The 115343-nt window shown below is 68.7% G+C and carries 88 protein-coding genes (2 of these 88 only partly in view); 61 read left to right on the top strand and 27 right to left on the bottom strand.

The annotated features are described in order from the left end of the window. The 9 genes from HHX37_RS01525 to HHX37_RS01485 form a co-directional block, all read left to right on the top strand. A protein-coding gene (locus HHX37_RS01525; RefSeq protein ID WP_182884265.1) for a cytochrome P450 crosses the window boundary here: on the top strand, positions 1-973 show its 3' portion. 398 nt of this gene lie to the left of the window's left edge; the window shows 973 of its 1371 coding nt (coding positions 399-1371); its start codon lies beyond the left edge, outside the window; it ends in the stop codon at positions 971-973. Positions 974-1592: 619 nt separating this feature from the next. Continuing rightward, positions 1593-2981, top strand: coding sequence for a cellulose binding domain-containing protein (locus tag HHX37_RS36080; RefSeq protein WP_259406130.1), 1389 nt, complete (start codon positions 1593-1595; stop codon positions 2979-2981). A 261-nt stretch (positions 2982-3242) separates the two neighbouring features. Then, on the top strand, positions 3243-6137 hold the full coding sequence (locus HHX37_RS01515) for a glycosyl hydrolase family 95 catalytic domain-containing protein (protein ID WP_182881803.1): 2895 nt from the start codon (positions 3243-3245) through the stop codon (positions 6135-6137). Positions 6138-6190: 53 nt separating this feature from the next. Beyond that, on the top strand, positions 6191-8203 hold the full coding sequence (locus HHX37_RS01510; protein ID WP_182884264.1) for a multicopper oxidase family protein: 2013 nt from the start codon (positions 6191-6193) through the stop codon (positions 8201-8203). 108 nt (positions 8204-8311) lie between these two features. Continuing rightward, on the top strand, positions 8312-8548 hold the full coding sequence (locus HHX37_RS01505; protein WP_182884263.1) for a DUF1918 domain-containing protein: 237 nt from the start codon (positions 8312-8314) through the stop codon (positions 8546-8548). Positions 8549-8684: 136 nt separating this feature from the next. Next, a complete protein-coding gene (locus HHX37_RS01500) occupies positions 8685-9242 on the top strand; it encodes a hypothetical protein (protein ID WP_182884262.1) in 558 nt (185 codons plus the stop codon). Positions 9243-9277: 35 nt separating this feature from the next. Then, positions 9278-12904, top strand: coding sequence for a WD40 repeat domain-containing protein (locus HHX37_RS01495; RefSeq protein WP_182884261.1), 3627 nt, complete (start codon positions 9278-9280; stop codon positions 12902-12904). A 65-nt stretch (positions 12905-12969) separates the two neighbouring features. Beyond that, positions 12970-13578, top strand: coding sequence for a ClpP family protease (locus tag HHX37_RS01490; RefSeq protein WP_182881798.1), 609 nt, complete (start codon positions 12970-12972; stop codon positions 13576-13578). Further along, positions 13575-14165 carry an ATP-dependent Clp protease proteolytic subunit gene (locus tag HHX37_RS01485; RefSeq protein ID WP_182876016.1) on the top strand — a complete coding sequence of 197 codons (591 nt, stop codon included), beginning with the start codon at positions 13575-13577 and terminating at the stop codon, positions 14163-14165. The genes HHX37_RS01490 and HHX37_RS01485 overlap by 4 nt, the downstream gene beginning before the upstream one ends. A 3-nt stretch (positions 14166-14168) precedes the next feature. Here HHX37_RS01485 and HHX37_RS01480 read toward each other — a convergent pair whose 3' ends face one another. Continuing rightward, complete coding sequence (locus tag HHX37_RS01480; protein WP_182876017.1) at positions 14169-14540, bottom strand: helix-turn-helix domain-containing protein; 372 nt, start codon at positions 14538-14540, stop codon at positions 14169-14171. A 74-nt stretch (positions 14541-14614) separates the two neighbouring features. After that, positions 14615-15223: a class I SAM-dependent methyltransferase gene (locus HHX37_RS01475; protein ID WP_220502529.1), complete on the bottom strand. Its 609-nt coding sequence runs from the start codon at positions 15221-15223 to the stop codon at positions 14615-14617. Positions 15224-15398: 175 nt separating this feature from the next. On the opposite strand from HHX37_RS01475, the gene HHX37_RS01470 reads away from it, so the two are divergent. Together HHX37_RS01470 and HHX37_RS01465 are read left to right on the top strand one after the other, a co-directional pair. Continuing rightward, positions 15399-15995 carry a TetR/AcrR family transcriptional regulator gene (locus tag HHX37_RS01470; protein WP_220502528.1) on the top strand — a complete coding sequence of 199 codons (597 nt, stop codon included), beginning with the start codon at positions 15399-15401 and terminating at the stop codon, positions 15993-15995. A 92-nt stretch (positions 15996-16087) separates the two neighbouring features. Continuing rightward, positions 16088-16783, top strand: coding sequence for a VOC family protein (locus HHX37_RS01465; RefSeq protein ID WP_182876020.1), 696 nt, complete (start codon positions 16088-16090; stop codon positions 16781-16783). Between the two features lie 40 nt (positions 16784-16823). Here the strand turns inward: HHX37_RS01465 and HHX37_RS01460 are convergent, their stop codons facing one another. Then, entirely contained in the window at positions 16824-18317 is a 1494-nt protein-coding gene (locus tag HHX37_RS01460; RefSeq protein WP_182884258.1) for an AAA family ATPase, read from the bottom strand. A 198-nt stretch (positions 18318-18515) separates the two neighbouring features. Here HHX37_RS01460 and HHX37_RS01455 point away from each other — a divergent pair, with 198 nt between their 5' ends. Together HHX37_RS01455 and HHX37_RS01450 are read left to right on the top strand one after the other, a co-directional pair. Beyond that, entirely contained in the window at positions 18516-18890 is a 375-nt protein-coding gene (locus HHX37_RS01455; RefSeq protein WP_182884257.1) for a cyclic nucleotide-binding/CBS domain-containing protein, read from the top strand. 83 nt (positions 18891-18973) lie between these two features. Beyond that, on the top strand, positions 18974-21340 hold the full coding sequence (locus HHX37_RS01450; RefSeq protein ID WP_182884644.1) for a glycoside hydrolase family 65 protein: 2367 nt from the start codon (positions 18974-18976) through the stop codon (positions 21338-21340). Positions 21341-21363: 23 nt separating this feature from the next. On the opposite strand, the gene HHX37_RS01445 is transcribed toward HHX37_RS01450, so the two are convergent. From HHX37_RS01445 to HHX37_RS01395, 11 genes are all read right to left on the bottom strand, one after another. Next, positions 21364-21717: a VOC family protein gene (locus tag HHX37_RS01445; protein WP_182884256.1), complete on the bottom strand. Its 354-nt coding sequence runs from the start codon at positions 21715-21717 to the stop codon at positions 21364-21366. A 55-nt stretch (positions 21718-21772) separates the two neighbouring features. Next, positions 21773-22294 (bottom strand): DUF1707 SHOCT-like domain-containing protein, encoded by a 522-nt coding sequence (locus HHX37_RS01440; RefSeq protein WP_259406128.1) that lies wholly within the window; start codon positions 22292-22294, stop codon positions 21773-21775. Between the two features lie 8 nt (positions 22295-22302). Further along, positions 22303-23106 (bottom strand): ABC transporter permease, encoded by an 804-nt coding sequence (locus tag HHX37_RS01435; protein WP_182882013.1) that lies wholly within the window; start codon positions 23104-23106, stop codon positions 22303-22305. Beyond that, the gene (locus HHX37_RS01430; RefSeq protein ID WP_182881791.1) at positions 23106-24080 is read right to left on the bottom strand and encodes an ATP-binding cassette domain-containing protein; all 975 of its coding nucleotides are present in this window, start codon (positions 24078-24080) and stop codon (positions 23106-23108) included. The genes HHX37_RS01435 and HHX37_RS01430 overlap by 1 nt, the downstream gene beginning before the upstream one ends. A 16-nt stretch (positions 24081-24096) precedes the next feature. Then, positions 24097-25038 (bottom strand): DUF4097 family beta strand repeat-containing protein, encoded by a 942-nt coding sequence (locus HHX37_RS01425; protein WP_182884254.1) that lies wholly within the window; start codon positions 25036-25038, stop codon positions 24097-24099. Then, the gene (locus HHX37_RS01420; protein ID WP_182884253.1) at positions 25038-25571 is read right to left on the bottom strand and encodes a toxin-antitoxin system HicB family antitoxin; all 534 of its coding nucleotides are present in this window, start codon (positions 25569-25571) and stop codon (positions 25038-25040) included. Before HHX37_RS01420 ends, HHX37_RS01425 begins: the two co-directional genes overlap by 1 nt. Positions 25572-25748: 177 nt before the next feature. Further along, positions 25749-26165: a hypothetical protein gene (locus tag HHX37_RS01415; protein WP_182881788.1), complete on the bottom strand. Its 417-nt coding sequence runs from the start codon at positions 26163-26165 to the stop codon at positions 25749-25751. A 158-nt stretch (positions 26166-26323) separates the two neighbouring features. Continuing rightward, positions 26324-29965, bottom strand: coding sequence for an AAA family ATPase (locus HHX37_RS01410; RefSeq protein WP_182884252.1), 3642 nt, complete (start codon positions 29963-29965; stop codon positions 26324-26326). Between the two features lie 250 nt (positions 29966-30215). Beyond that, positions 30216-30875, bottom strand: a complete 660-nt coding sequence (locus HHX37_RS01405) for a response regulator (RefSeq protein WP_182876031.1) — start codon at positions 30873-30875, stop codon at positions 30216-30218. Then, positions 30872-32023: a sensor histidine kinase gene (locus tag HHX37_RS01400; protein WP_182884251.1), complete on the bottom strand. Its 1152-nt coding sequence runs from the start codon at positions 32021-32023 to the stop codon at positions 30872-30874. Before HHX37_RS01400 ends, HHX37_RS01405 begins: the two co-directional genes overlap by 4 nt. Next, positions 32020-32853, bottom strand: coding sequence for a CPBP family intramembrane glutamic endopeptidase (locus HHX37_RS01395; protein ID WP_182884250.1), 834 nt, complete (start codon positions 32851-32853; stop codon positions 32020-32022). Before HHX37_RS01395 ends, HHX37_RS01400 begins: the two co-directional genes overlap by 4 nt. 307 nt (positions 32854-33160) lie before the next feature. Between HHX37_RS01395 and HHX37_RS01390 the strand changes: the two genes are divergently transcribed. The 11 genes from HHX37_RS01390 to HHX37_RS01340 all read left to right on the top strand — a co-directional run bounded on the left by HHX37_RS01390 (position 33161) and on the right by HHX37_RS01340 (position 45217). After that, complete coding sequence (locus tag HHX37_RS01390; protein ID WP_182881784.1) at positions 33161-34135, top strand: AraC family transcriptional regulator; 975 nt, start codon at positions 33161-33163, stop codon at positions 34133-34135. Between the two features lie 135 nt (positions 34136-34270). Further along, complete coding sequence (locus HHX37_RS01385) at positions 34271-35494, top strand: styrene monooxygenase/indole monooxygenase family protein (protein ID WP_182881783.1); 1224 nt, start codon at positions 34271-34273, stop codon at positions 35492-35494. Beyond that, positions 35491-35964, top strand: a complete 474-nt coding sequence (locus HHX37_RS01380; protein WP_165900614.1) for a flavin reductase family protein — start codon at positions 35491-35493, stop codon at positions 35962-35964. The genes HHX37_RS01385 and HHX37_RS01380 overlap by 4 nt, the downstream gene beginning before the upstream one ends. 363 nt (positions 35965-36327) lie before the next feature. Beyond that, a complete protein-coding gene (locus HHX37_RS01375; protein ID WP_182881782.1) occupies positions 36328-37056 on the top strand; it encodes a hypothetical protein in 729 nt (242 codons plus the stop codon). A 377-nt stretch (positions 37057-37433) separates the two neighbouring features. Continuing rightward, positions 37434-40973, top strand: coding sequence for a CHAT domain-containing protein (locus HHX37_RS01370; protein WP_182884249.1), 3540 nt, complete (start codon positions 37434-37436; stop codon positions 40971-40973). Beyond that, positions 40973-41371 carry a hypothetical protein gene (locus HHX37_RS01365; protein WP_182884248.1) on the top strand — a complete coding sequence of 133 codons (399 nt, stop codon included), beginning with the start codon at positions 40973-40975 and terminating at the stop codon, positions 41369-41371. The genes HHX37_RS01370 and HHX37_RS01365 overlap by 1 nt, the downstream gene beginning before the upstream one ends. Beyond that, positions 41372-42265: a hypothetical protein gene (locus HHX37_RS01360; RefSeq protein ID WP_182884247.1), complete on the top strand. Its 894-nt coding sequence runs from the start codon at positions 41372-41374 to the stop codon at positions 42263-42265. A gap of 54 nt (positions 42266-42319) precedes the next feature. Beyond that, complete coding sequence (locus tag HHX37_RS01355) at positions 42320-42541, top strand: hypothetical protein (protein ID WP_182884246.1); 222 nt, start codon at positions 42320-42322, stop codon at positions 42539-42541. Then, complete coding sequence (locus HHX37_RS01350) at positions 42538-43113, top strand: copper resistance CopC family protein (RefSeq protein WP_182884245.1); 576 nt, start codon at positions 42538-42540, stop codon at positions 43111-43113. Before HHX37_RS01355 ends, HHX37_RS01350 begins: the two co-directional genes overlap by 4 nt. Positions 43114-43249: 136 nt before the next feature. Next, positions 43250-43909: a TetR/AcrR family transcriptional regulator gene (locus HHX37_RS01345; protein ID WP_182884244.1), complete on the top strand. Its 660-nt coding sequence runs from the start codon at positions 43250-43252 to the stop codon at positions 43907-43909. Between the two features lie 75 nt (positions 43910-43984). Further along, positions 43985-45217: a sensor histidine kinase gene (locus HHX37_RS01340; RefSeq protein ID WP_182884243.1), complete on the top strand. Its 1233-nt coding sequence runs from the start codon at positions 43985-43987 to the stop codon at positions 45215-45217. Between the two features lie 42 nt (positions 45218-45259). Here HHX37_RS01340 and HHX37_RS37475 read toward each other — a convergent pair whose 3' ends face one another. The 5 genes from HHX37_RS37475 to HHX37_RS01315 form a co-directional block, all read right to left on the bottom strand. Further along, positions 45260-46396 (bottom strand): lytic polysaccharide monooxygenase, encoded by a 1137-nt coding sequence (locus tag HHX37_RS37475; protein WP_182884242.1) that lies wholly within the window; start codon positions 46394-46396, stop codon positions 45260-45262. Between the two features lie 108 nt (positions 46397-46504). Next, a complete protein-coding gene (locus HHX37_RS01330; protein ID WP_182884241.1) occupies positions 46505-48592 on the bottom strand; it encodes an alpha-galactosidase in 2088 nt (695 codons plus the stop codon). Between the two features lie 46 nt (positions 48593-48638). Continuing rightward, entirely contained in the window at positions 48639-49478 is an 840-nt protein-coding gene (locus HHX37_RS01325; protein ID WP_182884240.1) for a LacI family DNA-binding transcriptional regulator, read from the bottom strand. After that, positions 49475-51922 (bottom strand): glycoside hydrolase family 2 protein, encoded by a 2448-nt coding sequence (locus HHX37_RS01320; RefSeq protein ID WP_182884239.1) that lies wholly within the window; start codon positions 51920-51922, stop codon positions 49475-49477. The genes HHX37_RS01325 and HHX37_RS01320 overlap by 4 nt, the downstream gene beginning before the upstream one ends. 64 nt (positions 51923-51986) lie before the next feature. Next, positions 51987-53276, bottom strand: a complete 1290-nt coding sequence (locus HHX37_RS01315) for an ROK family transcriptional regulator (protein WP_182881767.1) — start codon at positions 53274-53276, stop codon at positions 51987-51989. A gap of 178 nt (positions 53277-53454) precedes the next feature. On the opposite strand from HHX37_RS01315, the gene HHX37_RS01310 reads away from it, so the two are divergent. The 6 genes from HHX37_RS01310 (at position 53455) to HHX37_RS01285 (ending at position 62517) form a co-directional block, all read left to right on the top strand. Then, entirely contained in the window at positions 53455-55164 is a 1710-nt protein-coding gene (locus HHX37_RS01310) for an ABC transporter substrate-binding protein (protein WP_182881766.1), read from the top strand. Positions 55165-55168: 4 nt separating this feature from the next. Beyond that, on the top strand, positions 55169-56164 hold the full coding sequence (locus HHX37_RS01305) for an ABC transporter permease (protein WP_182881765.1): 996 nt from the start codon (positions 55169-55171) through the stop codon (positions 56162-56164). Next, on the top strand, positions 56161-57924 hold the full coding sequence (locus HHX37_RS01300; RefSeq protein ID WP_182884238.1) for a dipeptide/oligopeptide/nickel ABC transporter permease/ATP-binding protein: 1764 nt from the start codon (positions 56161-56163) through the stop codon (positions 57922-57924). The genes HHX37_RS01305 and HHX37_RS01300 overlap by 4 nt, the downstream gene beginning before the upstream one ends. Then, on the top strand, positions 57921-58775 hold the full coding sequence (locus HHX37_RS01295; protein WP_182884237.1) for an ABC transporter ATP-binding protein: 855 nt from the start codon (positions 57921-57923) through the stop codon (positions 58773-58775). The genes HHX37_RS01300 and HHX37_RS01295 overlap by 4 nt, the downstream gene beginning before the upstream one ends. 66 nt (positions 58776-58841) lie before the next feature. Next, positions 58842-60377: a cellulase family glycosylhydrolase gene (locus HHX37_RS01290; RefSeq protein ID WP_310740227.1), complete on the top strand. Its 1536-nt coding sequence runs from the start codon at positions 58842-58844 to the stop codon at positions 60375-60377. An 88-nt stretch (positions 60378-60465) separates the two neighbouring features. After that, positions 60466-62517: a beta-galactosidase gene (locus HHX37_RS01285; RefSeq protein WP_259406127.1), complete on the top strand. Its 2052-nt coding sequence runs from the start codon at positions 60466-60468 to the stop codon at positions 62515-62517. 47 nt (positions 62518-62564) lie between these two features. Here the strand turns inward: HHX37_RS01285 and HHX37_RS01280 are convergent, their stop codons facing one another. Beyond that, positions 62565-63782, bottom strand: coding sequence for an ROK family transcriptional regulator (locus HHX37_RS01280; RefSeq protein WP_182884235.1), 1218 nt, complete (start codon positions 63780-63782; stop codon positions 62565-62567). A 183-nt stretch (positions 63783-63965) separates the two neighbouring features. Then, entirely contained in the window at positions 63966-64892 is a 927-nt protein-coding gene (locus tag HHX37_RS01275) for a sensor histidine kinase (RefSeq protein WP_182884234.1), read from the bottom strand. 451 nt (positions 64893-65343) lie between these two features. On the opposite strand from HHX37_RS01275, the gene HHX37_RS01270 reads away from it, so the two are divergent. The 8 genes from HHX37_RS01270 to HHX37_RS01235 are packed head-to-tail and all read left to right on the top strand — an operon-like array spanning position 65344 to position 73546. Continuing rightward, positions 65344-65811 (top strand): general stress protein, encoded by a 468-nt coding sequence (locus HHX37_RS01270; protein ID WP_182884233.1) that lies wholly within the window; start codon positions 65344-65346, stop codon positions 65809-65811. 21 nt (positions 65812-65832) lie between these two features. After that, complete coding sequence (dnaK, locus tag HHX37_RS01265; RefSeq protein ID WP_182884232.1) at positions 65833-67731, top strand: molecular chaperone DnaK; 1899 nt, start codon at positions 65833-65835, stop codon at positions 67729-67731. 11 nt (positions 67732-67742) lie between these two features. Next, positions 67743-68243 (top strand): nucleotide exchange factor GrpE, encoded by a 501-nt coding sequence (locus HHX37_RS01260; protein ID WP_182881757.1) that lies wholly within the window; start codon positions 67743-67745, stop codon positions 68241-68243. Further along, entirely contained in the window at positions 68243-69232 is a 990-nt protein-coding gene (locus HHX37_RS01255) for a DnaJ C-terminal domain-containing protein (protein WP_182884231.1), read from the top strand. The genes HHX37_RS01260 and HHX37_RS01255 overlap by 1 nt, the downstream gene beginning before the upstream one ends. Beyond that, a complete protein-coding gene (locus HHX37_RS01250) occupies positions 69229-69555 on the top strand; it encodes a chaperone modulator CbpM (protein ID WP_182884230.1) in 327 nt (108 codons plus the stop codon). The genes HHX37_RS01255 and HHX37_RS01250 overlap by 4 nt, the downstream gene beginning before the upstream one ends. Continuing rightward, positions 69546-72164 (top strand): ATP-dependent chaperone ClpB, encoded by a 2619-nt coding sequence (clpB, locus tag HHX37_RS01245; protein ID WP_182881754.1) that lies wholly within the window; start codon positions 69546-69548, stop codon positions 72162-72164. The genes HHX37_RS01250 and clpB overlap by 10 nt, the downstream gene beginning before the upstream one ends. A 3-nt stretch (positions 72165-72167) precedes the next feature. After that, complete coding sequence (locus HHX37_RS01240) at positions 72168-72338, top strand: hypothetical protein (RefSeq protein WP_182884229.1); 171 nt, start codon at positions 72168-72170, stop codon at positions 72336-72338. A 56-nt stretch (positions 72339-72394) separates the two neighbouring features. Then, on the top strand, positions 72395-73546 hold the full coding sequence (locus tag HHX37_RS01235; protein WP_182884228.1) for a glutathione-independent formaldehyde dehydrogenase: 1152 nt from the start codon (positions 72395-72397) through the stop codon (positions 73544-73546). A 187-nt stretch (positions 73547-73733) separates the two neighbouring features. On the opposite strand, the gene HHX37_RS01230 is transcribed toward HHX37_RS01235, so the two are convergent. Next, a complete protein-coding gene (locus HHX37_RS01230) occupies positions 73734-74681 on the bottom strand; it encodes a helix-turn-helix transcriptional regulator (protein ID WP_182884227.1) in 948 nt (315 codons plus the stop codon). Positions 74682-74742: 61 nt separating this feature from the next. On the opposite strand from HHX37_RS01230, the gene HHX37_RS01225 reads away from it, so the two are divergent. Beyond that, positions 74743-75684, top strand: a complete 942-nt coding sequence (locus HHX37_RS01225) for an alpha/beta fold hydrolase (RefSeq protein WP_182884226.1) — start codon at positions 74743-74745, stop codon at positions 75682-75684. Here the strand turns inward: HHX37_RS01225 and HHX37_RS01220 are convergent. After that, on the bottom strand, positions 75681-76340 hold the full coding sequence (locus HHX37_RS01220; protein ID WP_220502526.1) for a TetR/AcrR family transcriptional regulator: 660 nt from the start codon (positions 76338-76340) through the stop codon (positions 75681-75683). The two genes, HHX37_RS01225 and HHX37_RS01220, sit on opposite strands and share 4 nt — an antisense overlap. Before the next feature lie 59 nt (positions 76341-76399). Between HHX37_RS01220 and HHX37_RS01215 the strand changes: the two genes are divergently transcribed. From HHX37_RS01215 to HHX37_RS01115, 21 genes are all read left to right on the top strand, one after another. Next, positions 76400-77368, top strand: coding sequence for an NAD(P)-dependent alcohol dehydrogenase (locus HHX37_RS01215; protein WP_259403751.1), 969 nt, complete (start codon positions 76400-76402; stop codon positions 77366-77368). Between the two features lie 348 nt (positions 77369-77716). Next, complete coding sequence (locus HHX37_RS01210; protein ID WP_182884224.1) at positions 77717-78082, top strand: nuclear transport factor 2 family protein; 366 nt, start codon at positions 77717-77719, stop codon at positions 78080-78082. Positions 78083-78758: 676 nt separating this feature from the next. Next, on the top strand, positions 78759-80108 hold the full coding sequence (locus HHX37_RS01205; RefSeq protein WP_259406126.1) for a tyrosine-type recombinase/integrase: 1350 nt from the start codon (positions 78759-78761) through the stop codon (positions 80106-80108). Positions 80109-80178: 70 nt separating this feature from the next. Beyond that, positions 80179-80835 carry a DUF2637 domain-containing protein gene (locus HHX37_RS01200; RefSeq protein ID WP_310740226.1) on the top strand — a complete coding sequence of 219 codons (657 nt, stop codon included), beginning with the start codon at positions 80179-80181 and terminating at the stop codon, positions 80833-80835. A gap of 154 nt (positions 80836-80989) precedes the next feature. Next, positions 80990-81379: a hypothetical protein gene (locus tag HHX37_RS01195; RefSeq protein WP_182884223.1), complete on the top strand. Its 390-nt coding sequence runs from the start codon at positions 80990-80992 to the stop codon at positions 81377-81379. Positions 81380-82094: 715 nt separating this feature from the next. Beyond that, positions 82095-84308 carry a CRISPR-associated helicase Cas3' gene (gene cas3 / locus HHX37_RS01190; protein WP_182884222.1) on the top strand — a complete coding sequence of 738 codons (2214 nt, stop codon included), beginning with the start codon at positions 82095-82097 and terminating at the stop codon, positions 84306-84308. After that, positions 84305-84994, top strand: coding sequence for a type I-C CRISPR-associated protein Cas5c (cas5c, locus tag HHX37_RS01185; RefSeq protein WP_310740225.1), 690 nt, complete (start codon positions 84305-84307; stop codon positions 84992-84994). The genes cas3 and cas5c overlap by 4 nt, the downstream gene beginning before the upstream one ends. Positions 84995-84998: 4 nt before the next feature. Beyond that, positions 84999-86753, top strand: a complete 1755-nt coding sequence (cas8c, locus tag HHX37_RS01180) for a type I-C CRISPR-associated protein Cas8c/Csd1 (RefSeq protein ID WP_182884221.1) — start codon at positions 84999-85001, stop codon at positions 86751-86753. Positions 86754-86784: 31 nt separating this feature from the next. Then, positions 86785-87639 (top strand): type I-C CRISPR-associated protein Cas7/Csd2, encoded by an 855-nt coding sequence (cas7c, locus tag HHX37_RS01175; protein ID WP_182884220.1) that lies wholly within the window; start codon positions 86785-86787, stop codon positions 87637-87639. A 4437-nt stretch (positions 87640-92076) separates the two neighbouring features. Continuing rightward, a complete protein-coding gene (locus tag HHX37_RS01170) occupies positions 92077-92484 on the top strand; it encodes a hypothetical protein (RefSeq protein WP_182884219.1) in 408 nt (135 codons plus the stop codon). Further along, positions 92463-93248, top strand: a complete 786-nt coding sequence (locus tag HHX37_RS01165; protein WP_182884218.1) for a hypothetical protein — start codon at positions 92463-92465, stop codon at positions 93246-93248. Before HHX37_RS01170 ends, HHX37_RS01165 begins: the two co-directional genes overlap by 22 nt. 66 nt (positions 93249-93314) lie before the next feature. Beyond that, a complete protein-coding gene (locus tag HHX37_RS01160; RefSeq protein ID WP_182884217.1) occupies positions 93315-93935 on the top strand; it encodes an SAF domain-containing protein in 621 nt (206 codons plus the stop codon). A 445-nt stretch (positions 93936-94380) separates the two neighbouring features. Further along, positions 94381-94713: a hypothetical protein gene (locus tag HHX37_RS01155; RefSeq protein WP_182884216.1), complete on the top strand. Its 333-nt coding sequence runs from the start codon at positions 94381-94383 to the stop codon at positions 94711-94713. Further along, complete coding sequence (locus HHX37_RS01150) at positions 94710-96113, top strand: CpaF family protein (RefSeq protein ID WP_182884215.1); 1404 nt, start codon at positions 94710-94712, stop codon at positions 96111-96113. Before HHX37_RS01155 ends, HHX37_RS01150 begins: the two co-directional genes overlap by 4 nt. Beyond that, the gene (locus tag HHX37_RS01145; RefSeq protein WP_182884214.1) at positions 96110-96976 is read left to right on the top strand and encodes a type II secretion system F family protein; all 867 of its coding nucleotides are present in this window, start codon (positions 96110-96112) and stop codon (positions 96974-96976) included. Before HHX37_RS01150 ends, HHX37_RS01145 begins: the two co-directional genes overlap by 4 nt. Continuing rightward, positions 96973-97812, top strand: coding sequence for a type II secretion system F family protein (locus HHX37_RS01140; RefSeq protein WP_182884213.1), 840 nt, complete (start codon positions 96973-96975; stop codon positions 97810-97812). The genes HHX37_RS01145 and HHX37_RS01140 overlap by 4 nt, the downstream gene beginning before the upstream one ends. Before the next feature lie 11 nt (positions 97813-97823). Further along, positions 97824-98036 (top strand): hypothetical protein, encoded by a 213-nt coding sequence (locus HHX37_RS01135; RefSeq protein WP_182884212.1) that lies wholly within the window; start codon positions 97824-97826, stop codon positions 98034-98036. Positions 98037-98044: 8 nt separating this feature from the next. After that, positions 98045-98437 carry a TadE family protein gene (locus tag HHX37_RS01130; protein ID WP_182884211.1) on the top strand — a complete coding sequence of 131 codons (393 nt, stop codon included), beginning with the start codon at positions 98045-98047 and terminating at the stop codon, positions 98435-98437. Beyond that, positions 98434-98853 (top strand): TadE/TadG family type IV pilus assembly protein, encoded by a 420-nt coding sequence (locus tag HHX37_RS01125; RefSeq protein ID WP_182884210.1) that lies wholly within the window; start codon positions 98434-98436, stop codon positions 98851-98853. Before HHX37_RS01130 ends, HHX37_RS01125 begins: the two co-directional genes overlap by 4 nt. Next, the gene (locus HHX37_RS01120) at positions 98850-99272 is read left to right on the top strand and encodes a pilus assembly protein TadG-related protein (protein ID WP_182884209.1); all 423 of its coding nucleotides are present in this window, start codon (positions 98850-98852) and stop codon (positions 99270-99272) included. The genes HHX37_RS01125 and HHX37_RS01120 overlap by 4 nt, the downstream gene beginning before the upstream one ends. After that, the gene (locus tag HHX37_RS01115) at positions 99269-101779 is read left to right on the top strand and encodes a LysM peptidoglycan-binding domain-containing protein (RefSeq protein WP_182884208.1); all 2511 of its coding nucleotides are present in this window, start codon (positions 99269-99271) and stop codon (positions 101777-101779) included. The genes HHX37_RS01120 and HHX37_RS01115 overlap by 4 nt, the downstream gene beginning before the upstream one ends. Positions 101780-101891: 112 nt before the next feature. Here the strand turns inward: HHX37_RS01115 and HHX37_RS01110 are convergent, their stop codons facing one another. Together HHX37_RS01110 and HHX37_RS01105 are read right to left on the bottom strand one after the other, a co-directional pair. Then, positions 101892-102464 (bottom strand): hypothetical protein, encoded by a 573-nt coding sequence (locus HHX37_RS01110; RefSeq protein WP_182884207.1) that lies wholly within the window; start codon positions 102462-102464, stop codon positions 101892-101894. Continuing rightward, complete coding sequence (locus tag HHX37_RS01105) at positions 102448-112326, bottom strand: LamG-like jellyroll fold domain-containing protein (RefSeq protein WP_182884206.1); 9879 nt, start codon at positions 112324-112326, stop codon at positions 102448-102450. Before HHX37_RS01105 ends, HHX37_RS01110 begins: the two co-directional genes overlap by 17 nt. Before the next feature lie 190 nt (positions 112327-112516). Here HHX37_RS01105 and HHX37_RS01100 point away from each other — a divergent pair, with 190 nt between their 5' ends. Then, positions 112517-112750 (top strand): hypothetical protein, encoded by a 234-nt coding sequence (locus tag HHX37_RS01100; protein WP_182884205.1) that lies wholly within the window; start codon positions 112517-112519, stop codon positions 112748-112750. 971 nt (positions 112751-113721) lie between these two features. Here HHX37_RS01100 and HHX37_RS01095 read toward each other — a convergent pair. Both HHX37_RS01095 and HHX37_RS01090 read right to left on the bottom strand, forming a co-directional pair. Then, positions 113722-114534 (bottom strand): phosphotransferase family protein, encoded by an 813-nt coding sequence (locus HHX37_RS01095; RefSeq protein WP_182884204.1) that lies wholly within the window; start codon positions 114532-114534, stop codon positions 113722-113724. Between the two features lie 110 nt (positions 114535-114644). Beyond that, on the bottom strand, positions 114645-115343 hold the 3' portion of the coding sequence (locus HHX37_RS01090; RefSeq protein WP_182884203.1) for a glycosyltransferase. 852 nt of this gene lie beyond the right edge of the window; the window shows 699 of its 1551 coding nt (coding positions 853-1551); its start codon lies beyond the right edge, outside the window — the gene reads right to left on this strand; the stop codon is at positions 114645-114647.

Here is a 115343-nt window from a genome sequence, read left to right as displayed (position 1 = left end):
CGCGCGGTGGGCGCCCGGCCGGCGCGTCGACGTCACGGCGGAGATGCTCGCGCTGAGCCAGCGCATCACGGTCCGCACGATCTTCGGCACCGACTCGGGGGTGCGCGAGGAGGTCATCGCCGACTCCATGCTCATCGCCCAGCACCAGATCGGCGTCGAGTTCCGCGGTCTCGGGCCGATGATGCCCGACTGGATGCGCACGCCCGGACGGCGCCGCCTCAAGCGCGCGGTCGACGTCCTCGACACGGAGGTGCGCCGCCTGGTCACCCTCCGGCGTGAGTCACCGACCGAAAGGGACGACCTGCTCACCAGGCTCCTGGCCGCGCGGGACGCCGCGGGCGCGCACCTCACCGACAAGGAGATCCGCGACGAGTGCGTCACCATGTACGTCGGGGCGCACGAGACCACCGGCACCGCGCTGGCGTGGGTCTGGTATCTGCTCTCCCGCCACCCCCGGGTCCGGGAGAGGCTCACCGATGAACTGCGGCGGGTCCTCAACGGCCGTGTCCCGGGCTACGAGGACTACGCGCGCCTGCCGTACTGCGAGCAGATCGTCAAGGAGGCGCTGCGGATGCGGCCGCCGGTCTGGATGATCTACGCGCTGGCGGACGAGGGAGCGAAGCTGGCGGGCCGGCCCCTACGAAAGGGCACCCAGGTGTGGATGAGCCCGTGGGCCACCCACTTCGACCCGCGCTGGTTCGGGAACCCGCAGGAGTTCTCTCCGGAACGGTGGGCGCGGGACGCCTCGTCGGCCGGAACGGTCACCGAGAGTGCCTGGTTCCCCTTCGGCGGCGGCACTCGCGTGTGCATCGGCGTGCGTTTCGCCATGGTCGCCTCGGTCCTCGTCCTGGCCACCATCGCCCAGCGCTTCCATCTGGAGGTGGAGCCGGGTGAGTTCGCACCGAAGATCGGCCTCACTCTCCAGCCCGAGGGCACCATGCACGCGTCGCTGCGCTCGGTGACGACGGACTGACGGCGGCGTGACCCGCCCGTCTCCGAAAGGCCTCCGCCAACGGCGGTCGCGGGGCCTCGACGTGGTGTCCGCCGGGGTCCCGGGGACGAGCCGACGCAGGCATGCCCCTCGGATGATTGTTAACGCTAACAATCTGCCCTCGTCTTCGCCCTCCTCCACATCGACAGACCAACCGGTGGTGGTGGGGCGGAGCAAAGCCGAGGCGGGGGCACGGTGTCAAGTGGCGCTGTGCGTCCGGCCGCGAACGCGGAAGGGCGCGGAAGCGGCCGAACTGCCGCATCAGAGGCTCCGCGGGGCTCACCCGGGAAGACGCCGGGGTGAAACGTTCATCCGATGACTTCGCTCCCGGACCACCGGCCGGCTGTGACGATGCCGGGATCACAAGGCGGTTTGCATAGATCGGGGGTTTCGCTGCGTCACCCTACCCTTGACACATTTCGGTGAGGTTTCCACACTGAGCCCCGAGACGGTCTCCCGCTGTCCGGTGGTGGTGCGCGGGGCGGAGGGCCGCCCTTCGCGACGCCCTCATGGTGTGCGCTCCCCTGCCCGGGAGCACGGCGTCCAGCGCTGAATGCCCCGCGTTCCCCCTTTCTCTGGTTGCAGTCATGGAGGCTCAGGCATGGGCGCACACGTCGTTCCGCCGCCGGGAACCCGGCGACCATCCACGCCCGCGTCCGGACCCGGCTCGCGGAGCCGGTCGCTCCGGCGCGCGATGGGCCGGGCGATGGCGGCGGCGGTGGCCGTCATCGGGCTGTTCTCGGCGGCCATCGCGACCCGGCCGGCATCGGCCGCGGACAATCCCTACCAGCGCGGGCCGAACCCGACCGTGGCGAGCGTCGCGGCCACCAGGGGGACCTTCGCGACCGCGCAGACCAGCGTGCCGGCCGGCAACGGCTTCGGCGGCGGAGTGATCTACTATCCGACCGACACCAGCCAGGGGACGTTCGGCGGGGTCGCGATCGTGCCGGGCTACTCCGCCCTGTTCGCCAACGAAGAGGCCTGGATGGGCCCCTGGCTCGCCTCCTTCGGCTTCGTGGTGATCGGCATCGAGACCAACAGCCGCACCGACAGCGCGGACGCCCGGGGGACCCAGCTGCTCGCCGCGCTGGACTACCTCACCCAGCGCAGCTCGGTACGCGACCGGGTCGACCCCAACCGGCTGTCGGTCGTCGGCCACTCGGCGGGCGGCGCGGGGGTCCTCAGCGCGATCCTCCGGCGGCCCACCCTCAAGGCCGGGATCGGGCTCGCGCCCGGCTCGCCCGTCGGGGACTACGGCCTGTCCAACGACCGGGTGCCGACGATGTTCATCTCCGGCCAGCGGGACACGACGGTCACGCAGTCGTACCTCAACGGGCTGTACACCACGATCCCGGCCTCGACGCCGAGCGCGTGGGTGGAGATCACCGGGGTGGACCACCTGTTCGCGACGCGGGCCAACACGACCGAGATGCGGGTGCTGATCCCCTGGCTGAAGATCTGGGTGGACAACGACACCCGGTACACCCAGTTCCTGTGCCCGCTGGCGGACTCCAGCAACATCTCGATGTACCGCAACAAGTGCCCGTACGTGCCGCCGGGCCAGTCGTCGCCGAGCGCCTCCCCCTCGGCCAGCCCGTCACAGTCGCCCTCGCAGTCGCCGTCACAGTCGCCGTCACAGTCCCCGTCGCAGTCGCCCTCGCAGTCGCCGCACACCAGTCCGTCGCCCCCGCCGCCGGGCGCCTGCGTGGCCGAGTACCAGCCGCAGAACTCGTGGCCCGGCGGCTACCAGGCGTTGGTCACGGTGAAGGCGGGCAGCTCGGCGATCAACGGCTGGACCGTCAGGTGGACGCTCGGCAGCGGCCAGACGATCACCCAGGCGTGGAACGGCACGCTGAGCACGAGCGGTTCCGCGGTGACGGTGAAGAACGCCTCCTACAACGGCTCGCTCCCGGCGGGCGGCTCGGCCACCTTCGGGTTCCTCGCCACCGGCACGCCGTCGACCCCCACCCTCACCTGCACCAGCCCGTGACCGGCCGCGGCACGGTGTGCCGACCGATGTCCCGTTGACTCCGGAGAGGGCCGTACACACGACCCTCTCCGGGCTCCGGCAGGGCCTCTTATGGCGGTGGGAGGCCCTGCCGGAGAGAACTTCACCCCTACCGCCGCCTCCCTCAGAGCCTTCGGGCCGCAGGTCATCCCCCCGGACACCCGCCGAGTCTCGCCCGGAGCCGAACTCCTGGTCGAAACGATTCCGACGTGTCCGTACCCGCCGTGGACTTGGAGAAGTGAATTGTCTGATTTCACCCGAAGGCAAGCGCTGCGATTCGGCGCGGCCGGAGCCGGAGCCGCGCTGTTGCCCCTGCAGTGGACGGCGGCCGCGCGAGCCGGGTCGGTGGCGCCGGCGCAGGTGCTCGCCGCGAACGATCTGGCGCTGTGGTACGACGAGAGCGCCGGGACGGACTGGCTGCGCGCGCTGCCGATCGGCAACGGGCGCCTGGGCGCGATGGTGTTCGGCAACGTCGACGTCGAGCGGCTCCAGCTCAACGAGGACACCGTCTGGGGCGGCGGGCCGTACGACCAGAGCAACACGCGCGGCGCGGGGGCGCTGGCGCAGATCAGGCAGCTGGTATTCCAGAACCAGTGGAGCCAGGCCCAGACCCTGATCGACCAGAACATGCTGGGCAGCCCCGCGGGCCAGCTCGCCTACCAGACCGTGGGCAACCTGCGGCTCACCTTCAGCGCCGGCTCCAGCGGAGTCTCGGGGTACAACCGGCTGCTGGACCTGACCACGGCCACCACGGTGACGACGTACTCGCAGAACGGCGTCAACTACCGGCGTGAGACGTTCGCCAGCGCGCCCGACCAGGTCATCGTCGTCCGCCTGACCGCCGACCGGGCCGGATCGATCACCTTCTCCGCGACGTTCGACAGCCCGCAGCGCGTCACCCGCACCAGCCCCGACGGCACGTCGGTGGGTATCGACGGCATCTCGGGCAACTTCGAGGGCAAGACCGGCTCGGTCAAGTTCCTGGCACTGGCCAAGGCCGTCACCGACGGCGGCACGGTCAGCAGTTCCGGCGGCACGCTCCAGGTGCGGGGCGCCAACAGCGTGACGCTGCTGATCTCCATCGGCTCCAGCTACGTCAACTACCAGAACGTCGGCGGCGACTACCAGGGCATCGCCCGCAACAACCTCAACTCCGCCGTCGCCCGCAACTTCGACGACCTGCGGTCCCGGCACGTGGCCGACTACCAGAACCTGTTCGGGCGCACGACGCTCGACCTGGGCCGGACGTCCGCGGCCGACCAGCCGACCGACGTGCGGATCGCGCAGCACGCGAACACCACCGACCCGCAGTTCTCGGTGCTGCTGTTCCAGTTCGGCCGCTACCTGCTGATCTCCTCCTCGCGCCCCGGCACCCAGCCGGCCAACCTGCAGGGCATCTGGAACGACTCGCTGGCCCCGCAGTGGGACTCGAAGTACACCATCAACGCGAACCTGCCGATGAACTACTGGCCGGCCGACACGACGAACCTGTCGGAGTGCTTCGACCCGGTGTTCAAGATGATCAACGACCTCTCGGTGACCGGCGCCCGCACCGCGCGGGTGCAGTACAACGCCAGTGGCTGGGTCACCCACCACAACACCGACGCGTGGCGGGCCACGTCGGTCGTCGACGGCGCGTTGTGGGGCATGTGGCAGACCGGCGGCGCGTGGCTGTCCACCCTGATCTGGGAGCACTACCAGTTCACCGGCGACGTGAACTTCCTGCAGCAGTACTACCCCGCCATGAAGGGCGCCGCGCAGTTCTTCCTCGACACCCTGGTGACCGAACCGAGTCTCGGCTATCTCGTCACGAACCCGTCGAACTCCCCGGAACTGCCCCACCACTCGGGCGTCAGCGTGTGCGCCGGCCCGACGATGGACAACCAGATCCTGCGCGACCTGTTCAACGCGTGCGCGCAGGCGAGCCTGGCGCTCGGCACCGACTCCGACTTCCGCACCCGGGTCCTCGCGGCCCGCGACCGGCTAGCGCCGATGAAGGTCGGCTCGCGCGGCAACATCCAGGAGTGGCTCTACGACTGGGTGGAGACCGAGCAGAACCACCGGCACATCTCCCACCTGTACGGCCTGCACCCCAGCAACCAGATCACCAAGCGGGGCACCCCGACGCTGTACAACGCGGCGCGCCGAACCCTGGAGCTGCGCGGAGACGACGGGACCGGCTGGTCGCTCGCCTGGAAGATCAACTACTGGGCGCGAATGGAGGAGGGCGCCCGCGCGCACAACCTGATCCGCCTCCTGGTCAGGACGGACCGGCTCGCGCCGAACATGTTCGACCTGCACCCGCCGTTCCAGATCGACGGCAACTTCGGCGCCACCTCCGGCATCGCCGAGATGCTGCTGCAGAGCCACAACGGCGAGCTGCACGTGCTGCCCGCGCTGCCCTCGGCGTGGCCGAGCGGGAAGGTGCAGGGCCTGCGGGGGCGCGGCGGCTACACCGTCGGCACGACCTGGAGCTCCGGTGTGGCCACCGAGATCCTCGTCAAGTTCGACCGCGCCGGCACCGTCAAGGTGCGCAACCGGATCTTCACCGGGACCTACCAGGTCGTCGACAGCGAGACCGGTGAGGCCGTCACCGTCACCAAGCCCGAGGCCGACGTCGTCGCGCTGACCGGCCAGGCCGGCCGCACCTACCGCCTGACCGGGTCCGGCAGCACCTCCTCGCCGTCGGCGTCACCGTCGGCCTCGGCGTCACCGACGCCGCCGTCGACCTACGTGCGGATCGTCAACGCCACCACCGGCCTGGTGCTGGACAGCGGCGGCAACGTGGCGTCGGGGTCGAACGTCAAGCAGTGGAACTGGGACGGCAGCAACAACCTGCAGTGGCAGCTGGTCGACCTGGGCGGCGGTTGGTACCGGATCGTCAACCGCACCAACGGCATGGTCATCGACAGCTGGGGCAACACCGCCAACGGCGCCGTCGCCAGGCAGTCGGCCTGGAACGGCGGCAACAACCAGCAGTGGCGCCTCAACGACGTCGGCAACGGCCGCTCCCAGATCATCAACCGCGGCACCGGGACCTCCCTCGACGGCATGGGCTACACCAGCGCCGGCTCCAACGTCGGCATGTGGACGCCGAACAACAGCACCAACAACCACTGGACGATCACCGGCGTGTGACCCGGCCGATCCGGGCATGATGGAAAGGAGTGTCGGGGCGGCGGGGGATCGCCATGAACACACGACGGGGCATACGGCGGGTCACACGACGGCTGACCAGGCGGGACTTCCTCAAAGGATGCGCGGCGGTCACGCTCGTGGGGGCGCGCGGCCCGGCGGGACCCACCCGCCGGCCGGCGCCCGCCGGGCCTCCGCTGCTCGACGCCGCGTCCGTGCCCAAGTACGTGGCCGCGCTGCCCGTTCCCGCCGTGATGCCCACGGTGGTGCCGGCCGCGCCCACGGGTGACGGCTCGCTCGACCGCTACGTCATCGGCGTGCGCCGGTTCCGGCAGCAGATCCTGCCGCCCGGCGCACCGCCCACGACCGTCTTCGGCTACGGCTCGGCCCCGCACCGGGGCACGTTCGCCGTTCCGGGACGCACGATCGAGGCCCGGGTGGACCGTCCCGTCCAGGTGACCTGGGTGAACGAGCTGGTGGACCGGTGGGGTGATCATCTCCCGCACCTGCTGCCCGTCGATCCGACGCTGCACTGGGCGAACCCGCCCGGCGGCCCGCCGGGCCGCGACGGCAGGCCCGCGTTCGCCGCGACCCCAGGGCCCTACCGGGGGCCGGTCCCGGTGGTGACCCACCTGCACGGCGGGCACAGCCCGGACGACAGCGACGGATACCCCGAGGCGTGGTTCCTGGCCGCCGGGGACACCCCGGCCGGCTACGCGCGGGAGGGGTCCCGGTACGCGGGCTTCGCCGCCGCCTTCGAAGGCCGGACGGGCGTCGCCTGGTACACCGGGTCGGCCGTCTACCGGTACGGCAACGACCAGCACCCGGGCACCCTCTGGTACCACGACCACGCGCTCGGGGTGACCCGGCTCAACGTCTACGCCGGCATGGCCGGGTTCTACCTGCTCCGGGGCGGCCCGGCCGACCTGCCGTCCGGCGTCCTACCCGGGCCGGCGCCGGGGGCGGGGGCGGGCGATCCGGCGGGGACCCGCTGCCACGAGATCCCGATCGTGATCCAGGACAGGACGTTCACCGCGGACGGCTCGCTCCACTACCCCGGCAGCCGGGCGGCCGGCGGGTACGGCGGCCCGTACGTCCCGAGCACCGACGTCCCGCCCATCTGGGTGCCGGAGTTCTTCGGCGCCACCATGACGGCGAACGGCCGGACCTGGCCGCTGCTGGAGGTCGAGCGGCGCCGTTACCGGTTCCGCTTCCTCAACGGCTGCAACGCCAGGGTCCTCGCCCTCGGCATCGCCGGCTCGCCGGTGGCCCGGCCCGTCCGATCGGCGCTGCCGTTCTGGCAGATCGGCGCCGACGGCGCGTTCCTGCCCGCGCCGGTCGCGCTCGACCGGCTGCTGCTGGCCCCGGCCGAACGCGCCGACGTGGTGGTCGACTTCACGTGCGTTCCGCCGGGCACCCCGCTCTACCTGGTGAACGAGGGGCCCGACGGGCCGTACCGGGGGGAGACCGCGGCCCCGCCCGCCGATCCCGCCACCACCGGGCAGGTGCTGAAGTTCCTGGTACGGCCGGCCTCCGGCCGTGACCTCAGCGTGCCGCCCGACCAGCTGGAGCTCCCCCAGGCCGCCCGGCTCGGCCCGGCCGTACGGACGAGGAGGCTCGCCCTGCTGGAGCAGGGCTCCGCCGTCCGGGGGGCGGGTCCCGTCACGACGCTGCTGGGCGAAGCCGCCGGGCAGGGATGGGCCGCGAGAAGGTGGCACGACCCGGTCACGGAGAACCCGGGCGTCGGCGACGTCGAGATGTGGGAGTTCCACAACCTCACGCCGGACGCGCATCCCATCCACATCCACGAGATCCTTTTCGAGGTGGTGGACCGCACGCCGTTCCACGGTCCGGCACGGCCGGCGCGGCCGTGGGAGCGGGGACGCAAGGACACGGTCATCGCCCTGCCCCGGGAGGTGACCCGGGTCAAGGCCCACTTCGACCGGGCCGGGCTCTTCGTGTGGCACTGCCACATGCTGGAGCACGAGGACAACGAGATGATGCGGCCCTACCGCATCGGAGGCCGGCGCGAGCCCGCCCGCGAGGCCGGACGAAACCCCGGAGACTGACCCACCCTCGGCGACGGAGGTCCCTCGGTTACGGGACCTCCTGCCCTAAGCGGAAGGCGCGGCCCGGGCCACGCTGGAATGGCAGCGACGGGGGAGAAGGGGGCGTACATGAAAGCGGCAGTGGGCGACCGGTTGGTCATCGAGAGCCTTCACCTGGACGGACCTCGCCGTACGGGCGTCATCACGGCCCTCCACCACAGCGACGGGTCCCCGCCCTACGTGGTCCGGTGGCTGGACGAGGAGCACGAGACCTTGATCTTCCCCGGCCCCGACGCCCACGTGGAGCCCCGCCGGGAGCATGGCGAGCACCGCGGGAAGGAAGCGGCCCGCCCGGCCGCCCGGTGACGGAACGCGGCACGTGCGGGTCAGCGCAGCCGGGCCGCCGTACGGTGGCGCCCCGGCATACCGGCTCCCGAGCCGCGTACGGCGTCACGGCGTAACGACACGTCTCCCCCAGCCGACAGACAGGCGACGGGAGGCGATGGGATTGACGGACTCGTTGAGTCTCGCGGCGCTGGGGGCGGTGGCGCTCAGCGAGGGGATCACGTTCCTCTACGACGAGGCACGTGAACTGCTGAAACGGTGGCGGGAGAGACGGGACCGCGACGTGGTCGAGGTGCCCGGCTCCGCCGCCGGGGTGCTGGACGCCCCGCTGTCCGCGGCCGAGGTCGCGGACAGCGTCGTCGCTCGGAACGCCGAGTCCCTGACGTCGCTCCGCCGCGCGCTGATCGAGTACGCCGAGGAGGGACGCGTCCCCGACCCGGGCGACCGCGGCCTGCTCGACACGGTCGACGCCCTGCGGCGGGTGCTGGAGGTCGCGTACGGCCAGCGGATCACATTCAGGGGCGAGCGGCGGGAGCCGACGGGCTCGGGGATCGACGTGGCCGTCGAGGCGGACGTGGTCGAGGGATACCTTGCGGGTCTGCGGGCGCGGGGCGGGCTCCACTCCGGTATGGAGGTCCGTGCCGAGATGAGGATCGGCCGGGTGTCCGCGGGCGGCGAGGCGGTCGGGGTCGACCTGGACGGCCGGAGCGGTTGAGCGCCGGGCCTGCCGCGGTGCCCGGGCGTTCCCCCGTGCCCGACGTCGCCGGGCTCGTGCCCCGGCCCTGGATCACGGCCAGGCTGGACCGGTGGCTGCGCACGGAGGGCACGCGGATCTTCCTGGTCACCGGTCCGCCGGGCACGGGGAAGACGGTGTTCGCCGCCCGGCTCGCGGCGCCGGAGGACGAGCACGACGCGGGAGAGGGCACCCGCCCGGGACGGCCGGACGTGGTGCTGGCCCACTTCTGCGACGCGAGCGACGAGCGCACACTCGACGCGCTGGACTTCGTCCGCGCGTTGTCGGGCGCGCTCGCCCGCCGCATACCCCGGTTCGCCGACGCGCTGGCCGCGTCGGCCGCGGGCGCGGCCGCGGTCATCACGATCAACAGCACGCAGACCATCGGCACGGTGGAGGCGGGTGCGCGGGTCGCCAACGTCCAGATACGCGTGTCCGGGAGCGTGCCGACCCGGCAGGCGTTCGCGCACCTGGTCCGGCGCCCTCTGGAAGCCGCCGTGGCGGACGGGTGGGACGAGCGGCTTCTGGTGGTCGTGGACGACCTGTCCGCCGGGTACCGCTACGACTCCGAGGACACGATCGCCCACCTGATCGGCGTCGTGGCCGGCAATCCGGCGGAACTGCCCGACGTGCTGCGCTTCGTCGTGACCGGCAGGCCGGATCCCTGGGTGCTGCGCGACCTGCCGCCTCCGGCTCTGGACCTGCGGGCCGACCGGCCCCCCGGCGAGGACGACATCCGGCGGTACGTGCGCCGCCGGCTGCCCGCCGCCGGGGCGGCGTGGCGGCTGTGGGCCGATCGCATCGTGGCGGCGGCCGACGGCAACTTCCTCTACGCCCGGCACGTGGTCGAGCGCCTGCCCGCCGGAGGCGAGGTCCCGCCGGATCCGCCCGCCGACCTGCCCGAAGGGCTGACCGGCCTGTACCGGGCCTGGTTCAGGGCGGACATCGCGCGTTCGCGTGACCTCTGGTGGGACCTGTACGAGCCGGTGCTGGCCGCCCTCACCGTGGCGCGCGGTGCGGGGCTCACCCACGAGCAGCTGTGCGGCATCACCGGCCTGCCGCGCTCGCGGGTGCGCCGTGTGCTGGAGGAGTGCGCGCAGTTCCTGCTCGGCGCCCCCCGGTCGGGGCCCATCCGCCTCTACCACGACTCCTTCCGTGACTATCTCGCCGAGGAGGAGGTGCAGGTCGAGGAGGCACACCACGCCGTGCTGCGCTACTTCGTCCGCCGCCACGGCGACGACTGGCTCGGCGCGGCGGAGTACGCCTGCGACCACCTCGCCACCCACGCCGCGGCGATCGGCGAACTCGCGATCCTGGTGAACCGGCCGGACTTCCTCGTCGCCGCCGAACCCGGAGGAGTACTGCGCGCGCTGTCCAGGCCGGGCGGCGCGGGCCGGTACGCCGAGGTCTACCGCCGTGCCGGCCGGCTGCTCGCGGACCGCGACCGGGGCGAACGCGCGTCCTACCTTCAAATGGCGGCGTGCGAGCTGGGCGAGGCGGAGGCGGCGGAGGCGTTCGCCGGGCTCCCGCCGGAGCGCCGGTGGACCCCGTTGTGGGCCTCGATGCTCCGCCATCATCCGGGACGTGTCGTCGGCGCGCACCCGGGCGGTGTGCTCGCCATGCTGTCGTCACCGCGTCCGGACGGCACGACCGTCGTCACCGCGGGCCCGGACGGCACGGTGCGGTTCTGGGACCTGCGCACCCACACGGTGCTCGGCGTCCTGACGCTGCCGTCGGCCACGCCGGCCGCCCGGCTCGCGCTCCTCGGCACCGGAGACGAGGCGGTGCTGGCGGTGGCGGCGCTCCACCAGGTGTGGCTGGCCGACCCGGAGCGGATGGAGGTGACCGGCTCCGTGGCCGCACGTCCCGGCTCGCCGGTGACCGCGATGTCCCCCACAGTGCTGGAAGATCGGGCGGTCGTCGTGCTCGGATACGCCGACGGGGTCGTCCAGGCGGTCGACCCGTTCACCGGCGAACCGGTCACGGAACCGGTGCCCGCCCACGAAGGCCCGGTGCTGTCGCTGACGGGAGGATTCGACGACGGCGTGCTGTCCTGTGGAGCCGACGGCGCGGTGATCCTCTGGGGGCTGCGCGGAGAGATCGACCGCCAACCGGTGATCCGTCCGCCGGATCCGCCCGCCTGGTGCGGCGCGAGCGCGTTCCTGAGCGGCGACACCGGACGCTTCGCGCTCGCGGCGGGCTACAGCGACGGTATGACGGACCTGATCGTCGTCGGTGACCACGACTCGGAGATACGTACCGGCATCGGCGGCCACGAGCCGGCCGCCTGGCAACTCGACACCGCCTTTCTCTCCGAGGGCCTTCTCTGGCAGTCGAGGATGCACCGGCGGGGCCGGAACGGCTATGCGGACGCGCTGCGGGAGGTACGCGAACTGCACCTCCGCGGGCTCAATCCCGACGACGGGCCGCCCGAGTCCCGCCAGATCGTCCTGCTGTCCGGCGGGGTGACCTCCGTCGATCTCCTGGAGGTGGACGGCCGCCTCCACCTGGCGACGGGCGGGCAGGACGGCAAGGTCAGCCTGGTAGGCCGTCCCGACGAGGACGAGCCCGCGGTGGAGTCCCTGTTGCCGTGGGGGGAGCCGGTCTCCTCCGTCATGTTCTCGGAGCTGGACGGAGGCCTCGTGCTGGTGTCCGGGGAGTCGGCGGTGGGCGGCATGATCCGGGAGTGGCCGTTGCGATCCGGAGCGGACCTGCTCCCGCCTCCGGTCGGTGAGCTGGCCGCCCCGGCGATCGACGTCGACGCGCTGGCCGACGAGTCCGGCCGGCTGGTCGTCGCGGCCGTGCTCGCCGACGGCTCCGTCGTGCTGCGTGAGGAGGGTCGTACGCGACCCCTGGAGACGGGAGAGCTGATCACGGCGGGTGTCCGGCTGTGGCGGTGGAGGCACCGGACCTGCGTGGCCGTCTACGGGCAGCGAGGGACGGAGGCCGCCCTGCGGTTGTGGACGCCCGGCTCCTCCGGGGAGACGGTCGTGACCGATGTGCGCCTCGGCCGTCCCGGCGCCGTCCACGAGGTCACGGTGGTGGGTGACGGCGGCCGGTTGCTCGCCGCGGGCGACTGGGAGGAGCCCGTGCTGTGGACGCTGACCGCCGACGAGGACCGGTGGGGCGGCGACCCGCTGCCGGTGCCCGGCGTGCACCCCCTCGCGGTCGGCACGAGCAACGTCGTGCAGTGGATGACGCCGGTGGCCGGTTCGCAGGGGCACGAGGTGTTCGTCGGTGGTGTGGCGCTCGTCCACCACCTCTCCGCCCAGGGACAGCGGATCACCGGGCACCTGCTCGTCGTCCAGACGAACGCCGTCTCGATCCTGCACGAGGGCGGGCGGGCGCTGGTCGTCGGAGCCGGGCCCTCTGTGCGGGTGGAGAACCTGGACGACGACGAGGCCTCCACGAACCTCGACGCCCCACCGGACAGCGAGGTCCTGGCGGTGGCGGCTCTGGAGGACGGCTCGCTCCTCGCCGCGGGCACGGGCGACGGCCGGCTGCTGGTGTGGAGCGGGCAGGACCATCCCGAACATGTCGTACAGTTCGGCTCCCCGATACGTCAGATCGCCGTGCCCACGCCCGGCGTCGCCGTCGTCCGTACCGACATGGGACTCCAGGCTGTCCGGTTCTCGCACTCATAAGTGCCGCATCTGCTGTCAGCAGACAAACCGGCGGTTCGCGGGGGCGGGGCGGATACAAAAGCGGCATGCCTGTTTCAGCGAGCACGAGTTACCGGGATCGGTTGAACGAGAAGCTGTTCCAGCAACGGACACTGCTGTTGACCGGAGAGGTCGACGACGAGATGGCCGAGCGGGTGTGCGCCGAGATGGTGCTGCTGGCCTCGGCGGACCCCGAACGCGACATCATCCTGTACATCAACTCACCCGGCGGGTCGGTGCTGGCCGGCCTCGCGATCTACGACACGATGAAGCTGGTCCCGAACGACGTGGTCACCGTCGCGCTCGGGATGGCGGCGAGCATGGGGCAGGTGCTGCTGGCGTCCGGCACGCACGGCAAGCGGATCAGCCTCGCGCACAGCCGGATCATGATGCACCAGCCGTCGGCCGGGATCGGCGGCACGGCGATCGACATCGCCATCCAGTCCGAGAACCTCAGGTACATGAAGCGGCAGTCCGAGGAGATCCTCGCCGCCGAGACGGGCCGGAGCGTCGAGGAGATCGCCGCCGACAGCGACCGGGACCGCTGGTTCACCCCGGAGCAGGCCCGCGACTACGGGATGATCGACGAGATCGTCGACTCCTTCCGCATCCTCGCGCCGTACGCCGCGCCCAACCGGACGGGGTTCTACTCATGAGCCAGTACACGATCCCGTACGTGATCGAGAAGACGCCGGTCGGGGAGCGGTCGTTCGACATCTTCAGCCGCCTGCTCAACGAGCGGATCATCTTCCTCGGCACCGAGATCGACGACGGCGTCGCGAACGTCGTGATGGCACAGTTGCTCCACCTGGAGGCGGACAGCCCGGACCAGGAGATCAACCTGTACATCAACTCCCCCGGCGGGTCGTCGACCGCGATGCTGGCGATCTACGACACCATGCAGTTCATCCGCGCGAAGGTCGCGACGTACTGCATGGGCCAGGCGGCCTCGGCCGCCGCGGTGCTGTTCGCCGCCGGAGCCCCCGGACGGCGGTTCGTGCTGTCGCACTCCCGCGTGCTGCTGCACCAGCCGTCCACCCAGGGGCAGGGGACCATCTCCGACCTGGCGCTGCAGGCGGCCGAGGTGATGCGGATGCGCATGCAGACCGAGGAGATCCTCAGCCGCCACACGGGGGTGGACGTCGAGCGGCTGCGCAGGGACACCGACCGGGACCGGATCTTCAGCGCCCGCGAGGCCATCGAGTACGGCCTGGCCGACGAACTGATCGCGACCCGCGGGTAGCGCTCACGCCGCCAGCAGCAGCGTCGTGCCGGACGCCCCGTGCCCGGCGATCCGGCGCGACGCCGTGATCCGCCGTACGGCGCGGGTGAGCAGGTGCTCGATCGGCAGCCCGAGCGCGTCGCACACCGAGTGCAGCATCTCCGACGACGGCTCCTTGCGGCCGCGCTCGACCTCCGACAGATACTGCTTGGACATCCCGACCGCACGCGCCACGTCGTCGAGCGTGCGGTCCTGGTCCAGCCGCTCGTCGCGGAGGATCTCGCCGTACACGCTGCGCAGCAACGGGTCGGGGCCGTCGGGGATCTCCGGGCCGCGCTTCTCGCCTGCCCGGCGCGTCCGGATGTCGACGACGACTGGTCGGCCGGAAGCTGCCATGCCTGGAAGTCTGACACGGCCGGATCTCCGGCGACACGCCTGTTCGCGCAGAGAGGAGCGGCCTCCTCTGGAATTCAGGAGCGGGTGGCGGGAGGGCGGACGGCGTTCACGTAGTAGAGCACCGGCCCCACGGTGCCCGTGCTCTCGACGCGGAGACCGGCGCCGGGCACCAGGGTGGCGAGCAGTTCCGGCATGGTGGGCCGTACCGCCGGACCCGCCACCATCTCGGCCAAGCGGACGGCGAGCGGGTTGACCGGCGGGCGGAACTCGGCGATCAGCAGCCGTCCGCCCGGCCGCAGGACGCGGAACATCTCCCGCACGGCGGCGCCCCGGGCCGAGCGCGGCATGTGGTGCACCGCGAAGCTGGAGACCACGATGTCGAACGAGACGTCCGGGAAGGGCAGCGCCTGCCCCTCGCCCACCTCGTAGGAGCAGTTGCCGGGTGAGCGCCGGCGCGCGTGTTCGAGCATCGGCGGCGACGGGTCGACGCCGATCACCCGCCCTTCGGGGCCCACGAGAGGAGCCAGCATCCGGCTCCAGTAGCCGGTGCCGCAGCCGACGTCCAGAATCCGATCGCCCGGCCCCGCGCCTGACAACGCGGCCAGACGGGCGAAAACGCTGCGGCGACGCCCGGCGAACCCGATTTCGGCCAGAATCTCATAACCCCGCGGATAATTGATCACGCCACCCCCGTCATCGTTTTCCGAGTGACGGTGCATGAGCTTTTCCCTGGCCACAGGCCTCCCCCTTCTTGTTTCGGAACAACCTGTTCGGTTATAAATGATCGATTCACCGGCCCGGAGTGGTCAACAAGCAAATCGATCAGGCTGTGCCGTACTGGACAGAAGGGGAAACGTGTTGGGAAACCAGCGGCGGGAGAGCACCGACCGCCGGGTACGGCGCACCCGGAAGGCCGTTCAGCAGGCGTTGATCGAGCTGGTCCTGGAGAAGGGCTACGAGGCGGTGACGGTCACGGACCTGATCAACCGCGCCGACGTCGGCCGCTCGACCTTCTACGCGCACTTCGCCGACAAGCAGGACGTGCTGTTCAGCAATCTCGACGAGCTCCACGGCCTCCTTCGCCTCGCCCCCGCGGCCAGGCCGGGCACGTTGTTCGCCTTCGGCCTGCCGATGTTCGAGCACCTTCACGAGCAGCGCCGGCTCGCGCGTGCGCTGCTCGGGCGTCGAGGGGGCAGCGCCGTGATCGCGCGCGGAGAGCAGATCCTGGCCACGGTCGTACGCGACGAGCTGCTGGCGGCCCTCCCTCCGCGAAGCACGCCGCCGCCCTCGCTCGACCTGATGGTGACCTGCGTCGTGGGGGCGTTCATGGCGCTGCTGCGGAAGTGGGCGGACGGCGAGATCAACGCCACCCCCGCCGAGATGGACGCGGCGTTCCGCGCCGTGGTGACGCCGGGTGTGGAGACCGCCCTCGCGGCAGGCGCCGGCCGGCCGTAGCGCACCACCGTCTCCAGAGCCCTCGGTTCGTCGCCACCGGAGGCGCGTGATCGGGCGGGCGGCTTGTCGGATGTGGTCGATACGCTGACCGGATGAGCGACGCCACGGAGAAGATCGAGCGGATCAGGCCGCAGCAGTTCCACGAGATCGGCGGCCTGGAGGACTGGCGGGTGCTGGGCGAGGGGGCGTGTGCCTACTTCCGTACCGGGTCGTTCGCGGCCGGGGCGGCCCTCGTGCAGGCCATCAGCGAACTGCCCGGCGTGGGCAGCGGTCACCCCGACGTCGACCTGCGCCACGAGGGCGTCACGGTACGGCTGATCACCATCGCGGACTTCTACGGGCTGACGGACCGGGACGCCGAACTGGCCCGGCGGATCTCGGCGGTGGCCCGCGCGCTCGGCGTCCCCGCCGATCCCTCGGCCGTGCAGAGCGTCCAGGTCACCGTCGACGCCCTCTCCGGTGCCGAGGTGGTGGCGTTCTGGCGGGCCCTGCTCGGCTACGAGGACCGGGCGAACAGCCCGGAAGACCTGATCGACCCGCACCGCCGCGGCGCGGCGTTCTACTTCCAGCAGATGGACGAGCCGCGTCCGCAGCGCAACCGGGTCCACGTCGACGTCTGGGTGCCGTACGACCAGGCCGAGGCGCGGATAGCGGCGGCGATCGCCGCCGGCGGCCGCCTGGTCTCCGACGCGTACGCGCCTTCGCACTGGGTGCTGGCCGACCCCGAAGGCAACGAGGCGTGCGTGGGCGCGGCCGGCTGGATCGGGCCCGACCCGCGCACCCGGTAGGAGTCGTCCGCCGTCGCGCCCGGGTATCCGCGGTCGTTGGTCAGCCCGGTGCCATCCGGGGACGCCGGAACCGCCGTGGCACGCCGGCCCAGCGGGCGTGGATCGCCGTCATCGCCCGCTCCAGTGTCCGTTCCGGGGGCGCGTCGGTGTCGATCTCGGTCGCGCCGGGCCAGGGGGTCGCCGTAGCCGTCATCGCGGCGGCGATCGCCCGGTCCGCGTCCGATATCCCGCCGGTGCGGCGTGCGAGGCGTTCGGCGGTGACCCGGGGAGGGGCGACGCAGCGCAGCGCTGTGAGATGGGTGGAGGTACGCCGGGCCAGGGACGCCGCGGCGGCGCGGTGCGCGGTGTCCGTCCAGGACGCGTCCACGACGACCGGCTCGCCGAGACCGAGCAGCCGCTCGGCCCTCGACAACAGCTCGGCGTAGGTCCGTTCCGTGGACTCCGCACAGTAGATGCCCTCGCCGAAGGGGGCGGCCGCGGGCTGGTGCGGCGACATGCCGGCGAGCTCCTTCCGGACGCGGTCGCTGGTCAGCAACGTGCAGCCGAGCCGGTCGGCGACGGCGGCGGCCAGGGTCGACTTTCCGGTCCCCGGGAGCCCGCCGACGAGGACCAGGGTGACCGCACCCGCCTGAAGGTGGCCCAGCGTGAGCTCGGCCAGGCTGCGGGCCTCCCACGCCGCCGCGGAGTCCCCCTGCCCATGGCGCAGGCACGCGACCTTGGCGCGGACGAAGGCCCGGTAGGCGACGTAGTGATGCCACAGCGAGGGCGGTGAGGGGTCGCCGGAGAACTCGGCGTACCAGCACAGGAAGAGCTCCGCCAGGCGAGGAGCGCCCAGTCGCTCCAGGTCCATGGCCAGGAAGGCGGCGTCGTCCAGGCCGTCGACGAAGCGGAGCCGGTCGTCGAACTCCAGGCAGTCCAGGATCCGGGGCCCGTCGTCCAGGCAGAAGATGTCGTCGGCGAGCAGATCGCCGTGGCCGTCCACGATCCGGCCTTCCGCGATCCGGACGGCGAAGAGCGGTTCCCGGCCGTCGAGATAGCGCAGCGTGAGCCGTTCGACGTCGCCGAGGATCTCGGTGTCGAGGACCGCCTCGGGCAACGCCCGCACCTCACGGAAGCTCGCGGTCCAGCGGGATCGCAGCGCCTGCCCGCTCCCCTGTTCGTCGATGCGCGGGCTGTGCGGGGATCGGGCGTGCATGCCCGCGACCACCCGCGCGACCCGGCGCAAGGCGCCCTCCACCGGTGCTCCCGACCGGACCAGCGCGGACAACCGGCGTTCGTCCGGCATCCGCCGCATCACCACGAGGTGCTCCCGGACCCGTCCGTCCGGGCCGGACACGTCGGCCACTCCTTCGTAGACGTCCGGCGCCAGCCGGCGGTTGAGCTCGACCTCCTTGTGGCACATCGCCCGCCGGGCCTCCGGCGTCGTGAAGTCCAGGAAGCCCAGATCGACGGGCTTCTTCAGCTTGAACGCGTGATCTCCAAGGAGGATCACCACCCCGGCGTGCGTCTCCCTGACCTGCGCCCACGGCCTCATCGAGGTGCCCCCGTCCCCCGTCGGTGCCAGGCGGCGACCAGGAGCCGCCGGACACCGTCTCCATGTCCGCTTCCTGGAGACATTCCCGCGCGCGGACTCCTCCCCTCGCAGGCTCGGCCTGCCCGTCACGCCCAGCGGCCGACGGGCGTCCCGTGGCGGTGTGGTTGGCTGGAAGTGCTGGTGAGGAGGGGAGGACGCATGCGTATCGCCAACGTTTACCGTCCCCTGGTGTTCGGGTGCCCGGTGACCGCGAAACTGCCCGAGGTGGCGCGCCAGATGACGGAGAAGAACATCGGGGCACTCGCCGTGCTCGAAGCGGACCGGGTCACGGGAGTGATCACAGAACGGGACCTCGTGACGGCGCTTGCCACATCCGCCGACCCCGCCGCCCTGAGCGCGGGGATGTGCGCGTCGTCGGACATCAAGACCGCCACTCTGGACGAGGACACGCGCGAGGTGGCCCGGCGCATGCTCGACCACGGCATCCGTCACATCCCGGTGGACCAGGACGGGCGCCTGATCGGCATGGTGTCGATGCGCGATCTTCTCGCGCTGGAGACGCTCACGCCTTGACCCGCCCTCTCGACGCCCGCGATCCGCGCCGATCGGATCGACCGGGGGCCGGTTCAGGAGGAGCCGCGTCGAATCCGTGGTCGCTGACTTACGAGGGGTTCGATCCCGGTCACGAGGGGCTGCGCGAGGCGCTGTGCACGCTGGGCAACGGCCGGTTCGCCACGCGAGGCGCGGCACCGGAGGCCGGGGCCGGCGCCGTCCACTACCCGGGGACCTACGTCGCCGGATGCTACGACCGGCTCACCTCGGACATCGCGGGTCATCGGCTGACCAACGAGGACATGGTCAACCTGCCGAACTGGCTGCCGCTGACCTTCGCGACGCCCGGCTGCCCGTGGTTCTCCCCCGGCACGGCGGACCTGCTCGGGTACCGGCAGGACCTGGACATGCGCCACGCCGTCCTGCACCGGCTGATCCGGTTCCGGGACGCCGACGGCCGCGTCACGTCCGTACGGCAGCGCCGCCTGGTCTCGATGGCCGACCCCTACCTGGCCGCGCTGGAGACGACCTTCACGGCGGAGAACTGGTCGGGGCCTCTCCGCGTACGCTCCGGGCTCGACGGCCGGGTGGCCAACACGGGAGTGGCGCGGTACCGCGACCTGCGGGGCGACCACCTGACAGGGCACGCGACGGGGATCCGGGAGCCCCTGACGTGGCTCCGCGCGCGGACCCGCTCCTCCGGCATCGAGGTCGCCCTGGCCTCGCGGGTCGACGTCTCCTCCGGCGGCGGAGGCGGGCCCGAGGCCGAGCGGCACGACGACCATGTCCAGGAGACACGCGTGCTGCCGCTGGACCGTGGCCACCCCGTCGCGGTCGTCAAGACGGTGGCACTCACCACGTCGCGCGACCTGGCGCTCTCCGACGTGACCTCGGCCGCGCTGCGCCGGGCCGGACTCGCGCCCGGCTTCGGCGAACTCTTGGAACAGCACGAGATCGCCTGGCGTGACCTGTGGGAACGGGCCCGGCTGGAGGTGACGGGTCCAGACACCCAGCGGGACATCCGCCTGAGCACCTTCCACGTGCTGCAGACCCTGTCGCCGCACACCGCCGACCTCGACGTGGGCGTGCCCGCGCGCGGCCTGCACGGCGAGGCCTACCGGGGACACGTGTTCTGGGACGAGCTGTTCGTGCTGCCCTGGCTGACCCTGCGTTTCCCGGAGACCGCCCGCGGGGCGCTGCGCTATCGCCTGCGGCGGCTGCCGGAAGCCCGGGCCGCCGCCCGCGCGGCAGGCCTGCGGGGGGCGATGTTCCCCTGGCAGAGCGGCAGCGACGGACGCGACGAGACCCAGCGGTTCCACCTCAACCCCCGCTCCGGGCGGTGGACGCCCGACCACACCCACCTTCAGCGGCACGTCGGGCTGGCGGTCGCCTACAACGCCTGGCAGCACTACGCGATCACCGGCGACGTGGAGTTCCTCGCCGGGACCGGCGCCCACCTCCTGGTCGAGATCGCCCGCTTCTTCGCCTCGGTGGCGCGACTCGACCCCCTGTCGGGCCGCTACGAGATCAAGGGGGTGATGGGTCCGGACGAGTATCACGACGGCTATCCGGGCGCGGCGTCCCCGGGCCTGGACAACAACGCGTACACCAACATCATGACCGTGTGGCTGCTGCTGCGCACCCGTGAGGCGCTCGACCTGATGCCGCGACGCGCACGGGAGGATCTGCGCCGCCGGCTCGCTCTGACGGACGTGGAGACCGAGCGGTGGGAGGACATCACCCGGCGGATGCGGGTGGACTTCCACGACGGCGTCATCAGCCAGTTCACCGGATACGAGCACCTGGCGGAGCTGGACTGGGATCGTCATAGGGGCGTGCGCCGGCTGGACCGGGCCCTGGAGGCCGAGAACGACAGCCCCGACCGCTACCGGGCGTCGAAGCAGGCCGATGTGCTCATGCTGTTCTACCTGCTCACGGCCCGGGAGGTGCGGCAGATCCTCGACCGGCTGGGCTATCCGGCGGCGCCGGGCCTGACCCGCCGCACCATCCGCTACTACCTCTCCCGCACCTGCCACGGCTCGACGCTGAGCGCCGTCGTCCATGCCTGGGTGCTGGCGCGCTCGGACCGCACCGGCTCATGGCGCTTCTTCACGGAGACGCTGACGGGCGACATCACCGACGTTCAGGGAGGGACCACCGCCGAGGGCGTCCACCTGGGCGCCATGGCCGGGACGCTGGACCTGGTGCAGCGCTGCTACCTCGATCTGGAGGCCCGGCCCGACGGCCTGCACCTGAACCCGGTGCTCCCCGAACAGCTGACCACGCTGTCGCTGTGCCTCCGCTACCGGGGCGCGGAACTCGTCGTCGACGCCGACCCGGCCCGCGTACGGATCGCCCGGGCCGACGACGGCCCCACCGCCCTGGACCTCGTGGTACACGGCCACCACGCCCGGCTCCGGCGCGGCGACAGCCGTACGTTCCCCCTGCCGGAGCCGAAGCGCGACGGGTGATCGGAGGCCGCGGGGAGACGCCGTCAGCTGGGCTGCCACAGCTCGATGCGGTTGCCCTCGGGATCGTTGACCCAGCCGAACCGGCCGACGCCCTCCATCTCCTCGGTCTCCTTGGCCACGTCCGCGCCCTTGGCACGCAGCTGCGCGAGCATCGCGTCCAGGTCGCGGACCCGGAAGTTGAGCATCGTCCGCTGGGCCCGGGAGCCGAAGTACTCGGTCTCGGACTCGAAGGTCGCGAAGACCGTCACCCCGGCTTCCTGACGCCACATGCCGTTCTCGTCGGCGTCCAGGCCCAGGCACTCGCGGTACCAGGCGCCCAGGGCCGCCGGGTCGGCGGCCCGCAGGAAGTATCCGCCGATTCCAAGCACACGTTCCATGTCGCTCATCCTGCCAGGATGGCGATCACCCGCCACACCCCTCGCCATGGCCGCGTCATCTCCGCGCGGTACGGATCGTGATGCTGCCGTAGGGAAGGTCACCGGTGATCTGGACGTGCAGCCGGCCCGGACACCGGCGGCCCGCCGCCTTGGACGTCACCCTGCCCCAGCCGATGCGCACCCCGTCGGCGTTCGCGCTCGCGCCCGCGGGCAGGGTGATCGTGGCGCCGCCGTACGCGAGCCGGAGCTCGATGTCGATTCGCGGATACGGGATGTGCGCCTGGGACAGGTCGAGCTTCACCCTGCCGTACTCGGAGTCGATGCGCAGCCGGCGCGGGACGTGCCAGTCGCCCACCCGCTTGACGAGCCCTCCCGTGGAGGCGATGCGCACCACTTCGTCGTCTTCGTCGTCGTCGGCCAGGCCGGCGACCACCGGCTCCAGCTCGCCCGAGGCGGTGGCGGTGAGCGCCAGTTCCAGCCGCCGTTCCAGCTCGGCGGGGCCGAGCCGGCCGTCCGCGTACGCCTGCTGGACCAGCTCCACGGCCCTGTCCCGCTCCCGGTCGGGGACCTGTCCCATCGCGTGGCTCATCGGCTGACGGCTCTCTTGTACAGCCGCGTGGCCAGCGGCACGAACACGACCAGGAGCACGGCCGTCCACAGCAGCGACACGGGCACCGCGTGCCGCAGCGGCCAGGCGCCGGGCACCGGGAGGGCCGGGCTGGTGTTGCCGAACAGTTCGCGCGCCGCCTGGACGAGCGTCGAGACCGGGTTCCATTCGGCGATCGGCTTCAGTGGCCCGGGCAGCCGGGCGCTGTCGACGAAGGCGTTGGACAGGAAGACCAGCGGGAACGACATGATGGTGGCGATGTTGTTGAAGACCTCCGGCGTACGCAGGGCCAGCGCGACCGTGGCCGTCACCCAGGAGAAGGCGTACGCGAACAGCAGCAGCATCAGGAACCCGAGGGCGGCCTCGAACGGCGAGCCGTGGACGCGCCATCCGACGAGCAGCCCGACGACGGCCATGGTGGCGATGCTGGTGACGTTCATGATCAGGTCGCTGAGGGTCTGACCGGTCAGCACCGCGGAGGGTGACATCGGCAGCGTGCGGAACCGGTCGAAGATGCCCTTCTGCAGGTCCTGGGTCAGCGTGTATCCGGTGATCTGGGCGCTGGTGACGATGGCCATGACGAAGATCCCGGGCAGCAGGTACTCCCCGTACGACATGCCGGGCAGGCTGATCATGCTGCCGAAGACGTAGGTGAACAGCAGCACGAACACGATCGGGAGCATGACCACGCCGCCCAGCAGGTCGGGAGCGCGCCGGATCTTCAGGGCGTTGCGCTTGGTGATCGTCACGCCGTCGGCGACGGCCAGCCGCAGGGTGTTCATCACGCGGTCTCCTTGCTCTTCTCGTCAGCTTTTTCGTCGGCCTGGCGGCCCGTGAGGCTCAGGAACACGTCGTCCAGGGTCGGGCGGCGCAGACCGGCATCGCGTACGGTGATCCGCTCGGCGGCCAGGTGGCCGAGCGCCTCGGTCAGGGTGGCCGCGCCGCCGGTCACCGGGATCGTCACCCGCAGGGCCGCGGTGTCGATCAGCACATCCCCGACGGCCAGCGGCGCCAGCGTCCTCGCGGCGCTCTCCAGATTCGCCGTGCTCGTCACCGAGAGCTGGATCCGGTCGCCGCCGACCTGGTCCTTGAGCTCGTCGGCCGTGCCGAGCGCGATCACGCGGCCGTGGTCGACCACCGCGATGCGGTCGGCGAGCCGATCGGCCTCCTCCAGGTACTGCGTGGTGAGCAGCACCGTCGTGCCTCCCGCGACGAGCTCGGCGATGACCTCCCACAGCCCGATCCTGGCCCGGGGGTCCAGGCCGGTGGTGGGCTCGTCGAGGAACAGCACGGGCGGTCCGGCGACCAGCGCGCCGGCCAGGTCGAGCCTGCGCCGCATGCCGCCGGAGTAGCCGTGCACGGGGCGGTCGGCCGCGCCGGTCAGGTCGAAGCGGTCCAGCAGCTCGCGGGCGCGCTCCCTGCTGCGCCTGGTGCCCAGGTGGTGGAGGCGGCCGACCATCTCCAGGTTCTCGGCGCCGGTGAGGTGGTCGTCCACGGCGGCGTACTGGCCGGAGACGCCGATGCGCGCGCGCAGCCGGTCGGCGTCACGGACGACGTCGAACCCGGCCACCGTGGCGCGGCCCGCATCCGGTTTGAGCAGTGTGGTGAGGATTCGCACCGTGGTGGTCTTGCCGGCGCCGTTCGGGCCGAGCAGCCCGAACACCGTCCCCTCGGGGACGGTCAGCCCCATCCCGTCGAGGGCGGCGACGTCGCCGTACCTCTTGACCAAGCCCTCGGCCACGATCGCGTCTGGCATGAGAATCTCCCTGGGGTCAGGAACGGTGGACGACGATGTCGCCGTAGGTGGTGTGGGTCCGCACCTCGACGATCCGGTCTGTCCGTCCGGGATCGTCGCCGGGGTCGTCGCCGGGGTCGAGGGAGACGTCCACAGTGCCGTACGTGGAGGCCACGTCCAGCCAGGCGGCGGTGCCCTCCCGGATCCCGACGTCCAGGCCGCCGCCGGTGGTCTCCATGGCGATCGAGCCGGACACCGCCTCGCCGATCCGCAGACTGGCGTACGCGGTCTTGGCGGCGACGCCGGCCAGGGCGCGGTCGACGGCGATGTCGCCGTGGGCGCTGTTGAGCCGCAGTTCGCCGGTCACCTCGCGGATGCGGACGGCGCCGTGGGAGGTCCTGACCGCGGCGGTGCCGTCGACCTCGCCGATGTGGATGCCACCGTGGGTCGTGGTGACCTCGGCGTGCCCGGAGGCGCGGACGACCGAGATGTCGCCGTGGGTGCTCTTCACCCGGAGCCGACCGGCCTGTTCGACCCGGATGTCGCCGTAGGAGGTGGTGAGCGTCACCTCACCGAGCGGCCCGCGGCACAGGATGGCCCCCGCCGTCTTGGCGTCGACGCGGGAGCCGGCCGGCAGATCGATCGTCACGTCGGCCGAGCCCGGGCCGAGCAGCAGCGAGCGTGCCCAGCTCGCGGGCGACTCGACGAGCCTGCCGAGCGAGAGGCCCCAGCCGGAGGCGGAGCCCGCGTGCTCCCTGTCGGTCCGCACCAGGAGCCTGCCGTCGGCGTAGTCCACCTGGATGTGCCGGGCGGCCTGCACGTCGGCGTCGTTGAGTTCGTCGCTCGGGCGGACGTCGACGACGGTGTCGGTGCGGCCGCTCGCGTTGATCCGGACGGTGGCGGTCGCGATGTCGAGGACGACGAGGACGGGCTGCGGGGTGTCGAAGGTCCGCGTCCCGGCCTTCTTGCCGGCGCTCATCAGCGCACCCAGCCGCTGTAGCGGTTGCCGGTCCGTTGCGCCGGACCCCGGCCGGAGCGGCGGTCGGCGGTGCCGGGGTCGAGCGCGGCGGCGACGGCGCGGACCAGCCAGGCGTTGACCGACAGCCCCTCACGTGCGGCCGCCTCCTCGATGCGCGGCTTGAGGTGCTCGGGGACCCGGAGCGAGATCCGGGACGTCCCGCCCTCGTCGGCGTCCGAGGGGGGCGGCGGTGCGGGCGGCCTCTCGGCCTGCCCGGTCTCGCCTCCTCCCTCGTACGGGCGAGGGCTCTGCGGTGGTGGCGTCACGACGAAACCGGGGTCACGCCCGCGTAGCCGCACCTCGACCGAGCCCGGCGCGAGGTCCTGGGTGATCTCGTCGGCGGCGGCCGACAGAGCCTCCAGCAGCGCGAGCCGGGTGGCCGATTCGAGCGTCGCGGCGAGGCGCTCGGCGAGCGCACGGACGTCCTCGCCGCCCGCCCCGGCGACCATCGCGAGCTCACGCCGCAGGTGATCGACATAAGGTGCAAGGTCCATGACGTCAGCATGACACCACACTGACGTCATAGCAAGGCCAAAGATCCCGAGAAATAGCGTCATCGAAGACGCCACATGCGTGGCGGTGGCCCGGTGACAGCGCCCCTGACGAGATCCACCGCCGGGGAAAGGCGCGTCTGCCTGCGGCTGCCCCGCCTCACGGCCGGCGGTGAACGATCACCGGCAGAAGGAGGAGCCGGGCGGCACAGCAACGAACCTGACCGGCAGGGTGAATCCGAGCTGCGCCTTCACTCCGAAGCAGCCACCCAGGGCGTAGGCCTCGTTCAGGCGGTTCCTGGCCCTGTTGTACGGGTAGAGCAGCGCGATCGAGCACCCCAGGGCGACGAGCCGGTTGGGAACGCGGGCGCAGATGATGTCGGTGGTCGGCCCGGACAGCCAGTCCGCCCGGTCGGCCGCCCTTTTCATCGCGGCCGTGGTCGTGGAGGTGAAGTAGAACGAACAGCTCGACACCGTGCAGCCGCTCCACCGGGCCGCGGCGGAGGCGGTGGTCGCGGATGCGGTGCGGGCGGGCGTCGTGACGGCGGCGAGGGCCACCGCGCACGCGAGGGTCGTGGTGATCAGGCGAGCGGGCATGAACGCCTCCGGAGGGAGAGTCTGGGGTCGCCGCCCACAGTGCGAGTCCCTCCGCCCGTCCGGCCAGAAGGACCGGACGGCTATGGGGCGACGCCCTCGTTCGCGCTGTTCAGACCGTGCTCGGCGGTGGCTCACTGGTGTCCGGAGGTCCGGACACCTCAGGCGCAGGTCGCCACAGGGTCTTCACCGGGCGCGAACTGGTTCCACTCCTGCGACGTCATGGCCCGTCCGGCCAGGGCGCACACGGCGCGGTACGGGTCGGCCGGCAACGGTATGGGCCAGCGCGTGATCGTGCCGTTCTCCGCGACGGCCAGCACGGTCGCGCCGTCCGCACCGAACGCCAGACCGTACGGCCGCTCGGCGTCTCCGGTGGGCTGTGCCACCGCGATCTCCCGCCGGGTCCGCAGGTCCCACAGGCGCAGGATCCCGTCGGTGTCCCCGGTCGCCAGGTAGCGGCCGTTCGAGCTGACGGCCATGGCGACGACGGAGCCAGGGCTGGAAATGCTACCGATCTGGCTCCAGTCGCCGATGCGCCACATGTGGATGACGCTGCCGGTGCTCGCTCCGTTGGTCTCGGTGGTGATGACCAGCTTGCCCGTGGAATCGAAGACGGCGGCGACGACGTGGTCGTCGTCGGGGTGGCCCAGAACAGGTGAGGCCGCGATCCGCCGCAGCGTCGTGGTGCCGAGCAGGACGATCCTCTCTCCGACCGTGGCGATCACACTGCCGTCGGCACTGATGGCGGTGGCACTGATCGCATCCGGATAGCGGTCGATCGCACCCTTCCGGCGGCGCGTGGCCAGGTCGACGATCACGAGCTGGCCGTCGTCACCGGCGAAGGTCGAAACGCCCTGCTCGTCGTCGGTGACATGGATGGCGTGGACGACCAGGAGGCGACCGTCGTGGCTCAGCACCATCCCGTTGGGAGGCACATACATCTGATCACGCAGGCCGAGGCCCAGCCGGTCGCCTGTCGGCCGGCCGGTGACGGCGTCCAGCGGCCGCACCTCCGGTTCGATGTCACCCGGCCGGCCTGTCCACTCGATGACGGCCACGGCCCGTCCGTCGCCGCTGATCGCGGCACCGAAGGCGGACTGCTCGGCGCTGCGCGCGGGGCCGGGTGTCTGCGCCCAGACCGTGGTGTCCCAGATGCGGGCGCTCCGCTCATAGGCCGTGGTGACCAGACGGGTGCCGTCGGGGGAGTAGGCCAGGTCGGCGATGTAGGTGGAGTGGCCCCTCAGCACGGCACCCGTCTGCCGGAGGGTGCGGGTGTCGAGGAAGCGCACCGTGCCGTCGCCGCAGCCGATCGCGACGGTCCGGCCGTCGGGACTGTAGATCGTCGAGTAGACCGAGACGCCGACGCGCACCGGCTTGCCGAGCTTCGATCGACCGGTCAGGCGCCATCGCTGGACCAGGCTGCCCTCCTCGTTGAAGTTCCAGTACGCGGTCGTCATCGTCCGGCCGTCCGGGCTGAAGGCGAGCGCTCTCGCCGAGATGGGCGGCCCGAAGCTCCGGCGACCGGCCAGGTCCCAGACCTGCCAGGTGGAGGAGTTGCTGAAGCGGTCGGTCTGGACGGCGATGGCTCTGCCGTCGGGGCTCAGCGTGGTCCAGACGTCGCTGCCATGCCGGAACGGGCCGACGGGGTCACCCAGACGGCGCCACGTGCGGGTGTCCCAGCGCTGGACGATCTGATGGTCGTCCGCCGTGACCAGCTCCGCGCCGTCCCGGCTGAAGACCATCGAGGTCAGCTGGCCCTTGTGTCCGGTCAGCGGCGTGGTGAGAGGGCGTCCGGTGGCGACGTCGCGCACCAGGACGATCCCGTCGTGCTCCTCGTCGCCGTCACCGGAGGCGATGACGCGGTCGTCCGGGCCGAACGTCACCGGATAGACGCCGGAGTGATGGCCGGTGAGCGGCGGGCCCTTGGGCCGGCCCGTGGCATCCCACAGACGCACCGTCCCGTCCATTCCTCCCGTCGCGACCATGCCGGTCCGCCCGACGGCGACCGCGGTGACGTCGGTGGACGAACTGTTCAGCACGGACCGCAGCGGTGTGGCCAGCGCCGCCAGCATGCCGTACGTGGCCTCGTCGGTGTGCGCGTGGCGCCAGGCGGCCGCGGAGAGCAGGCCGGAAAGAACCGGGTCGGCTGTACGCATCACGTCGGCACGCGTCGACAGCAACCGCGACAGGATCTCGCGGTGCTGCGTCTCGGTACGGTCCGCCGCGCGCATCGCCAGCACTCCGGTGGCCGAGGCGGCCAGAGCCAGAGCCGTCATCAGGACCAGCGCCCCCCGGGCCAGCCGCCGCCGGCGCCTGACCGTGCGCCTGGCCTCGGAGGCCGCGTTCTCGGAGGCGGCCAGGAAGGCGGGCGTGGCGGAGCCGTCGGCGGGGTGCTGCCACGAGGCGGCGGCGTAGGCTTCGCGTGCCGCCTGCAGGCGGTTGCCGGCGTACAGGTAGGCCGGGTCGCGCCCACTGTGATCCCAATCGGTCGCGTCGGCCTCGAGCCGCTGCAGGACCACCAGGTCGGCGCGGTCCTCCTCCACCCAGGTGCGCAGCCGCGGCCAGCCGCGGATGAGCGCCTCGTGAATGATCCGCGCGCTCTCCGCGTCGACGGTCACCAGGCGGGCCTGCGCCAGCCGGTCGAGCACCTCCTTGACACGCGGGTCGTCCGGCAGTTCGGCCAGCGGCATCCGCCGGGCCCTGTCCGCGGCGTCGACTCCCAGATGGACCAGCCGCGTGAGCAGCCGGCGGGCTGTCCTACGGGAGGCCGGGTCAAGGGCGTTGACGGTGGCGTCCGCCGTCTGCGCCAGGGACCGGATGACGCCCCCGGACGCCCGGTATCCGGCCAGTGTCAGGCGCGTCCCCTCTCGGTGCGTCCACGTCTGGCGCAGCACGTGCGACAGCAGTGGCAGCACTCCGACGGCATCGGCGTAGTCGCGGTCGCTGTACAGATCCTCGAGCAGCAGCTCGGCCAGGCCCTCCTCAAGGGTCAGGCCGGCCAGCCGCGCCGGGCCCCTGATGACCCGCAGCAGGTCGTCGCGCGTCATCGGCGTGACCACCACCGGCCGCTCGATCGCCGCGACGAGCTCCGGGTAGCGGGTGCAGTGGCCCAGGTAGTCGGCCCGGACGCCCAGGACGACCTCCAGTGGGCCCGCGCGCCCGCCGGCCCCGGACCCGGTGGCCAGGGCCGTCACGACCTCGATGAACCGCCCGCGGGCACTCTCGCGCGCGGAGGTGAACACGTCCTCGAACTGGTCGACGACGACCGCCCGGCCGGCCCATCGTCCCCTGAGGATCTCGTTGAGCTCGTTGGTGCTCACGTCGTGGCCGGCCCCGGCCAGGTCGCGGAGGGTACGCAGCGGGTCGGCGCCCGGTGTGAGGACGACAGGGGAGGTGGCGGCGTCCCGGGTCAGCGCGGACACCAGACCGGCCCGCAGCAGCGAGGACTTGCCGGAGCCGGACGGCCCCAACACGATCAGCAGGCCGCCGGTGCCGGTCATCCGATCCAGCAGGGCGGCCGTGAGCGCGTCACGTCCGAAGAAGTAGTCGGCGTCTTCGGGACCGAAGGTCTCCAGGCCGCGGTAGGGCGCCAGCGGCTCGGCCGGGCGGGGAGCGCGGACCGCCGCCGGGCCGCGTTCCTCGGTCTGCTCGCGCAGTTCCCGGTACGCCTCGTCCCACGCCTCACGCTCGCCGAGTCCGTCGGGCAGAACCCGTCCCGCCGCGGCCGCCACCCTGAGGCAGGTGTCGACGAAGACTTCGAAGTTGTGCTGTTCGGGCAGGCTCGGCGAACTGGGACTGGTCATGCCGCCCACCGTGCCGCGGGGCAACCGGATCGGCCTCTGTCCCGTACGGCGGCGAGGCGTCCGGGCGCTGGCCACTTCCAGCCCACGCACAGAGAGCCCGGAGGCATCCATCAACGCCCGTAATCGCCGGGCGAATCCGACCCTGGCGTCCTCCATGTGGCGAGTGTAGGTTCGGCGCCCTGGCTCCGCAGGTCTTCGCACACGCGAGGCTACGCCTCCTCCGACCGTCGCCGGCCGGTGCCCGTCCGGTTCAGGTCACCAGGCCTCTGCGGTAGGCGTAGACCACCGCCTGCACGCGGTCGCGCAGGTCGAGCTTGGTGAGAATGCGGGACACGTACGTCTTGACGGTCTCCTGGCTGATCACCAGTGCCGCGGCGATCTCACTGTTGGACCGGCCGTCCGCGATGAGGCGCAGCACCTCCAGCTCGCGCGGGGTCAGCGCGACGTCGTCCGGTGTGCCCGCGGCGGGACGGATGCGCGCCGCGTATCTGCCGACGAGCTGCCGCGTCACCTCGGGAGCCAGCAGCGCGGCACCGGTCGCGACGGTGCGGATGCCGTGCAGGAGCTGCGCCGGCGGGGCGTCCTTGAGCAGGAAGCCGCTCGCCCCCGCGCGCAGCGCCTCGTAGACGTACTCGTCCAGATTGAACGTCGTCACCACGAGCACCTTGACGGGGTCCGCCACTCCGGCGCCGGCGAGCAGGCGGGTCGCCTCGATGCCGTCGAGCACCGGCATCCGTACGTCCATCACCACGATGTCCGGGCTCAGCCGACGGGCCAGATCGACCGCGGCGCGACCGTCGCCGCACTCGCCCACCACCTCCAGGTCGGGCTGGGCATCGATGATCGTCGCGAACCCGGTGCGGATCAGCGCCTGGTCGTCGCAGACCAGGACCCGGATCGGCGCGGTCACGACGGGCTCCCCGCGGGGATCCGCGCCCGTACGACGAAGCCGCCGTCCGTCCGCCGGCCGGCGCTGAACTCGCCGCCCAGGGCGTCGACCCGCTCGCGGAGCCCGGCCAGGCCCCGCCCGCTTCCGCCGGGCGAGCCGGCCCGGGAGGCGGAACCGCCGGTACTGACCTCCACGAGAATCTCCTCCTCGCCATAGCGCACGCGGACCGCCGTGGGGCTGCCGTGGGCGTGCTTGAGTGCGTTCGTCAGGGACTCCTGCACGACCCTGTAGGCCACGAACTCGGCGCTGCCGGCCGACTCCGCCCGCCTGCCGTCCTCGGCGAACTCCACCGGCTGCCCGGCCCGGCGCGTCTGCTCCACCAGCGTGTGGAGCTCACCGACGGACGGCATCCTGACGTCGGTGTGGTCGGGGTTGAGCAGGTCGAGCAGGTGCCGCAGGTCGGCGATCGCCCGCCGGCCGGTGTCGGTGACCGCGCTCAGGGCCGCGTCGAGGCGATCGGGCGCCGCGGTCAGGTAGCGCGCGGCCTCGGCCTGCACGACCATCGCCGTCACATGGTGGGTCACGACGTCGTGCAGCTCGCGGGCGATCCGGGTGCGCTCCGCGGCACGGGTGGTCTCGGCGACATGGCGGCGGCGTTCCTCCTCGGCGGCCCGGGCGGAGCGCAGCCAGGCCCCGATGCCCCACGCGAGGGCCAGCGCCAGGTAGAACACCGCGTAGCCTTCCACCTTCTCGGTCGCGCCGATCCGCCCGAGCTCGAACGCCAGGGGCACGTACGCCGCGGAGAGGAGGACCACGGTGACGCGCCGGTGACGCTGCAGATGGATGCCCGCGCTGATGAGCACGATGGGCATCGCGTTGCTCGCGAACACGTGGTAGGCGCGGATCTGGTCCAGGACGAAGCCGAGCGACACCAGAGCCAGACACACCGCCGGCCAACGCCGGCGCACGGCGAGCGGAAGGCATTCCAGGGCGATCACCACGTACGCCAGCGCGTCGAAGGGACGGATCGGCAGGTCCCCGACCTGCGTCCCCTTGCCGTAGAGCGCCGGCATCAGCGACACGACGGCCAGCAGCAGCCCGAACGGTGCATCCCGGACCACGACGTCGCAACGCCGCCACAGGTCGGTGACCCGCCGGAAGTCGATCACTGGGTGAGCGTAGCGCTCGCATCCGCCCGGGCGCCGGGCCGCATGGGGACCAGGTTGCCGCGCCGGCGGGCCAGCCACATGAAAGCGATCGTCAGCAGCGCGCCGAACACGACCGCGTACGTGCTCGCCTCCGGCCCGAACTCGCCGCCGGTGAGCGCGGCCGGACCCGACATCACACCGTGCAGCAGCCCCTGCGTCGCGCCGTTGCCGGAGACCTCGGTGCCGAAGACGCCGCCCTCGACGAAGTTCCAAGCGAAGTGCAGGCCGATCGGCAGCCACAGGGTGCGGGTCGCGGCGTAGGCCGCGGCGAGCATGCCGCCCGCCTCGATCGCGATGGCGATCGCGCCCCACAGGTTGGCGTTCTGGTTGCCCAGGTGCATCAGGCCGAACACCAGGCCGGTCAGTCCCAGCGCGATCCACGTGCCGGTCCATTTCTCGACGATCCGGAACAGGATGCCGCGGAACAGCAGCTCCTCCGTCACCGCGGCGGCGGCACTGAAGCCGAGCACCCCGACCGCGCCCGTCACCGAGCCGAAGCCCTCGATCCGGTAACCGCCCACGAGAGCGATGTTCACGATGACGGCCGTGAACGCCCCGGCACCGATCAGCATCCCCCGGCCGACGGCGGAGGCGGCGCCTTTCCCGGCCACCTCCACCGGCGCGCGGCGCTCCGACCACCGCACCGCCCACGCGTACACGAGCACCGCGAGGATGGCTGTGGCGACACCGAGGACCAGGGTGAGAAACGCGTTCCCCTGTACTGCGCCCATGCCCAGGTTGCCGGCGAAGGCGACCAACGCGACGGCCACGAACTGCTTCAACAACCGCATGACGACTCCCTTTTACGTGGGGGGACTCCGCGACGGAGAGCCGCCGCTACGCAGGGAAACGCTAGGGATTCGACGGCCGGGAATCGTCCCCACGCAGTGGACACTCGCGGGTAGCTCGCACGGGGGACAGGCGCAAGCGGTACTCCCCCGCGAAGCCGGTCCCGCCGAGCGAACGAAAAGGCGGGGCCGAAAAAGGTACGCCCCCTGGTCTTAATAGGGACAGTCCTGTGGACTGCGTCCTTTTGCCTGGAACGCCGACAAGCTTCCCGCGATTATCCGATTGACAGGTCGTCGGAGTGGGGGATCGATGGAAGTGCTGCTCGGCAACAGGCCCGTCTTCGCCAGCACCGATCTCGACGAGGTCCGTGACGAGGTGGCGAGGATCTTCTGCCCGCATCGGCTGGACCTCACCGGCGCGGCGTCCCTGCTGTCGGCGCGGTTCAACTCCATCCGGCTCGGCTCGGTCCGGATCAGTTACCTCGACTACGGGGCCGACGTCCGCATCGAACCCGGCGACCTCGGCACCTTCTTCCTGGTGCTGATCCCGCTGGCCGGGCGCAGCCTGATCCGCAGCGGGAGCCAGGAAGTCGTCTCGACCCCGACGACGGCCACCCTCCCCTCGCCTACGCAGCATCTCGACATGCGGTGGGCGGCGGGCACCCCCAAGCTGATCGTCAAGTTCGAGCGCACGGCGGTCGAGCGTTCGCTGGAGCAGATGCTCGGCGAGCCGCTCGACCGGCCGGTCGTCTTCGACCTGGGCATGGACCTGACCGCGGGATGGACGCGCGCCTGGCGGGGGATGGCCGACCTGATCGTCCACGAGGCCGAGCACGACGACGGGCTGACCACGCAGCCGCTGGCCGTCGCCCACCTGGAGAACGCGCTGCTCACCTCCCTGCTCACGATGCAGCCCTCCAACTACCGGGAACGGCTGGCGGCGCCTCGGCCGCCCGTGCTTCCCAAGGTGGTGCGCCGGGCGCTGGAGTTCATCGAGCAGCACGCCCACCTCCCGATCACCACGGAGGACGTCGCGCGGGCGGTGGCGGTCAGCGGCCGCTCGCTCCAGGAGGGCTTCCGCGTCCACGTGGGCCGCACGCCGATGGCGCAGCTCAGGGAGGTACGGCTGACCAAGGTGCACGAGGAGCTGGCCGCCGGGGATCCGGCCCGCCACACCGTCACGAGCGTCGCCGCCCGCTGGGGCTTCCTCCACCAGGGCCGGTTCGCCGCGCTCTATCGCCAGAAGTACGGCCGGCACCCGTCGGAGACCCTGAGACGGGGCTGAGGACGGGGCTGAGGACGGGGCTGAGGCGAACTCCGCGCCGGCTGGACGGAATCCGCGCTGAGTGGATGGTTCGGCGGGCCACCTCGCCCGTAGTTTCTGCTGAAACCCCTACTTTCAGCGGAAGGAAACACCCTCATGCGCAGAATCCTCGTCGTCGGTGCCGGTCAGGCGGGTCTGCACCTGGCCATCGGCCTGCTGCAGAACGGCTACGACGTCACCGTGGTCTCCAACCGAACCCCGGAGTCGATCCGCGACGGCCGGGTGATGTCGGGCCAGTGCATGTTCGGCACCGCCCGGGCACATGAGCGCGCGCTCGGCCTGGACTGGTGGGCGGACGTCTGCCCGCCCATCGAGGGCATCGAGTTATCCGTCCCGAGCCCCGCGGGTGGCAAGGCTCTCGGCTGGGCGTCCCGGCTGAGGACTCCCGCCCTCTCGGTCGACCAGCGGGTGAAGATGCCGGCCTGGCTGGACGAGGTCGAACGGCTCGGCGGCAAGCTCGTCGTCCACGACGCCACTCCGCAGGATCTGGAGACCTACGCGGCCCAGTACGACCTGGTCCTGGTCGCCGCAGGGAAGGGGGAGATCGCCTCCCTGTTCGAGCGGGACGCGGAGCGGTCGACGTACAGCACCCCGCAGCGGGCGCTGGCGGTCACCTACGTCAACGGTCTCACCCCCCGGCCCGAGCACTCCGCGGTCTGCTTCAACCTGCTGCCCGGCGTCGGGGAGTACTTCGTCTTCCCCGCTCTGACGCACGGCGGCCCGTGCGACATCATGGTGTTCGAGGGTGTGCCGGGCGGGCCGATGGACTGCTGGGGTGACGTGCGCGGCCCCGCCGAGCACCTGGCGCGCAGCCGCGAGATCCTGGAGACCTTCTTCCCCTGGGAGGCGGCACGCTGCTCCGGGATCGAGCTCACCGACGCCAACGGGGTGCTGACCGGGCGCTTCAGTCCCACCGTGCGCCGCCCGGTCGCCGTCCTGCCGTCGGGCGCCCCGGTGCTCGGGGTCGCCGACGTGGTGGTGCTCAACGACCCGATCACCGGGCAGGGCAGCAACAACGCCGCCAAGTGCGCCGCGGCCTACCTCCAGGCCATCCTGGAGCACGGCGAGCGGCCGTTCGACGCGGCCTGGATGCGGCAGACGTTCGATCGCTTCTGGGCGCAGGCCCAGCACGTCACCCGCTGGACCAACGCGCTGCTGGCCCCGGCCGAACCGCACCACCTGGCGCTCCTGGGCGCCGCCGGTCAGGTGCCGGAGATCGCCGCCCGCTTCGTCAACGGCTTCGACGACCCCGCCGACTACGCCGAGTGGTTCATGGACGCCGGCAAGGCACAGGCCTACCTCGACCGGGTCGCGTCATGAGATCGCTGCGCGACGCGTTGGGCCAGTTCGCCACCGGGGTCGCGGTGGTCACCACCGCGACCCCGAGCGGGGAACGGGCAGGAGTCACGGTGAACTCCTTCAGCTCGGTCTCGCTCGATCCGCCGCTGGTGCTGTGGTGCCTGTCGGACCGCGCTCCCAGCGCGCCCGTCTTCCTGCGCGCGGGGCGTTTCGCGGTCAACATCCTGGCCGCCGGCCAGGACGAACTGTCGCGGCGGTTCGCGACGCCCGCGCCGGACAAGTTCGCCGGCGTGGACGTGCTCGCCACCCCCACCGGGCTGCCCATGCTCGCCGGAACCCTGGCCACCTTCTCCTGCCGTACGGTGTCCGTCCACGCCGGCGGCGACCACCACATCTTCGTCGGCGAGGTGGAGCACCACCAGCGGTCAGGAGGGGAGCCGCTGCTCTTCCACTCCGGCCGCTACCGCGCGCTCGCCTCCTCCCCGGGATGACGAGGAACGGACGCGTTCCTTCCGCCTCCCACGAGAGCCGGCGCCCCGGCCCTGTGGCGGCCGGGGTGCCGGTCTGAAATTTCAGCGTCGGATCGGACCGGGACGCGACCCACTCCGGCACGGAACGTGCGAGCTACCACGGCGACTCAGTCCTCTCACGAATCACCTTGCCACGTATCGCATTACTCGCAATACGCCGCCTTTGACACGCATATTCACTGCGAGATACCTGTATGTGGAACACAGGAAGGGCGCAAATCTCCCTGCCGAACTCGGACCACGATGGCGTTGATTCGCGTCACTTTCCGAGGCGTCGCGGCCGTTTTGGCCGGCCGTTTCGACCCGGATAACCGAGGAGGAAAGATGCGTGGCGAAAGAAGGGTAACCGGGAAATCCGGCTCCGGCGCCCTGTGGCGCGTGCCGGCGTGGCTGACCGCCGTGGTCGCACTGCTGACCAGCCTGGTGGTGACCAGTTCACCGGCGGCGGCCGGCCAGCCGTACGGGCCGTACACCTGTGCGAGCGGGTATGTGTGGCGGGAGGCCTACGCGGGCGACCAGGTCTGCGTGACGCCGGCGATCCGCACCCAGACCGCGACGGAGAACGCACTGGGCCCGTCCCGCCGGGAGCCGAACGGCGGCCCCTACGGGCCCGACACCTGCAAGCAGGGCTACGTCTGGCGTGAGACGCGGCCCTCGGACCACGTCTGTGTGCCGCCGGCGAGCCGCGACCAGGCCTACAGCGACAACTCCAACGCCGTCCTGCGACTGGCGGACCCGGGCGGGACGCCGCACGGCGGCGTCAGCATCTCCACCTCGCTCAACCAGACCGGTGGCCGCCTGTACGCCAACGGCAGCGGGCTCACGCCCAACGGCACAATATGGTTCTACGCGGTCGGGATCGGCACGACCGGGCCGTTCGTACTGGGTACGCGGACCGCCGACGCCTCCGGCAATCTGCCGGGATGGCAGTACGTCGCGGACGTCTGGTGCCGCAGCTACCAGACGGGGCCGGCCCCCATCGTGGTCCTCGACGTGAAGGCGGGCCTCGTCACCACCGCGGGCACCACGACCGCGTTCCTCCACTGCGGCTGAGCCCGCGCGACATCACGGGCACGACCAGCGCGTACAGGCGGGCACGGCACCTTCCACGGTGCCGTGCCCGCTGCGCCGCGCCGGATTTCACACCGTGCGCAGGCGAGCGGCGACCGGCGATTGAGCGGGAAACAAGGCATAAAGCGGCCGGGAAACGAGCCTTCCCCGACCGGGTCCGCAGCGCTCATAATGCCATCAGGCCTGCGCCCGGTATCGGCAAGCGCGGGCCCGGTCACCGTGGAGGTTTCGTGGCTCCCGAGAACGTCGGCCGTCTGCAGGAACCCGAGGAGCAAGAGCGCCTGATCGAGACGATCACCCAACTTGTGTCCAGTCGCGATTGGGACGAAGCCGCGGCGACCGTTCAGCAGAACCACATCTTGTATGACCCAGAAGTCGATATGTGGTTCGCCGAGTTGATCAAGCACTCGGAGTCGATGGGCTATCACGAATTCGCGAAAAAGCTACCGTTGTGGCGTGATTTCCTGCAGATATGCAGAGAATTCGGCATCGTCAACGCGGTCGAGGCCGCGGGCGGCAGCCTGGTCACCGCCCCCGAATCGGTGGAGCCCCTCGTGCGGCGGGCGGCTGAACTGGAGCAGCGGCATTCCGCGGGTGACCGTACGGCCCTGGAAGAACTGGTCGCCCTGTGGGCGAGGGTCGCGGAGGACCCGGCGGTCCGCCGCGACCACCTTCTGTTGCGCGCGGTGGCTCAGTACAACATGGGCGGTGCCCTGAGGCGCATGCCCGGCCAGGCGGCGAGGGCTGCCGCCGTGATCCGGACCGCCATCCGGCTCCTGCCCGCTTCCTCGGCGTACCGGTCGGCGTTCATGATCGGCCTGGCCCAGGCGCTGGCCGAGGAGCATGACCTGGCCGGGCTGCGGGAGGCCGTGGCGCTGGTGGAGGAGGCGGCACGGGCGGACCCCGGCACCGCCGCGCTGGGGGGCGCGGCGCTGCACGACGTCGGGGTCGGCGCCCACGACGTGGGCGAGATCGAGTCGTCCCTGGAAGCGATCGACCTGAGCCTCACCGCTTTTCGGCTGCTGCACGAGGGGGTCTACCCGGATCCGGAAGAGCCTGGCGGCGCGGCGAGCGCGATGGTCCAGATTCTCCGCAGCCGGCATCGGCTCTCTCGCGACCCGGACGACTTGTCCAAGGCCGTTTCCATGGCCGAATGGGCCGCCGCGCAAGTGCCCACGGAGTCGGCGGAGTGGGCGTCGAGGCGCAACGGGCTGGCCGTGTGCCTGCGCGTTCGCTACGACGAGGCCGGTGACCCCGCGGACCTCGATCGGGCGATCGACATACACCGGGATGCCCTCGACCGGGTGGCGCCGGACGCCGAGATCCGCCCTTACCACCTGCATGGTCTCGGCGTGGCCCTGCGCCGGCGGTACGTAGCGCGCGACACCCCTGAGGATCTCACCCTCTGCTCGCGGGCCCACGAGGAGATGCTGGGGCTGGTCCGGCCCGGCGATTCCCTCTACTCGACCGCACTGGAAGGGTATGGCCACACTCTTCGTGTGCTGTACCAGGCGAACGGTCGCATCGGCGACCTCCGCCAGGCCGTGGCGCTGCACCGCGAGGGCCTGGCGTACGAGACCGGCCCGGGGCGGGTGTCGATGGTCTGCAACCTCGGCATCGACCTGCGGCAGTTGTACATGAGCACGGGGGACGTCGCGACGCTGGAGGAGGCGATCGACCTCCTGCGTGAGGCCACCGCGGGGCGAAGGTCATCCACCGGGAATGACACGGCGCTGTTCACCCTGGGTTCGTGCCTCATGGACAAATATCAGGCTTTCGGCGACTCCGCGGTCGGTGCGGAGGCGATCCGGATCCTGGAGGACCTGCTGGCCCACACGCCGGAGAACTCCCCTGACCGCGAGGTCCGGCTCGGGAACCTCGCGGCAGCCCTGATCCTGCGGCACGTGCACGAACCGGACACACACGCCGAGGATTTCCTCGACCGCGCCGAGCGACTCCTGGAAGAGGCGGTCAGCCGGAGCAAGGGCCTCGACAGGGCCCGTCATCTGGTCAACCTCGCCCAGTGCGTCATGCAGCGCTCCGGCCACGAGAAGTCCGAACCCGGCATGCGCCGGCTTGTGGGGCTCATGGAGGAGGCGTGCGCGCTGTGCCCGGTCGAGGCGGCCAACGGCGCGGCGTACCGGATCAACCTCGCCATGGGTTACGCCAAACTCTACGAACTCACCGAGGATCCCGCCGCCCTGGCCCGCGGGCTCGGGCTGCTGCGGGAGGCCAGTGCCGCGGGCGTCGACCAGTATCCGCTCGCCGTCATGCGTTTGGCGCGGGGCTGGGGGGACCAGTCGTCCCATCGGGGTCGCTGGGACGAAGCGGCGGAGACGTACGGCTACGCCCTCGACGCGCTGGACCGGCTCGTCGACGAGAGTTCCGTGCGGGAGCACAAGCAGCAATGGCTGAGGCAGGCCGAGGGGCTGGCCGCCGCGGCGGCCGCCGCGCATGTGCGCGCCGGTGACCCGTGGAGTGCCGTCGTCGCACTGGAACGCGGCAGAACCCGGCTGCTGGCCGACGCCCTCGGTGAGGACGCCGCGGAGACCGACCGGCTCGCGCGGGCACACCCGGCACTCGCGGAGGCGTACCGCTCGGCGGCCGCGACGCTGCGCGGAATGCAGAGCCTGAGCCTGGCGCCCATGCCCGGAGACGACCGGCCGCCGGCGCACGCGTTCGCCGAGGCGAGGCGGCACCGCGAGGAGGTGCTGCTGCGCATCAGATCCGTGCCCGGATTCGAGCGCTTCCGCCTGCCCGACGCCGCCCGGGACGTCTCGAACGCGGCACGGCTCGGCCCGTTGCTGTACGTGGTTCCCGGCATCGAGGCCGGCTTCGCGTTGCTGGTGATCGGCGAATCCGTGCGCGTCCATGCCCTGCCCGCGCTGACCTGGGCTGAGCTCCGCCCGCGCATGACACGGTACTTCCAGGACTACGAACGTGCGGCCACCGACCTCCACCGCTGGCACCGGGCCCTCGACGACACCACCGCCTGGATGTGGGAAGCGATCATGGAGCCGCTGCTCGATTTCGTGCCCGACTGCGCCGAACTGACGCTGATCCCGACGGGGATGATCGCCTCGCTGCCGCTGCACGTCGCCTGGACCCCCGACGCCGAAACGGCGACCGGCCGCCGTTTCGCGCTCGACCACCTGCCCCTCGTCTTCGCCCCGAGCGCCAAGGCCCGTGCCGCCGCGGACCGAGCCGCTTCGACGGCCGTCCCGGCTCCTGCCGCACTTCTCGCCGTCGAGGACCCGCAACCGGTGGCCGCGGCCCCGCTGCGGTACTCGCGGTACGAGATCGACGCCGGCTGCGCGAGATTTCCGGAGGGCAGTCGCCTGACCGGGGAAGAGGCCTCCCGGCAGGCGGTGCTGGCCGCGCTGGACGGCCACACGGTGCAGCACTTCGCCTGCCACGGCTACGCGGACTGGGGGCAGGTCCTGGACAGCTACCTGTTGCTCGCCCACGATGAGCGCCTGACCCTGCGCGACCTGCTCGCCAGGCCGGCCGGGACACGCCGGCTCGTGGTCCTGTCCGCGTGTGAGACGTCGCTGCCGCACGTGGAACTCGCCGACGAGGTGGTCGGTATCGCCACCGGATTTCTGCAGGGCGGCGCCGCCGGGGTCATCGGGTCGATGTGGCGAGTGCCGGATGTGAGCACCGCGCTGCTGCTCAGCCGGTTCTACATTCTGTGGCGGGACGGGGCCCATCCGGCCGAGGCGCTGCGTACGGCACAGCGCTGGCTGCGCGACGCCACCAACCGCGAGCTGCGGTCGGCCTATCCCGAGATCATGGACAGGTACGCCCCGATTCCGGAGCCGCTACGGGAAGTGTGGGGCACCGGGCGAGACTTCGCCCACCCCGCGTACTGGGCCGCCTTCACCTACATGGGGGCGTGATGACCGGCCACGCGCGCTCGGTCGTCGACCTGGCGAAGGCCATCAGGCCGGAACTTCCGGCGCTGCTCGGTGCGGAGGCGGAGGAGGTGGACACCGCCCTCGGCCGGCTGCTCGCGCGGAGCACGGAGGTCGAGCAGGAGATCCTGACCCTGCTGCAGCGGTGGCCCGCCACCCGCGAGTGGGCGTACTCCTACCTGGGGCGGACACACGACGGCGGACTGCGCGATCCCGGTGCCGCGTACTACCCGCTGACCGGCACCGGGGGCGTTGTGCACTCCGAGACCTACGTCTGCCCGGAATGCGAATATCGATGGCGCCGCCGTGCCGTCGGGCAGGCCGTTCCCGCGTGCCCGGAACACGACAAGCCTCTCGTCCGTACGCCGGATTCGGAGACATAGGTGGTGGACGGTCTGTGGAAGGGCCTGACGGACAGGATCGCGGAACGGTGGGCGAATGTCGTCCTCCTGCCGGCGGCGCTGTTCTGGCTGGGAAGCGGGCTGGTCTGGCTCTTCCGCAACGGTTGGGGACCCCAGGCGGCAGAGCGATGGATCACGCAGCACGTGACTTCGTGGTGGACCGCGTCCGTCCTGGTGGTGGTGCTGCTGTCAGGGCTGCTGGCCAGACGCCTGACGGATCCGGCGCTCACCCTTCTCTCCGGCCGGTGGCTTCCCCGACTGGGCTGGGTGACGCGCCCGATGGCGCGCAGGTGGGCCCGTCGCGTCGCCCGGCGCGAGGCGCGCTGGCAGGTGCTCGCCTCTCGTGGCCGCGCCTGGGCGGAGGAGCAGGAGTTCGTGACGTTGGACGCGTGGCTGCGCACCATGCCGATCGACCCACAGCGGTGCCTGCCGACCCGCCTGGGCAACGCACTGGCCGCCGCGGAGCGATGGCCCAGGGAGAAATACGGGTTGGACCCGGTGCGATGCTGGTCCCGGCTGTGGCTGGTGATGCCCGAAGACACCCGGCAGGAGCTGGCCAGGGCGCGCGGGCGGCTGGAGGCCCAGGTCACCGCCTGGCTTTGGAGTGTGGCGTTCGTCGCCTGGACACCGATGGCGTGGTGGGCGGCCCCGGTCGGCGTGCTGGCGGCCTGGCTCTCGTATCGGGGCGCCGTCCGATGCGTGATCGAGCTCGGCGACCTGCAGGAGGCGGCCTTCGACCTGCATCGGACCGCCCTCTACCGCCAGCTGCGCTGGCCCCCGCCGGAGAACGCCGCCGCCGAGCACTCCACCGGCCGCCGGCTGACGGCGTATCTGTGGCGTGGTTCCGACGAGGCGGTTCCGCTTTCCCTGGACTAGGTGTTCTGACCATGGACGTTGGTGACAGCGGTGGGGAGATACCGATCGTCATCGGTGGCATCGGCCGGAGGCACGGCGCCGGCCGCCACCCCGGTGGCCGGAGGGGACCGCCCGGACCAGGAGACCGGCACACCGGGCTGGATCTGGGTGATCGCGATCGCGGTTCTCGGGGCAGCCGCCGTCCTGGTGGCGCGGGCCAGGAAACCGGCGACACCACCCCTCCCGGGCAACTCGGAGGACCGCCCATCGGGTCACGAGAACGGTGAGGGCGAGTGACAGGGAAACCAGCCAGAGCGTTTCTGCTCCTCGGCCTTCTGTGCGCCGCCCTGGGAGTGTTCGCCGCACCGGCGCTGGCACACGACACCCTGCGATCGAGCACACCCGTCAGCAACGCCGTGGTCTCCGGCCTCGACCTCGTCGAGCTGGAGTTCAACAACAACGTGCGCTATCCCGTCGTGCTCCTGCACGATGCGGCCGGGCGGCGCTTTCCGTCCGGCACACCCCGAACCCGCGGCGCCAAGGTGCTCGTGGACGTCGACGAGCCGCTTCCCTCCGGCAGCTACACCGTCGTCTGGCGCGTCGTCTCCGCCGATGGCCGCCCCATCGAAGGAGAGATCCCGTTCACCGTGCGGTCATCGACGGCTCCACTGCAGACCGCCCCCGTGTCCAGCGCCCCCGTGTCCAGCGCTCCGGCGCCGTCACGTACGCCTGCGAGCGCGATGGGCGAGACGGACGAGCAGGGCGGCCTCTCCGGCTGGACATGGGCGGCCATGGCAGGGGTGGCACTCGCCGGAGCCGGGGCACTGCTGATGTGGTGGAGGAGACCCGCTCACAGAAAGTGGTCCTGACAGCGGGCGACCATCGGACGATCCCGGCGAAGGATTGGACGATTTCGTCTAGTTTGTGGTGGTATGTCAGTAATTGTCAAGGCCGTTCCTCCGGCATGGCTCCAGCGGGCCGGCGCGCCGGAAGGTGGGGTTCCACATGGCCGTTCGAAGGCCGGGGAATGATTCTCCGCGGCTCACCGCCCGCGGGGCGGCCACTCGCGCGCGCATCGTCACGACCGCCGCGAACCTCATGTTCCGGCAGGGGGTGACGGCGACGACCCTCGATCAGGTGGTGGACGCCTGCGGCGTCAGCAAGTCGCAGCTCTATCACTACTTCCCGGACAAGGAAGCACTGATCACCGAGGTGATCGCGATGCGGGAGAACCACCTGGTCTCCTCTCAGAAGCCGCAACTCGACCAAGTGCGCTCGATGCGGGATCTGGAGAGATGGCGTGACTCCATCGTGACGGGCCATTGGGAGCGCGAAGTGCCCTACAGATGCCCCATCGGCTCCCTGGCCACCGAACTCGCCTGCCGCTACGACGACGCCCGCCAGTCCCTGGCGGCCGTCTTCGCCAGGTGGCAGGAAATGCTCGCGGACGGCCTCGCCCGCATGCGGGAGAGCGGCGAGCTCGACCCCGGCGCGGACCCCGCGAAACTCGCCGTCGCCTTCATCGCCGCCATGCAGGGCGGCTACCTGCTCGCCGAGACCATGCAGGACGAACGACCCCTCGTCGTCGCCCTCGACATGGCACTGGACCATATAAAAGCCCAGGTCAAGACCCCTGTCGCCAGCTTGACACAAGCGGACAACTGACCCCAAGGTGGACGAAATCGTCCAATTTGCCCATGGTGGTGGTCCACCGGGTGCGGCAGGAGAATGGTGAAGCAGATGCCGTCTCTGCACTCGATGCAGACGTACTACACGACAGCGGCGACGATGCTGCTGCTCCTGCTCACGGTCCTGGGCGGCGTGAGCCTGGACCTGGCGATCCGATACAGGGTCGAAGACCAGGTGTTCTTTGACGCCGAGCAGGTCGCCGCCCAGTGGAGCGCGCAGGTGCGCGGCGGCGTGCTGCCGAATCCCGACTCCGTCTCCGGCACCGTCGACCTGGTCCAACTGGTGGACGCACGCGGCAGGGTCGTGGAGGCAAGCCCGGGCGCGACGGAGCGGCCCCGGCTGAGCACGTTACGGCCCGCACCCGACGACCGGCTCCAGCGGCGGGTCGAGTGCCACCCGGGCGAGCCGTGCCTCCTGCTCATGGCCAACCGCGTTTCACCGGCCCCCGAATCTCCCGTCGTCTACGCCGGCACGGTCGAGCGGCCCCTTATCGCGACGCACCGACTCGAATACCTCATCGCTGGGGCCGCATTCCTCGTCGTCCTGCTGGGCGGCCGCCTCATGTGGTGGATCATCGGCCGGGCGCTGCGCCCGGCCGAGCAGCAGCGCCAGCTCGCCTCCGTCACCTCCCACGAGCTCAGGACACCGATCGCCGGGCTGCGGGTGCAACTGGAGGAAGCACTGCTCCACCCCGATCACGTCGACCCCCGCGACACCATCCGGGGGGCACTGTCGGCCACCGGCCGGCTGGAGGCGATCGTGCAGGACCTGCTGACGATGGCCGGACTACGCGGAGGGCAGCCGGCGCCGCACGAGCCGATCGACCTCGTGGCGCTGGTCACCGAGGAGGTGGACGCCCACTTCGGCGGCACGCCGGTGGAGCTCTACGCCACCGGGGACGTGTGGGCGCACGGCTCGAGGATCCAGCTGATCCGGCTGGTCGGCAACCTGCTGAGCAACGCGCGGCGGCACGCGGCGACCGGCGTCACGGTCTGCGTCGGATCCGCCGACGGCCAGGCGGTCCTCTCCGTGACCGACGACGGGAACGGCATCGCCCCCGCTGACCGTGAGCGGGTCTTCGAGCGATTCACCCGACTGGACGAGGGGCGGCGCCGGGACGCCGGCGGCACCGGGCTGGGGCTCGCCATCTCTCGCGACATCGCCCGCGCCCATCGGGGAAGCCTGCGCATCGAGGACTCCCCGCGCGGCGCGCGGTTCGTCCTCCGGCTGCCACTCCTCGTCCGGAACGCGATCGGCGAGCGGAATCTCACCCAGCGGGCGTGATGCTTCCCCTGGAGCTGACCGGCTCGGACCGCCGGGCATGGATCAGGATGCCGTGCAGGTGAGGGTGGGTGTGCCGCTGGTTCCGGTACCGAGGAGACCGAAGGTGGTGCCGGTTCCCGCGCCGAGTGCGCCGTTGTATCCGAGGTTGCGGGCGTCGATGGTCGATCCGCTCGTCGTCAGGGTGGCGTTCCACGCCGAGCTGACCTTCTCGTCTCCGGCGAAGGTCCAGCCGACCTTCCAACCGGTGATCGCCCTGGATCCGGCCACCACACGCACCTCCGCCTGGAAGCCGCCGGGCCACTGCGAGACGACTCGGTAGGTGGCCGAGCAGCCGAGCCCAGGGTCACCGCTCGGGGACGAGCTGGGGCTGGGGCTCGGCGACGGGCTGGAGCTCGGTGACGGGCTCGGCGACGGCGACGGGCTGGAGCTCGGCGACGCAGACGGGCTGGGGCTGGGTGACGGGCTCGGCGAGGGGCTCCCACCGCCGGTGAAGTTGACGTCACTGCAGAAGTAGTACGACTGGTCGAGGTGACTGGCCTGCCAGAGCGTGAAGACGATGTGGTGGCCGGTGCGGCCGGGCGCGTACACCTGCACCGGCGTCGTGGTCCCGGTAGGCATCCTGCCCGTCTCGGTGACCAGTTCCAGGTCGCTCCACTTCAGCCGCTGAGTCAGCGGGTCGAACCCCTGCTTGGTCACGTACACACGGATGAAGTCGGCGCCGTGGGACGATCCGTCCAGCAGGTTGAGGGTGAACCGGTTCGGCTTGTCCACCGTCTTCCACGGACCCGGTTCGTCCATCGCGGCGTACCGGCCGTTGAAGGTCAGGCCGCCGCTGCACAGCTGCCCGTCGGGGACGGCGGTCTGGTAGTCGCCGCCGACGCCGTCGCGCAGCAGCCCGTTCCAGTTCCACATCGCGGAGGGGTCGGCCTGCCAGGCCTTGTAGCACATCGGATCCTCCGTCGCCATCCGCGGCGACTGCCAATCACTCGCCCAACGGGTGTAGCAGCCGTACTGACGGGCGGGCGGGTCGCTGACCGCACCGTGCGCCGAGGCGGGTGACGCCAGCACAGGGCTGACCAGGAGCGCGGCCGCCACCGCGACGGACAGGCGCCGGATCAGGCCACCCCCAGTGGACGTGGTGGCCGGGCGACGCAGAAAGTCGAGCACAGGTAACCGCATTTGCGCTTTCTCCCTTGATACTGAGGTGAAGGGAACCTGGCGACGGTCGCCGGAAGACGACTCTTACCGCCAGGAGTTCTACCGTCCCGCCATCGACTGCACCGCCGCTCAGACCCGGAGGCAGAGAAACAGGAAGGCGGTGCCTGGTCTGTCGGCGAACCGTGGGGCGGGAAGGCCGATGGCGGCGAGGGCGCGGCCGGTGAGCCGCACCTGGCTCGACGCCCAGTCGGGATGACGGTCGAGCGGGCCGGATACCTCACCGGGGATGGCCTCGACGACGTACTCGGCGTCGGGGTCGAGCCCCGGTAGTCGCATCGGCGCCGTCCGCTCCACGACGCCGGTCTCCAGCTGCACATAGGAGTACACGGCCCGGCTCCGGTCGCGGGCCACGATGCCGTGGACCCATGCGGCAGGGTCGGGGTGGTCGGCCCGCACCACCTCGCCGGTGTGCAGCAGTGGGCGTAGTTCCTTGTACAGGGCGATCCACTCGGCCAGCGCGGCCCGCTCGGTGAGCGCCCATGCGGTGATGTCGGCCTCGATCCCGGCATGTCCGAACAAAGCGGTGGCAGCCCGGAAACCGAGCGTGGTGACGCGCCCGGTGAGGTGGGATGGGGAGGAGCCGACGTGTGAGCCGATCAGCTCGTACGGCAGCAGCAGGCTGGTCCACCGCTGGATGTGCTGGCGTTCGATGGGGTCGATGTTGTCCGAGCCCCAGACACGGTCGGTGCGCTCCAGAATGCCGAGATCGGCCCGGGCGCCCCCGGAGGAGCACGACTCGATTTCCAGCGTGGGGAACCGGGCGCGCAGCTCGTCCAGCAGCCGGTAGACGGCCTCGGTCTGCGCACGGGTACCGGGCACGCCTTCATGCACGGGCTCGGCCAGGTCACGGTTGTGATCCCACTTGATGTAGTCGATGCCGTACTCGGCCACCATGCTGCTGATCCGTTCCAGCAGGTAGGCGTACACCTCGGGATGCGCCAGGTCCAGAACGTGCTGGCTGCGTCGGGGTAGCGGCCACCGCTGCGGGTCGGCCAGCAGCCAGTCCGGATGGGCACGAACCAGATCGGAGTCGAGGTTGGCCATCTCGGGTTCGAACCACAGCCCGAACTGCATGCCGTGCTCGCGTACCCGCCGGACCAGTTTGTGCAGGCCGTCGGGCCAGACGGTCTCGTCCACGTACCAGTCGCCCAGGCCCGCGTCGTCGCTCCTGCGGTGGCGGAACCAGCCGTCGTCGACGACGAACCGCTCGGCGCCCACCTCCGCCGCGGCGTCGGCGAGCGCGAGCAGGCGGTCCTCGCGGTGGTCGAAGTAGACCGCCTCCCAGGTGTTCATCGTCACCGGGCGCGCCGATCCCGGATGAGTCGCCCGGGCGCGCAGCATGGCGTGGAACCGGCGGCTCAACCCGTCCAGACCGGCGTCGGAGGCCGCGAAGTACACCCACGGCGTACTGTACGACTCCCCCTGGCCGAGCCGTACCTCGCCGGGTTCGAGCAGCTCGCCGGCGGCGAGCACGCTGTCCCCCTCCGGGAGCCGCTCGACGTACTGGACCTGGTTGCCGCTCCAGGCGATGTGCACCCCCCACACTTCGCCGGTCCGGAACCCGAACCCCGGAGTGCCGACGACGAGCGGGCCGGCGTCGAACCAGGTCCGGCCACGGCGGTTCTCTCGCGACCAGGCGCCTTGGCGCAGCGGCGCCCGCTGCGGGGACCGCTCCCTGGCCCAGCGGCCGGCGAAGTCGAGCACCTCGCCGGCCTGCGCGGGCAGCGGCATCAGGCAGGCCAGGCGATCCAGCGTGTACGGCGAGGTTGCGGTGTTGAGAAGCGTGTGTCGCATCCGCAGCACACCCTGAGGCGTCAGCTCGATCTCGGTGGTCAGGTCGAGGCCACAGTCAGGGTCCTTGGCAAGCGCCTCGACACGGCTTCCGTCCACGGTGACGGCCTCGGCCAAGGTGAACCGGGACGGACGCCAGCCGCTGTCGTGACGCCCGGACAGCACCGGTCGGCCGAACCAGCCGTCGCCTTGGCCGGGCACCACATCCTGGCCGGGCACCGGCGGAAGCCCGGTGAGCGGTCCTGGGCAGACACCCCAGTACAACACCCGCGGCGGGCGCGGTCCGGCGAGTTCGAGGACGACGCCGACGCCGTCCGCGGACAAAGCGATCACCAAAGCTCCAAGCCAGGGGTGTCGGGTGGGCATGGCCCCGGAGAACCTGCGCCGGCAGGTGGGTGGGGTGACGCACTCCTCATCCGGCGCTCGCCGGTGCGGTGGTCCCTCGGGGGATGAGCGTGGCGGTCGGGCACCGGCGTTCCGCGACCGGGCCTCCCTCGACGAGTTCCAGCAGAGACGCGGCGACCAACTGTCCGAACAGGTGCACGTCGAGACTCATGGTGGTGAGCGGAGGCGATGCCAGGCGGCACATGCTGGAGTCGTCCCAGGCGATCAGGCTGAGGTCACGGGGAACATCACAACCCAGCTCCTTGGCCGCGGCCAGGCCCGCGACCCCCATGAGGTCGTTGTCGTAGATGATCGCTGTGGGAGGGTCGGGCCGCTCCAGTAACTTGGCGGTGAGTTTCGCCCCCGATTCCTCCGAGTAGTCTCCCTCCAGCATGACCGGCTCGACGCTGGCCGACCTCATGCTGTCGAGCAGCGCTCGGGTGCGGATCCGTGTGTGGATCAAGGCGGTGGGACCGCTGACCCGTGCGATGCGGCGGTGCCCGAGCCTGCTGAGGTGGGCGACCGCTTCCCGCACCGCGCCGACGTCGTCCGTACGGACGGCCGGGGTGTCTCCTTCCGGCTCGCCCGCCACCACGGCCGGCAGCCCGATCTCGCGAAGGACCGCGGGTCTGACGTCCTCGGCCGTACGGTTCACCAGCACCACGGCGTCGACCATGCGGTTGTCCGCCCACCGGCGGTACGCGGCGATCTCGGCCTCGTGTGTGTTGACGACATGCAACAGGACGGAACGGTCGTGCTCGGCGAGCAACTCCTCGATACCCGCGATGAACTCCAGGAAGAACGGTTCCGCACCGAGCAGGCGTGGTGGCCTGGCGAGCACCAGGCCGACAGGGGTACCCGCGCTCACGTCGCGACCGCCGTCAGGGCGTTGGCGCTGCACAGCACGCCGGGAGCGGTCAGGGCGGACGGGTCGTCCAGCACCTCGGAGGTTCGCACGAGAAAGGTGTGCGCCTGTCCGGCAGGCAGTGAGACCAGCATGTCGTCCACCAGGGCGTCGGCGGCGACCTTGTCGGCCAGCAGCGCGATGTCGCGGGTGAAGGAGACGGCTCGCACCTCGACCTCGTAGCCGCCGGGCAGCCTGTTGACGGCCGTGACGAGCGGCGCGGGCTCGTACACCAGGTCCCGATCCTCCGCGAACACGTGACAGACGCGGACGTCACCGACGGTCATCACCAGCACCTCCCGCTTCACGTCGGCAGGCTCGAGCAGGTCGCCGGGCAGTTCGACGGTACCCACCGACCTGGGCGGCACAACGAGGGCCAGGTCGGCGCCGGCCAGTACGTTGCCGGCGAGCGTCTGCCGGAGCGCGGCAACCGTCCCCGTCCAGGCCTCGTCGTGGTCGTTGACGGCGATCAGAACCGTCCGGCCGTCCCTCGGCTGAACGGTGAGCAGCCGAGGCGCGAAGGCGTGCTTGAGGGCGTAGTAGAGGGGCTTGGGCCGTCCGTCGCCGTCCACCGCCGCCCAGGATGTGACCGGCCAGCAGTCGTTGAGCTGCCACACCAGCGCCCCGGCCGTGCGCGGCCACCAGGAGCGGAAGTGCTCGACGCCGAACGCGACGGCGCGGGCCTGGTTGAGCTGTGCCGCCCAGTGCCAGTCCTCGAAAGCGGCGGGCACGGAAAGGTGCGGCTCCATCCCCCGGTCGAGCTTGACGTCGCCGTTCTCGGCCTTCTGATGGAGCAGGAACCCCGGTGAGTTCGGCGTCATCGGCTCGTCGTGGATCCACCTGGTCAAGGTGCGCCAGGTAGGCGGTGCCTGGAAGCCGAACTCGGCGCAGAAGCGCGGGATGTGGTCGCGGTAGTGGGTGTAGTCGACCTTGTTCCAGACGGCCCATTCGTGCCGGGTGCCGTGGTCGTCGTCGTTCGGCCGTGAGTCGCCGGGGCTGTAGGGGCTACCGGGCGTGTAGGGCCGGGTGGGGTCGAGCTCCGCCACGATCCTCGGCAGCAGTTCCGTGTAGTAGCCGAGGCCCCAGGTGCGTCCCTGAAGTGTGTCTCGCCAGCCGGGCCACTCCGCGAAAGCCTCCAGGTTCTCGTTGTTGCCGTTCCACAGTGCCAGCGAGGGGTGGGAGACCAAGCGGGTGACGTTCTCCCGCGCCTCGGCCTCGACCTCGCTCCGCAGCGGCTCCTCCTCGGCGTAGAAGGCGCAGGCGAAGGGGAAGTCCTGCCATACGAGCACCCCCCGCTCGTCGCAGACGTCGTAGAAGTCGTCGCTCTCGTAGATGCCGCCGCCCCAGACCCGCAGCATGTTCATGTTCGCGGCCACGGCCTGGTCGACTCTCCGGGCGATCCGCTCGCGATCGACTCGGGTGAGGAAGTGGTCGTCGGGAATCCAGTTGGCGCCCTTGGCGAAGACGGGCCTGCCGTTGACGACGAAGGTGAACGGGCTGCCTGCCGAGTCGGGTTCGGTGTCAAGGGCGATCGTGCGGAAGCCGACACGTCGCTGGGCGATGTCCACCGGCTGGTCGTCCTCCAGCAGCGTGACCGTCAGGTCGTACAACGGCTGGTCACCGTAGCCGACCGGCCACCACAGTCTCACCTGCGGCACCAGCACGGTGACTGTCGCCGCGCCGCCGGACACGGGCACCTGCTCGGAACGGCCTCCCACATCGGCCCTGACGCTGTAGCGGCCGTCGCGGACGCGGTCGAGCTCCACGTGTACCTCGACGCGGCCGGTGCCGTCGGCGTCCACAGTCACCAGCGGGCGTAGGCGGGAGAGCCGGGCGCTGTCCCAACGCTCCAGCCCCACCGGCTTCCAGATGCCGGCTGTCTGCAGGTCGGGGCCCCAGTCCCAGCCGAATGAACAGGCCATCTTGCGGACGGCGTTGTAGGGGTGAGGGTAGGCGCGCATGCGCGAGCCCAGTTTCTCCTCCACCTCCTCGGCGTGGTTCAGGGCGGAGCGGATCGTCACCACGAGTTCGTTCGCGCCGTCCTGCAGGATCTCGCCCACGTCGAAGCGATATCCGCGGTGCATGTTCGCGGTATGGCCGAGAAGCCGTCCGTTGAGGTGCACCATCGCGACCGTGTCGATGCCGTCGAACACCAGGTCCACTCGCTCGCCAGGCCGCGGGGCCGACGTCTGGAAGGTCGTCGCGTACCTCCAGTCGGCGCGGTGCATCCACACCAGTTCCGCTTCGTTCCGGTCCAGGTACGGGTCCGGGATGAGACCCGCCGCCATGAGATCGAGGTGAGAGCCGCCCGGCACCTGCGCCGGGATGTCGCAGTCGGCGACCGCCTCCGGGACGGGTCCTCCGGCCACCCGCAGACGCCACCCGTCGTGCAACATCTCGCGGATCATGTGCCCTCTTCCCTCGGGTGCCGAGTAGCCATCTGCGAGTACTTGCTTACTTAATCTATTGAAGTTAGTCAACCTCCGAAGCGACGAGGGAATAGGGAAGCGCGACGGGCTCGGCGTCCAGCCGCTCCGGCAGACGGGCGGCCTGGCTGAGGGGCACCAGTTCCGACTCCAGCACCAGCGCGGCGGCGCCGACGGCGGAAGCGGTGGCGGCCGAGCGTGAGAGCCGTACGTCCACAGGCTGCGCGGCGCGCGAGAAGGCCGTCCGCTGAAGCTCCTGCTGGACGACGGGAAGGTAGACCGAGCCCGCGATCGCGAAACCCGGCCCGGTCAGCACGAGGACTTCGAGGTCCATGATGTTGGCCAGGCTGCGGGCCGCCGCCGCGATGTAGCGGGCCGACCTCTCCAGCAGCGCCAGGGCTCCCGGCTCGCCCCTGGAGGCCGCCCGGCTGATCGCGGCGAAGTCGGCGACGGTCGAGACGCGCCTCCGACGGTTCCCCAGGCCGACAGCCTCGGCCAGCGCGGCGTCCGCCTGCACGGCCGTCACCACCGCGGCTGTGCCGGCCATCACCTCCGCGCAGCCCCGGGCTCCGCACCAGCACTCAGGACCGTCCATGTCGACGCAGATGTGCCCGAATTCGCCCGCGTTGCCATTAGGGCCGCGGTAGGTGATGCCGTTGATGACCAGGCCGGCGCCGATCCCCGTACCGAGATGGACGACCGCCGCCGATGTGGCGCCGCCGAAGCCGCCCGACCAGTGCTCACCCAGCGCCGCGGCGGTGGCGTCGTTGTCGAGCACCACCGGCAGGCCCGTCGCACGCTCCAGCGCTTCGCCCAGCGGGAACCCCTCCCAGTGCCGCATGGTCGGCGGAGCGAGACCCACCCCAGGAGCGGAGCTGCGCGGACCAGGAGAGACCAGGCCGACGCCGAGCACGCGTCCGCGCTGCACGCCGATGCTCTCGATCAGCCTGGAGATCTCCTCGGCCGTCCGCGACACGACGGTGTCCGGCTCCTCCGCGCCGGCGCCGCGCCGCACGATGCGGGCCACCACGGTTCCGGCGAGATCGGTCAGGACGTACGTCATGGCGCCGTGGTCGAGATGCACGCCCACCGCGTAGCGGGCGGTGTGGTTGAGCTGGAGCAGGATCCGCCGCTTGCCACCCGTCGACTCGGCGCGGCCGGTCTCCACCACCAGGCCCTCCTCGATGAGCCGGCGGACCAGCGCCGAGATCGTGGGCCCGGTGAAGCCGGTGGCGGCGACCAGCCCGACGCGGCTGATCGTGCCCGCGGCCCTGATCGCGTCCAGGACGGCGGCCTTGCTGCTCGCGTGCGGCTTCGCCCTTGCTCCTGCGCTCACTGCCACCCCGCCTTGGCCTGAATCCCGTCGGCCAAGGGCGCGCGCACAAGCCCGCTCCGAGACCCCATAGAGCCGCACATTACGCCGGAGCCGCCTGCTCTGAAATTTTCACGACCCGTTGACTTACTTAAGTCGGCAAATTAACAATGCTCAGCATCGTTCGAGAGGACTTCGCGCTATGTCCATCAAGACACCCCGCGCGGCGGCTGGACTCGCTGCGTTGATACTGGTCGCCGGATGCTCCTCGTCCGGAGGCTCGCCGGGGCAGGCGGCCGGAGCGAGGTCCGGGGCAGGCGGCTCGGCGGCCTCCTCCGAGCCTCTGGTCGTGTACACCGGCGGATCAGGTGACATCCAGCCCATCTTCAACCCGTACCTGCCGGGGGCCCTCGGCGGCGGAGGAACGATCTTCGAGCCGCTGTTCTTCTACAACACCGTGCGCAGCGAGGGCGCACCCAGGCCCCGGCTCGGCGAGAGCTTCTCCTGGAACGACGACGGTACGGAGCTGTCGATCTCGCTGCGCAGCGGCGTCAAGTGGTCCGACGGCCGGCCGTTCACCGCTGACGATGTCGTGTTCACGCTGAAAATGATCACGGAGCACAAGGCCATGAACGGCACGGGCTACCGGGGCAAGGCGACCGCCACCGACGCCACCCACGTTGTGATCAAGTTCGACGAGCCGGCCTTCGTGGACGGCCCGCAGGTGCTCGGCCGGATCTGGATCGTGCCCGAGCACAAGTGGAAGGACATTCCCGACCCCACGAAGGAGCAGCTGCGCGAGCCCGTCGGCACCGGGCCCTATCTGGTGGATGAGCTCAAGCCCCAGGCGTTCACGTTGAAGGCGAACCCGGACTACTGGGGTGGCGAGCCCGCCGTGAAGAAGATCCGTTTCCCCTCGCTGTCGGGCAACCAGTCCGGCGCCACCGCGCTCAAGGCCGGCCAGATCGACTGGCAGACCGGACCGGTGCCGGACATCGCGAACGTGGAGCAGAGCTATCCCGGGTACAAGCTGATCACCACTCCGGTGAACCAGATGGTGCTCGACACCTGCGCCAATGCCGAGCTGGGGTGCAAGGGCCCGCAGACCGACCCTGCCGTCCGCCAGGCGATCTACCATGCCGTCAACCGGACTCAGTTGAACGCGCTGGCCTTCGAGAACACCAGCGCCGAGATCTCGCCGAGCATGGCCCTGCTGCAGCGGGACCAGGCGGTCATCTCCGGCCGTCTGCAGAACAAGGTCGCGCCGATGCAGCCGGACGCGGCGAGGGCGCAGCAGATCCTCGAGAGCGCGGGCTACGCGAAGGGCGCCGACGGGATCTACGTCAAGGACGGCAGGCCCGTCAAGCTGACACTCAAGACGGTCGCAGGATGGACCGACTACATCACCGCGGCCGACACACTGGGCCAGCAGCTGGCGAAGGCCGGCATCAAGGTGACCGCGCAACAGCTGTCGTACAACGAATGGGCCGACGCGCGGGGGCGTGGCGACTTCGAGCTGATGCTCGACTCGTTGTACCAGGGCCCGGCCGCCGACCCGTTCTACGTCTACAGCTACTTCTACAGCACCGACAGTACCGACAAGGTCGGCGGGACGCCCGGCGCGAACGTCAGCCGCTTCTCCGATCCTGACGTGGACAAGGCCATCGCCGAACTGAAGAAGATCAACGTATCGGACACCGCGGCGCGGCAGCCGTACTTCGACACGATCCAGACCCGCGTCGAGCAGTCGATGCCCTATGTCCCGCTGCTCACCCAGGGGACGATCAACATCTACAACGCCAGGAAGTTCACCGGCTGGCCGACCAAGGAGGACCTGTACGCCTTCCCGGCGGCCTGGCAGGCCCCGGACGCCTCGGAGATCTATCTACGGCTCAGGCCCACGGGCAAGTGAGCCGATGCGGTACTACCTCCGCAAGTTCGGTTTCTACCTGGCCGCCCTGTGGGCGGCGGTCACACTGAACTTCTTCATCCCCCGGATGATGCCGGGCGACCCCGTGAGCATCCTGATGGCGAAGCTTCAGCAGCGGGGCGGCTCGGTGAACCCCGAGGCTCGCAGAGCCTACGAACTGCTGCTCGGCACCGACACGGGCGAGCCGTTGACCAAGCAGTATCTGTCCTATCTCGGCAACATGCTGCACGGCGACTTCGGAATCTCGGTCAGCGCCTACCCGGTGCCCGTCTCGGAGGTCATCGCGACCTCCCTGCCCTGGACGGTCGTGCTGGTGGGCATCGCGACGGTGCTGTCGGTCCTGGTCGGCGCCGGGCTGGGAATGGTGGTGGGTTGGCGGCGAGGCACCTGGCTCGACTCGCTGGTGCCCGCGACCACGGTGCTGGCGGCGGTGCCGTACTTCTGGCTGGCGCTCGTCCTCGTCGCCGTCTTCGGGTCCGCGCTGGGCTGGTTCCCGCTCATCGGCGGCTACGACGTCGACTTCACCCCCGGGTGGAACCTCGACTTCCTCGGCTCGGCCGTCCACCACGGCATCCTGCCCGCGCTCACGATCGTGATCTCTTCGGTGGGCGGCTGGCTGCTGGGGCTACGCAACATGATGGTGTCCACGTTGTCCGAGGACTACGTGCTCACCGCCACCGCGAAGGGGCTGCCGGACAGGCGCGTGATGATCTGGTACGCCGCGCGCAACGCGGCACTGCCGTCGATCGCCGGGTTCGCCATCTCCCTCGGGTTCGTGGTGGCCGGTTCCATCGTCACCGAACAGGTGTTCTCCTACCCCGGCATCGGCTCCAAGCTGCTTGAGGCCGTGCAGAACAACGACTACGCGCTCATGCAGGGCATCTTCCTGGTCACGACCGTGGCGGTGCTCGGAGCCAATCTGGTGGTCGACCTGCTCTACGGCGTCATCGACCCCCGAACCCGCGCGGGAGGGAACGCATGACCGATCCCGGTCCGGATTCCCCGGCGCCCCGGCGCGCCGTGCTGCCCCGGTTGTCGCCCAAACTGGTCACCGGGCTCGCCCTGATCACCGCGATCATCCTGTTCGGCGTCGCCGGCCCGCTCCTCGTCGGCGATCCGGACGCGATCAACGACATCGGACTGACTTCGCCCGGTGGAGGCCACGTCCTCGGCACCACGCAGATGGGCCAGGACGTGCTGGCCCAGATCGCGTACGCGACCAGGGGATCGCTTTACATCGGCGTGCTCGTCGGCGTGATGGCCACGGTACTGTCGGCGCTGTTCGGCATCGTGGGCAGCTATGCCGGCGGCGTCGTGGACGAGGCGTTCTCCCTGTTCTCCAACGTGATGCTGGTGATACCCGGCCTCCCACTGGTCATCGTCATCTCCGCGTTCGTACCGCCCGAGCAGCGAGGGGCGTGGACCATCGCGGTGGTGCTCGCGATCACCGGCTGGGCCGGGTCGGCCCGGGTGCTTCGCGCGCAGACGCTGACGTTGCGCAACCGGGAGTACGTCCTGGCCGCCCGCGTGGCGGGGGAGCCGGCATGGCGGATCATCACCGTCGAGATCCTGCCGAACCTCCTGCCGCTGCTGGCCTCCCAGTTCGTCTTCTCGGTGATCGCGGCGGTCCTGTCAGAGGCCGGTCTGTCGTTCCTCGGGCTTGGCGCTTCGAACTCCTCCACCCTCGGCACGATGCTCTACTACGCCCAGAACGGCTTCGCGCTGCAACGCGGCGCCTGGTGGTGGTTCGCGCCACCGGGCCTGATCATCGCGCTGTTCGGATGCGGCCTCGCACTGGTCAACTTCAGCATCGACGAGATCACCAACCCCAAGCTGCGCGCCGTACCACGCCGGATCCGGCACCCGCGGCGCGAGCCGGCGCCGGTCGGGCGGCCCTCGCAGGACGTCGTGGTGAGTGTGCGGAACCTGTCGGTGACCTACGGAAACACGGTACGGGTGGTCAAGGACGTGTCGCTGGAGGTACGGCGGGGCGAGATTCTGGGCCTGGCCGGCGAGTCGGGCAGCGGGAAGACGACGCTCGCATACGCGATCAACCGCCTGCACCGGCCGCCGGCGGAGGTCACCGCCGGATCGGTCACCTTTCATCACCGGGACGGAGGGGACACCGACATGCTCGCCCTGCCGTCCGGCGAGCTGCGGGCCTTCCGGTGGTCGCAGATGTCGGTGGTGTTCCAGGGAGCGATGAACTCGCTGAACCCTGTCATGACGATCCGGGCGCAACTGGAGGACGTACTCACCACGCATCGCCCCCAGCTCTCGCGAAGCGATCGCCGGGCGCGCTGCGCCAGGGCGTTGGAGCTGGTGGGCGTGGACCCCGCGCGGCTGCGCTCCTACCCCCACGAGCTGTCCGGAGGCATGCGACAGCGCGTCATGATCGCAATGGCCATGCTGCTCGACCCGCAAGTCATGATCATGGACGAGCCGACCAGCGCCCTGGACGTGGTGGTGCAACGAGGCATCCTCCGCGAGATCCTGCGCCTGCGCGACGAGCTGGGATTCGGGATCGTGCTCATCACCCACGACCTTCCCCTTCTGCTTGAGGTCAGCGACCGCATCGCCGTGATGCTGGGCGGGGAGATCGTCGAGTGCGCGGCGGCCGAGGAAATCCTCGCCGGACCCCGCCATCCCTATACCCGGCGCCTGCTCGAATCGTTCCCCAGCCTCACGGGTGAGCGCGGCGCGTTCGTCCGCACCGGTGAGGCCACCGGAGGTGCACGGTGACCACGCTCGACGTGCAGGACCTCGTCAAGGACTTCCGCATCCGGACCGGTCTGCGCGGACGGCGGCTGCGGGCCGTGGACCACGTCTCGTTCACGCTCACGCCCGGCCGTACGATCGCCCTGGTCGGGGAGTCGGGTTCGGGCAAGTCCACGATCGCCAGGATCATCGCCCGGCTGGAACGGCCCACCGCCGGACAGGTCGTCTTGAACGACGACGGCGGCCGGGTGTCCGATCGGGCGTACCGCGACCACGTGCAGATGGTGTTCCAGGACCCGTTCTCCTCACTGAACCCCTTCCACACCGTGGAGCATCATCTGATCCGCCCGCTGCTGCTGCACGGGCAGGCCCGCACCGGAGCCGAGGCCCGGGAGAAGGCCGGCGACCTGCTGGAACGGGTCAACCTACCGGCACGCGACATCGTTCACCGCCGCCCGCACGAGCTGTCCGGCGGCCAGCGGCAGCGGGTCGCCATCGCCCGCGCGCTCGCGCCGGGGGCGAAGGTGATCGTGGCCGACGAGCCCGTGTCCATGCTGGACGTCTCCATCCGGCTGGGCGTGCTGAACCTGCTGGCGCGCCTGCAGCGCGAGGAGAATCTCGCCGTCCTCTACATCACACACGACCTGGCCACCGCACGGCACTTCTCCGACGACATCCTCGTGCTCCACCGAGGCCGGGTCGTGGAGCGCGGCCCGGCCGACGAGGTCATCCTCGCCCCGCGGCACCCCTATACCCGGCTCCTGGCCGCCGCCTCGCCGGACCCGGAGGCGCGTGGCCGTTCGTTCGACATCGATGCGGCGGCTGTCGTGGCCGCCGGCGAAGCTCCCGCCTACGACCATCGGATCCAGTCGTGAGGCGGCAGATCTCCGGATCCGCAAAAGGAGAAAGAGGAAAGCCCCATGAAACACCGCGTCGCGTTAGTGACGGCGGCCGTCGGCCTCGTGGCCGCGGGCGCCGCGCTCGTGAATGCACCGGCCTCGGCCGCCGCCGGCGGCTGCTCAGTGAAATACAAGGTCGCAGGTGAGTGGTCGGGCGGCTTCCAGGGTGACGTCTCGATCACCAATCTGGGCGACCCGCTGACCAGCTGGACGCTGGAGTTCGACTTCCCCAGCGCCGGTCAGGGTGTGAACAATGGCTGGAGCGCCGACTGGTCGCAGACCGGCGCCCACGTCACCGCCAAGAGCCTGAGCTGGAACGCCAAGGTGGCCACCGGCGCCTCGGTGTCGATCGGCTTCATCGGCAAGTGGAGCGGGAGCAACCCGGTTCCCACCGCGTTCAAGGTCAATGGCGTCGCCTGCACCGGCCAGTCCCCCAGCCCCAGTCCAAGTCCCAGCGCGAGCCCAAGCGCAAGTCCCAGCGCGAGCCCCAGCTCAAGTCCCAGCTCAAGTCCCAGCGCGAGCCCCAGCGCGAGTCCCAGCCCTGATCCCGTTGGCCCCGCACCCCAGCTGCACGTCTCCGGCAACAAGATCGTGACGGCGGCCGGGAAGCCGTACCGGCTGCTGGGCGTCTCCCGCTCCAGCGGCGAGTTCGCCTGCGTCCAGGGCAAGGGGATGTGGGACTCCGGCCCGGTGGACCAGGCGTCGGTCGACGCGATGAAGAGCTGGAACATCCACGCCGTCCGCATCCCGCTCAACGAGGAGTGCTGGCTCGGCCTCAACGGCTCGCCCAGCGGCGCCGCCTACCAGCAGGAGGTCAAGAAGTACGCCGACCTGCTGGTCGCCAACGGCATCACGCCGATCCTCGACCTGCACTGGACCTCGGGCGCCTTCAGCAACGGACCGGACTGGCACTGCAAGGACGCCACCGCGACGTGCCAGAAGCCGATGCCGGACGCGCAGTACGCTCCCCAGTTCTGGACCGGCGTCGCGAAGACCTTCAAGGGCAACAACGCGGTGGTCTTCGATCTGTTCAACGAGCCGTACCCGGAGGTCGGCAGCGACTGGAACAAGACCTTGGGCTGGCAGTGCCTGCGAGACGGCGGCACCTGCACCGGCATTCCCTATGAGGTGGCCGGCATGCAGGACCTCGTCGACGCGGTCCGGGCGACCGGCGCGACCAACCTCCTCATGGTGGGCGGCCTGGAGTGGGCCAACGACATGCGGGAGTGGCTGGCGTACAAGCCGAACGACCCGCTGAACAACATCGCCGCATCCTGGCACTCCTACAGCTTCAACGCCTGCGCCACGGCGGCCTGCTGGGACAGCCAGGTCGCTCCGCTCGTCGCGAAGGTCCCCGTGGTGACCGGTGAGTTCGGCGCGGACAACTGCGGCTACGACTACATGGACCAGCTCACGAAGTGGGCGGACAAGAACGGCGTGTCGTACCTCGCCTGGACCTGGAGCCCGTGGGGCTGTAGCACGGGCGCGGTGCTCATCAAGGACTACGCCGGCACCCCCGAGCCCGGCATCGGCGAGGGCTACAAGGCGCACCTGCTCACCCAGAACCCGTACGCGTGATCACCTGTCCTGACCGCAGGTGACTGTGCCGGGCCCAGCCATCGGACCGCGGTGGCTGGGCCCTTAACGGCTCGCCAAGGAGCGTCACATGACCAACCCTCGTATGCACGCCTTCAGGAGCCGCCTGGGCGGCCTGGCCTACGGAGGCGACTACAACCCTGAGCAGTGGGACCGCGCCACCTGGCGGGAGGACGTCCGGCTGATGCGTGAGGCCGGAGTGAACCTGGTCTCGCTGGGGATCTTCGCCTGGGTCGCGATCGAACCGGAGCCCGGGGAGTACGAGTTCGGCTGGCTCGACGAGGTCATGGACCTCCTGCACGAGGGCGGCGTCAGCGTCAACCTGGCCACCCCCACCGCCGTGCCGCCCGCCTGGCTCACCCAACTGCACCCAGAGGTCTTCCCCATCATGGAGGACGGCCGGCCTCTCGGCTTGGGCAGCCGTCAGCACTTCGACCACGCCTCCCCTGTCTACCGTGAGTACGCCGCGAACATCGTCACCCGGCTTGCCGAGCGCTACTCCTTCCACCCGGCTCTCGCGATGTGGCATGTCAACAACGAGTACGGCCCCACGTCGTACAGCCAGGCCGCCGCCGGCGGCTTCCGCCGCTGGCTCCGGCGCAGGTACGGCGACCTCGACACCCTCAACGCCGCCTGGACCACCAGCTTCTGGGGCCAGGTCTACACGGACTGGAACCAGATCGAGGTGGCCAACGTCATGAACGTCTGGATGAACCCCGCTCGCCGCCTCGACTTCCGGCGCTTCACCTCCGACTCCCTGCTCGAGTGCTACCTCGCCGAGCGTGACATCCTCCGCTCCTTCCGCGACGACATCCCCGTAATGACCAACCTGATGTCCTTCTACCCGCACGCGGACTACTGGAGGTGGGCATCGGAACAGGACGTCGCCGCCCTCGACGTCTACCCCGACCCCGGCGATTCCGAATCGCACATATCGACCGCATTCCACTACGACATGTTCCGCTCACTGAAGAACGGTCAGCCGTGGATGGTCATGGAGCAGGCCGCGAGCGCCGTCAACTGGAGGAACGTCAACCTGGCCAAGGAACCAGGGCGGATGCGGCTCGGCTCGCTGCAGGCGCTGGCACGTGGATCCGACTCGGTGATGTTCTTCCAGTGGCGGGCCGCCCGGGGCGGGGTGGAGCGCTTCCATTCCGCGATGGTTCCTCACTCCGGGCCGGACTCGCGGACCTTCCGGGAGATCGCCGACCTGGGACGCGAGCTGAGCCTCCTCGCCCCGGTGGCGGGTACGACGATGCGGTGCGCCGACATCGCGATCCTGTTCGACTGGGATGGCCGGTGGGGGCTGGAGGACACCGGATGGCTGCCCCGTGACGACTTCGACTATGGCGAAATCGTGCTGCGCCACCATCGGCCGCTGTGGGAACACCACCACACGATCGACGTCGTGTCTCCCGGAAGCGACCTGGCGCCGTACAAGGTCCTGATCATCCCCAACGCGTACCTGATCGACGACGAGGGCGTCGCGGCCGTCACCGAGTTCGCCCGCGCCGGTGGCACCGTCGTCATGTCCTTCTTCTCAGGGGTCGTGGACGAGTGCGACCGCGTCCGCCCCCACGGCTATCCGGGAGCGTTCCGCCACCTCATCGGGGCAAAGATCGACGAGTACTGGCCGGCGCGTCCCGGAGAGCGGTTCGCGGTCCGGTTCGCCGACGGGCGCACCGCCACCGCGAGCTGGTGGCGGGAGGACATTCATCTGGAAACCGGCACCGCGCTGGCGAGATACGCCGACGGGCCGCTGGCAGAGCGCGCCGCGATCGTCGAGAACGCCTACGGCTCCGGCCGGGTCGTCTACTTCTCGACTCTCCTGGACGACGCCGCCTTCCATGCCGTCCTTCTGGACCAGATCCGGATGGCCGGGGTCACGGATCCCTTCCCGGGCCTGCCCACTCACGTCGAGTGCACGGTACGGGAGGGCGATCGGAACGAGTACCTCTTCCTGCTCAACCACAGCCCCGACGTGGACGTCGCCGTTCCCCTGGATCGCTCGGGAGTCGACCTGCTGACGGGCGCCGCGGCAACCGAAGAGATCACATTGGCTCCCCTCGGCGCCGCCGTCATCCAGACGACACGGCGAACCAGCGGAGAAGGACCGCGGTGACCCCGACCGGATCCAGGCACCCCTCCTGATAGACGGCTCCGGCGACGTCAGGCTCGTACGTCCAGCTCGAGGAGGGCCAGCTCGCCCTGCAGGACAAGCACGGCGCCGCCGATCGCCGCCGCGTCCGAGCTGCTGACCGAGGTGACCACCCGGACCGGGTGCGCCCGCCGGGCGAAGGTGCGCCGTTGCACCTCCTCCTCGATCACCGACTGGTAGATCGACGCTGCGGTGGTGAAACTGGGGCCGGCGAGCACGATCAGGTCGAGGTCGAACAGGCTCGTCATCGTGACGGCGGCGGTACCCAGATGGCGGGCGGAGCGCTCGATCAAGGTCAGTGCCGCTGGGTCTCCGGCGACGGCGGCGGTCGCGATGCGGGCGAACCCGGTCATGACGTCGGTATCCGCAGGGTCGAGTTCAAGCCGTTGACCGAGGCTCGATTCCTTCAGCGCCTGCCTTATCACGGCGGCGGGTTCCACGTAGTTTCCAAGGCAGCCGAAGTTGCCGCAATCGCATGGTCCTCCATTGAAGTCGATGGTGATGTGGCCGATCTCGACGGCGTTGGAGGAGACGCCGCGGTACACCTCGCCGTCGATGACGACGCCCCCGCCGAGGCCACTGGCCATGTAGAGGCACCCGTAGGTACCGGACTCCACCGCCCCCAGCCAGTACTCGCCGATCGCCGCGGCCGCCGCGTCGTTGTCGAGCAGCACCGGCAGGCCCAGGAGTTCGGACAGGCGCGGCGCGACCGGATATCGGAACCACTCGGCGGTCGGCTGGTGGGTCAGCAGCACGCCCGCCTGCCGGTCCTGTGGTCCGTAGGTCGCCAGCCCCACGCCGAGCACTCTGCCGCGATCGACTCCGGCGGTCTCGATCAGGGCGTCCACACGCGAGGCCACCAGCGAGAGTGCCTGCTCGGGAGGCAGCAGCGCCGTTCCGGGGAACGCGGTCCTGGCCACCTGCCGGCCGGTCAGATCGACGATGACGATGATGCAGATGTTGCGTTCGAACAGCACTCCCACGGCGTACCGGGCGTGCGGGTTGATCTGCAGCAGCGTCGGAGGCTTGCCTCCGGTCGACGCGCCGCGCCCGACTTCGACGACCAGCCCGAGGTCCATGAGCTCACGAACGACCTGGGTGATGGTCGCCGCCGTGACTCCGGTGTCGGCGGCGAGCTCGACCCGGCTGATGGTGCGTGCCTTCCGGATCCTGTTGAGCACGATGCCGCGGGTCTTCGGCCTCCCCGCCCCGATGGGGCTGGTCGCCATTCGGCCTCCCTTGAAGCCACCGACCGACCACAGGTGCGAGGCTCGGTGGGGACGTGTCTCACGTGATTCAGCGACAACGGTTCATTGATCAATGAACTATTTTCCCACCGTCCTATGGGACGCCGCGCCGTCCTCCAGGGGGTGCCGGAAAGGTCGAGCCGGGTGTGGGGCGGGCCGGGTGGGTCAGGGCGTCGACACCGGGGAGGCGAGGGGGAGCTGAACGACGAAGCGGGCCCCGCCACTGGGAGAGGGTTCGACCCACACGGATCCGTTGTAGGTCTTGACGATCTCCCGGACGATGCTCAGCCCGAGGCCCGTGCCGGCGTCGCCGCGCAGAGGCTCGCTCGTGAGCTGGTACAACCGATCGAAGATGTGCTCCCGCTCGTGCAGGGGAATGCCGGGGCCGTCATCGGACACCGCCAGCCGTGCGAAGCGGTCGCCGCATCCGACGTCGACCCGCACGCTGTGCCGGGCGTGGCGCTGGGCGTTGTCCAGCAAGTTGGTCAGAATCTCGCGCATCTGCGTATGCATGGCTTCGACCTGACCACCGGAAGTGGAACTCACCTCGACGGGTATCGGGTCGGTTCGGGCAGCGACTTCCTGCCTGACCAGCTCGCACAGATCGATCATCTCGATTCTCTGGGCGACACGACCCCGGGCGATCAGCAGGAGGTCGGTCGCGAGCGCCTCCAGTCGATCCACCTCCCGCAGCACCTCCCTGAACGCGCCTGGGTGACCGGCGTGATCAGGGTCGGCGATCGCCTCTTCCACACTGACGCGTATGCCGGCCAGCGGGGAGCGGATCTCGTGGGCGACGGTGGAGGCGAACTGCCGCTCGCGGTCCAGCATGTCCAAGCTCACGTTGATGTTGCCGACCAGCTGGCTCATCTGCGTCGGATCCCGATGGTGGGTGATCTGGTCGTACTCGTCCCTGACGTTGATCCGGGCGAGGTCGTCTGAGATCACGCCGACCCGACGCAGCAGCCGGCGGACCACGATCACGCCGGCGAGCAGGGCAGCCGGCACCCCCAGCGCCTTCCGCAGACGACTCCATGAACCAGTGCCGCTGCCCCACACCGCCCGGTGCCGCCGTCCACGCAAACTCAGCATGTGTCTACATTGTCCCTCGCACTGGCCTTCGCACAACCAGATGGCCTTCTGACCAGCGAAAACAGTACGCTCATCGCGTTCGGGAATATGTAGGTCGCCGCGGCCACAACTCGGCCGGTTCCCCTGCGACTGTGGTCGCCGGGCACGGAGTTGCTTCGCACCTGACGCTCCCGCTGGGGAACTTGCCACTGCTCATGCGAGGCAGATGACGGTCGGGAAGGGGTGGTGCGAGGGAACGGCAGGCGGGATCCTGGCGTGGGAGACGAAAATGCCGTCGGGGTGTTCCACAAGCCGACGAGGGACACGCGTCACAGGAGCCGTTCTCGCTGGTAGGACCCGACACGGCCAACGTCGAAGGTGGCGTGGTTCCGGTTCTCCCGCTCGGGCCGATACGCAGCGGCGGCGGAGCGAGTTGTCTTCACGATCTGGAATAGCCGAAGGGGATGGTCCCGTGAGCGTTCCGAGAACAGCAGAGCCCCACAAGGTGGTGCTGGCCACCTACAGCGGCTACGACGCGGCCCAGCACGCCGTGGACGTCCTGGCCCGCCACGACTTCCCGATCACACACGTCACCATCGTGGGCTGCGATCTGCGGTGGGAGGAGAAGGTGCTCGGGCGATGGGGCCTCGGCAGGGCGCTCCTCACCGGCGCGGGTACCGGCGGCTGGATCGGTCTTCTCATCGGCTTGATATTCGCGATCTTCAGCCCGTGGGCCGGGTGGGCCATCGGCTCCTCGATCGCGCTCGGGCTGATCTTCGGCCTCGTCTGGGGTGCGATCAGTCACGTGGTCCAGCACCGGGCGTTCGCCTCGATGCCTACGGTCGTCGCCGACCACTACGACATCCTCGTGGACCCCGGATTCGCCGACGAGGCCCGGCGAGTGCTCACCGACGCTCGTGAGGCCGCTGCGCTCAGGTGAGCGCCAGGAGGGGATGAGGACATGGGCAAGGCGGTGGGCATCGACCTCGGCACGACGAACTCGGTCATCGCGACCACCGAGGACGCGCATCCGACGGTAGTCCCGAATGCCGAGGGGTCGCGCACGACTCCCTCGGTGGTCGCCTTCACGGACCAGGGCGAGGTGCTGGTGGGCCAGATGGCCAGACGCCAGGCGATCCTCAATCCGAAGGGCACGATCTATTCGGCCAAGCGCTTCATCGGACGCAAGTTCGACGAGGTGCAGAGCGAGATCAAGGCGGTCTCGTTCGACGTCGTGCCGGGCCCGGACGGCGCCGTGCGGTTCAAGGTGCGCGACAAGCTGTACGCGCCGGAGGAGATCTCCGCCTTCGTGCTGCGCAAACTGGCCTCGGACGCCGGGAAGTTCCTGGGAGAGAAGGTCGACGAGGCCGTCGTCACGGTCCCCGCGTACTTCAACGACGCGCAGCGGCAGGCCACCAAGGACGCCGGCAAGATCGCCGGCCTGGAGGTCCTGCGGATCATCAACGAGCCGACCGCGGCGGCCCTGGCATACGGCCTGGACAAGAAGGGCAACGAGACCGTTCTCGTGTTCGACCTGGGCGGGGGCACGTTCGACGTCAGCGTCCTCGACATCGGCGAGGGCGTCATCGAGGTCCGCGCCACCTCGGGCGACACTCACCTGGGCGGCGACGACTTCGACCGGCGCATCGTCGACCACCTGGCCGACGAGTTCCACCAGCAGCAGGGCATCGACCTGCGGCGCGATCCGCAGGCCCTCCAGCGGCTGTTCGAGGCCGCGGAGAAGGCCAAGGTGGAGCTGTCGGCGGTCACCCAGACGCAGGTCAGCCTGCCGTTCATCACGGCCGACGCGACCGGCCCCAAGCACCTGAACACGACGCTCATGCGCTCGACCTTCGAGCAGATCACCCACGACCTGCTCGAACGCTGCCGGGGCCCGGTGGAGCAGGCCATGGCCGACGCGAAGCTGACGACGAACGACCTCGACGAGGTGATCCTCGTCGGCGGCTCCACCCGCATGCCGGCCGTGCAGCAACTCGTGCGGCGGCTGACGGGCAAGGAACCGAACATGACGGTCAACCCGGACGAGGTCGTGGCCGTCGGCGCGGCTGTCCAGGCCGCCATCATCAAGGGTGAGCTGAAAGACGTCGTGCTGCTGGACGTCACGCCGCTGTCGCTCGGCGTCGAGACGCTCGGCGGCGTGATGACGAAGATCGTCGAGCGGAACACCACGATCCCGGCCCGCCGCACGGAGACGTTCAGCACGGCGGACGACAACCAGTCGGCCGTGGACGTGGTCATCCTGCAGGGCGAGCGCGAGCGGGCGGCCGACAACCGGGTGCTCGGACGGTTCCGGCTGGAGAACATCCGGCCCGCGCCGCGCGGCGTGCCGCAGATCGAGGTCACCACCGACATCGACGCCAACGGCATCCTGAACGTCTCCGCCAAGGACAAGGACACCGGCGCCGAGCAGCGGATCACGATCAGCGAGAGCTCCAACCTGGACAAAAGCGAGATCGACCGGATGGTCGCCGACGCGGAGCGGCACCGCAACGAGGACGCGCAGCTTCGCACCGTGATCGACGCCCGCAACGAGCTGGACTCGGTCGCCTACCAGGTGGAACGCCGGCTGTCCGAGCTGGGCGACGCGGTCCCGGTGCACGAGAAGGCCCGGGCCGAGCAGCTGATCATGGAGGCGCGCCAGGCCGTCAAGGAGGAGGTGCCCGTCGACCGGCTGCGGGGCCTGACCGCGGAGCTGCAACAGGTCTACCACGGCCTCGGCGCGGCGGCGTCCACCGCCCAGGCCCAGACTCAGGGGCGGGCTCAGGGCGGGCCCGGCCAGGCCGCCGCCGGCCCCTCGGACGAGGACGTCATCGACGCCGAGTTCACCAGCTCCGATTGACGTGGCGTGACATGACCGAGCAGAACGGGACGCCTCCTCCTGAGCCTGAGCCGGCCGATGAGGAGACGCGTAGCGCGGAGGAGAAGCTCGCCGAGCTGGAGGACCGGTGGCTGCGGGCCGTCGCCGAACTCGACAACCTCCGCAAGCGTGCCGCGCGCGACTTGGACCGGCAGCGGATCGACGAGCGCACGCGCGTCGCGGCGGAGTGGCTGCCGGTGGTCGACAACCTCGAACTCGCGCTCAAGCACGCGGGCGCCGACGCCGACGCGGTGATCGAGGGGGTCCGGGCCGTCCGCGACCAGGCGGTCGGCGTGCTCGCGCGCCTCGGCTTCCCGCGCAGGGACGACGTGGGCACGCGGTTCGACCCCGCCAGGCACGAGGCGGTCAGCACGGTCGCCGTCCCGGACGCCGACCCCGGCACCGTCGTCGAGGTCGTACGGCCCGGCTACGGCGACGGAGCGCTGCAACTGCGCCCGGCCTCCGTCGTCGTCTCCACGAAAGCCGACGAGTGATGGCGGAGCGCGACTTCTACGAGGCTCTCGGAGTGCCGAGGACGGCGGACCAGGACGAGATCCAGCGGGCCTACCGGAAGCTGGCCCGCACCTACCATCCCGACGTGAACAAGGCCCCGGACGCCGAGGACCGCTTCAAGGAGGTCTCGGAGGCGTACGAGGTGCTGTCGGACCCCGGGACGCGGCGGCGGTACGACGCGTTCGGGCCGGACTTCCGCCGGGTGCCCGAGGGCGTCGACCCGGCGGCGTACGCGCGCGCCCGCGCCGGAGCGGGAGCCGGCGCGGGGCCGGGCTGGGCGGGGCCGGGGCCCGTCTGGGCGCGCGGACCGGGCGGGGAGGAGATCCACTTCACCACCGGCGAGGGCTTCGAGGGCATCGACCTCGAAGACCTGCTCGGCGGCGTCTTCGGCAGGCGCAGGCGCGGCGCGACCGGCCGCGGCTGGGGCCCTGTGCCCGGCGCCGACCAGGAGGCCGAGCTGCCGCTCACGGTCGAGGAGGCCTACCGCGGCGGTCGGCGGACCATCACGATTCCCGGCCCTGGAGGCGGGCGGACCCTCCAGGTGAACATTCCCCCCGGGGTGACCGACGGCCGGCGGATCCGGCTCGCGGGCCAGGGCGGCCCGGGCGGCGACGGCGCCGGTGCGGGCGACCTCTACCTGATCGCGCGGATCGCCGACCACCCCCGATACCACCTGGAGGGGCGAGACATCCACGTCCGCCTCCCGCTGACGCCGTCGGAGGCCGCGCTGGGGGCGACCGTCGCGGTCGACACGCCTGGCGGGGAGGCGAAGGTCAAGGTGCCACCGGGCACCTCGTCCGGGCGCCGCCTGCGCCTGCGCGGACAGGGCATGCCGAACCCGCGCGGCCGGCCCGGAGACCTGCTGGCCGAGGCCCGGATCATGGTGCCGCCCACACTCGGCGACGAGGAGCGCCGTCTGTACGAGCAACTGGCCAGGGCCTCGGCGTTCAACCCGAGGAGTCCGTCATGACCTTTCCGCTCGTCCGGCTCGCCCAGGTGGACGCCGGGCACCTGGACCTGGAGTCCTTCTCCCGGGCCACGGGACTGCACCCGGAACTGGTGCGTCGCCTCGTGGCGCTCGGGCTGATCGACGCCTGGACCGGCTTCACGGGCGACCTGTGCTTCCCGCCCGCCCAGGTCGCCGCCGTGGGGCGCCTTCAGCGCCTGCACGCGGGACTCGCCGTCAACTACGCCTCCCTCGGCCTCGTGACGGACCTCCTGGACCGCATCGCGGAGCTGGAGGCGGCTCTGCGCACCCGTACGAGATGGACCGGAGACAGATCGTGGACCTGAACCGCCTGACGCAGAAGTCGCAGGAGGCCCTGCACGACGCCCAGACCGCGGCGATCCGCTTCGGACACACCGAGGTCGACGGGGAGCACCTGCTGCTGGCGCTGGTCCGGCAGCCCGACGGGCTCGTCCCGCGCCTGCTGTCCGCCGCCGGCGCCGACCCGGACAAGCTCCGGCTCGAACTGGAGCACGAGCTGGAGCGGCGGCCCCGCGTCACCGGTCCCGGCGCCGCTCCCGGCCAGGTCTACGTCACCCAACGGCTGTCGCGGCTGCTCGACGCCGCCGAGCGGGAGGCCGGCCGGCTGAAGGACGAGTACGTGTCGGTCGAGCACCTGCTGATGGCGCTGCTGGACGAGGGCGTCGACAGCGCGGCGGGTCGGCTGCTCAAGGGACACGGGCTAACCCGTGAGCGCTTCCTGCAGGTCCTGACGCAGGCACGCGGGAACCAGCGGGTGACCTCCGCCAATCCGGAGGTCGCGTACGAGGCGCTGGAGAAGTACGGGCGCGACCTCGTCGCCGCGGCGCGGGCGGACAAGCTCGACCCGGTCATCGGGCGGGACGGCGAGATCCGCCGGGTCGTCCAGATCCTGTCCCGCAAGAGCAAGAACAACCCGGTCCTGATCGGCGACCCGGGCGTGGGCAAGACCGCGATCGTGGAGGGCCTCGCGCAGCGCATCGCGCGCGGCGACGTGCCGGAGGGCCTGAAGGACAAGACGATCTTCAGCCTGGATATGGGCGCGCTGGTCGCCGGGGCGAAGTACCGCGGCGAGTTCGAAGAGCGCCTGAAGGCCGTGCTCACGGAGGTGACGGCGTCCGAGGGGCGCATCCTGCTGTTCGTCGACGAGGTGCACACGGTGGTCGGCGCGGGTGCCGCCGAGGGGGCGATGGACGCCGGCAACATGCTCAAGCCGATGCTTGCCCGCGGCGAGCTGCACATGATCGGCGCGACGACCGTGGCGGAGTATCGCAAGCACATCGAGAAGGACGCTGCGCTGGAGCGCCGCTTCCAGCCCGTCTTCGTCGACGAGCCGTCGGTCGAGGACTCCATCTCCATCCTGCGCGGGCTGCGCGAGCGGCTTGAGGTCTTCCATGGCGTGAAGATCCAGGACGGCGCGATCGTCGCCGCGGTCGTGCTGAGCCACCGCTACATCTCCGACCGCTTCCTCCCTGACAAGGCGATCGACCTGGTCGACGAGGCGTGCGCCATGCTCCGTACGGAGATCGACTCGATGCCTGCCGAGCTGGACGAGCTGACCCGCCGGGTGACGCGGCTGGAGATCGAGGAGGCGGCACTCGCCAAGGAGGACGACCCGGCGAGCCGGGAGCGCCTGGAGACGCTACGCAAGGAGCTGGCCGACCTGCGGGCAGAGGCCGACGCCATGCGGGCCCAGTGGGAGGCCGAGCGGCACGCCCTGCGCAAGGTGCAGCAGCTGCGCGAGGAGATCGAAGGCGTACGCCGGGAGGCCGAGCAGGCCGAGCGCATGTACGACCTGAACCGCGCGGCCGAGCTGCGACACGGCAGGCTTCCCGAACTGGAGCGCAGGCTGCGTGCCGCGGAGGAGCAGCTGGAGAGCAAGCAGGGCGGGCACCGGCTGCTGCGCGAGGTGGTGACCGAGGAGGAGATCGCAGGCATCGTGTCGCGGTGGACCGGCATCCCGATCAGCCGCCTGCAGGAGGGTGAGCGGGAGAAGCTGCTACAGCTCGACGAGATCCTGCACCAGCGGGTGATCGGCCAGGACGAGGCCGTGGAGGCGGTCGCCGACGCCATCATCCGCGCGCGCTCCGGGATCAAGGACCCCCGTCGCCCGATCGGGTCGTTCATCTTCCTCGGGCCGACCGGAGTCGGCAAGACCGAGCTGGCCAAGACGCTGGCTGAGGCATTGTTCGACACCGAGGAGAACATCGTCCGCGTCGACATGAGCGAATACCAGGAGCGCCACACCGTCAGCCGCCTCGTCGGCGCCCCGCCCGGGTACGTCGGCTACGAGGAGGGCGGCCAGCTCACCGAGGCCGTGCGGCGCAAGCCCTACTCCGTGGTGCTCTTCGACGAGATCGAGAAGGCGCACACGGACGTGTTCAACACCCTGCTGCAGGTGCTGGACGACGGGCGGCTCACCGACGCCCAGGGGCGCACGGTCGACTTCCGCAACACCGTGATCATCATGACGTCCAACATCGGCTCGCACTACCTCAGTGAGAAGGCGGCGCCGTCAGGCGAGATCGACCCGGAGGTGCGCGAGATGGTCATGGCGGAGCTGCGCGCCCGCTTCCGCCCCGAGTTCCTCAACCGCATCGACGACATCGTGCTGTTCAAGCCGCTCACCGAGGCCGAGATCGAGCAGATCGTCAAGCTGATGTTCAACGACATCAGAGCGCGGCTCGCCGAGCGCAGGATGACGCTCGAGATCAGCCCGGAGGCGGTCCGCCACATCGCCGAGCGCGGGTTCGACCCGATCTACGGAGCCCGCCCGCTGCGGCGTTACATCGCCCGCGAGGTGGAGACCCGGGTCGCGCGGGCGCTGATCGCCGGCGACGTCCGCGACGGCGCGACCATCCGGGTGGAACTCTCCGGCGGCGAGATCGTGGTCACGTACGAGAACCCGGAGGGCTGACCGATGCCGCCGAAGGTCGTGGAGTCGAGCGTCGTCCGGTGCCCGCACTGCGGGCGCAACAACCGCGTGCCCCGGGCGGATGCCGGGGTCCCGCGCTGCGGCGAGTGCCGCGAGTCACTGCCCTGGGTGGTGGACGCGGGGGACGAGGACTTCGCCGAGGTCGCGGAGGACTGAGCAGTGGGAACGCGTGATCCGCGTTTTCGAGCTGCTGCTCTGGAAGCGAGGACATCATGAAGGCAGTCGTATACGAAGGACCCCGGCAGGTCGGCGTCGAGAATGTGCCGGACGCGCGGATAGAGATGCCCACCGACGTCCTGGTCCGTGTCACCACGACCAACATCTGCGGGTCGGACCTGCACATGTACGAAGGCCGGACCGACCTGGAGCCGGGCCGTGTCCTCGGCCATGAGAACCTCGGCGAGGTGGCCGAGGTGGGGCCGGGAGTGGTACGCGTTCGCGTCGGCGACATGGTCTGCGTGCCGTTCAACGTCGCGTGCGGCTTCTGCGCCAACTGTGAGAGAGGCCTGACCGCCTTCTGCCTCACCACCAATCCGGAGCCGGGGGTGGACGGGGCCGCTTACGGCTTCGCGGACATGGGCCCGTACAACGGCGGCCAGGCCGAGCTGCTGCGCGTGCCGTTCGGCGACTTCAACTGCCTGGTCCTGCCGGACGACGCGCGGGAGAGGCAGAGCGACTACGTCATGCTGGCCGACATCTGGCCCACCGGCTGGCACGCGACCCAGCTCGCCTGTGTGCAGGCCGGCGACTCGGTCGTGATCTACGGGGCGGGGCCGGTCGGCCTGATGGCCGCCTACTCCGCGACGTTCAAGAGCGCGGGCACGGTGATGGTCGTGGACCGCCACCCGGACCGGCTGGCCAAGGCCGAGGAGATCGGGGCGATCCCGATCGACGACTCCAAGACGTCGCCGGTCGACCAGGTCATGGAACTCACGCACGGCAGGGGCGCCGACCGGGGTTGCGAGTGCGTGGGCTACCAGGCGCACGACCCCCAGGGGCACGAGCATCCCAACATGACGCTGAACAACCTCGTCAAGTCGGTGCGGTTCGCCGGGACGATCGGGGTCGTGGGCGTGTTCATTCCCACGGATCCCGGCAGCCCCGACGACCTCTACAAGCAGGGCGAGATCGCCTTCGACTACGGGATGTTCTGGTTCAAGGGCCAGACCATGGGCAACGGCCAGTGCAACGTCAAGAACTACAACCGGCAGCTCTGCACCCTCATCCACCAGGGGAAGGCCCGGCCGTCGTGGATCGTCTCACACGAGCTGGATCTGGACGACGCGCCCGGCGGTTACGAGCACTTCGACCGGCGGGATCCCGGCTGGACCAAGGTCGTCCTGCATCCCGCCGGCATCGCCTGACCCTCCCGTGGGGGCCGCGGCCCCGCGGTCCGACCGCTGGCAGTGAGGGGGAGCCGGCAGAGGACATCGGCGACATGCGCAAGAGCCGGCTGCTGGCGTCAGCCGGACAGGGCGGGCAGTACCTTCCCGCGATCGAATCATGCTCGTCGAGCATGCTCAGCACGTGGGCTGAGCGCCCCTGCCGGCATCAGCTGTATCGCTCGACGAGCGCGTTGCCGATCGAGGCCAGGTGGTCTCGCACACCCGGGGGGCCGGTCACTTCGAGCCATTCGACCAGCCCGGCGAGTTCGCCGGCGAGGGTGTAGTCGTCGTGGCCGCGGATCACGACGTCGATGCGTCCGTCGGTCGTGGTGCCTCCGACTTCGAGTCGGTCGCCGAACCCGATCCGGAGAATGCCTATGGCGTGGGGCGCGCAGACGGCCTGGGCCTCCAGAGGTGTTCGTCTGCGGTCGATCTCGTCGGCGATCTCCCGCCAGCTCTCGGCGAGGTCGAAGTCCTCGGGCCGGTGCACGGGATCGCCGGTCGGGTCGGCTGATGTCACGCGGTCGATGCGGAAGGTCCGTCGGCCGGTCTCGGTGTGGGAGACGAGATACCACGCCGGGCCTTTGGCGACGATGCCCAGCGGGTGGACGGTCCTCTCTGTTTCGGCACCTTTGCTGTCGACATAGCCGAGCCGCACCTGGACGCCGCGGATCACCGCGTCCTGGAGGTCGTCGAGGAAGCGAGGTGGTCGGTGCTCGACCCGGCTCGCCCCCCATCGTCGCGGGTCCATGACCAAGGATGATGCTGCTGCTTCGGCTTGGGCGCGGAAGGGTTCCGGCAGGGCTTGGACGAGTTTGCGCAGGGCTGCTTTCACGGCCGGGGTCGCGGCCGAGGCCGGGCCGGCGACCAGGAACAGGGCGCGGGCCTCACCTGCGGTCAACCCGGACAGGTCGGTACGGGCGCCGCCCACCAGGCGCCAGCCGCCGCCCCGTCCTTGCGAGGAGTACACGGGCACCCCGGCCATGGCCAGGGCGTCGAGGTCGCGGCGGGCGGTGCGCTCGGAGACCTCCAGCTCCCGGGCGACCTCTGCCGCTGTCACCTGCTCACGCCGTTGCAGCATGAGGAGGACGGCCACCAGCCGGTCGGTTCGCACGCCCATAAACTCCCACACAAACCGGTCATGAGGTGACCGGTTTCGGCGTCAGGATGGCGCCATGACCTCAACCGATTTCCCCAAGCCCACCCTCATTCCGGTCAACGGTGTGGAACTCGAAGTCTTCGAAGCGGGCCGAGAGAACGCGGGAAGGCCCATCGTGCTCTGCCACGGCTGGCCGGACCACGCCTTCACCTGGCGCCACCAGATGCCCGCCCTCGCCGCGGCCGGCTACCACGTCATCGCCCCGAACCAGCGCGGCTACGGCAACTCCTCCCGCCCGGCCGAGGTGACGGACTACGACATCGAACACCTGTCGGGTGACCTCGTCGCGCTCCTGGACCACTACGGATACCAAGACGCCACCTTCATCGGCCACGACTGGGGCGCGTTCGTCGTCTGGGGCCTGACCCTGCTGCACCCCACCCGTGTGGACAAGGTGATCAACCTGAGCCTGCCCTACCAGGAGCGCGGGGAAAAGCCGTGGATCGAGTTCATGGAAGACATGCTCGGCGGCGACTTCTACTTCGTCCACTTCAACCGGCAGCCGGGCGTCGCCGACGCCGTATTCGAAGACAACACCGCCCAGTTCCTCCGCAACCTGTACCGGAAGAACCAGCCGCCGCCGGAGCCTCAGCCGGGCATGGCACTGATCAACCTCGCCAGAGCGCAGACACCCCTTGGCGAACCCATCATGAGCGACAGCGAACTGGCCGTCCTCGTCTCCGCCTTCGAAACATCCGGATTCACCGGCGGCATCAACTGGTACAGGAACCTCGACCGCAACTGGCGCCTCCTGGCGGACGTGGACTCGATCATCCACCAGCCCGCCCTCGTGATCTACGGCGACCTGGACCCGGTCGCGAGGTCGGAAAACCTGGCAGAGTTCGTGCCCAACGTGGAAGTGGTCCGCCTGGACTGCGGCCACTGGATCCAGCAGGAAAAACCCGAAGAAACAAACCAGGCCATTCTCCACTGGCTGGACAAGCGGGATGACGCCTAACGTCTCGTGTTCAGAGTTTGGATCATGTGGCCGAGCGTGAGCGGCGGTGGCGGCGGCAGCGGTTCGGCGTTCCCGGCGCCGAAGGACTGCAGCAGGTACGCCACCAACCGCCGCGACGCCGCCTCCACCCCCTCCCCCGCACCGGCGATGAGGCCGCAGTTGGCCCTGAGCAGCAGCACCAGGTCCGCGACGTCGAAGTCGGCTCGCAGCCGGCCCGTGGCCTTGGCCCGCCGTACCATCTCGGCGAAGCCCCGCTCGGCCCGCAACCGCGTGCGCTCGTAGTCGATCGCGTCCGGGAACGCGGTGAGGAAGGCGTCGGTGAACCCCCGGTCGGCGACCTGCATCGCGCACACCTTCTCGATCGCCCCGCAGAACCCTCGCCACGGATCCGGGTCGGCCAGAGCGTCGTCCACGACCGACGCGCACGCCGCCAGCTCGTCCCTGAACACCTCCGTGATCAGGGACTCGCGGGACGGGAACCGCCGGTAGAGGGTGGCCACCCCGACCCCGGCGCGCCGGGCGATGGCCGCCATCGGCGCGTCCAGACCGCGCGCGGCGAACGTCTCCCGCGCTGCGTCCAGGATGCGCACCCGGTTGTGCCGCGCGTCCGCCCGCAGCTCCTTGGCCGACGCCAACTGAGAGGGATGATCAGCCATATTTCTCACATTAGCGTAAGTGGACGGGCCCATCCGGTTATCGAGCTAGCGTCTCCCGTATGGAGACGAATCAGATGCGCGCGGCCTTGTTCGACCGGTACGGACCGCCGGAGGAGCTGTACGTGGGCACGGTGCCGAAGCCGGTCCCCGCCCCCGGACAGGTGCTGGTGCGGGTGCACGCCGTCAGCGTGAACGGCGGCGAGGTGCACGGCCGGACGGGCCGGCTGCGCCTGGTGACCGGGCTGATGCAGCGGGGCTTCCCGAAACGGGTCGGGATCGACCTCACCGGCGAGATCGTCGCCCTCGGCCCCGGGGTGACCGGCCCGAAGGCAGGCGACCGGGTGTGGGGCGTGCTGGGACGCACGTTCGGGAGCGCCGCCGAGTATGTGGCGATCCGCCCCCGCCGTCTGTCCCCGGCCCCGGCGGGACTCGACCTGGTGACGGCCGCGGCGCTCCCGGTGGGCACGACGGCCATCACGGCGCTGCGCGACCTGGCCGCGCTCAGGCCGGGCGAACGCCTGCTCGTCCGTGGTGGCAGCGGCGGCGTGGGCGTCGTCGCGGTACAGCTCGGCCGGGCCCTCGGCGCCCACGTCACCGCCCTCGCCGGGGCGCGCAGCCTCGACCTCGTCCGCGACCTCGGCGCGCACGAGGCGTACGACTACGCCGCCGTCGCCCCGGCGGACCTGGGCAGGTTCGACGTGATCCTGGACACCGCCGGCACCGAGCACGCCGCCTTCCGACGCCTGCTGACGCCGTCCGGCCGGATGGTGGCGATCGCCTTCGACCACCGCAGGATCGCGGCGTCCCTGGCGTACATCGCCGCCTCGGCCGTTCACGGGCGGCGGCGGGTGCGCTTCTTCAGCGGCAACCCCACCACCCGGCTCTTCACCGACCTCACCCGGTACGTGGACAGCGGCGCCATCCGCCCGGTCGTGGACACGGTCTTCCCCTTCGAAGACATCGCCCAGGCACACCGGACACTGGAGGAGGGCGGCGTACGCGGCAAGGTCGTCGTACGGATCGCCTGAGAACGGCGCGCGTCGCCGGACACGCCGAACGTCCACCGCAGCGCCGCCGTCGGGAACGAGGACGGCTACTTCGATCAGATGCCGCCAGAGACAAACGGGTCCAGATTCGCGCGTCGCCCCTGGTCCCACCTTCGAGCGACGTTGACACGCATCGCGGCGTTCAAGGTGCCGGTCCGGTTCTGGTCCAGGAAAGCGAGCTGCCGCGCAACCCGGGGCGAGGTCCTCAAGACCCACCTGCGCAAGGAGACACGCGGGCCGGAAGCATTACCCGGCGCGTAATCGCCTCTCCTCAAGGGTCCATGACACCGTTCACGTGTCGTCACCGAGACACCCTGAAGGAGCACGAAGATGACCGACTACACCGCCTTGGCCGAGCGTTATGTCGCCGCCTGGAACGAGCGTGACCCCGAGGCCAGGGCAAAGGCGGTGGCCGCGCTGTGGACCGAGGACGGCGGCTACATCGACCCGCTGGCCACGGTGACCGGCCACGAGGGCGTCGCCGCCGTTATCGCCGGCGCGCAGGACATGTTCCCCGGGTTCGTGTTCACCCTGGGCGGCGCCGTGGACGGCCACCACGACACGGCCCGGTTCACCTGGCACCTCGGCCCCGAGGGCGCCGCCGAGCCCGTCGTGATCGGTTTCGACGTCGTCACGATCGCCGAGGACGGCCGGATCGGCAACGTGTACGGCTTCCTCGACAAGGTCCCCGCCTGACCGCCTCTCTACGGGCTCCCGGCCGCCCCTCCTGCCGAGAGCCCGCTCGGCCAGGCTGCCGAGTCAGTCCGACTCCCACCATTCCTTGCTCTCCCGGGCGTACATGGCCTGATCCCACCGGCGCCACTGGCCGGGGCGCTTCCCGCTGAAGTCGCCGTTTCCCGCCGCCCGTAGCGAACCGTCAGCCCAGGCACCTGCTCAGCGAAGTTCCTGGCGGCGCAGTCGTCGTGACCGTGGAGGCTCACATCACGGAGGTACGGGCCGGCTATGGCAATGCCAGTCATGCCATTCATGACCGCACGGGCGTTCAACTCCATCCGGGCGCAGGCGAGATCGGCTGTCAGGGCCTGTCGATGAAGACTGATCTCTGTCACCTGGTCAGGGCTGGCCCGCTAACGAACGGCTAACAAACGATCAAGAGGCCAGGTCCCGGATCTTGGGAACTGGCCTCTGAGCTGGTGCTTCGTGGTGGGGCTACCAGGACTTGAACCTGGGACCTCTTCCTTATCAGGGATTCTTCGGCGTGTATGGCTACCCCTGGTCGAGACTCGCTAAATGGGTAAACTTGCAGCTAGAAGACATGATCGGATGCCCATCAGTGACCAACCGTCACCGGACATGACGCTCAGTCTCACGGTCAGATGACGGTCAAACGATCAGAGGGGGTGATTTCCACTTGGGCTACTCGCGAAAGCGGATAGGCCGCAACGGCAAACCGAGGTACACCGCGTACTACTTCGACATCAAGGGGATGGAGAAGTCGGCGGGTACCTTCTCGAACAAGAAGGACGCCGACGCGGCCTGGCAGAAGGCGGAGGCCAAGGTTTCCGAGGGTCGTGCGGGCGACCCGAAGCGCGGACGTCAGCCGTTCGAGCGGTACGTCCTCGAGGTGTGGCTGCCAAACCACGAGATGGAGGCGACCACCCGTGAGAAGTACACCTACGCCATCCACAGGCACCTGATCCCGGAGTTCGGCAATCTCAGGATGATCGACATCCTGCCCGAGCACGTACGCCAGTGGATCGCCACTATGAAGAAGAACGGCGTATCGCCGGTGACCATCAAGAGCAACATGGTCATCCTCAGCGCCATCTTCACGACCGCACTTCATGACCAGGTGACCTACCTGCATCCCTGCAAGGGGGTGAAGACGCCGCCCGTCGTCCCGAAGCCGCTCACCATCATCACTCCTGAGCAGTTCAACACCCTCTATATGGCGCTCCCGGACAGCGACAGCCAGCTTCTCGTGGAAACCGCGATCGAGACGGGCCTGCGGTGGGGCGAGCTGACAGAGCTGCGCGTGAAGGACCTCGACTTCCGCTCACGCATCCTGACGGTCAGCCGTGCCGTTGTTGAAGTCAACCCGAAGTTCCACCCCAAGGGCGAGCGGTTCCTGATCAAGCCGTACCCGAAGGACAAGGAGTTCCGCCGTTTCAAGTTGACGGCCCAGATCGTCCTGAAGCTTCAAGCTCACGCCCAGGCCGAGAAGTTGGGTCGCGATGACCTGTTCTTCAGGTGGCGACACGACCCGACACCGAGAAGCCAGGTGCGAGCGGTTCCCGATCCCGACAAGCTCGGATTCACCGAGCCGAACGCAGCCGGACGGTCGTACAAGCACGGAACTCGCACCGCTTACACCACCGGGAAATGCCGCTGCGAGCACTGCCGTGCCGCGTTCGCCATCTATCGGGCGGAGCGGCGCGCCCTCGGCAAAGACAACCCGCGGCAGCCGCGGAACCGCGACACCGACGGCCACGTCCCCGCTGACTGGTTCCGTCGACAGGTATGGCAGAAGACCCTGGCCGAAGCAGACCTGGAGAGCACGGTACGGATCCACGACCTACGCCACGCCCACGCATCCTGGCTGTTGTCCGGCGGCGCTGACCTCCAGGTGGTGAAAGAGCGACTTGGACATGGCTCCATCAAGACCACCGAGAAATACCTGCACACCCTGGACGACGCCGACGAGACGGCGCTCGACGCGTTCACGAAGATCCGAAACCGCAACGCGCGCAGGTCGTCCTGACGTTGGTACGGCTCGCTCCGCTGCTGGCTACGGAGACGAGCCTCGATCCCGCTGGAGGAAACGAGGACCAGTGGCCGAGCCTATGGATGGCGCCGACCAACGACGAACCGAAAGAGTCATCCTGGGAGCGACGATCACCAGCGTGGTCGTGCTCGCTTTCATCGCCGGCTCGATCTCGTACCGGCATCTCCATCTGCTTGCGCTTCGGCATGGCGAGTCGCCCTGGACCGCTGCGCTACTGCCGCTGAGCGTCGACGGGATGGTGCTCTGCGCTTCGATGGCTCTGCTTGCTGATTCGAGGCGCGGGAGGCGCGGCGGAGTCCTGCCCTGGACACTTCTCGTGGTCGGCAGCCTCGCCAGCGTCGTCGCCAACGTGGCCGTCGCTGAACCATCCATCGTCGGCCGTGCTGTAGCAGCATGGCCGGCCTTCGCGATGATCGGCGGCTTGGAGATGGCCTTCCGGCTGGTACGGCAAAGCGTCGCCCGCCGACTCTCTCCTGAGGAGCCCACGGCCATACCAGAACCCGTATCGGGCGACGACGCGCTTCAAGCCGGCGGTAGGCCGCGCGGGCGCAGCCTTCAGCAAGAAGCATGGCAGTGGGCACTCCGAAACCGCCGCACAGACGGAACTCTGCCGCGATCCGTTGACCTCGCCCGACAATTCCACCGCAGCCCCCGCTGGGCTCGCCTCGTCAAATCGTCCGGCTTGAAGGGCACGCTGACGTAGTTGCCCCTCCTCATGGCCTCCCTTGACCCGAAGGGCGACCGCCACTGGATGGTGCGGATGTCGGTGGAGTTCTGGTTCAGGTAGTTGCGATCCTCGATCGCCCCGGAGGGCGACCGCCACGCCAGGACCGGAGCTGTTCTCCCAGACCGACCCGTTGCGATCCTCGATCGCCCTGGAGGACGACCCCCACCTGCAGCAGCTGCTCGGCCAGGTGCAGGCCCCCGCGAAGTTGCGATCCTCGATCGCCTCGAAGGGCGAACGCCACGCCTCCATTGTGTATGACGACCTGGCAGCACAAGGGTTGCGATCCTCGGTCGCCTTGAGGGCGACCGCCACCGGCGGCGGCCTTGCGGCCGGGGGCATCGTTCTCGGGGTTGCGATCCTCGGTCGCCTTGTAGGGCGACCGCCACGCGTAATCGACACTGCAACCGGTCTGCCTGTTACGCCGTTGCGATCCTCGATCGCCTCGAAGGGCGAACGCCACGCCTCCATTGTGTATGACGACCTGGCAGCACAAGGGTTGCGATCCTCGGTCGCCTTGTAGGGCGACCGCCACGCGTAATCGACACTGCAACCGGTCTGCCTGTTACGCCGTTGCGATCCTCGGTCGCCTTGTAGGGCGACCGCCACGGCATCTGAGCAGGAATTATGTCTGATCCAGCGTCGACAGCCACAAGTGCTAATTCACTTATCAAGCAGCATATCGGGTGATAACTCATCGAGGAGCCATGGCGTGTCGCATGAGCACTTGTGGTTCCGAACTACGGGGCCGTCGGCTGCGCCCGATCAGAGCTGAGGTTATAGCGCGGTGCGGGGCCAGCAAAGATCGGCGACAGCGGCTGAGCCTGGATGCGAGGTCCATGGCGCCGTCCGGGTCTTAGCAGGGATCGGGCGGCGCCTTTTTATGTGGGTCGAGACGCTACTCGGCATCCCTCCCTCTGTCTTGAAGATCCCACCTTCCGGATGGCTCCCCAACCTAACTTCTGAGAACCCTGCGCGGCCACCTCCGGCCGGCGTTGCGCTCACAGGCGCATCAGCGGAAGCAGTCCGTGTGTGAACGCGACTGAGCATCGCAATTCAGAGGTTGGTTCGGGTGCCATTCGAACACGCGTGCCATGCCGCCAGAGCCGAATTACGGCCCTGGCGGCGACGCAATAGCCACCCGCCGTAAAGGCCGGCTCGGTTGCTTCCCGGTTTTGTCGGACCCCCCTTCTATAGTCCCGAGGCAACTGTTGGTAGCGACCTGGATCTGGCGTGAGATGAACCTGTGGGCACATAGCAGCAGCAAAGACGGGGTTCGCCATGGCCTTGAAGATCATTTACGGAGTACGGCTGCTCTTGCGGGCGACTTCGCTGGGGTCTTCGGTGCCGGGGAGTTGGCTGCTTACCTGGGTCTAGTCCATGACGTGGGCAAGGGCAGCTGTTCGTGGCAGGAGGGCCTGATCGCGGCCGAACCTACCAAGAGCAGAGTCGTTGACGCCCAGGGGCAGAGCATCGATCACAAGGCGGCGGGGACGTGGCTTGCCGTTCGTGAGGCAGGGCTGGGGTTGTTCGGCATGCCCGTGCTCGGCCATCACGGTGGGCTTCCCGACATCCAGGATCTGAAGCGTTGCATTGCACTGGCCGAGACGGACGACAGGGAGCGTGTCCAGGAGGCGATTGAACGCGTCTCCAAGGTCATTCCCGAGATCGCGTCTGGACCGTTCCCTGAGCTTCCTGCCTGGGTGAAGTCAGCGCCGGATCCCCTTGCGGTGGAGCTGTTGATCCGGATGGTGTTCAGCGCTCTGGTGGACGCTGACTTTCTGGACACCTCCCGGCACTTCTCGGGGGCTCCTCGGCCTGAGCCGGCTTCGCTGGCAACGATGGCCGATGCCTTCGAAGGGGCCCGGATCGAATATCTGGCCGAGGCGAAGGCGCGGACCGGCTCGAGCCCGGTGGACGGCATTCGTGCCGAGGTGTACGACCAGGCGGTCAGCGCCGCGGCCCAGCCGCCCGGGATATTCCCCTTCCCGGCGCCCACGGGGAGCGGCAAGACGATCGCGGCGGGTGGCTTCGCCGTACATCACGCGGCTCGGCATCGCTTACGTCGCGTGATTATCGCGGTGCCGTATATGTCGATTACGGAGCAGAACGCGAAGGTGTATCGCCGCCTGTTCGGTGAGGCCAATGTCCTGGAGCATCACAGCAGTGTCGACCTGCATCGGTTGCCTGCTGGCAGGCGGTGGCAGCGGCTCGCGGCGGAGAACTGGGACGCGCCGGTCGTTGTAACGACGACCGTGCAGCTGTTCCAGTCGCTGTTTGATCGTCGGCCGTCGGCCATGCGGAAGGTTCACCGTTTGGCGGGTTCGGTCATCGTGCTGGATGAGGTCCAGTCCCTGCCGGATTCGATGCTGTTGCCGATCCTGTCCGCTCTTCGGCAGCTGACCGAGTATTTCGGTACGAGCGTGCTGCTTGCGTCGGCCACCCAGCCTGCCTTCTTCGACCTGGGCATCTTTCGCGGCCTAAAGCCGACTGAGGTGATCGCGCAGCCTCAGCCGCTGTACGAGCGGTTGCGCCGGGTCCGCTACATCTGGCGGTGTCACCCGAAACCGACCTTCAAACAGATCGCGGCCGAGGCGGCCGGCGAGCGCCAAGTGCTCCTGATCGTCAACACCACGGGAGACGCAGCTCAACTACACGAGCAGCTGATCAAGCTTTGGAAGCATGACGGCCCGGTTCTGCACCTGTCGACCCGGATGACCGCAGGTCATCGTCGTGAGGTCCTCGACGACATCTACGAGCTGGTCGGCCAGAATCAGCCCGTCGCCGTTGTGGCCACCCAGTTGGTCGAGGCGGGCGTCGACCTCGACTTTCCCGTGGTCTACCGGGCCTTGGCCCCTGCCGAGGCGTTGCAGCAGGCCGCCGGGCGGGCGAACCGAAACGGCACTCTGGCAGAAGGCCGGGTCATCGTGTTCGATCCAGCCGACGGGAACACCTGGGGCACCCGGCTGGTATACGGCGCCGCGCTGGATACCAGCAAGCGCTTCATCGGCCCCAATGCCGCAGATCCCGATGACCTGGCCGCTTTGCGGGCCTACTACCGCGCCCGCTACGCCGTAAAGAACGTCGAGGGTAGCGGCGCCGGCAGGCAGATTCAGGATCGGCGAGCCGACTTCGACTTCCCGGTGGTCGCCGAGCGCTTCAAGATGATCGAGGAACGGACTGTCCCCATACTGGTCCACCGAGGCGAGGACAGAAAACTCCATGCCCTCCGTGCTCGGCTGCGCAGTTCGGAGCGCATCGAGCCATGGGTCTTCCGCGACATTCAGCCATACCTGGCCACATTGCCCGTGAACCTGGCCAGGCAGGCCGCCGAGCAGGGGAAGGCCGCCGAGCTCATCGGCGACCTTTATGAGTGGCTCGGCGACTACGACACCCACCGAGGCATCCAATTCCCCTCCCCCGATACAGAGGACAAGGACAAGGACCAGTGAGCACATTCGAACATCCCCGCTATCCGCATGCGCCCCTGGTCGTTGAGGTGGGTGGTGAACTGGCCTGCTTCACCCGCCCCGAGCTGAAGTCTGAGCGCTTCAGCTACGAGGTGATGACGCCTTCGGCCGCCCGCGGCATTCTGGAGGCGATCTTCTGGAAGCCCGAGTTCGACTACGTCATCTGCAAGATCGAGGTTCTCAAGCCAATCCGGTGGTTCTCCATCCGCCGCAACGAGGTCAAGTCCGTGGTCTCCGAGGACTGGGTCAGGCGAGCAAGAACCGACCCCACGCTGCGCTACGACGTGGAAAACGACCGAGACCAGCGCAACACCCTGGCACTGCGCGACGTCGCCTACCGCATTCACGCCCAGGTGCAACTGCGCCCGCACGCCGATCACTCCGAGGCCAAGTACCGCGATCAGTTTCGCCGACGCGTGGACAAGGGCGCCTGCTTCTCCCAGCCCTTCCTCGGCACGAGGGAATTCACCGCCTGGTTCTCAAAGCCCACCTCCGCCAAGGCGATCGATGAGTCCCGTGATCTCGGGGTCATGCTGCACAGCATCGGCTACAGCGAGGCCGGCGAGACCTATCGTTGGTTCCTCGCCCGACTCGACTGCGGGGTCATGGCAGTGCCGCCCCAGGGCATGGAACTCCCCTCCGCCTCCCCGGCCCGGTCCCGGACGTGACGGCATGCTGATCCAGCGACTGGCCGAGCACGCCAGACAGTCGGCAGGTGCAGAGACTCCCCGCTACTACCGCAATCGGACCGTCCGGTGGGCGCTCATAATCGACCGCAAGGGGACACCCTCTCTGATAAGCCGCGCGGACAGCGTCAATAAGGCTGGCTCTTCCTTGCCAACCCCGTACCTGACCCGCACTAGCGGGGTGGCCGCCATGTTGCTCGCGGACACGCTCGAGTACGTCTTCGCGGTCGCCAAGGACGACACCGACAAGGCGCAGGCAGCGGCGGACCGCCGCAACGACGCCTATCTCGACCTGCTCAAAGCCTGGCGGGACGCGGCAACCGACCCTGTCGCCGACCTGGTGTGGCGGACCTTCCAGGCCGAACGCCACCTTGATGTCCTCGCCGACCTTCCTGATGAGGCCAAGTCCAGCGACATGGTCGCCGTTATGGTGGAGGATGAGTGGGCGCACCTGCGCCCGTCTGCCATCGCCTTCTGGGCCCAGGTGGCTCGCGACCGCAAAAGCTCCGGCAACGACGGTTTGTGCCTGGGCTGCGGCGATTACGGCGCGCTGTTGAAGACCATCCCGGAGATGGTCAAGGGCACCCTCATCCCCGTCGGCCTTGACGCGGCCGGTCGGCCCAAACGTGGCCGGGACGCCGCGCTCATCTCTGTGAACACTACGGCCCAGGGGCGGATGGGCACACTGCAGCTGGCGAACACCCCGATCTGCGAGGAGTGCGGCAGCGCGGCGATGGCCGGGCTGAACCACCTGCTGTCCGACGACCGGCACCGCCGCCGCGGCGACGACAACGTGTTCATCTGGTGGCTACGCGAACCGGCGGACTTCAACCCCCTGATCATCGACGCCCCACAGCTGAAGGATGTCGAGCGACTGTTACAGGAGGTGCACCGCGGTCAGCCCGGCACACGCGTCGACGACAACGCCTTCTACGCATTGACCTTGTCCGCGAACCAGAGCCGGGTGGTCGTCCGGGACTGGCTGGACGTCCCGCTCCCCGAAATCAAAGCGAAGTTCGCCGCGTGGTTCCGTGACATCGCCTCCACTGATCGGTGGGCCGACGGCATCAGCTACGCGCCGCTATGGCAGATGGTGCGGGCCAGTGGCCAATGGAGCCGAACCCGCAAGATCTATCGGCCGGGCAGCACCGCCCACGGCCTGGACCGCGATCTGCTGCACGCGGCACTGCACGGCACCCCGCCGCCTTCCCACATGGTGGCGCACCTGCTGCACCGGATCCGCAATGACCACCACGTCGACCTGCCGAGAGTCGCAATGCTCCGGCTTGCGCTCACTCGCCACCCGTATAAGGAGAACATCATGCCGGGCCTCGACGAGAACGCCACCGATCCCGCTTATGTTTGGGGTCGTCTGTTCGCCGTACTGGAGGCGATCCAGCATCGCGCTCTGCCCGAGGCCAACACCACCATCCGAGACCGCTACTTCGGCCTGGCCATGACGCAACCGGCCGCGACCATGCGGATGCTGCGCACGAACGCCAACGGGCACCTGAAGAAGCTCATCGGCAAAGAGAAAACCCGTCCGGCTGGCCTGGCTCTGGACAGCCGGCTTGCCACCATCAGCCAGCTGATCGACCGCGAGTCCGGACTCCCGACGCACCTGGATGCCAAGGGACAGATCCAATTCATTCTCGGTTACGACCACCAGCGCGCCCATGACATAGCTGCCGCCCGCGCCGCCAGGGCGGCCAAAGCAACCGCCGACGCGAGCCAGTCCTGACCTCACGAAAGGAAGAAGCCCTGTGACCTCAATGATTCATCTCGACCCGACCCGCAAGCACGATTTCGTGTTCCTCTTCGACGTCTACGACGGCAACCCCAACGGCGACCCGGACGCCGGCGGCATGCCGCGTACCGATCCTGAAACCATGCAGGGCCTGGTCACCGACGTCGCGATCAAACGGAAGATCCGCAACATGGTCGCCCTCCTCGGCGAGGGCAAGCCCGGCTACGACATCTACGTCGAAGCCGGCGTCTCCCTCAACTCACAACACGAGCGGGCGTACACGGAGCTCGGACTCACTGAAGGCAGGGCGGCCGAAACCTCGGCTCAGCAGTGGATGTGCCAGACCTTCTTCGATGTCCGGATGTTCGGCGCTGTCATGGCCACCGGAAAGAAGACCGCAGGACGAGTCCGCGGCCCCCTCCAGCTCACCTTCTCCCGATCCATCGACTCCGTCATGCCCCAGGAACACGGCATCACTCGCGTAACCCGCACCCGCGAAGACGACAACAAAGAGACCGAAATGGGCGGCAAAAACACCATCGCCTACGGCCTCTACCGCGGAACCGGCCACTTCAGCGCCCCCCTCGCCGCCAAAACCGGAGTCACCTCCGAAGACCTGTCCATGCTCTGGCGCGCGCTGACCCTGATGTTCGAACACGACCGGGCATCCGGGCGCGCCGAAATCACGCTGCGAGGCCTCTACATCTTCACCCACGCGGACGCCTTTGGCACCGCCCCCGCGCGCACCCTCACCGACATGGTCAAGGTCGAACGCGCCATCCCCGGTGACCAGCCCATCCGCGACTTCAACAACTACCTGATCACGATCGAGGAGACGCCTATTCCCGACGGCGTGACCTTCACTCGCGTTGTGGGTTAACCCGATTGAACGCCACGATCTAGAGTGAGCTACGGTCGAGAACGGCGCCGGCCTAGGCTGGCGAGGATCGCAACGCCGTCAAAAACACTGAACTGGGCGTCCAACCTGCCAGCGCTGGCCCGTCGGGGCCGGTGAGGGTTTTCGAAACTGCGTCTGGTAAGGATCCAATCCTTAAAACCCGTTACCCAGCACCGCCAAATGGTGGTGAGGATCGCAACCAATTTTGGAACGAAATTCCTGATGCCGACCCGGCAGCAGCGCCTCCCCTCGTGGGCGACGCTCATCTTCACCCGAATGGGTGAGTTGAAGCGATCTTAGAAAGTGATCGCCTGCGGAGGCGGTCGAGGATCGCAACCGCGTGGAGGACATCACTCGGGTTCAGTCTCAAATCGGTAGCGGCCGCTCTTCGGGGCGGCCGAGGATCGCAACAAGATCCAGGGACTACCGAAGCGTCGCTGGTCCGACCTGGTGACGGCCATCCTCCGGGCCGGCCGAGGGGCGCGACACCTGCCAAAGGCGGAGGAGTTGGAGCGTGGCGGTCGCCCTTCGGGCGACCGAGGACGTTACTTGACAACTTAGATCGCGAAGGTGTTGCTGTCGGAACTATGGAGGCATACTGCCTGTTCAGGTGCCGTGGTGGTCACCCTCCGGGGCGACCGAGGGTCGCAATCTCCTCGACTCCTTCGGGTACGGCGCCCGCCTCTACTTGGCGGTCGTCCTGCGGTGCGGCCGCATCATGTCCCTGCGGGTTGGCGGTCGCCCTCCGAGGCGACCGTGGATCGCAACTTCGGCGGCCTAATCCCGGACTGAGTGAAGCAGGGTGGCGGTCGCCCTCCGGGGCGGCCGAGGATCGCAACTGGGACCAGCTTCTCGCGCGGTGCAGCGTGCCGGGCGCGTGGCGGTCGCTCTCGGGCGACCGTAGGTCGCAACACCCTCGGCTACACGGCTGGCGCGGGGCGGACCGGTGGCGGTCGCCCTCCAGGCGGCGTTGCTTGCAACTCCCGCGGGGACATCCAGGTCCTAACCAACACCATGGTGTGGCGGTCGTCCTCCGAGGCAACCGTGGATCGCAACACCGCGGACGTCTACACGAGCATCGTGCCGGAGGTCGGTGGTGTCCGCCCTTCGGAGCGGCCGAGGATCGCGAATGTGAAACCAACGGCATGTGCATGTCTGAGTTCCTCAGTGGCGGTCATCCTTTGGGGCGGCCGTGGATCGCAACAGGTACAGGGCCACGTGTGGTTCGAGCGTTTCCACAATGTGGCGGTCGCCCCGTGGGGTGACCGTGGGTCGCAACTCGATCCTTGAGGATGAGGCGAAGAAGGCCCTGCAGGTGGCGGTCACCCCCCGGGTGGCCGTGGCTCGCAACTGGGATGCACTGGATCGGCATGGCCCTCACCTGGGGTGGCGGTCGCCCTCCGGGGCGGCCGTGGGTCGCAACCTGTTCATCGTGGGCTTCAGCCTTCGCGGTTTCAACAGTGGCGGTCGCCCTCCGGGGCGACCGTGGATCGCAACCGCTGGGCGCTCCACGGAATCGTGTGGGGCATCGCGGTGGCGGTCGCCCTCCGGGGCGACTGTGGGTCGCAACTTCAACCCGGAGACGTCGAAGCTCTACTGGTGCCCGAGTGGCGGTCGCCCTCCGGGGCGACTGTGGGTCGCAACTTATGGGCCTGAGTTTCCAGCCCCGGAGCCTCGGGGTGGCGTTCGCCCTCCGGGGCGACCGTGGGTCGCAACTCCGTGGCCGACTTGCGGCTGATCCTGCGCGGCATCGTGGCGGTCGCCCTCCGGGGCGACCGTGGGTCGCAACCAGGCGCGCAGCACGTCGGGGTAGGAGGCGATCAGTGGCGGTTGCCCACCGGGGCGACCGTGGGTCGCAACAAGGCCACCTTCGGGACGAGCGACGCGAACTTCGTGGTGACGGTCGCCCTCCGGGGCGACTGTGGGTCGCAACTTGGACAGGGTCGGGGTCAGGGGCGCGAGGTTGTCCGGTGGCAGTCGCCCTCTGGGGCGACCGTGGGTCGCAACGGGTAGTGCCGCCCGTGCGTGCCGGAGCTGCTCCTGGCGTGGCGGTCGCTCTCCGGGGCGACCGTGGGTCGCAACACGATGTCGGCGGAGAAGCCGGCCCCGATCACCTGGTGGCGGTCGCCCTCCGGGGGCGACCGTGGGTCGCAACATCGGCTTCTACCTGTACGCCCACCCGACCCGCGCCGGTGGCGGTCGCCCTCCGGGGCGACCGTGGGTCGCAACACGGCGAACCCGGCCGCGACGACCAGCGTGCTGTTCGGTGGCGGTCGCCCTCCGGGGCCACCGTGGGTCGCAACAGCTCGCGAAGCGCCACCATCGCATCGTTCAGAGTGGCGGTCGCCCTCCGGGGCGACCGTGGGTCGCAACATCTCCGACGGCAGCGCGGACGGGGCGGTCGAGTCGGGTGGCGGTCGCCCTCCGGGGCGACCGTGGGTCGCAACGGCTCGGACTGGGATTACACGGCCCTCCAGGTCAAGTGGCGGTTGCCCTCCGGGGTGACCGTGGGTCGCAACGGGCACACGTAGTCGTACTGCTCGCCGTACTTGCCGGTGGCGGTCGCCCTCCGGGGCGGCCGTGGGCCGCAACTTCACGGAGAGCGGGGAAGCGCGGACGTACGGCCTGGCGTGGCGGTCGCCCTCCGGGACGACCGTGGGTCGCAACCGCGGTGTGGAGGCTGTGGTCAACGCGGTCGGTCCGTGGCGGTCGCCCTCCGGGGTGACCGTGGGTCGCAACATCCTCGGACCCGGCGGACATCTCGCCTGGGTCGAAAGTGGCGGTCGCCCTTCGGGGCGACCGTGGGTCGCAACATCGTCACGACGTCGGACACAAGCCGCTACATCGGGCAGGTGGCGGTCGCCCTCCGGGGCGACCGTGGATCGCAACCACGTCTCGCAATGGACACCCCGACTCGGCCTCCTGGGTGGCGGTCGCCCTCCGGGGCAGCCGTGGGTCGTAACACCTGCGACGGACGCCAGACCACCGTCCGCCTCCTCGGTGGCGGTCACCCTCCGGGGTGACCGTGGGTCGCAACTTGTTGGCGTTGGAGAAGAACGTGGTGTTGGGGCCGGAGGTGGCGGTCGCCCTCAGGGGCGACTGTGCGTCGCAACTCATCCGGGTCGCGATTCTCCGCCTTACCAGCGAGGTGGCGGTCGCCCTCCGGGACGACTGTGGGTCGCAACACCAACAGCGTGACCCCCAACTTCAGCACCGACACGTGGCGGTCGCCCTCAGGGGCGACTGTGCGTCGCAACGGAACCACGTAGGTGATGCCGAGCGCGCCGAGGATGGGTGGCGGTCGCCCTCCGGGGCGACTCCTGGGTCGCAACGGTTACCGCCGTAGGCGGTCTTACGGTCCGTACCGGTGGCGGTCGCCCTCCGGGGCGACTGTAGGTCGCAACGTCCACTCCCGGCGTGTCTTGATCACAACCTCGATGGTGGCGGTCGCCCTCCGGGGTGACTGTGGGTCGCAACTACCAGTCGCCGGGTTTCGCGTTGATGAATGGGCAGCGTGGCGGTCGCCCTCCGGGGCGACCGTGGGTCGCAACATTGAGCAGGCGACCGGCCGTCAGCTCACGGAGGTGGCGGTCGCCCTCCGGGGCGACCGTGGGTCGCAACGCGATCTCGGCGTCGGTGCTGCCTTGCTTGGCCGCCTGTGGCGGTCGCCCTCCGAGGCGACCGTGGGTCGCAACTCGTCCGCTCAGGTGCCGGACGCTGACGGCACCGTCCGGTGGCGGTCGCCCTCCGGGGCGACCGTGGGTCGCAACATCGAACTCGCCGTCATTGTGTCCGCGCTCCGCGGTGGCGGTCGCCCTCCGGGGCGACCGTGGGTCGCAACACCGGGCTGACGACGAACGTGCCCGTGGTGATCGAGGTGGCGGTCGCCCTCCGGGGCGACTGTGGGTCGCAACCCGAAGATGCCCATCCTCACCACCCCCACTGGCCGAGTGGCGGTCGCCCTCCGGGGCGACCGTGGGTCGCAACACTGACCCGTCCTCGACAGACCTGTGCGCGGGCGGCACGTGGCGGTCGCCCTCCGGGGCGACCCTGGGTCGCAACGCCACGGCGGGCACCGCGAGCGGGACAGCGCCAACGTGGCGGTCGCCCTCCGAGGCGGCCGGGGAGCTTCCAGAGGTGGGGTCACAGCTGGAAGCGCTGCCATCTCTCCCTTGTCCCAGCCTTTGCGATCTGCTTAATCTACTCTCCGCAACCGAATTGGAGCTGAGAGTAATGAAGAACTGCGTAGCAAAGCCGAAGAGAGGTCGAATAACTGCTCGTCACGCAGCAACGGCTGTCTGCGTATTGGCTCTCCTCAGTGCATGCGAAGCAGAGTCTCCTTCCTCGTCGCTTCAGTCTTCAGCGCCGACTGTCTCGACACCGTCTCCGGCGAGACCGACTCCACGAGTGGCACATGACTTGATCGTCGCGACCTACAGCGAGTACTGGAAAACACTCACCACAGCTGGCAGATCCTCGCCGGAGGAGGCCCGGAGTCTGCTCAAGCGCTACGTCAACGGCCCATACCTTGATCATCTTGTTGCCGGGATTCGGCAGATGGATGAGCAGGGGCGGGAGCCGTACGGGGAGGTGATCCCGCGTGTCAAGGAGGTGCGCGTCGGCGGGAAGCACGCTGAGGTCATCGATTGCCAGGACACCTCCAAGGCCGGCATGGCCGATCGCCGTACGCATCAGCTCATTCCCGGCACCATCAAGGCCAACTCGACGGCGAACATCAAGGCGGAACTGGGGCAGTCTTCCGATGGGCGTTGGCGTGTCGTCGGCTTGAGTATCAGGGAGGCGGCGTGCACGCCACCCTCGTCCTGACTCCGCTCCTCGTGGCCAACGCCTTCGGTCCGGGTGTCCCCATGGACGACCATGGAGCCTTCCCTTGGGGCAGCGGCTGGGTCGCGTACAGCAGCCATGATGTCGGACAGCCTGTCCGATCCTCCAGGGGCGGCGACGACGGTGATAGCAAGTGGACCAACTGCCACACAGTCGGTGGCGCGAACGGTGTCACCTACCTGCAGTGCGACTATGGGCCCAACGGCCAGCGGAACACCTTCCAGGGCGTGACGCCCGAAGATCCGGCGGCGCCTGCCGTGACGCCCGAGATGCTTCTGCAGCAGGCCCTCGGCCAGGTCAAGCCTCCTGCCCCGCGGATCGCGACAGCGCCGCCTCGCGGCAAGGACGGGCTGGTCGGCCTGCCGCACTTCTTCTGGGCGCAGCGAGGCGAATGGCGCACGATCAGCAAGCGGGCGACGTCCGGCCCGGTGTGGGCCGAGGTCACGGCGACGCCGACAACTTTGGTCATCCGCCCGGGTGCGGGACAGGGCACGTTGACGTGCAAGGGGCCCGGCACCCCGTATGACCCGTCCGTGGCCGACCAGACAGACACCTGCACGTACCTCTTCACCCGCTCCAGCGCCGGTCTCCCAGGCGCGCATTACAAGGTGACCGTCTCCGTCGTCTGGACGGCCGCGTGGACCGGCTCCGACGGTGCCGGCGGACCTTTGGCGCCGATGACGACGTCCACAACCTTCCCGTTGCGGATCGCCGAAGGTCAGGCACTCATCCAGAGGAGCTCCTGAATGGTCCGCAACCACGTGTCCTCTCCACCTCAGCACGCAGGGAACGGCGTCGCCCCTCCAGTGCAGGTGCCGAAGCTTACGCCGCAACCACGCCAACGCCGCCGAGGGCTGCTGCTCCTCGGCGTGCTCGTGGTGGCCGGCGGCGGAGTGATCAGCTACCAGACGATCACGGGTCTGAGCGCCCGGGTGTCGGTCCTCGTGATGACACATGATGTGGCCCCCGGCCGGCAGCTAACGGCGGACAACGTCACGACGACCACAGTGGGCGTGGACAACCTCGTACCGACGATTCCTGCCCGCGATCTCCCCAGAGTGATCGGCAAACGAGCCGCGACGGATCTCGCTGCGGGCATGCTCGTGCAGCCCAGGCTGCTCACCGATCAGGTCGTCCCCGTCGTGGGCCAGCAGCTCGTGCCCGTCGCAGTGAAGCCGAGCCGACTGCCGGCCCGCGGGCTACGGCCCGGAGACGCAATTCTCGTCCTCGCCACCCCGGAGAACCAGGCCGTACCTGCTTCCAGACCAAACGCCCGGCCCGTCATCGACGCGGTGGTCGACCAGGTGAAGGGCCCGGACACGGACGGCCTCATGGTCGTCGATCTCATCGTGAACAACTCGCGAGGCGCCGAGCTCGCCAGTCTGGCGGCCAGCGGCCAGGTCGCCCTGGTCCTCAACCCGCGGAGCAGGTGAATGGCGACCTATGCCTTGATGAGCCCGGGCGGGTCCCCTGGCGTGACCACGACCGCTCTTGCCGTCACCTACGCCTGGGGAGGCCGCGCCCTGCTCGCCGAGTGCGACCCCAAGGGCGGCAGCGTCCTCCAGGGATTTCTCGGCGGCCGGATGGAAGGGTTGCCCGGCGGCCTGTTGGAGTTCGCCCTCGCCATCGCCCACCAGCCTGATCCAGCCGTTCTGTGGAAATACATCGTCTCTCTCGACCAGGACACCCGCGAGTGGCTCCTGCTCCCCGGAACGAGAGACCCACGCCACGTGGCGCAGCTCGAAACGGCGTGGGACGCCATCGCGACAGCGATTACGTCAGCCGGCGCGGGAGTCGTTGACGTGGTGCTGGACGTGGGCCAGATCGGCGGGCCGGACACCCCCATGCAATTGAATCGCAGCGTCGGACCTGGCCTTGATGCTGTTGCGCCCCTCCCTGCGCCAGGTCGCGGACGCTCGCCCCAGGCTGGATGCGGTCGGCCGCTATGTGGGCGCGAAGGTGCCGGTCGCCCTGTGCCTCGTCGGCGAGGGGGATTACACCCCCAAAGAGATCAGCGACGCGCTGTTCGGCTTGCCCGTCATCGCGGGGATTCCACATGATCCGAGGTCGGCTGCGGTGTTCTCGGACGGCAAACGAGCACGGCGCTCCTTCCGCAGAGCGCCGTTGATGCGTGGGGCGTCTTTCCTCGCGGGGGCGATGCGCCAATACCTCGCGACGTCGCAGGAGCCGACTGAGGTGGTGACGCGATGAGCAGCTGGCCCCCGGGTGACGTCTGGCCTCCACGTCCCATCACCGGCCCCGCCGGCCCCGGCCTGCTTCCTCGTACAGCGACTCCGGCGGAGGAACTCGGCGATAAGGACTTCCGGGAAGCCGTACTCGACATCACCGCCTCGATCGCCGACGACCTGAAGGACAGCGAGGATCGTGAGGCTGCTCGACAGGTGATCCAGTCATCGGTGCAGCGCTGGTCCCATGAACGGCTGTCGGACGGCGTCGCGGTGAGCTTCGCGACCCAGCGCCGGCTCGTGCAGGCGGTCCTGGACGAACGGTTCGAGCTCGGAGTGCTCACGCCGTACGTCAATGACAGCAGGGTCGAGAGCATCGACATCAACGGGTGCGACGAGGTCTGGATCACCTACAGCGACGGCACCTGCGAGCGCGGCCCGGCAGTCGCCGCCACCGATGACGAGCTGATCAAAATGATCCAGATGTGGGCGCTCCACAAGAGCTACAACCCGCGCGAGTTCTCCGGCGCGAGTCCGCTGCTCAACACAGCGCTCCGGCCCGGAGACGGGGAAAGCGGCGTGGGCGTACGGCTCAGCGCCACTATGGCCGTCACCACCAGGCCGTGTGCGAGCATCCGCTGCCACCGGCTAGTCGACGTCACCCTCGACGACCTGCTCCGGCTCGGCACCATCAACCGCAGCCTGTACGGCTTCCTTCGCGCGGCCGTGCTGGCCCGGCTGAACATCGTGATCACCGGCGGTACAGCAGCGGGCAAGACCACGATGCTGCGCGCGCTGGCCTCGGCGATCGACCCGGCGGAACGGCTCGCCACGCTGGAATCGGACTACGAGCTGTTCCTGCACAAGCTGCGCCACCGCCACGAGAACGTGATCGCCTTCCAGGTACGGCAGGCCAATTCCGAAGGCGCCGGAGCCGTCACGCTCAACGACCTGATCCCGCACTCCCTGCGGAAGAACATCAAGCGGATCATCGTCGGCGAGGTACGCGCGGACGAGATCATCCCGATGTTCGAGGCGATGAACACCGGCCACCCAGGCTCGATGTGCACAATCCACGCCGACGGAACAGAGGAGATCTTCAACCGGGTCGTCATGCTCTGGACGCGTGGAGTCGGTGCCCAGACGCCTCCTGAGGTCATCCACCTGAACACAGGGGAGACCATCGACCTGGTCGTCCATCTGCGAATGGATCCCGCGACCAACACGCGCTTCGTTTCCGAGGTCCTTGAGGTGATGCCTCCGGCCGACAGCGAGCAGCCCAGCCGTAACCGCGTCTACAGCCCCACAGGACCAGGTGGCCGGGCAATGCCGGACATCACGCCTCAGTGCCTTCCGCAACTGAAGGCCGCGGGCTTCGATCCGACGCTCCTCGACCCGTACGCCGCCATGTGGGAGGTGCGATGAACACGCCTGCTCTGCCCGCCGGCCTCGGCACATCGGCTGTCCTGGGCGGAGTGACCTGCATCGTCATCGGACTCGCCGGACGGGGGCCCGTCGAGCCGGTACGACCTCCTTCCCGTTGGCCGGCGATCCGGAGGGCGCTGATCGCCCGGCGACGGCTTGCCGTGATTTCCTTCTTCGCCGCGGTCGCCGTACTCGGCCTGACCGGATGGCCTGTTGCCGCATGCGCCACGGCGGTAGCCGTGCTCGCCTTACCGAAAGTGGTGTCAGGCCGCACCGCCGCTCAGCAGATCCGGAAGCTCGAAGCACTGGAGCTGTGGACCCGGCGCCTGGCCGACCTGCTGGTGGCCGGCCGGGCCCTGGAACAGGCATTGGAGCAGAGTGCCGCCCGCAACGTCCCGTCCGCCATCACCGGGCCAGTGTCCTCGCTCTCCCGTCGGCTCCGCGTCGCTCAGATGCCGACCGAGCAGGCGCTGCGGTTCTTCGCCGACGAGCTGAACGATCCGGTAGGAGACCGCATCGCAGCGGCTCTCATCCTCGTGGCACGACGCCGAGGGAAGGGCGCCAGCGCGCTGCTGCACCAGCTCGCCCAGCTCGTCGCGAAGGACGTGAGCGACCGCCGGGAAGTCGAAGCCGCGCGAGCCGAGCACCGTACGACCGTCCGCTGGATCATCGGCATCCTCGTCGCCTTCACGGCTGTCGCGATCACGCAGCGGTCCTACGTCGCGCCCTTCGGCACGCCGGTCGGACAGGTCGTCCTGGCCATGGTGGCAGGCCTGTACGGCGTGGCGCTGTGGTGGCTGCATAGGCTCGGCAGCTCCGCCGTCGGTCACCGCTTTCTCACGGATCCCGGGAAGCAGCGATGAACATCCCGGCCGTGACCGCGGGGGCGATGATCGGCCTCGGCCTGGTCATCGTCGGATCCGAGCTGTCTCCCGGTCCTCCGCGCCTCAACGACGCGCTCGCGCGACTCGACGGCGCTCGCCGCCCCGGCCCGCGCGGCCGGCTCACCGTGCGGCTGTCACGGCTCCCCGTTCCCCGCGAGGACCTGGCGCTTCTCGGCATCAGCGATGAGCGCTTCACTCTGCAGCGCGTCACCTCCCTGCTGTTCGGTCTGGTGTTGCCGCTCCCACTGACCATGCTGTGCGCGGTCGCAGGCGTTTCCCTGCCTTGGGCCGTGCCGACCGGCGCAGGCGTACTGTGCGGGGCCCTGTTCGCCCTGGTCCCTGACTACGCCGTCCGTAGCCAGGCTCGGGAGCGTCGGCAGGAGTTCCGCACCGCCCTGGCGACGTACCTCGACATGGTCGCGCTGGAACGATCCGCCGGCGCCGGGCCACCACAGGCCCTTCAGGCGCCTGCCGAGGTGTGCACGGGCTGGGTGTTCCGCCGCATCGCCCAGGTCCTGGAGCACGCCAAACGTGCCGGAGAACAGCCGTGGCGCGGCCTAGCTCAACTCGGCGAGGAGATACGCATCGCGGAGTTGACCGAGCTGGCCGACATCGCCGAGGACGCGGGCTCCGAGGGCGCCCAGGTGCTGTCCACTCTGCTGGCCAAGGCGCAGTCCATGCGCACCACCGCGCTGACCGAAGCACGGGCCCGTGCCAACAGCCGGACCAGCGAGATGCCCATCGCGATCGGCATCTCCGTCTTCGGCTTTCTGGCGCTTGTGTGCTTTCCCGCCGTCTACCGAATCATGAGCTGAGGAGATGCCACATGTCCCCTCTCCTGCCGCCGGAGGCCGCTTACTGGCTCGCCGTCCGGAAGCTTCTGCTCGACAGGCTCGAACGGGCCCGCGAGCATCCCGACAAGGGAGCGATGTCCGCCGAGGCGATGATCATAATCGCTGCGCTCGTACTGGTGGCAATCACGGTCATGGGCATCGTCACCGCGAAAATCATCTCCAAGGCCAACTCGATCAACCTGTGACCCGCGGCGTGAGGCGCAGAGACGAGCAGGGCTCGATTTCCGCAGAAGTGATGATCGCGCTGCCTGCTGTCATGTTCACGATCCTCGTCTGCATGCAGCTCTGCCTGCTGTTCTTCGCGCAGTCGGTCGCGCTCGCCGCTGCTCAGCAAGGCGTCCGGGCCGCACGGGCTGACGGCGCTTCGCGTACGGCCGGCGCAGGCGTGGCCAGGAGCTACGCGGAGCGGACGGCGGGCGGGTTCCTTCACTCGATCAGCACGAGCAGTGCAGGTGATGCGACGAGTGTGCGGGTGACTGTGCAGGGTCGTGCGCTCTCCCTGGTGCCGTTCCTGCCTTCGATCCAGGTCTCGGAGGAGGCTGCGGGAGCTGTCGAGCGCTTCACCACACCAGGGCAAGTGTCATGAACGACCGTGGCAGCGCAACGGTGGAAGCGATGCTCGCCATCACGGCAATCGTCATCGTCATCCTGCTCGGCGTGGCCGGAGGGAGGATCACGGTCGCCAGCGCGGCCGTGGAGGCGGCCGCGCGAGATGCCGCTCGTCAGGCGTCCATCGCCCGGTCGGCCGCCGAGGCCGGCAGGACGGCGGAGTCGAGCGCTCGTGATTCGTTGAGGAACCGCGGTGTCCGATGCGACTCGGTAAGCGTCCGTATCAGCATCTCGGGGTTCAGCCGACCGGTAGGGAGCCCCGCGACCGTCTCGGCAACCGTCTCCTGCTCCGTGCCGCTCGATGACGTGGCCTTCCCCGGCTTGCCAGGGAGCGTCGCCCGGCGAGCCACCTTCACCAGCCCGCTGGACCCGTACCGCGGGAGGGAATCGTGAGTGCGCCCTACGAGGCCGAACGCGGATCGATCACACCGTACGCGCTCGTCTTCATTCTCGTGCTCATGCTCTTCATCGGCCTCGCGGTAGATGGGGGCACCAAGTTGCGGGCGGGCTGGGAGGCAGTGGGCATCGCCGAGGAAGCGGCCCGCGCCGGAGCCGGTCAGATCGACCGGCGCGCCGCGTACGAGGGCCGGGACTTCATCGTCGATCGCGGCGCCGCCGTACGCGCAGCGCGGGCGTATCTCAGTGCTACTGGCCGGCCCGGCACCGTCGGCCTCTCCGGCCCGAACTCGATCCGAGTGCAAGTCACCGTCACCAAGCCGACGTGGCTGCTCTCGCTCGTCGGTCTCTCCTCGGTGTCCATGACCGCGACCGCCACCGCTGATCTCGTCTCCGGCGTCGAAAGGCCCAAATGATGACGCTGTCTCGCCTGCTACGAGCACTGGTCGCGGCGATCGTGCTCACCGCCACCGTTGTCGGTTTCCCGATCCTCTTCTACCGGCTCGTCGGCTTCCCGCTTCCCGACCACATCCCAACGCTGCAGGAAATCGGGCAGAGGCTCACCGCCCGCGATGACGGCACCCTGTTCATCGCCGTCCTGGAGCTCATCGCCTGGGCGGCATGGGCGGCGTTCTCGCTCTCGGTGCTCTTCGAGATCGGTGCCCGGCTCATGGGGGCCAGGCTCGCTCCCCGGCTGTCCGGCCTGGGCGGGCTGCAACGTCTGGCTGCCTACCTGGTGGCTTCCGCCTCGCTCGTCGCCACTGCCCCAGCGGCCGTGGCGGCGGAGGCGGCTCCGCCTCCTGTCGTCGCCATGGCGCCATCGCATGCTCTCGGTGGTGACGTCGTCCGGATCGAGCCGCCAGCGGCGCATGAGCCCGTTTACCAGGTGGAGCAGGGCGACAGTCTGTGGGAGATCGCTGACGACAAGCTCGGTAGCCCGAGACGATGGAAGCAGATCTGGAAGCTCAACGCCGGCTCCCCGCAGCCAGATGGGCGCAGATTCAGCAACCCTGGGGTCATCCAGCCTGGTTGGAAGCTCAGGCTCCCACACCAGGGCAGGAAGCTTGAGCGCGATACGTCCCGCCCTTTGGGGACTCAGCAACCAGCGGAGTCGGCATCTCGTCCCCCTGCTGTCCAGGTGGAGGGTCGGCATGAGCTGGCAGAGTCCGCTCAGGCACCGCTGCACACCTCTGTGAAACAGGATGGCCGGAGTGCCGTCGAGTTGGAGTCAGGCTCTCTGGTGGCCTTGGGCTATGCCGCGGGCATCAGCACGGCGTACGTGGCCAACCGGCTGCGCCGACGCCGACGCCACACCCCGCCGCCGGCATCCGATCCTGTCGTCGTCACGCCTGAGCCGAAACCAGATCCTGCCGTGGCCGAAGCCCGCCGCGCCCACATTCGCAGCTTCACTGAACGCGGCGAGCAGCTCCCCTCTGACATCGAGCTCCTACGTGATGCGCACTCGATCGACGTACCGGAGAAGCTCTCCATCGGGAGGCGCGCTGACGGTTCTCCAGTCGAGATTGCGCTCACCGGCCCCGGGCTGAGCCTCACCGGCGACGGCGCTCAGGATGTCGCTGGCTACCTCCTGGTCGACATGGTCCGGCAGTCAAGCAACTTCCGCATCGAGGTCGTGGTGTGCAGTGAGCTGGCGGAGGCCATCACCGGGATTCCCGCCGAGGAACTGGACGCGATGAGCGACGCCCTACCTGGGCTGGTGGTCGTGCCGACAGCGGATGCCGCGCTGCAGCACTTCGAGCAGACGTACTTCACCCGGAAGTACATGCTGCTCGAACGCGAGGCGAGCAACATCGAGGAACTGCGCGAGCGGGATCCCGGAGAAGTTCTGCCGACCATCGTCCTTGTAGCCGAAGTCGACGACGAGGTGTTCGACCGCGTCTCTGCTCCGCTGGTCGCGCCCTCGACGGCAGCAGTCGCCGCACTGCTTCTCGGCGACTGGCCGTGCGGCACGACCTGCGAGATCAGCAAGGACCACCAGGTCGTCAAGGTCGAGGGCCAGCTCGCCGACGTGATCTCCGGCGCCGAGCTCTTCCACATCAGCGGGGAGGAAGCAACAGCTCATCTACGAGAACTGCTGCCCCAGGAGGAGCCGGCGGCCGTCGTGGAAGGGCCTGCTCCGAGTTCAGTACCTGAAAGCTGGTCTGGCTCGCACTTGGTTCGCCTCTCGGTGCTCGGCCCACCCACTGTCCATGTGCACGGTCGGTCGAACCCGATTGAGCTGGGCTGGCTTCAGCTCAACGCCCTCGTGTACCTCGCTCTCCATCCCACAGGAGTCACTCGCGACCAGCTCACCACAGCCCTGTGGCCCGAGGACACGGGCAAGGACGTGCACAACACGCTTCGACACCTTCGGAACGCGCTCGTCACCGCAACTGGGTACGAGAACCCCGAGCGGAAGCGGGCGCCGTTTATCAACGCGTCGACCACCCAGGAAGGTGCCACGTACCGCATCGACCCAGCCCTGGTCAGCGTGGATCTCTGGGACTATCTGGCGGCTCTGGAGGGACTGAAAGCAGCCTCCGAGCCTGCTGCCAAGCTGTCGGCGCTCCTTAAGGCCGCGGAGTCATGCAACGGGGAGTTGGCGCACGGTCTGGAGACAGAGTGGCTCGACGAGCACCGCTACCCGCTGACCCGTTCACAGGCCGACGTCCTTAGTCAGCTCGCGGAGCTCTATACTCACCAGTATCCCGAGAAGGCCCTGGATGCTCTAGAGAGAGCTCGCAACCTCGACCCCGATGTTGAAGAAACTTATCTCCTCATCATCCGCCTACAGCTGGCTCTCGGCCGCAGGGATGACGCGAGAAGGACCACAAAACTCCTCCGGCAGCGCCAGCATGGGCTAAGTATCGCAACCAGCGCACGGACAGAGAGGCTCCTGACCGATCTTTTCCGCCAGGACTGAGCTAGCGAATCTGCACTTCTAAAACAAAACCAATGGATATATCGAGCCTTCGCCGATCGCGATGACGACAACCACGCGTTCTCGAGCTGTCACGACATTGCCCCAAAGGACCTCACTGCGCATCGAGCTCTTCACGAGTGTACTCCCAGTGCGCATTATCCATTAAGCCATTGTTTGGCAGAATGGGGCACCGAATGGTGCCACCCAGGGCCTTTCCAAGGAAGTCAAGCATGCCCTCGGCATGCCTCCAGCCATAAGCGCCATCTGTGACAAATACCCCCCACTTGTCGGGCTCCCCCACGGTCTCCCACGTGAGCAGGTCACCGTTCCAGGTGAACCCCCATGGAAGCAAACCGCCCTTAGCGGGGTACTGTGCAAATACTCGCTCCTCGTAGGCGATATTATCATCGTCGACAACTTCAAGTTCGACGTCATCATTCGGTAGCAGGGCCGCCAGAGTTTCGAGGATCCCTTCCCGAACAGCCCTCGGTGAATAAGCGATCGGATTGACGATTCGAAGGTGGAGAAAGCTATCAATCTCCAATGTGTGGTATTGAGAACACAGCAGCTTGAAGTCCGACGGGAGAGCAAGCCCCAATTCGCCCTCGATCCGGTCCCAGTCCACACTGGGGGCAGGCTTGCTCGAAGGGCCAATAATTTCAGCGAATTCAGCAAGTCCAGCCATCAGTCACCGTCCCAGCCATATCGTTGTGCACGCACTCATCCGCAGTGACTCCGCCTTCATGATACGCAGTCATGCGGAATCTGTTCGGGATCGTCTCCATTCCATTATATATGACACTTACCGAATAGGCAACTTTCCCTCCGGCCTTAATTGCTTTCTTGATCGAGTTTTCAAAGCGCTTCATTGGTCCATTATTGACGTGAGAGTAACAGGGTACAAGGTTATCCCGATCGAGCCCAGTCCCGCCCAGTTGATTCCCAAGCACATGACACCGACTATAAAGCTGCACTTTGCCATTTGGGTAAGCAGGATGCGCCGGATTATTACCAGGCCAATATTTCGGGTCACGCTGCGCTGGAGATCCTCCCGCAGTGTCCTTCTCGTCACAGAAGAAGGCATAGGCGCCAGAAGGCCTACCGATTGAGTCAGTCCCGTAGGTCGAATAGGGCTTACAGCCCTCACCGTCATTGCCAGCAGGCGGATTCACGAAAATCGCAGGTGAAGCGCTGCTCTGCTCCTCTGGTTCGCTGTCCACATCACTGACGCCGACACTGCGGCCCGGATTGTCCTGCCCGCCGCCGCGGTCGATATCGACGACCACCGCAGGGCCGCACTGATCCTGTGGCATGACCGTGCACACGCCGTGCGTGTAGTCATCCGAGCGTGCGGGTGCTGGCTGCACGAAGCATGTCGTGCAGCTCTTCTTGGCCACCTTCGGCGCCCTCACCGGCTCAGGTTTCGGCTTAGGTGCCTGCACTGTGCAGCTAGCCCCGCAACCGCCTCCACCCTTCGGATAGGTGACAGTAGGACGCGGCCTGTTATGGGCAGGCCGAGGGGCCACAGGAACAAGTGGGGACCTCTCCCTCGGCGGCAGGATTGGGGTCTCCACCTTCGGGTGGGAGATGTTTTTGAGCTTGACAGTTGTACATGCGTGGGACATGCAATATATCTGAAGCGCGGTCAATGCGGGCTTTACGCGTTTAGCGAGACCTTTCGCGACGCCTTTACAGACCGTCCCACAGGTTGATTTATTCGAACCAGATGACTTATTGGTTGGATTATTGAGGTTGATAGTAGTCGCCGGCGGCGGCCGATAGATCGATGGCCCGTTGTCCGCATAATGTCCTGTTGGGTCGGTGGTAGTGAGCGGATCGCCATCACCGTAGTTGTAGCGGTTACCTTGGATGGACGGATCCGGTTCCAGAATCCAAGTGTCAGCTGAAGTGAAGCGCCCTGAATCGGGAAGGTACCAACGCGCATGCATGTTGACATCGCCACTGCCGGGGTCCGTCCACTCACCCTGAAAACCGAGTGCACCAACGGCGCCCGTGCGAGTTGTCACTTCACCGAACGGACTGAATTCGGTCGAGCTTGTAAGTGAATCTCCGCTGTCCTGGAAGGAGCCGATTATGTCCCCATGCAAGTCCGCGAGGAGTGCTTGAGCTTGCCCGCTTCCTTCCTTGCTCGACAATGGATTACCACTGACATCGCGACCATAACGGGTCCCAACGGTGCCCGCGCCGTCGGCGATGGCGGAGATGTCATTGCCCAGGTCCGCATACAGGAACTTCTGGGTAGATCCACTGGCGGTATGGGAGGTCATCCGATCTAGGTGATCATAGCCGTAGCTTATGTCACCATCGCTGATCAGCCGATCGAAGGCATCGAACGTGAGTTGCCCACTAGTTCCGTCCTTTGTCCTCGTAGCGAGGGTGCCACGAGCCGTGTAGGTGTAGTCGGTTCCGGCGCCGGAGACCAGCCGATTACGCTCGTCATAGGTGGAGATCTTGTCGCCAGCCTGAGTGCGGTTCCCGGACGCATCCCACTTGTATTGGGTGGTCGAGCCGGTAGGCGCTGTCCAAGAAGTCAGGCGTCCAGCCCGGTCGTAGGAGTAGGCGTTCGTCCCGGCTCCAGCTGTGCCGGAAGAAACCTTTGACGTCAGGTGGTCGTCAAGATCGTACCCATAGTCAATCTTCGCGACGTCACTTGAGGAAGCGTTCTTCAGGGTCTGGGAAGTGCGGCGGTCCAAGGCATCGTAGGTGAAGCTCTGGGTCCACCTGCTGCCCGCCGTAATCGACTTGGGCCGGTCAGCCTTGTCGTATTCATAACTGAACGTCAGGCCCGATACCGGGTCCAGCGCGCTGGCAAGCCGGTCTGCATTGTCCCAGGTGAACGTGGCTCTGCCGTTGACGTCGTCCCGCTGCGTCAGGCGCCCGAGGGCATCGTACTGGTAGGTGGCGGCCTGACCACCGGTGATCGAAGTGATCAGATCGCGATCGTTATAGGTGAAGGTGAGGTCGCCAGTTTGGGTTCGCCGTCCGTCGGCGTCATAGGTATAGGTGTGGTCCTGCGTGCTCGCCTCGGCGCCTGAGCCTGCCTCACGCAGGACTTGGTTCAGGTTGTCGAAGGTGCGATCGACCCGCACTCCGCCCGGCTGCAGATCACTCACCGGATTACCTGCCGCGTCGTAGGAGGTGGTCCAGGTGCGATCGGTTGGCGCAGGGTGCTGGGCAGTTGCCGGCTCGATACGTGATTCGACCAAGCCGAGGCTGTTGTAGGTCGTCCAGGTATCGTTGCCGCGGCCGTCGGTGACCCGAGTCCGGGCTCCGTTAGCGTCATAGCCGAAAGAAGTTGTGGTGGCTTCGGTGGCGGATACAGGCTCCACGAGTTGGGTGACCAGCCCAGTTGCGTCGAACAGACGTCTGGTCGTGTGCCCCTCGCCGGAGGTCACGCTGGTCTGATTTCCGTCTAGGTCGTATCCGAATCGGCGAGTTCGGAGCGTCGTGCCAGAACTGTCCCGGTCCAGCGCAGCAATCTGACGGCCGGCCAGGTCGTATTCGGCGACCGTCTCGTTCCCCAGCGGGTCTGTCACCTTAAGAACGCGGCCAGCGAGGTCGTAGGAGTACTTCGCACTGTTGCCCAGCGCGTCTGTTGTCGTTATCACCTCGCCTGCGGCATTAACTGCCTGGGTGGAGGTTTGGTTGGCGGAATTGATCGATTTGAGTAGGTTGCCCGCAGCGTCGTACTCGAACCTGGTCGTGTACGCAGCAGCAGACGGGTAGCGCTCGATCTGTGTCTGCGTGATACGCCGCCCGAGATCGTCGTACGTCGCCTGCGTGCGGGCTCCGGTGGGCGTCACCAGAGAGAGGAGCTCTCCCGCCAGGTCGTAGCCGTAATCCCAATTGCCGGGGGAGACGCCGCTTGTGGGGGCAGGGTCGATTGTGCGGACCAGGTTGCCGAGGGCGTCGTATACGAAGTCCGTGCTGGTTCCTCGCGGATCCGTCCGTTTCGTTACCTGTCCCGCTGCATCGTAGACGTAGCTCGTGCGGGGTGTCAGTGCAACTCCCCCTGGTGGCGTGTAGGTCGGGGCCGTGACAGTGGAGAGGCGACCTGCACGATCGAAGGAGTAGGTCGTTGTGTTGCCTTCGCCATCAACGATGTGGGTCTGCTCCCCAGCCAGGTTGTAGCCGAAGCGGACGCTCGGGCGCGCATCAGCGACAGAGTGGTTCCGCTCCACCTTGACCTGCGGAGCCCTTGCTTCGATGAGTTGGCCGAGCATGTCGTAACGTAGATCAAATGTGAATTCAGCCGGGTTGGCATTCTGAGCCGTGCCGCGTGGTTGGGTGATCGAGGTAACCAGGCCACGGTCGTCTACATCAAAATTGGTCACCAGATCTTCAGAGCCGTTGTCCACTGTCTCGCGGGTAACTAGGCCGTCGGCGTTATACGCGAACTCCTGGATTTCCGTGCGAGCTTCCCCTTCCTTAGACAGGGTCGTCCGCGTGACGTTGTCGGCCGCGTCGTAGGCGTAGGCGACTTTCCGGGCTAACCCGTCTGGGTCAAAGGTTTGGGATACCAGGCGGGATGCAGCATCGTAGACGTAATCCGTACGGCCCAGACCACCGCTGACCCGCTCGCGCACTAGGTTGCCCGCGCCGTCGTAAGTTCTGTCCTCCAGCACGACATCTTGGGTCGTGGTTTGCCCGTTCAACTTCGCGTCATCGGCAATGACTTGCGACAGCCGATCGTCGCCGAAGTAGGTGTACGAAGTCCTACGCCCCATCGCGTCGACTTCGGACGCCAGCCGTCCCCCAGGGTCGTAGGCATAGGAAGCGAGAGTGATGTCGGTGGCGGTTGCCGGACTGATTGGACTGCCCGTCCACCCCTTCAAGGTCTCCGAAGCCAACTCGCCCCGAGGGGTATAGGCGTAGTCAAACTGTGTGCCCAGCTCGTTGGTCATGCTGGTCTGGGATCCGCGATCATTCCAGGAGTAGTGTCGTACCCCACCTTCCGGGCTCGTGATCGTCTCGAGCCGGCCATAGGTGTTATAGGTATAGACCGTCTTGCGCTCGGCGTCGCCGCCCGTCAGGTCCGTGACGGACTCCGACACTAGACTGCCGTCGGCGTCGTATCCATAGGTCGCGCGGGCCGTATGAGTAACCCCGGTGACCTCGTTCTTGTTACCAGGAGCTGTGACGGTAAGAGGCCGACCCTGCGGATCGTAGGTGAACGTTGTTGTGATGCCGTCGGGAATAGCGCTGGAGATCTCGGTATCGCTGATAAGGCGGCCGATGGCGTCGTAGTTGTGCCTCTCAACAAGCCCCGCTGGTTTGATCTCCTCGGCGAGGTCACCGTTGGAGGTGTAGGCGTACTTGGTCTCGTTGCCCTTGAAGTCCTTGTCGGATTTCACCAGGCCCGCTGGGGTGGTTCCCCCACCGATCGCTGGCTCAGTGCCGTCGGTGAAAGCCGTGACCTGGAAGCGCCCCTGAGGGAAGTCAGGGGTGGCGGGTACGGTCTTCTTCGTCTGCTCCCCGTTGGAGTTGTACGTCATGGTGACCGCGTAGGTGTCATCCGTTGAGGAGGCCGACCTGCCGTCACGGTAGGCGGTGACCTTGTCGTTGCGTGGATCGAAGGGATCGTCGATGTTCAGGTAGTAGGAGTAGTACTCAGTGAAGCAGGCGTCGGTGGCGCGGCAGGTCTTCCTTCCGATCAGGTTGCCGCGCGCGTTGTACGACAGTTCGGTCCCATTGCCGTTCGGATCGGTGATCTTGGCTGGGAAGCCTCCGATGTCATAGGCGTACCGAGTGGTCTTGCCCAACTGATCGGTGGCCGAGACAGCTCGATTGCCACGCAGGGCGTCGGTAACGTAAGTCTGCTTGCCGTTGTCCGCGTCGGTCACGCTGACCGCGGCGGAAATCTGGGTGTTGGAGTCCCTGCTGTAGGAAAGGTCGGAGAGGGTCCAGGTGCCGCCATCACCGTCAGTGTGCGTCTTGAGCCGGCCACCGTCGGCAGCGTAGGTGTTCTCGGCATGGACCCGCCCCGACGGCTGAGTCTCCTTGGTCAGCAGTGGCTGAGCCAGCCGGGCGGCATAGTGGGTGCGGACCGTGGCGAGCCCAAGGGGTTTGTCGTAGACCGCAACCTCATCGATGCTGCCGGCGAACGGGAAGGTTGTGAATGATCCTGTGGTCGACGGCCAGCCCGAGGAGCCGAAGCCGGCGCCGATGCGGGTGTCCCACATCTCAGCACCACTGGCGAGCGTGATCTTTCCGGCGAGCCCGCCGACCGGCTGCCCGTCCAGGAACAGGGTCTGAATGTTTGTCGAGCCAGACAGCACGACGTGATGCCAAACTCCGTCGTTGACCTTGGCCGGGGATGTTATCGGGGCGACGGCCCCGTTCCAGAGCTGACCACGCAATTTGCCGTCAGTGCCAACGTAGATGCCCAGAGCGTATGCCAGAGGCGAATCATCGGATGAGCTCTGGTAGCCGAGAATCGTGCCTGAGCCGGTGGTCTTGAACCAGGCTTCGATCGAAAGGCTGCCACCCAGCCCGCTGACAGTGGCCTCGGGCAGTGCCACATACTCGGAACCAGAAGTCCCTGCGAAGGTCATGGCCGTATCTGGTGTACCGGCCAGCGCTCCCGCCACCCCCGCCGTGGCGTTGGCCGTGGTACCCATCAGCTTGCCATCGCTCTCGCCAAGGTCCACACCAACGGAGCTGGGCACCTTGCTGTTCAGCGATGTCGCGGTGCCGCCGAGACGCCAATATCCCGCTGGGCTGGAGTCGAGCACCACGCTGCGGTACCTAGAGGCGTCGGTGTACGTGTAGGTGGTGCAGGAACCATTGGCGGCCGGAGGGCATGCCTTGACCAACTTGTCGCCGTCGTACTCGTAATTCCACGCCACCGGAACGCCGTCGACAGGGTCAGTGGCGACGCTGGTCACGTGAGCACCGGTCCATGTGAAGGTGATCGACCGTCCACCGGTCGCGGTGACCTTCAACAGTCTGCCGTCGGTGCCATACACCAAGTCCTGACTGTTGCCTCGCTTGTCACTGACCTTCGTGAGACGCCCGGATGCGTCGAACCAGTAGGAGGTGGCCGACCGGTCCATCAATCGCCAGCCGCTGTCCTCCAGGCTGACCAGAGTGGCGAAGGTTCCCGGAGGGGAGGCATATGTGCCATCGCCCTTCGAGGCAAAGCGCTGCTGGCTGCCGTCAGGATAAGTGGCCAGTACCGTGGCAGGCGGCGTGATCGTCGTCGTTGTAGCCAGCGCCTGGATTTCGGCTGCTGTCAGCGCGCTTTGGAACATCCTGACGTCGTCGATGGCACCCTTGATGTCGCCGAGCACGGTAGTGCCGGTCGCGTTCCAACCCGCGGGAACGCCGGTAACCGTCTTCACAAGCGTGCCGTTGAGGTAGAGGGAAATCGACCCAGCAGTCTTGTTGTACACACCCGCCACGTGGAACCACTCCCCGACCGGGGCATTGGTCTCCGACAATGCGGCAGTACGGGTCGCCCCTGCCGCATCGGAGGCATAGGTGGCAAACACGAGTTGGCCGGTGGCCTGGTCGACGCCGAGGTAGTAGGGCGCTCGAGCGGTGCCGTTCTGCTTGGCCACCTGGTAGGAGCCCGTCCGGTCGTCCAACTTCAGCCAGGACGCGACTGTGTAACTGTCGTCGGTGCGCAGCACAGGGTCCGGCGCCGTCGCGACCGGGCCACCGGATCTCGCGACTGCACCGCCTATCTTCCCCGGGACCAGAGACGTGCCAGCGGCCAGGGCGGCGTTGTATCTCCGGCCGGAAGCGTCCGCAGCAAAAACGCTTCCCCCCACGTCGCCCAGGCGCCAGTGGCCGACCATCGATGGATAGGCGATTGCCTGCCCCTCGTCCTGGATGCGCATGTCCCATCTCGTGGACCAGCCAGAGCCGAATCCGCCGTCAGAACGAGGGTCGAGGCTGTTGTATGTGCGAGTGACGGCTAGGGGAAGGCCGGGGGTGGCGATGGACAGGTCGGTGACGGAGCGGGTGTAGCTACCGCTTACATGGTTGAACTCCCGGCCTTCCGTACCCGCAGTGAGAAGGGAGTTGATAGTCCCCTGTTGCGGTGCGGTGGTGAAGGTCCTCCAGGAGGAGGTCACGGTCGTGGCGCTCGTCGCAGCCTTGGCGTACCACCAGTAGGTCTTGCCCCACTGCAACTTGTTCGCCGGGACGGCAAATGTCCCCTCCTTGGTCCACTCGCTGGAGCTCTCGCACCAGGTCCAGTGGTCCTTGGTGCCTGCGCAGACTTGGAACCAATAAACAACCTTGGCTTCGACCGGGGATTGCGCGTGCGCGGACAGTATCGGTCTCAACGTGCCGACTTGCGTGTTGTCCGCAGGGGAGAAGGTCTGAAAAGGCAAGGCCGACACCCTCGCTGACTGCCATTCCGACCAGGGGCCGCCGACCCCGCTCGTGGTGACACCTCTAACCCGCCAGCGAATTTTCCAGCCATCGGACAGCTTGCCTTGTGGGACAACCACCCAAGCCTTGGAGCCAGCGGGAGCCGCAGTAGTGCCAGTGCCAGCCCAGATTTGCCCCGAGCCCTGCTCGGTCGCACTCGGGTCGTGCTCAACCTCAACGCCAAGGTAAGAACTGCGTCCCTGGCTGTCGGTCACGGTCGCGAACAGCCACGGCGTAAGCGCTGCAGTCGTCCACGACGACACCCCCGCCGTTCCAGGCGTCATGCCCGCGGCAGCCACGGCAGGTTTGTCAACGCTCACGGTCGCGGACTGCCAGTCTGACCACGGCCCTGTCACACCCGTCGTCGTCACACCTCTGACGCGCCAACGCACTCGCCAGCCGTCGGTGAGCTTGTTGATCGGAACCTGAATCCAGGCATTGGAACCGGACGCATACGACGTGGTCGCGGTGCCGGACCAAACTAGCCCCGTGCCCTGGCTAGGCACCGAGGGGTCGTGCTCTACTTCCGCGCTCAAGTAGGAGCCCGATCCGTCCGCGGCGGTCACCTTCGTGTACAGCCACGGCGTCGATGAGGCCAGAACCCAGGAGGTATCTCCTGTCTTAGTGCCTGGAACTACGCCGAGGCCGGTCCCGACCGGCCTGTTGACGGAAACCCGGGCGGTCTGCCACTCCGACCACGGCCCGTTGACACCCGTCATCGTGACACCGCGGACGCGCCACCGGATCAACCAGCCGTCCGTCAGCTTGCCAGCCGGCACCGACACTGTCGTGTAGGGATTGTCGTTGAAGTTGTCGGTTAGCGTCGTGCCTGTTCCCGACCAGATCAGGCCCGTGCCCTGACTCGGCACCGACGGATCGTGCTCCACCTCCGCTCCCAAATAGGAGTCTCGGAGGAAAACGCTGTCTGTGATCCTCGCTCTGAACCTTGGCGTGACCGATGACAACGTCCACAGCCCAGCGCCTTGCATCCCCGTCGTCGACAACTCCGAGACAGAGGGTTTGTTGATGTCGACCCTCGCGAACTGCCAGTCCGACCACGGCCCGTTGACGCCTGTCATCGTCACACCACGGACACGCCAGCGCACAATCCAGCCGTCGGTCAGCTTGCCGGATGGCATCGACGTCGACGTGTACTGCGCATCAGGGCTGGTAGCAGTCGTGCCCGTTGCGGACCAAATGAGCCCCGAACCCTGACTCGGTACAGATGGATCGTGCTCCACCTGCACTCCGAGGTAGGAACCTCGGAACATCTGATCTGAGATTCTCGCCCGGAACGATGGCGTCAGCGAGGAGAGCGTCCACAAACTGGCACTTTGCGTACCAGTCGTCGACAACTCGGACACCGATGGCTTGGTGATGTCGACCTTCGACGACTGCCAGTCCGTCCATGTGCCAGTTACGCCAGTCGCCGTCACCGCGCGAACACGCCACCGCACAAGCCAGCCATCTGTCAGCTTTCCTGTCGGTACTGACACCGAAGCATAGGAGGTGTCCCACGACGTCGAGTTCGTTCCGGTCCCCGACCAGATCAGCCCTGACCCCTGATCTGGAACCGACGGATCATGCTCTACCTCAACGCTCAGTGACGATGACGGGAAGAGCGACTTCTCGGTGATCTTCGCCTGGAATCTCGGAGTCAGCGAGGAGAGCATCCACAAGCCAGCACTTTGCGTCCCAGTCGCCGTCAATTCCGACACCAATGGCTTGTTTGTGTCGACCTTTGACGACTGCCACTCCGACCACGGACCATTGACCCCCGTGGTCGTTACGGCACGAACACGCCATCGAATCAGCCAGCCGTCCGTTAACTTGCCCGACGGTACCGACACCGAAGCATAAGAGGTGTCCCACGACGTCGAACTGGTTCCGGTCCCCGACCAGATCAGTCCCGAGCCTTGAGTTGGCGCTGATGGATCATGCTCCACCTCAGCACCAAGGTAGGAGTTCCGAGAGAACGACAGATCTGTCACCTTCGCCTGGAAAGTCGGCGTCAGTGACGACAACGTCCAGAATCCGGAGTTTTTCATCCCTGTTGCCGACAACTCGGACACGGAAGGCTTGGTGACATCAACCTTCGCGAGCTGCCAATCCGACCACGGCCCGTCAACACCCGTCGTCGTCACCCCACGGACACGCCACCGAATCAGCCAGCCATCTGTCAACTTCCCCGAGGGAACGCTGACATCGGCAGAAGATCCCGAGGTCGCCGACGTCGTGCCTCTGCCGGTGGAGATAAGACCAGAGCCTTGCGTGGGCACGGACGGGTCATGCTCAACCTCGTAGGCCAAGTAGGACGAGCGGTACAGCGGGTCCGTGATTGTCGCTCGGAAGGTCGGCGTCAACGATGACAGCGTCCATCCACCCGCGCTCTGGGTCCCAGACGCCATCAAAGACGACACCATGGGAACGGAATCCGTCACTGTGGCGGCGGCAAGGCTCGATGAGCCGGCCGCAAGCGTCTTGACCGGCATCGTCCGCGCGACAATTGCGCGTGATCCTGGTGATCCAGCCTTGGCAGGACTCAAGCGCTTCAGGAAGAGCGCTTGAGCTCGCACAGGCTCTGGGGGGGCCGTTGGGTGCTCGGGCTCGTCGCCCGTTATCTCTTCAGGAAGGGGTGGAGGAGACTCCAGACCACCTTCGGCCGGCTCGGCAGTGGGCGCATGACGCTTCTCCAGGGGCAGCCCACCTTCTGGACGCTTCCCGTCATCGCTTGGGCGAGGACCAGGAATTCGCAGGTTCTTCGGCTCGGTGGTTGATGCATCGACCAGGTGCGGCAACCCTTGCGCCGAGCCAGACTGCTGAACTGGCGGCGAAACCGGCGCACCGGACGTGACATCGGACAGGTGTAGGACCTGCGGCGTCGACGCCGGAACTGGGTACGCGGGAAGCTGCAACGTTCCAGGAAGAAGTCCGACCATGGCAACCGTCGTGACGCGCAGCAGCCACCGCCGCTGGCGCTTTCCCAGGCCAACCCGACTCCGACGCACCCGTCCACCTCCGTCGCGCCCAGGGGGCATGCACGCGTGGTGTCCACTGGAAGCTGAGCGCTAGGAGGGCCCGGCAACACTGGAACGATCTTCAACAAAAGTGATCAAAAGGTACAACGATCATCAAGGCGGCGTAAAGAGGGAATAAAATGTGAGGTAAATCACTCTGGACAAAGCGGCGGCTAGGCTTCATTCTTTTTGCGCCTACCTCACGCTCACGCCACCATGGAAGCCACCTGGGGACGCAATGATGGTTCCAGATTTATCGCCGCTTCCTTGATTGGCGATTACGCGTTGCGATGATGTACGTGACCAAATCTGCCACTGTCGTACGAGGCCTTATTACGGACGTAAGGTAGCCACGGCAGGCATGCGGGTATTCGCTGACACAAAAGCCCTATTGTGGCGCCCGGCAAAGGCTCAAATTTTACGACTTAGCGAGCCTGCAATGGTCAACGGCCACCATGACTTGCGACCCTGCGGCCCTGGACATGAACTCGCAGATTACCTGGATGCAGTGTGTCTTTCCTGCTACAGAATCCTGATCACCTGGTTTGCTTGCGTTTCAAGGCTACCGGCGGGGTTACGCTCGAAAAAAAGCCCACCAGGGCCGAGCGTGCACAGCCAGCTGAAGGCGAGCAGGCACCGGAAGATTTGCACTCGGGCCGTCTCTACCGCAGGCAAATCAAGGTGTTCCAGCAACACCGATCCGTCAAAATTCCCATCGAGGCGCGAAATGTGCTCGATGACCTCGGCGAGTTCGAAAGCACGGTCGCTGCGGCCGGAGTCTTCCCAGTCGACCATCCGGACGCGCTTGCCGTCCCACAGGTAGTTGGCCAGGTTGCCGTCCGACAGGCCGAGCACTGGCGTAACCGTTGCCGCAGCCAGCTCGTCTAGCGGGGAGCTGTCGAGCCACTCGGCGCCCACCGCGAAGGCCCGCAGCACCAGCGGATCCTCGCCCAGATACGGCTCCTCCGCACGAAGCCGTCGGGCCTTGGCCACCGCCACGCTCGGGTTCCACGGAGACGGAGCCAGGCCGGCTACCACGGACTCGGGGACCGACTCATGCAGAGTCTTCATCGCCTCAGCCATGGCCTCGATCTGTTCGGGCGTGACCGCCTGCCCTCGGAGCGGAACCCCGTCCAGCCTGGACATCACGATGACCGGCGGCTCAGCCTGCAGGTCCGCCTCCAGGGGAAGAGGAGCCAGATCGGGCGCGTACTGCGCGAGCAGGTTCAGGGCACGCCATTCCTGCTCGTGCTCGCCGCGGTCCCAGGACGCGTACGTCTTGACGACCTTGTCGGCCGACATCGCGATGCCGTGGGTGCTCGACTGAGTCGCCATGTCTTCCTCCCGCGGTCCCCAAGCGCCCCGGGTCGGAACAACCCCGTCGTCGCTGGTCCCCGAGGCTAGCCCAGAAGGGATCGCGCCCACGCCTACACCGCCACTCACCCTCACTCCGCCTTTCGGCCGGTGGCCTGCTCGTACAGCTCCTGGTAGCGATCGGCGACCGCCGTCCAACTGTAGGAGCGGTGAGTGTTGCGTACGGCGTTGGCGGCACGCCGAGCCCGCTCCGCAGGATCGGTCAGGGCGGTGACCAGGGTGGCCGCGAGGTCGTCGACGTCGTCTGGCTTCACCAGCCAGCCGTCAGCACGGCGGCCATGGCTGGTGATGATGCCGGCCGGGCCACCGGTGTTGGTGGCTATCGGCGGGATGCCGCAGGCAGCGGCTTCGATGTAGACCATGCCGAAGCTCTCGTTGACCGCGGGCGCCACCATGAGATCGGCGCAGTTGAGCCCCTCGGGCAGCTCGTCATGGCCACGCCAGCCGATGAAGTAGACGTGCCGCTCAATGTCGAGCCGTCGAACCGTGATCAAGGGATGCTCGCCTTCAGCCTCCCCCGGATAGCCGCCCCACAGCAGCAGGACCGGCGCGGGATGGACCTGCCGGCAGACCACGGCGAATGCTTCGAGCAGGACGCTCAGTCGCTTGACCTGCTGGAACCGGCCGACCCAGAGCAGAACAGGGCGCAGAGCACCGCTGGCGTCGAGCATTCGGGAGATGTCCACCTCCGTATAGCGGATGCTGCCTGGTTGCTCTCCCGGTCCCCAGCCGCGCGGGTCTTTGACCAGCCAACGGCGCATCCGGGAAAG

This window comes from Microbispora sp. H10885, from assembly GCF_014161415.1.
Classification (GTDB): domain Bacteria; phylum Actinomycetota; class Actinomycetes; order Streptosporangiales; family Streptosporangiaceae; genus Microbispora; species Microbispora triticiradicis.
This window is presented reverse-complemented; position numbering and strand designations above follow the sequence as displayed.

What these genes read in the sequence shown, in the direction of transcription:
- HHX37_RS36080 (WP_259406130.1), top strand. Translation starts at nt 1,593, where the DNA reads ATGGGCGCACACGTCGTTCCGCCGCCGGGAACCCGGCGACCATCCACG.
- HHX37_RS01510 (WP_182884264.1), top strand. Translation starts at nt 6,191, where the DNA reads ATGAACACACGACGGGGCATACGGCGGGTCACACGACGGCTGACCAGG.
- HHX37_RS01505 (WP_182884263.1), top strand. Translation starts at nt 8,312, where the DNA reads ATGAAAGCGGCAGTGGGCGACCGGTTGGTCATCGAGAGCCTTCACCTG.
- HHX37_RS01500 (WP_182884262.1), top strand. Translation starts at nt 8,685, where the DNA reads ATGGGATTGACGGACTCGTTGAGTCTCGCGGCGCTGGGGGCGGTGGCG.
- HHX37_RS01490 (WP_182881798.1), top strand. Translation starts at nt 12,970, where the DNA reads ATGCCTGTTTCAGCGAGCACGAGTTACCGGGATCGGTTGAACGAGAAG.
- HHX37_RS01485 (WP_182876016.1), top strand. Translation starts at nt 13,575, where the DNA reads ATGAGCCAGTACACGATCCCGTACGTGATCGAGAAGACGCCGGTCGGG.
- HHX37_RS01480 (WP_182876017.1), bottom strand. Translation starts at nt 14,540, where the DNA reads ATGGCAGCTTCCGGCCGACCAGTCGTCGTCGACATCCGGACGCGCCGG.
- HHX37_RS01465 (WP_182876020.1), top strand. Translation starts at nt 16,088, where the DNA reads ATGAGCGACGCCACGGAGAAGATCGAGCGGATCAGGCCGCAGCAGTTC.
- HHX37_RS01460 (WP_182884258.1), bottom strand. Translation starts at nt 18,317, where the DNA reads ATGAGGCCGTGGGCGCAGGTCAGGGAGACGCACGCCGGGGTGGTGATC.
- HHX37_RS01455 (WP_182884257.1), top strand. Translation starts at nt 18,516, where the DNA reads ATGCGTATCGCCAACGTTTACCGTCCCCTGGTGTTCGGGTGCCCGGTG.
- HHX37_RS01445 (WP_182884256.1), bottom strand. Translation starts at nt 21,717, where the DNA reads ATGGAACGTGTGCTTGGAATCGGCGGATACTTCCTGCGGGCCGCCGAC.
- HHX37_RS01440 (WP_259406128.1), bottom strand. Translation starts at nt 22,294, where the DNA reads ATGGGACAGGTCCCCGACCGGGAGCGGGACAGGGCCGTGGAGCTGGTC.
- HHX37_RS01435 (WP_182882013.1), bottom strand. Translation starts at nt 23,106, where the DNA reads ATGAACACCCTGCGGCTGGCCGTCGCCGACGGCGTGACGATCACCAAG.
- HHX37_RS01430 (WP_182881791.1), bottom strand. Translation starts at nt 24,080, where the DNA reads ATGCCAGACGCGATCGTGGCCGAGGGCTTGGTCAAGAGGTACGGCGAC.
- HHX37_RS01425 (WP_182884254.1), bottom strand. Translation starts at nt 25,038, where the DNA reads ATGAGCGCCGGCAAGAAGGCCGGGACGCGGACCTTCGACACCCCGCAG.
- HHX37_RS01420 (WP_182884253.1), bottom strand. Translation starts at nt 25,571, where the DNA reads ATGGACCTTGCACCTTATGTCGATCACCTGCGGCGTGAGCTCGCGATG.
- HHX37_RS01415 (WP_182881788.1), bottom strand. Translation starts at nt 26,165, where the DNA reads ATGCCCGCTCGCCTGATCACCACGACCCTCGCGTGCGCGGTGGCCCTC.
- HHX37_RS01410 (WP_182884252.1), bottom strand. Translation starts at nt 29,965, where the DNA reads ATGACCAGTCCCAGTTCGCCGAGCCTGCCCGAACAGCACAACTTCGAA.
- HHX37_RS01395 (WP_182884250.1), bottom strand. Translation starts at nt 32,853, where the DNA reads ATGCGGTTGTTGAAGCAGTTCGTGGCCGTCGCGTTGGTCGCCTTCGCC.
- HHX37_RS01390 (WP_182881784.1), top strand. Translation starts at nt 33,161, where the DNA reads ATGGAAGTGCTGCTCGGCAACAGGCCCGTCTTCGCCAGCACCGATCTC.
- HHX37_RS01385 (WP_182881783.1), top strand. Translation starts at nt 34,271, where the DNA reads ATGCGCAGAATCCTCGTCGTCGGTGCCGGTCAGGCGGGTCTGCACCTG.
- HHX37_RS01380 (WP_165900614.1), top strand. Translation starts at nt 35,491, where the DNA reads ATGAGATCGCTGCGCGACGCGTTGGGCCAGTTCGCCACCGGGGTCGCG.
- HHX37_RS01375 (WP_182881782.1), top strand. Translation starts at nt 36,328, where the DNA reads ATGCGTGGCGAAAGAAGGGTAACCGGGAAATCCGGCTCCGGCGCCCTG.
- HHX37_RS01365 (WP_182884248.1), top strand. Translation starts at nt 40,973, where the DNA reads ATGACCGGCCACGCGCGCTCGGTCGTCGACCTGGCGAAGGCCATCAGG.
- HHX37_RS01345 (WP_182884244.1), top strand. Translation starts at nt 43,250, where the DNA reads ATGGCCGTTCGAAGGCCGGGGAATGATTCTCCGCGGCTCACCGCCCGC.
- HHX37_RS01340 (WP_182884243.1), top strand. Translation starts at nt 43,985, where the DNA reads ATGCCGTCTCTGCACTCGATGCAGACGTACTACACGACAGCGGCGACG.
- HHX37_RS37475 (WP_182884242.1), bottom strand. Translation starts at nt 46,396, where the DNA reads ATGCGGTTACCTGTGCTCGACTTTCTGCGTCGCCCGGCCACCACGTCC.
- HHX37_RS01330 (WP_182884241.1), bottom strand. Translation starts at nt 48,592, where the DNA reads ATGCCCACCCGACACCCCTGGCTTGGAGCTTTGGTGATCGCTTTGTCC.
- HHX37_RS01320 (WP_182884239.1), bottom strand. Translation starts at nt 51,922, where the DNA reads ATGATCCGCGAGATGTTGCACGACGGGTGGCGTCTGCGGGTGGCCGGA.
- HHX37_RS01310 (WP_182881766.1), top strand. Translation starts at nt 53,455, where the DNA reads ATGTCCATCAAGACACCCCGCGCGGCGGCTGGACTCGCTGCGTTGATA.
- HHX37_RS01305 (WP_182881765.1), top strand. Translation starts at nt 55,169, where the DNA reads ATGCGGTACTACCTCCGCAAGTTCGGTTTCTACCTGGCCGCCCTGTGG.
- HHX37_RS01300 (WP_182884238.1), top strand. Translation starts at nt 56,161, where the DNA reads ATGACCGATCCCGGTCCGGATTCCCCGGCGCCCCGGCGCGCCGTGCTG.
- HHX37_RS01285 (WP_259406127.1), top strand. Translation starts at nt 60,466, where the DNA reads ATGACCAACCCTCGTATGCACGCCTTCAGGAGCCGCCTGGGCGGCCTG.
- HHX37_RS01280 (WP_182884235.1), bottom strand. Translation starts at nt 63,782, where the DNA reads ATGGCGACCAGCCCCATCGGGGCGGGGAGGCCGAAGACCCGCGGCATC.
- HHX37_RS01275 (WP_182884234.1), bottom strand. Translation starts at nt 64,892, where the DNA reads ATGCTGAGTTTGCGTGGACGGCGGCACCGGGCGGTGTGGGGCAGCGGC.
- dnaK (WP_182884232.1), top strand. Translation starts at nt 65,833, where the DNA reads ATGGGCAAGGCGGTGGGCATCGACCTCGGCACGACGAACTCGGTCATC.
- HHX37_RS01260 (WP_182881757.1), top strand. Translation starts at nt 67,743, where the DNA reads ATGACCGAGCAGAACGGGACGCCTCCTCCTGAGCCTGAGCCGGCCGAT.
- HHX37_RS01255 (WP_182884231.1), top strand. Translation starts at nt 68,243, where the DNA reads ATGGCGGAGCGCGACTTCTACGAGGCTCTCGGAGTGCCGAGGACGGCG.
- HHX37_RS01250 (WP_182884230.1), top strand. Translation starts at nt 69,229, where the DNA reads ATGACCTTTCCGCTCGTCCGGCTCGCCCAGGTGGACGCCGGGCACCTG.
- HHX37_RS01240 (WP_182884229.1), top strand. Translation starts at nt 72,168, where the DNA reads ATGCCGCCGAAGGTCGTGGAGTCGAGCGTCGTCCGGTGCCCGCACTGC.
- HHX37_RS01235 (WP_182884228.1), top strand. Translation starts at nt 72,395, where the DNA reads ATGAAGGCAGTCGTATACGAAGGACCCCGGCAGGTCGGCGTCGAGAAT.
- HHX37_RS01225 (WP_182884226.1), top strand. Translation starts at nt 74,743, where the DNA reads ATGACCTCAACCGATTTCCCCAAGCCCACCCTCATTCCGGTCAACGGT.
- HHX37_RS01220 (WP_220502526.1), bottom strand. Translation starts at nt 76,340, where the DNA reads ATGGCTGATCATCCCTCTCAGTTGGCGTCGGCCAAGGAGCTGCGGGCG.
- HHX37_RS01215 (WP_259403751.1), top strand. Translation starts at nt 76,400, where the DNA reads ATGGAGACGAATCAGATGCGCGCGGCCTTGTTCGACCGGTACGGACCG.
- HHX37_RS01210 (WP_182884224.1), top strand. Translation starts at nt 77,717, where the DNA reads ATGACCGACTACACCGCCTTGGCCGAGCGTTATGTCGCCGCCTGGAAC.
- cas3 (WP_182884222.1), top strand. Translation starts at nt 82,095, where the DNA reads ATGAACCTGTGGGCACATAGCAGCAGCAAAGACGGGGTTCGCCATGGC.
- cas8c (WP_182884221.1), top strand. Translation starts at nt 84,999, where the DNA reads ATGCTGATCCAGCGACTGGCCGAGCACGCCAGACAGTCGGCAGGTGCA.
- cas7c (WP_182884220.1), top strand. Translation starts at nt 86,785, where the DNA reads ATGATTCATCTCGACCCGACCCGCAAGCACGATTTCGTGTTCCTCTTC.
- HHX37_RS01155 (WP_182884216.1), top strand. Translation starts at nt 94,381, where the DNA reads ATGCTGTTGCGCCCCTCCCTGCGCCAGGTCGCGGACGCTCGCCCCAGG.
- HHX37_RS01150 (WP_182884215.1), top strand. Translation starts at nt 94,710, where the DNA reads ATGAGCAGCTGGCCCCCGGGTGACGTCTGGCCTCCACGTCCCATCACC.
- HHX37_RS01145 (WP_182884214.1), top strand. Translation starts at nt 96,110, where the DNA reads ATGAACACGCCTGCTCTGCCCGCCGGCCTCGGCACATCGGCTGTCCTG.
- HHX37_RS01140 (WP_182884213.1), top strand. Translation starts at nt 96,973, where the DNA reads ATGAACATCCCGGCCGTGACCGCGGGGGCGATGATCGGCCTCGGCCTG.
- HHX37_RS01135 (WP_182884212.1), top strand. Translation starts at nt 97,824, where the DNA reads ATGTCCCCTCTCCTGCCGCCGGAGGCCGCTTACTGGCTCGCCGTCCGG.
- HHX37_RS01125 (WP_182884210.1), top strand. Translation starts at nt 98,434, where the DNA reads ATGAACGACCGTGGCAGCGCAACGGTGGAAGCGATGCTCGCCATCACG.
- HHX37_RS01115 (WP_182884208.1), top strand. Translation starts at nt 99,269, where the DNA reads ATGATGACGCTGTCTCGCCTGCTACGAGCACTGGTCGCGGCGATCGTG.
- HHX37_RS01110 (WP_182884207.1), bottom strand. Translation starts at nt 102,464, where the DNA reads ATGGCTGGACTTGCTGAATTCGCTGAAATTATTGGCCCTTCGAGCAAG.
- HHX37_RS01095 (WP_182884204.1), bottom strand. Translation starts at nt 114,534, where the DNA reads ATGGCGACTCAGTCGAGCACCCACGGCATCGCGATGTCGGCCGACAAG.